The 106,926-nt window shown below is 60.6% G+C and carries 116 protein-coding genes, 9 tRNA genes and 1 riboswitch; of the genes, 48 read left to right on the top strand and 77 right to left on the bottom strand.

Annotated elements, in window-relative coordinates; all coding sequences use genetic code 11:
• Positions 1–259: 259 nt before the first annotated feature.
• The 5 genes from V3W40_RS30850 to V3W40_RS30830 all read left to right on the top strand — a co-directional run bounded on the left by V3W40_RS30850 (position 260) and on the right by V3W40_RS30830 (position 2,211).
• Positions 260–694 carry a tellurite resistance TerB family protein gene (locus V3W40_RS30850; RefSeq protein WP_065948833.1) on the top strand — a complete coding sequence of 145 codons (435 nt, stop codon included), beginning with the start codon at positions 260–262 and terminating at the stop codon, positions 692–694.
• 20 nt (positions 695–714) lie between these two features.
• A complete protein-coding gene (locus V3W40_RS30845) occupies positions 715–864 on the top strand; it encodes a DUF3927 family protein (RefSeq protein ID WP_330216293.1) in 150 nt (49 codons plus the stop codon).
• A gap of 328 nt (positions 865–1,192) precedes the next feature.
• Positions 1,193–1,474: a hypothetical protein gene (locus tag V3W40_RS30840; RefSeq protein ID WP_330216292.1), complete on the top strand. Its 282-nt coding sequence runs from the start codon at positions 1,193–1,195 to the stop codon at positions 1,472–1,474.
• Complete coding sequence (locus V3W40_RS30835; protein ID WP_330216291.1) at positions 1,471–1,785, top strand: hypothetical protein; 315 nt, start codon at positions 1,471–1,473, stop codon at positions 1,783–1,785. The genes V3W40_RS30840 and V3W40_RS30835 overlap by 4 nt, the downstream gene beginning before the upstream one ends.
• Before the next feature lie 81 nt (positions 1,786–1,866).
• Positions 1,867–2,211, top strand: a complete 345-nt coding sequence (locus V3W40_RS30830; RefSeq protein ID WP_330216290.1) for a hypothetical protein — start codon at positions 1,867–1,869, stop codon at positions 2,209–2,211.
• Between the two features lie 8 nt (positions 2,212–2,219).
• Here V3W40_RS30830 and V3W40_RS30825 read toward each other — a convergent pair whose 3' ends face one another.
• Positions 2,220–2,483, bottom strand: a complete 264-nt coding sequence (locus V3W40_RS30825) for a hypothetical protein (protein ID WP_330216289.1) — start codon at positions 2,481–2,483, stop codon at positions 2,220–2,222.
• Between the two features lie 83 nt (positions 2,484–2,566).
• Here V3W40_RS30825 and V3W40_RS30820 point away from each other — a divergent pair, with 83 nt between their 5' ends.
• The 10 genes from V3W40_RS30820 (at position 2,567) to V3W40_RS30775 (ending at position 9,417) form a co-directional block, all read left to right on the top strand.
• Positions 2,567–4,651 carry a DNA cytosine methyltransferase gene (locus tag V3W40_RS30820; RefSeq protein WP_330216288.1) on the top strand — a complete coding sequence of 695 codons (2,085 nt, stop codon included), beginning with the start codon at positions 2,567–2,569 and terminating at the stop codon, positions 4,649–4,651.
• Positions 4,652–4,922: 271 nt separating this feature from the next.
• Positions 4,923–5,435, top strand: a complete 513-nt coding sequence (locus V3W40_RS30815; protein ID WP_330216287.1) for a DUF4406 domain-containing protein — start codon at positions 4,923–4,925, stop codon at positions 5,433–5,435.
• Positions 5,432–5,953: a hypothetical protein gene (locus V3W40_RS30810; RefSeq protein WP_330216286.1), complete on the top strand. Its 522-nt coding sequence runs from the start codon at positions 5,432–5,434 to the stop codon at positions 5,951–5,953. Before V3W40_RS30815 ends, V3W40_RS30810 begins: the two co-directional genes overlap by 4 nt.
• A gap of 46 nt (positions 5,954–5,999) precedes the next feature.
• The gene (locus V3W40_RS30805) at positions 6,000–6,311 is read left to right on the top strand and encodes a hypothetical protein (RefSeq protein ID WP_330216285.1); all 312 of its coding nucleotides are present in this window, start codon (positions 6,000–6,002) and stop codon (positions 6,309–6,311) included.
• A 4-nt stretch (positions 6,312–6,315) separates the two neighbouring features.
• The gene (locus V3W40_RS30800) at positions 6,316–7,074 is read left to right on the top strand and encodes a hypothetical protein (RefSeq protein WP_330216284.1); all 759 of its coding nucleotides are present in this window, start codon (positions 6,316–6,318) and stop codon (positions 7,072–7,074) included.
• Positions 7,071–7,301 carry a hypothetical protein gene (locus V3W40_RS30795; protein ID WP_330216283.1) on the top strand — a complete coding sequence of 77 codons (231 nt, stop codon included), beginning with the start codon at positions 7,071–7,073 and terminating at the stop codon, positions 7,299–7,301. Before V3W40_RS30800 ends, V3W40_RS30795 begins: the two co-directional genes overlap by 4 nt.
• 49 nt (positions 7,302–7,350) lie before the next feature.
• Entirely contained in the window at positions 7,351–7,683 is a 333-nt protein-coding gene (locus V3W40_RS30790) for a hypothetical protein (RefSeq protein ID WP_330216282.1), read from the top strand.
• The gene (locus tag V3W40_RS30785) at positions 7,680–8,021 is read left to right on the top strand and encodes a hypothetical protein (RefSeq protein ID WP_330216281.1); all 342 of its coding nucleotides are present in this window, start codon (positions 7,680–7,682) and stop codon (positions 8,019–8,021) included. The genes V3W40_RS30790 and V3W40_RS30785 overlap by 4 nt, the downstream gene beginning before the upstream one ends.
• A 71-nt stretch (positions 8,022–8,092) precedes the next feature.
• Positions 8,093–8,305: a hypothetical protein gene (locus V3W40_RS30780; RefSeq protein WP_046028224.1), complete on the top strand. Its 213-nt coding sequence runs from the start codon at positions 8,093–8,095 to the stop codon at positions 8,303–8,305.
• Positions 8,305–9,417, top strand: coding sequence for a phage integrase Arm DNA-binding domain-containing protein (locus V3W40_RS30775; RefSeq protein ID WP_330216295.1), 1,113 nt, complete (start codon positions 8,305–8,307; stop codon positions 9,415–9,417). The genes V3W40_RS30780 and V3W40_RS30775 overlap by 1 nt, the downstream gene beginning before the upstream one ends.
• 89 nt (positions 9,418–9,506) lie before the next feature.
• On the opposite strand, the gene V3W40_RS30770 is transcribed toward V3W40_RS30775, so the two are convergent.
• The 9 genes from V3W40_RS30770 to thrS all read right to left on the bottom strand — a co-directional run bounded on the left by V3W40_RS30770 (position 9,507) and on the right by thrS (position 16,963).
• Positions 9,507–9,583, bottom strand: a tRNA-Pro gene (locus V3W40_RS30770).
• Positions 9,584–9,673: 90 nt separating this feature from the next.
• Positions 9,674–10,030: a MerR family transcriptional regulator gene (locus tag V3W40_RS30765; protein ID WP_003174972.1), complete on the bottom strand. Its 357-nt coding sequence runs from the start codon at positions 10,028–10,030 to the stop codon at positions 9,674–9,676.
• Positions 10,011–10,313 (bottom strand): integration host factor subunit alpha, encoded by a 303-nt coding sequence (ihfA, locus tag V3W40_RS30760; RefSeq protein WP_002553164.1) that lies wholly within the window; start codon positions 10,311–10,313, stop codon positions 10,011–10,013. Before ihfA ends, V3W40_RS30765 begins: the two co-directional genes overlap by 20 nt.
• Positions 10,314–10,316: 3 nt before the next feature.
• Complete coding sequence (pheT, locus tag V3W40_RS30755) at positions 10,317–12,695, bottom strand: phenylalanine--tRNA ligase subunit beta (protein WP_065948018.1); 2,379 nt, start codon at positions 12,693–12,695, stop codon at positions 10,317–10,319.
• A 26-nt stretch (positions 12,696–12,721) separates the two neighbouring features.
• The gene (gene pheS / locus V3W40_RS30750) at positions 12,722–13,738 is read right to left on the bottom strand and encodes a phenylalanine--tRNA ligase subunit alpha (RefSeq protein ID WP_065927263.1); all 1,017 of its coding nucleotides are present in this window, start codon (positions 13,736–13,738) and stop codon (positions 12,722–12,724) included.
• A 109-nt stretch (positions 13,739–13,847) separates the two neighbouring features.
• On the bottom strand, positions 13,848–14,204 hold the full coding sequence (rplT, locus tag V3W40_RS30745; RefSeq protein WP_003174975.1) for a 50S ribosomal protein L20: 357 nt from the start codon (positions 14,202–14,204) through the stop codon (positions 13,848–13,850).
• A 30-nt stretch (positions 14,205–14,234) separates the two neighbouring features.
• Positions 14,235–14,429 carry a 50S ribosomal protein L35 gene (rpmI, locus tag V3W40_RS30740; protein ID WP_002553160.1) on the bottom strand — a complete coding sequence of 65 codons (195 nt, stop codon included), beginning with the start codon at positions 14,427–14,429 and terminating at the stop codon, positions 14,235–14,237.
• A gap of 60 nt (positions 14,430–14,489) precedes the next feature.
• Entirely contained in the window at positions 14,490–15,041 is a 552-nt protein-coding gene (gene infC, locus V3W40_RS30735; RefSeq protein ID WP_015884933.1) for a translation initiation factor IF-3, read from the bottom strand.
• On the bottom strand, positions 15,041–16,963 hold the full coding sequence (gene thrS, locus V3W40_RS30730; protein ID WP_048719014.1) for a threonine--tRNA ligase: 1,923 nt from the start codon (positions 16,961–16,963) through the stop codon (positions 15,041–15,043). The genes infC and thrS overlap by 1 nt, the downstream gene beginning before the upstream one ends.
• A gap of 367 nt (positions 16,964–17,330) precedes the next feature.
• On the opposite strand from thrS, the gene V3W40_RS30725 reads away from it, so the two are divergent.
• Together V3W40_RS30725 and V3W40_RS30720 are read left to right on the top strand one after the other, a co-directional pair.
• Positions 17,331–17,645, top strand: coding sequence for a hypothetical protein (locus tag V3W40_RS30725; RefSeq protein ID WP_027604109.1), 315 nt, complete (start codon positions 17,331–17,333; stop codon positions 17,643–17,645).
• A gap of 289 nt (positions 17,646–17,934) precedes the next feature.
• Entirely contained in the window at positions 17,935–18,147 is a 213-nt protein-coding gene (locus V3W40_RS30720) for a cold-shock protein (RefSeq protein WP_003234260.1), read from the top strand.
• A 73-nt stretch (positions 18,148–18,220) separates the two neighbouring features.
• On the opposite strand, the gene V3W40_RS30715 is transcribed toward V3W40_RS30720, so the two are convergent.
• Together V3W40_RS30715 and V3W40_RS30710 are read right to left on the bottom strand one after the other, a co-directional pair.
• On the bottom strand, positions 18,221–18,541 hold the full coding sequence (locus V3W40_RS30715; protein WP_027604108.1) for an I78 family peptidase inhibitor: 321 nt from the start codon (positions 18,539–18,541) through the stop codon (positions 18,221–18,223).
• Positions 18,542–18,683: 142 nt separating this feature from the next.
• Complete coding sequence (locus tag V3W40_RS30710) at positions 18,684–18,989, bottom strand: hypothetical protein (protein WP_065927262.1); 306 nt, start codon at positions 18,987–18,989, stop codon at positions 18,684–18,686.
• A gap of 154 nt (positions 18,990–19,143) precedes the next feature.
• Here V3W40_RS30710 and V3W40_RS30705 point away from each other — a divergent pair, with 154 nt between their 5' ends.
• Positions 19,144–19,356 (top strand): hypothetical protein, encoded by a 213-nt coding sequence (locus tag V3W40_RS30705; RefSeq protein WP_027604106.1) that lies wholly within the window; start codon positions 19,144–19,146, stop codon positions 19,354–19,356.
• A gap of 26 nt (positions 19,357–19,382) precedes the next feature.
• On the opposite strand, the gene V3W40_RS30700 is transcribed toward V3W40_RS30705, so the two are convergent.
• The 7 genes from V3W40_RS30700 to V3W40_RS30670 are packed head-to-tail and all read right to left on the bottom strand — an operon-like array spanning position 19,383 to position 26,350.
• Complete coding sequence (locus V3W40_RS30700; protein WP_027604105.1) at positions 19,383–20,411, bottom strand: nucleoside hydrolase; 1,029 nt, start codon at positions 20,409–20,411, stop codon at positions 19,383–19,385.
• Between the two features lie 26 nt (positions 20,412–20,437).
• On the bottom strand, positions 20,438–20,842 hold the full coding sequence (rbsD, locus tag V3W40_RS30695) for a D-ribose pyranase (RefSeq protein ID WP_065927260.1): 405 nt from the start codon (positions 20,840–20,842) through the stop codon (positions 20,438–20,440).
• Positions 20,839–21,756 (bottom strand): ribokinase, encoded by a 918-nt coding sequence (gene rbsK, locus V3W40_RS30690; protein ID WP_330216280.1) that lies wholly within the window; start codon positions 21,754–21,756, stop codon positions 20,839–20,841. Before rbsK ends, rbsD begins: the two co-directional genes overlap by 4 nt.
• 23 nt (positions 21,757–21,779) lie before the next feature.
• Positions 21,780–22,802, bottom strand: a complete 1,023-nt coding sequence (locus tag V3W40_RS30685) for a LacI family DNA-binding transcriptional regulator (RefSeq protein WP_065927258.1) — start codon at positions 22,800–22,802, stop codon at positions 21,780–21,782.
• Positions 22,803–22,805: 3 nt separating this feature from the next.
• Positions 22,806–23,783, bottom strand: a complete 978-nt coding sequence (locus tag V3W40_RS30680) for an ABC transporter permease (protein WP_330216279.1) — start codon at positions 23,781–23,783, stop codon at positions 22,806–22,808.
• Positions 23,780–25,333, bottom strand: coding sequence for a sugar ABC transporter ATP-binding protein (locus tag V3W40_RS30675; protein WP_330216278.1), 1,554 nt, complete (start codon positions 25,331–25,333; stop codon positions 23,780–23,782). The genes V3W40_RS30680 and V3W40_RS30675 overlap by 4 nt, the downstream gene beginning before the upstream one ends.
• Positions 25,334–25,390: 57 nt before the next feature.
• Positions 25,391–26,350: a sugar ABC transporter substrate-binding protein gene (locus V3W40_RS30670; RefSeq protein WP_330216277.1), complete on the bottom strand. Its 960-nt coding sequence runs from the start codon at positions 26,348–26,350 to the stop codon at positions 25,391–25,393.
• Positions 26,351–26,905: 555 nt separating this feature from the next.
• Here V3W40_RS30670 and V3W40_RS30665 point away from each other — a divergent pair.
• The 3 genes from V3W40_RS30665 to V3W40_RS30655 all read left to right on the top strand — a co-directional run bounded on the left by V3W40_RS30665 (position 26,906) and on the right by V3W40_RS30655 (position 29,131).
• Positions 26,906–27,994, top strand: coding sequence for an asparaginase (locus tag V3W40_RS30665; protein ID WP_010209102.1), 1,089 nt, complete (start codon positions 26,906–26,908; stop codon positions 27,992–27,994).
• 191 nt (positions 27,995–28,185) lie between these two features.
• The gene (locus V3W40_RS30660; RefSeq protein WP_174562738.1) at positions 28,186–28,437 is read left to right on the top strand and encodes a DUF1654 domain-containing protein; all 252 of its coding nucleotides are present in this window, start codon (positions 28,186–28,188) and stop codon (positions 28,435–28,437) included.
• A gap of 4 nt (positions 28,438–28,441) precedes the next feature.
• Positions 28,442–29,131 carry an endonuclease gene (locus V3W40_RS30655; RefSeq protein WP_027604097.1) on the top strand — a complete coding sequence of 230 codons (690 nt, stop codon included), beginning with the start codon at positions 28,442–28,444 and terminating at the stop codon, positions 29,129–29,131.
• Positions 29,132–29,161: 30 nt separating this feature from the next.
• On the opposite strand, the gene V3W40_RS30650 is transcribed toward V3W40_RS30655, so the two are convergent.
• On the bottom strand, positions 29,162–29,527 hold the full coding sequence (locus V3W40_RS30650; RefSeq protein WP_330216294.1) for an SPOR domain-containing protein: 366 nt from the start codon (positions 29,525–29,527) through the stop codon (positions 29,162–29,164).
• A gap of 262 nt (positions 29,528–29,789) precedes the next feature.
• Between V3W40_RS30650 and csrA the strand changes: the two genes are divergently transcribed.
• The 3 genes from csrA to V3W40_RS30635 all read left to right on the top strand — a co-directional run bounded on the left by csrA (position 29,790) and on the right by V3W40_RS30635 (position 30,840).
• Positions 29,790–29,984 (top strand): carbon storage regulator CsrA, encoded by a 195-nt coding sequence (gene csrA, locus V3W40_RS30645; RefSeq protein ID WP_027604095.1) that lies wholly within the window; start codon positions 29,790–29,792, stop codon positions 29,982–29,984.
• A 212-nt stretch (positions 29,985–30,196) separates the two neighbouring features.
• Positions 30,197–30,442 carry a hypothetical protein gene (locus V3W40_RS30640; RefSeq protein ID WP_027604094.1) on the top strand — a complete coding sequence of 82 codons (246 nt, stop codon included), beginning with the start codon at positions 30,197–30,199 and terminating at the stop codon, positions 30,440–30,442.
• Between the two features lie 101 nt (positions 30,443–30,543).
• Positions 30,544–30,840, top strand: a complete 297-nt coding sequence (locus V3W40_RS30635) for a hypothetical protein (protein WP_027604093.1) — start codon at positions 30,544–30,546, stop codon at positions 30,838–30,840.
• A 19-nt stretch (positions 30,841–30,859) separates the two neighbouring features.
• Here the strand turns inward: V3W40_RS30635 and V3W40_RS30630 are convergent, their stop codons facing one another.
• From V3W40_RS30630 to V3W40_RS30610, 5 genes are all read right to left on the bottom strand, one after another.
• A complete protein-coding gene (locus V3W40_RS30630) occupies positions 30,860–31,537 on the bottom strand; it encodes an HAD-IA family hydrolase (RefSeq protein WP_330216276.1) in 678 nt (225 codons plus the stop codon).
• A 133-nt stretch (positions 31,538–31,670) separates the two neighbouring features.
• Positions 31,671–32,117: an anti-virulence regulator CigR family protein gene (locus tag V3W40_RS30625; RefSeq protein ID WP_065927252.1), complete on the bottom strand. Its 447-nt coding sequence runs from the start codon at positions 32,115–32,117 to the stop codon at positions 31,671–31,673.
• A gap of 62 nt (positions 32,118–32,179) precedes the next feature.
• Positions 32,180–32,785, bottom strand: coding sequence for a pyroglutamyl-peptidase I (gene pcp / locus V3W40_RS30620; RefSeq protein WP_065927251.1), 606 nt, complete (start codon positions 32,783–32,785; stop codon positions 32,180–32,182).
• Between the two features lie 7 nt (positions 32,786–32,792).
• Complete coding sequence (locus V3W40_RS30615) at positions 32,793–33,743, bottom strand: DUF979 domain-containing protein (RefSeq protein WP_330216275.1); 951 nt, start codon at positions 33,741–33,743, stop codon at positions 32,793–32,795.
• Positions 33,740–34,456 (bottom strand): DUF969 domain-containing protein, encoded by a 717-nt coding sequence (locus tag V3W40_RS30610; RefSeq protein ID WP_065927249.1) that lies wholly within the window; start codon positions 34,454–34,456, stop codon positions 33,740–33,742. The genes V3W40_RS30615 and V3W40_RS30610 overlap by 4 nt, the downstream gene beginning before the upstream one ends.
• 348 nt (positions 34,457–34,804) lie before the next feature.
• On the opposite strand from V3W40_RS30610, the gene V3W40_RS30605 reads away from it, so the two are divergent.
• Positions 34,805–36,235 (top strand): DHA2 family efflux MFS transporter permease subunit, encoded by a 1,431-nt coding sequence (locus tag V3W40_RS30605; RefSeq protein WP_330216274.1) that lies wholly within the window; start codon positions 34,805–34,807, stop codon positions 36,233–36,235.
• A gap of 30 nt (positions 36,236–36,265) precedes the next feature.
• Here V3W40_RS30605 and V3W40_RS30600 read toward each other — a convergent pair whose 3' ends face one another.
• Both V3W40_RS30600 and V3W40_RS30595 read right to left on the bottom strand, forming a co-directional pair.
• Positions 36,266–36,706 carry a hypothetical protein gene (locus V3W40_RS30600; protein WP_065948011.1) on the bottom strand — a complete coding sequence of 147 codons (441 nt, stop codon included), beginning with the start codon at positions 36,704–36,706 and terminating at the stop codon, positions 36,266–36,268.
• Positions 36,707–36,870: 164 nt separating this feature from the next.
• Positions 36,871–36,947 (bottom strand) — tRNA-Val (locus tag V3W40_RS30595).
• A gap of 184 nt (positions 36,948–37,131) precedes the next feature.
• Here V3W40_RS30595 and V3W40_RS30590 point away from each other — a divergent pair.
• Positions 37,132–38,415 carry an NAD(P)/FAD-dependent oxidoreductase gene (locus tag V3W40_RS30590; protein WP_065927247.1) on the top strand — a complete coding sequence of 428 codons (1,284 nt, stop codon included), beginning with the start codon at positions 37,132–37,134 and terminating at the stop codon, positions 38,413–38,415.
• A gap of 157 nt (positions 38,416–38,572) precedes the next feature.
• On the opposite strand, the gene V3W40_RS30585 is transcribed toward V3W40_RS30590, so the two are convergent.
• The 19 genes from V3W40_RS30585 to leuC form a co-directional block, all read right to left on the bottom strand.
• A tRNA-Asp gene (locus tag V3W40_RS30585) sits at positions 38,573–38,649 on the bottom strand.
• 104 nt (positions 38,650–38,753) lie between these two features.
• Positions 38,754–38,830 (bottom strand) — tRNA-Asp (locus tag V3W40_RS30580).
• 55 nt (positions 38,831–38,885) lie between these two features.
• Positions 38,886–38,961, bottom strand: a tRNA-Val gene (locus V3W40_RS30575).
• A gap of 107 nt (positions 38,962–39,068) precedes the next feature.
• Positions 39,069–39,833, bottom strand: a complete 765-nt coding sequence (locus V3W40_RS30570) for an SDR family oxidoreductase (protein WP_027604081.1) — start codon at positions 39,831–39,833, stop codon at positions 39,069–39,071.
• 11 nt (positions 39,834–39,844) lie between these two features.
• Positions 39,845–41,056: an O-succinylhomoserine sulfhydrylase gene (locus V3W40_RS30565; RefSeq protein WP_065927246.1), complete on the bottom strand. Its 1,212-nt coding sequence runs from the start codon at positions 41,054–41,056 to the stop codon at positions 39,845–39,847.
• Between the two features lie 65 nt (positions 41,057–41,121).
• On the bottom strand, positions 41,122–42,627 hold the full coding sequence (gene purF / locus V3W40_RS30560; protein ID WP_027604079.1) for an amidophosphoribosyltransferase: 1,506 nt from the start codon (positions 42,625–42,627) through the stop codon (positions 41,122–41,124).
• 41 nt (positions 42,628–42,668) lie between these two features.
• Positions 42,669–43,226, bottom strand: coding sequence for a CvpA family protein (locus V3W40_RS30555; protein ID WP_003192538.1), 558 nt, complete (start codon positions 43,224–43,226; stop codon positions 42,669–42,671).
• 161 nt (positions 43,227–43,387) lie between these two features.
• On the bottom strand, positions 43,388–44,047 hold the full coding sequence (locus V3W40_RS30550) for an SPOR domain-containing protein (RefSeq protein WP_027604078.1): 660 nt from the start codon (positions 44,045–44,047) through the stop codon (positions 43,388–43,390).
• On the bottom strand, positions 44,031–45,338 hold the full coding sequence (gene folC, locus V3W40_RS30545) for a bifunctional tetrahydrofolate synthase/dihydrofolate synthase (protein ID WP_330216273.1): 1,308 nt from the start codon (positions 45,336–45,338) through the stop codon (positions 44,031–44,033). Before folC ends, V3W40_RS30550 begins: the two co-directional genes overlap by 17 nt.
• Positions 45,335–46,255, bottom strand: a complete 921-nt coding sequence (gene accD, locus V3W40_RS30540; protein WP_027604076.1) for an acetyl-CoA carboxylase, carboxyltransferase subunit beta — start codon at positions 46,253–46,255, stop codon at positions 45,335–45,337. The genes folC and accD overlap by 4 nt, the downstream gene beginning before the upstream one ends.
• Positions 46,256–46,498: 243 nt before the next feature.
• Positions 46,499–47,131, bottom strand: coding sequence for a phosphoribosylanthranilate isomerase (locus V3W40_RS30535; protein ID WP_330216272.1), 633 nt, complete (start codon positions 47,129–47,131; stop codon positions 46,499–46,501).
• Positions 47,132–47,195: 64 nt separating this feature from the next.
• Positions 47,196–48,020, bottom strand: coding sequence for a tRNA pseudouridine(38-40) synthase TruA (gene truA / locus V3W40_RS30530; RefSeq protein WP_027604074.1), 825 nt, complete (start codon positions 48,018–48,020; stop codon positions 47,196–47,198).
• A gap of 139 nt (positions 48,021–48,159) precedes the next feature.
• Entirely contained in the window at positions 48,160–50,721 is a 2,562-nt protein-coding gene (locus tag V3W40_RS30525) for a FimV/HubP family polar landmark protein (protein ID WP_330216271.1), read from the bottom strand.
• Between the two features lie 163 nt (positions 50,722–50,884).
• Positions 50,885–51,895: an aspartate-semialdehyde dehydrogenase gene (locus V3W40_RS30520; protein ID WP_330216270.1), complete on the bottom strand. Its 1,011-nt coding sequence runs from the start codon at positions 51,893–51,895 to the stop codon at positions 50,885–50,887.
• A gap of 514 nt (positions 51,896–52,409) precedes the next feature.
• Entirely contained in the window at positions 52,410–53,522 is a 1,113-nt protein-coding gene (asd, locus tag V3W40_RS30515) for an aspartate-semialdehyde dehydrogenase (RefSeq protein ID WP_027604071.1), read from the bottom strand.
• A 64-nt stretch (positions 53,523–53,586) separates the two neighbouring features.
• On the bottom strand, positions 53,587–54,669 hold the full coding sequence (leuB, locus tag V3W40_RS30510; RefSeq protein WP_017530190.1) for a 3-isopropylmalate dehydrogenase: 1,083 nt from the start codon (positions 54,667–54,669) through the stop codon (positions 53,587–53,589).
• Positions 54,670–54,721: 52 nt separating this feature from the next.
• A complete protein-coding gene (locus V3W40_RS30505) occupies positions 54,722–55,486 on the bottom strand; it encodes a class I SAM-dependent methyltransferase (protein WP_065947093.1) in 765 nt (254 codons plus the stop codon).
• 137 nt (positions 55,487–55,623) lie between these two features.
• Positions 55,624–56,268, bottom strand: coding sequence for a 3-isopropylmalate dehydratase small subunit (leuD, locus tag V3W40_RS30500; protein WP_065925092.1), 645 nt, complete (start codon positions 56,266–56,268; stop codon positions 55,624–55,626).
• Positions 56,269–56,278: 10 nt separating this feature from the next.
• Complete coding sequence (gene leuC, locus V3W40_RS30495) at positions 56,279–57,697, bottom strand: 3-isopropylmalate dehydratase large subunit (protein WP_027604068.1); 1,419 nt, start codon at positions 57,695–57,697, stop codon at positions 56,279–56,281.
• Between the two features lie 140 nt (positions 57,698–57,837).
• On the opposite strand from leuC, the gene V3W40_RS30490 reads away from it, so the two are divergent.
• Both V3W40_RS30490 and V3W40_RS30485 read left to right on the top strand, forming a co-directional pair.
• Positions 57,838–58,728 (top strand): LysR family transcriptional regulator, encoded by an 891-nt coding sequence (locus V3W40_RS30490; protein ID WP_330216269.1) that lies wholly within the window; start codon positions 57,838–57,840, stop codon positions 58,726–58,728.
• 66 nt (positions 58,729–58,794) lie between these two features.
• Positions 58,795–62,073: an EAL domain-containing protein gene (locus V3W40_RS30485; RefSeq protein ID WP_330216268.1), complete on the top strand. Its 3,279-nt coding sequence runs from the start codon at positions 58,795–58,797 to the stop codon at positions 62,071–62,073.
• Positions 62,074–62,076: 3 nt separating this feature from the next.
• Here V3W40_RS30485 and V3W40_RS30480 read toward each other — a convergent pair whose 3' ends face one another.
• From V3W40_RS30480 to uvrB, 13 genes are all read right to left on the bottom strand, one after another.
• Positions 62,077–63,333 (bottom strand): hypothetical protein, encoded by a 1,257-nt coding sequence (locus tag V3W40_RS30480; protein ID WP_330216267.1) that lies wholly within the window; start codon positions 63,331–63,333, stop codon positions 62,077–62,079.
• A 70-nt stretch (positions 63,334–63,403) separates the two neighbouring features.
• The gene (locus V3W40_RS30475) at positions 63,404–64,360 is read right to left on the bottom strand and encodes a hypothetical protein (protein WP_330216266.1); all 957 of its coding nucleotides are present in this window, start codon (positions 64,358–64,360) and stop codon (positions 63,404–63,406) included.
• Positions 64,361–64,457: 97 nt separating this feature from the next.
• Positions 64,458–65,888 carry a hypothetical protein gene (locus tag V3W40_RS30470; protein WP_330216265.1) on the bottom strand — a complete coding sequence of 477 codons (1,431 nt, stop codon included), beginning with the start codon at positions 65,886–65,888 and terminating at the stop codon, positions 64,458–64,460.
• A gap of 489 nt (positions 65,889–66,377) precedes the next feature.
• On the bottom strand, positions 66,378–67,337 hold the full coding sequence (locus V3W40_RS30465; protein WP_137212883.1) for a tRNA dihydrouridine synthase: 960 nt from the start codon (positions 67,335–67,337) through the stop codon (positions 66,378–66,380).
• Positions 67,338–67,392: 55 nt separating this feature from the next.
• Positions 67,393–67,827: an acyl-CoA thioesterase gene (locus V3W40_RS30460; protein ID WP_065925086.1), complete on the bottom strand. Its 435-nt coding sequence runs from the start codon at positions 67,825–67,827 to the stop codon at positions 67,393–67,395.
• Positions 67,828–67,866: 39 nt separating this feature from the next.
• Positions 67,867–68,700: an alpha/beta hydrolase gene (locus tag V3W40_RS30455; RefSeq protein ID WP_330216264.1), complete on the bottom strand. Its 834-nt coding sequence runs from the start codon at positions 68,698–68,700 to the stop codon at positions 67,867–67,869.
• Positions 68,701–68,714: 14 nt separating this feature from the next.
• Positions 68,715–69,254: a TetR/AcrR family transcriptional regulator gene (locus V3W40_RS30450; protein ID WP_027604060.1), complete on the bottom strand. Its 540-nt coding sequence runs from the start codon at positions 69,252–69,254 to the stop codon at positions 68,715–68,717.
• Positions 69,255–69,437: 183 nt separating this feature from the next.
• Positions 69,438–69,513 (bottom strand) — tRNA-Glu (locus V3W40_RS30445).
• An 80-nt stretch (positions 69,514–69,593) separates the two neighbouring features.
• A tRNA-Ala gene (locus tag V3W40_RS30440) sits at positions 69,594–69,669 on the bottom strand.
• 50 nt (positions 69,670–69,719) lie between these two features.
• Positions 69,720–69,795, bottom strand: a tRNA-Glu gene (locus tag V3W40_RS30435).
• A gap of 78 nt (positions 69,796–69,873) precedes the next feature.
• Positions 69,874–69,949 (bottom strand) — tRNA-Ala (locus tag V3W40_RS30430).
• A gap of 147 nt (positions 69,950–70,096) precedes the next feature.
• Positions 70,097–71,578: a glutamate--tRNA ligase gene (gene gltX, locus V3W40_RS30425; protein ID WP_065925084.1), complete on the bottom strand. Its 1,482-nt coding sequence runs from the start codon at positions 71,576–71,578 to the stop codon at positions 70,097–70,099.
• A 403-nt stretch (positions 71,579–71,981) separates the two neighbouring features.
• Positions 71,982–73,997: an excinuclease ABC subunit UvrB gene (gene uvrB, locus V3W40_RS30420; RefSeq protein ID WP_065925083.1), complete on the bottom strand. Its 2,016-nt coding sequence runs from the start codon at positions 73,995–73,997 to the stop codon at positions 71,982–71,984.
• A 342-nt stretch (positions 73,998–74,339) separates the two neighbouring features.
• Between uvrB and V3W40_RS30415 the strand changes: the two genes are divergently transcribed.
• Entirely contained in the window at positions 74,340–75,536 is a 1,197-nt protein-coding gene (locus V3W40_RS30415; RefSeq protein ID WP_065925082.1) for an amino acid aminotransferase, read from the top strand.
• 112 nt (positions 75,537–75,648) lie between these two features.
• Positions 75,649–75,858, top strand: coding sequence for a hypothetical protein (locus tag V3W40_RS30410; RefSeq protein ID WP_074847327.1), 210 nt, complete (start codon positions 75,649–75,651; stop codon positions 75,856–75,858).
• 398 nt (positions 75,859–76,256) lie between these two features.
• Here V3W40_RS30410 and ptrR read toward each other — a convergent pair whose 3' ends face one another.
• Entirely contained in the window at positions 76,257–77,129 is an 873-nt protein-coding gene (gene ptrR / locus V3W40_RS30405) for a putrescine utilization regulator PtrR (RefSeq protein WP_074847328.1), read from the bottom strand.
• 103 nt (positions 77,130–77,232) lie between these two features.
• Between ptrR and V3W40_RS30400 the strand changes: the two genes are divergently transcribed.
• The 3 genes from V3W40_RS30400 (at position 77,233) to V3W40_RS30390 (ending at position 80,520) form a co-directional block, all read left to right on the top strand.
• Positions 77,233–78,624, top strand: coding sequence for an aldehyde dehydrogenase family protein (locus V3W40_RS30400; RefSeq protein WP_330216263.1), 1,392 nt, complete (start codon positions 77,233–77,235; stop codon positions 78,622–78,624).
• Positions 78,625–78,697: 73 nt separating this feature from the next.
• Entirely contained in the window at positions 78,698–80,140 is a 1,443-nt protein-coding gene (locus V3W40_RS30395) for an ATPase domain-containing protein (protein WP_330216262.1), read from the top strand.
• A 23-nt stretch (positions 80,141–80,163) separates the two neighbouring features.
• On the top strand, positions 80,164–80,520 hold the full coding sequence (locus V3W40_RS30390; protein ID WP_027604054.1) for a response regulator: 357 nt from the start codon (positions 80,164–80,166) through the stop codon (positions 80,518–80,520).
• Positions 80,521–80,522: 2 nt separating this feature from the next.
• Here the strand turns inward: V3W40_RS30390 and V3W40_RS30385 are convergent, their stop codons facing one another.
• A complete protein-coding gene (locus V3W40_RS30385; RefSeq protein WP_330216261.1) occupies positions 80,523–80,828 on the bottom strand; it encodes a protealysin inhibitor emfourin in 306 nt (101 codons plus the stop codon).
• A gap of 14 nt (positions 80,829–80,842) precedes the next feature.
• On the bottom strand, positions 80,843–81,904 hold the full coding sequence (locus V3W40_RS30380; protein ID WP_065925078.1) for a M4 family metallopeptidase: 1,062 nt from the start codon (positions 81,902–81,904) through the stop codon (positions 80,843–80,845).
• A gap of 129 nt (positions 81,905–82,033) precedes the next feature.
• Here V3W40_RS30380 and V3W40_RS30375 point away from each other — a divergent pair, with 129 nt between their 5' ends.
• From V3W40_RS30375 to V3W40_RS30360, 4 genes are all read left to right on the top strand, one after another.
• Positions 82,034–82,963: a DNA/RNA non-specific endonuclease gene (locus V3W40_RS30375; protein ID WP_330216260.1), complete on the top strand. Its 930-nt coding sequence runs from the start codon at positions 82,034–82,036 to the stop codon at positions 82,961–82,963.
• A gap of 36 nt (positions 82,964–82,999) precedes the next feature.
• Positions 83,000–83,193, top strand: a riboswitch (cobalamin riboswitch).
• 116 nt (positions 83,194–83,309) lie between these two features.
• Entirely contained in the window at positions 83,310–84,320 is a 1,011-nt protein-coding gene (locus V3W40_RS30370) for an ABC transporter substrate-binding protein (protein ID WP_065925076.1), read from the top strand.
• The gene (locus V3W40_RS30365; protein ID WP_330216259.1) at positions 84,317–85,321 is read left to right on the top strand and encodes a FecCD family ABC transporter permease; all 1,005 of its coding nucleotides are present in this window, start codon (positions 84,317–84,319) and stop codon (positions 85,319–85,321) included. The genes V3W40_RS30370 and V3W40_RS30365 overlap by 4 nt, the downstream gene beginning before the upstream one ends.
• Entirely contained in the window at positions 85,318–86,082 is a 765-nt protein-coding gene (locus tag V3W40_RS30360; RefSeq protein WP_330216258.1) for an ABC transporter ATP-binding protein, read from the top strand. The genes V3W40_RS30365 and V3W40_RS30360 overlap by 4 nt, the downstream gene beginning before the upstream one ends.
• A 37-nt stretch (positions 86,083–86,119) precedes the next feature.
• On the opposite strand, the gene V3W40_RS30355 is transcribed toward V3W40_RS30360, so the two are convergent.
• From V3W40_RS30355 to V3W40_RS30320, 8 genes are all read right to left on the bottom strand, one after another.
• Complete coding sequence (locus V3W40_RS30355) at positions 86,120–86,617, bottom strand: GNAT family N-acetyltransferase (protein ID WP_074847330.1); 498 nt, start codon at positions 86,615–86,617, stop codon at positions 86,120–86,122.
• Between the two features lie 62 nt (positions 86,618–86,679).
• Positions 86,680–87,687: a hypothetical protein gene (locus tag V3W40_RS30350; protein ID WP_330216257.1), complete on the bottom strand. Its 1,008-nt coding sequence runs from the start codon at positions 87,685–87,687 to the stop codon at positions 86,680–86,682.
• A 102-nt stretch (positions 87,688–87,789) separates the two neighbouring features.
• Positions 87,790–88,257 carry a DUF1203 domain-containing protein gene (locus V3W40_RS30345; RefSeq protein WP_330216256.1) on the bottom strand — a complete coding sequence of 156 codons (468 nt, stop codon included), beginning with the start codon at positions 88,255–88,257 and terminating at the stop codon, positions 87,790–87,792.
• A gap of 76 nt (positions 88,258–88,333) precedes the next feature.
• Positions 88,334–88,786, bottom strand: coding sequence for a GNAT family N-acetyltransferase (locus V3W40_RS30340; protein ID WP_330216255.1), 453 nt, complete (start codon positions 88,784–88,786; stop codon positions 88,334–88,336).
• On the bottom strand, positions 88,783–89,322 hold the full coding sequence (locus tag V3W40_RS30335; RefSeq protein WP_330216254.1) for a hypothetical protein: 540 nt from the start codon (positions 89,320–89,322) through the stop codon (positions 88,783–88,785). Before V3W40_RS30335 ends, V3W40_RS30340 begins: the two co-directional genes overlap by 4 nt.
• Before the next feature lie 208 nt (positions 89,323–89,530).
• A complete protein-coding gene (locus tag V3W40_RS30330; RefSeq protein WP_330216253.1) occupies positions 89,531–90,457 on the bottom strand; it encodes an alpha/beta hydrolase fold domain-containing protein in 927 nt (308 codons plus the stop codon).
• Positions 90,457–90,897, bottom strand: coding sequence for a tryptophan-rich sensory protein TspO (gene tspO, locus V3W40_RS30325; RefSeq protein WP_330216252.1), 441 nt, complete (start codon positions 90,895–90,897; stop codon positions 90,457–90,459). Before tspO ends, V3W40_RS30330 begins: the two co-directional genes overlap by 1 nt.
• A gap of 68 nt (positions 90,898–90,965) precedes the next feature.
• On the bottom strand, positions 90,966–91,538 hold the full coding sequence (locus tag V3W40_RS30320; protein WP_330216251.1) for a nucleotidyltransferase family protein: 573 nt from the start codon (positions 91,536–91,538) through the stop codon (positions 90,966–90,968).
• A gap of 129 nt (positions 91,539–91,667) precedes the next feature.
• On the opposite strand from V3W40_RS30320, the gene chrA reads away from it, so the two are divergent.
• Both chrA and V3W40_RS30310 read left to right on the top strand, forming a co-directional pair.
• Positions 91,668–92,876: a chromate efflux transporter gene (chrA, locus tag V3W40_RS30315; protein ID WP_330216250.1), complete on the top strand. Its 1,209-nt coding sequence runs from the start codon at positions 91,668–91,670 to the stop codon at positions 92,874–92,876.
• 317 nt (positions 92,877–93,193) lie between these two features.
• Positions 93,194–93,424, top strand: coding sequence for a DUF6124 family protein (locus V3W40_RS30310; RefSeq protein WP_065925069.1), 231 nt, complete (start codon positions 93,194–93,196; stop codon positions 93,422–93,424).
• A gap of 3 nt (positions 93,425–93,427) precedes the next feature.
• Here the strand turns inward: V3W40_RS30310 and V3W40_RS30305 are convergent, their stop codons facing one another.
• Positions 93,428–93,661 carry a hypothetical protein gene (locus V3W40_RS30305; RefSeq protein WP_027604039.1) on the bottom strand — a complete coding sequence of 78 codons (234 nt, stop codon included), beginning with the start codon at positions 93,659–93,661 and terminating at the stop codon, positions 93,428–93,430.
• A 303-nt stretch (positions 93,662–93,964) separates the two neighbouring features.
• Between V3W40_RS30305 and V3W40_RS30300 the strand changes: the two genes are divergently transcribed.
• Both V3W40_RS30300 and V3W40_RS30295 read left to right on the top strand, forming a co-directional pair.
• Positions 93,965–94,396, top strand: coding sequence for a bleomycin resistance protein (locus V3W40_RS30300; RefSeq protein WP_330216249.1), 432 nt, complete (start codon positions 93,965–93,967; stop codon positions 94,394–94,396).
• Between the two features lie 300 nt (positions 94,397–94,696).
• A complete protein-coding gene (locus V3W40_RS30295; protein WP_330216248.1) occupies positions 94,697–95,854 on the top strand; it encodes a tetratricopeptide repeat protein in 1,158 nt (385 codons plus the stop codon).
• A gap of 261 nt (positions 95,855–96,115) precedes the next feature.
• On the opposite strand, the gene V3W40_RS30290 is transcribed toward V3W40_RS30295, so the two are convergent.
• From V3W40_RS30290 to V3W40_RS30280, 3 genes are all read right to left on the bottom strand, one after another.
• Positions 96,116–96,802, bottom strand: coding sequence for a tetratricopeptide repeat protein (locus V3W40_RS30290; protein ID WP_174562739.1), 687 nt, complete (start codon positions 96,800–96,802; stop codon positions 96,116–96,118).
• Between the two features lie 14 nt (positions 96,803–96,816).
• Positions 96,817–97,482, bottom strand: a complete 666-nt coding sequence (locus tag V3W40_RS30285; protein WP_083221118.1) for a hypothetical protein — start codon at positions 97,480–97,482, stop codon at positions 96,817–96,819.
• Between the two features lie 344 nt (positions 97,483–97,826).
• A complete protein-coding gene (locus V3W40_RS30280) occupies positions 97,827–98,435 on the bottom strand; it encodes a LysE family translocator (RefSeq protein WP_065925066.1) in 609 nt (202 codons plus the stop codon).
• A gap of 112 nt (positions 98,436–98,547) precedes the next feature.
• Between V3W40_RS30280 and V3W40_RS30275 the strand changes: the two genes are divergently transcribed.
• The 4 genes from V3W40_RS30275 (at position 98,548) to V3W40_RS30260 (ending at position 100,756) form a co-directional block, all read left to right on the top strand.
• Positions 98,548–99,411 carry a LysR family transcriptional regulator gene (locus V3W40_RS30275; protein WP_065925065.1) on the top strand — a complete coding sequence of 288 codons (864 nt, stop codon included), beginning with the start codon at positions 98,548–98,550 and terminating at the stop codon, positions 99,409–99,411.
• A 41-nt stretch (positions 99,412–99,452) separates the two neighbouring features.
• A complete protein-coding gene (locus V3W40_RS30270; protein WP_330216247.1) occupies positions 99,453–99,824 on the top strand; it encodes a hypothetical protein in 372 nt (123 codons plus the stop codon).
• Positions 99,825–99,902: 78 nt separating this feature from the next.
• Positions 99,903–100,334 carry a YeeE/YedE family protein gene (locus V3W40_RS30265; RefSeq protein WP_330216246.1) on the top strand — a complete coding sequence of 144 codons (432 nt, stop codon included), beginning with the start codon at positions 99,903–99,905 and terminating at the stop codon, positions 100,332–100,334.
• 2 nt (positions 100,335–100,336) lie between these two features.
• Entirely contained in the window at positions 100,337–100,756 is a 420-nt protein-coding gene (locus tag V3W40_RS30260; protein WP_065925062.1) for a DUF6691 family protein, read from the top strand.
• A 38-nt stretch (positions 100,757–100,794) separates the two neighbouring features.
• On the opposite strand, the gene V3W40_RS30255 is transcribed toward V3W40_RS30260, so the two are convergent.
• Entirely contained in the window at positions 100,795–101,517 is a 723-nt protein-coding gene (locus V3W40_RS30255) for a hypothetical protein (RefSeq protein ID WP_330216245.1), read from the bottom strand.
• A gap of 142 nt (positions 101,518–101,659) precedes the next feature.
• Between V3W40_RS30255 and V3W40_RS30250 the strand changes: the two genes are divergently transcribed.
• The 3 genes from V3W40_RS30250 (at position 101,660) to V3W40_RS30240 (ending at position 104,316) form a co-directional block, all read left to right on the top strand.
• On the top strand, positions 101,660–102,040 hold the full coding sequence (locus V3W40_RS30250) for a cupin domain-containing protein (RefSeq protein WP_065925060.1): 381 nt from the start codon (positions 101,660–101,662) through the stop codon (positions 102,038–102,040).
• Between the two features lie 293 nt (positions 102,041–102,333).
• A complete protein-coding gene (locus V3W40_RS30245) occupies positions 102,334–103,590 on the top strand; it encodes a hypothetical protein (protein WP_330216244.1) in 1,257 nt (418 codons plus the stop codon).
• A gap of 99 nt (positions 103,591–103,689) precedes the next feature.
• Positions 103,690–104,316 (top strand): glutathione S-transferase family protein, encoded by a 627-nt coding sequence (locus V3W40_RS30240; protein WP_137212889.1) that lies wholly within the window; start codon positions 103,690–103,692, stop codon positions 104,314–104,316.
• Between the two features lie 29 nt (positions 104,317–104,345).
• Here V3W40_RS30240 and V3W40_RS30235 read toward each other — a convergent pair whose 3' ends face one another.
• Positions 104,346–106,085 carry an OPT family oligopeptide transporter gene (locus V3W40_RS30235; RefSeq protein WP_330216243.1) on the bottom strand — a complete coding sequence of 580 codons (1,740 nt, stop codon included), beginning with the start codon at positions 106,083–106,085 and terminating at the stop codon, positions 104,346–104,348.
• A gap of 131 nt (positions 106,086–106,216) precedes the next feature.
• Positions 106,217–106,675 carry an REP-associated tyrosine transposase gene (locus V3W40_RS30230; protein WP_065940404.1) on the bottom strand — a complete coding sequence of 153 codons (459 nt, stop codon included), beginning with the start codon at positions 106,673–106,675 and terminating at the stop codon, positions 106,217–106,219.
• Between the last annotated feature and the right edge of the window lie 251 nt (positions 106,676–106,926).

Below are 106,926 nucleotides of genomic sequence, written 5' to 3'. Positions count from 1 at the left end.
CCACCGCTCTTTAACAGCCAGCGCAACAAACAACAGACCGCATTGCCTCTACCGGCGACCGGCGAGCAGACAGGCCCGAAAGCCTGCCAACGACAGGGAAAACCTTGTACGGCTGCTCGATGGTGAAACGCCAGAACCGAGTGAGTGACCCGGCATGCAATGCGCCCCGCCCCTTCCGGCGGCAATAGGACGGACAGCATCACTGCTGCACCTTGGCGACAGGGTGCAGCGGGATGTAACCCAACCCAGAGGAATCACCATGTTAGGCAAATTGTTCGGCAAGAAATCGGGCCAGGCCCGTGCAGCAGTCGCCAAGCTGGCAAACCGCGACCTGATGGAAGCGGTGGTTTACGGCTCGATCTACGTTGCGGCCGCCGATGGCGAGCTCGAAGACAGCGAGCTGTCGAAGATCGAAACCATCCTCAGCAACAACCCGGCGCTGCAGGGCTTCGGCGCGGAGCTGTCCAACACCATCGACCGCGCCAAGACCGACTTCAAGTCGGGGGCTCGCATCCTGCGCCAGAACGCCGAGAAAGAACTGGGCGACCTGGCCCACTCCCCGGCCGAAGCGTTGACCGTCCTCAACGTGATGCTGACGGTGGCCGAGGCGGACGGCGAGATCGAGCCGGCCGAACTGACCGCGCTGGAGCGCAGCGCCAAGCTGCTCGGCCTGAACCTGAAAGACCACTTGTAATGCCAGGGGTCACAGAGCTGGTGAAACGCCTGCGGGCGCTTCTCATCGTCGCTCTGCTCATCGGCGTGGTGCTGATCGATTCAATGTCTCGAATCATCAGCATGTGCGCCGACGGGTTCCTTGCGGTGCTGATCCTGCTTCTAATCTGGCCGCTGATCAAACAACGCTGAGCATCACCTCTGCCCATTCGATGAGTGGGCTTTGGGATGCGGACGAAATCGCGGCCTATAACCGCCCACCTGCACCCAGCTGTCAGAGCGCACCGACGCAGCTGAAACCCGACACGGAGGATTGGCAGCCATGTGAACTTCAAACCCGGGCGCTCAACCGCCACCCCGCGCCACATAGGGAGGTCTATGTGCCGCAATGAAAAGCCCGGTCCCTACCGGGCTTTTTTGCACCTCGCCTTTATTCGTCAGCACCCTCCCCTGGGCCCAACGGCAACCAGCAGGCGGTCAGGGTGCTGACGAATAAACGCAACCCACTGAGGTATCCACCATGCACGCATCAATTCAACAGCGCGTAGACGGGGTTGCGGCCCTGCACGTGCGCTCCCGCATCGCCACCGCCGAGTTCTACGCCCTGATCGGCAAGGAGCCACCCGTGCAGAAGATTCGCTTTCAGATCCGCACCGCCGGCAAGGCCTACCACATCGTGGAGATTGCCACCGGCAAGGTGAAGGGCTTCCGCTGGACCTGGAAAGAGGCCAGTAACTTTGCCCAGGCCCTGGAATCCCGTGCGGACGGCGTGAAGGTAACGCTGTCGGGCGGTGCGCGATGATCGGCGTGCCCATGCCCAACCCGCGGGACTCGATCATCGACAACCTGAACCAGCAGCTGGACGCTTACTTCGGCTCCGGCAAATCGGTTCAGGTGATCCCGTCAGGTGTCAGCGCAGACGCCCCCTTCTTCGGCACCAACTCCCACCAGGAGAAGCTGCGCGCCCAGCGCGACAAGCTGGCACCTGCTGTGCGCGCCGAAGCCGCCAAGGGCGTGGTAGTCAGCGTAGCGGCAAAGAACCTGGGCATGCACATCAAGCGCGTGACGCTGATCGCCCAGGAGAACGGCTTCAAGTTCGCCGACACCCCATGAAGCGCATAAGCAACCAGGTGCGACAGCGCCGGCGGCAGGCATGGCTTGATTTGCCAGCACATGAAATCGAAGAGGTAGGCCATGGCCGAGGAAGAGCAGCAGCCGACGGCGGAAGCGTTGAAGCAGCGCCGCAAGCGCGAGAAGGCAGCGGAGAAAGACACTGCGTTGGGCGTAGAGAAACTTACGATTGAGGTAGCCGGTATCTTCAAGACCGACCTCAAGCGCCTGATGAAGCAGCACGGTTTCAATAACCAGCAGGAGGTGTATCAGACCCTGCTGCGCAACGTGATCGCCGCCGACTTTGAAGTTGCATCGCAAATGCTCAAGTGCGTCACGACACCTTTTGTTGTTAGCGAAAAGGTGTCGCGTGAATTCATAAATCAAAGCCTTGCAGAGTTGCAGAGAGACCCTGGTGACCCTGAATAGACGCCGGCTTAATCTGGATCGATATCCCGCATCATTTGTTGCATCACGCGTATCCCTCGATCTCGACATGCCTCGTACGAATCAAGGCGCTCATCATCCTGATGAACCCCGGTGCGACCATCACTCGCCTTGACCTCGATTCGAATACCTTTTGGAATCGGATCAGTAGCGACATCGCTCCACCTGAACTGAAGGTATCCCTCCTGTCCTTTCGGACCATTCCAGCGAACGTTGCGAGGACGGTCTACGGCAAGTTTCGACTCTTCGCTCATAACTCTCTCCTTGATCCGGCTCCATGCCGGTCACCCGTAATACCCCATATCAACGAATCACGCCAGCCGGCGAGGATCCCCCTATGTCCGCACAACAGAAGAAACACCCCTTCGATTTCAAAACCCAATACGGACTCGGCTTCAACCCTCAGGACGATGAGATCGTTGTCGACTTCTTCTGTGGTGGCGGCGGGGCCGGTACCGGGCTGGAAATGGGCCTGGGCCGCACGGTGAACGTGGCGAAGAACCACAGCCCGCAAGCGATCAGCATGCACACCGTGAACCACCCTGGCGCGAAGCACTTCACCACCGACGTGTTTGAGGGTGATCCTGACACCGAATGCGGCGGCAAGGCCGTGGGCTGGTTCCACATGTCGCCGGACTGCACCCATCACAGCCAGGCGGCCGGCGGGCAGCCGCGCAAGCGCGAGATCCGCAACCTGTCGTGGATCGGCCTCAAGTGGGGAGGCAAGAAGCGTCCCCGGGTGATCAGCCTGGAAAACGTGAAGCAGATCCTGCAGTGGGGCCGATTGATCGCCAAGCGTGACAAGGCCACCGGCCGCGTGGTGACCCTTGACCAGATTCCGCACCCAACCAAAAAGGGCGCGACCACCAACCGAGTGGCGGCGCCAGGCGAACAGGTTCCGGTTTCCAACCAGTTCTTGGTGCCTGACCCCAAGCAGCGCGGCCGCACCTGGCGCCGGTTCGTAGCCCTGCTGGAAGGCATGGGCTACGCCGTGGAATGGAAGGTGATCCGGGCTTGCGATTTCGGCGCGCCGACCAGCCGAGAACGCCTTTTTATGATCGCCCGGTGCGACGGCCAGCCGATTGTGTGGCCGGATGCGACCCACGCCAAGAACCCAACCAAGGGCCAGCAGAAGTGGAAAACAGCCGCTGACTGCATCGACTTCAGCGACCTGGGAAAAAGCATTTTCGGCCGCAAGAAAGACCTGGCCCCGGCCACCCTGCGCCGTGTTGCCAAGGGCATGAAGAAGTTCGTCATCGATAGCGCGGCCCCATTCATCGTGCCGATTGCCAACTGGTCAGGGGAAGCGGTGCAGTCTGCCGCCGAGCCGCTGCGCACCGTCACCTCCTACCCGAAGGGCGGCTCCTTCTCGGTGGTGAGCCCAATCATCGCACCGGCAACGCACCAGGGCAGCGATCGAATCAACGACCCACTCGAACCGCTGCCGACAGTGACCTGCGCGAACCGCGGCGAACTGACGATGATCAGCCCGTTGATGGTTGGGGCCGGTGGCCCGGAGTACTCAGGCAAGCCGGTGGGCATGGACCAGCCGGTGGGAACGCTGATGACACAGAACCACCGCGCGTTGGCTTCCGCCTGCATCGTCCAGGCTGGGCACGGCGAGGGCTTTGGCGCGAACAAGCGCCGCTCCCACGGGGTGAACGACATCTGCGGCCCGATCGGCACCATCACGGCCAGCGGCGGCGGCCAGTCCGTAAGCGCCGCGGTGATGATCCAGGCCAACGGCGGATTCAACACCACGCACGCCAAGGGCATGCACGAGCCCATGACCACTGTGACCAACACCGGCAGCCAGCAGCAACTTGCGACGGCGCACCTGGTGCACATGCGCGGCAACTGTGATGCCCGGGACGTTAACGACCCGCTGCACACCGTCAGCGCCGGCGGCCAGCACCACGGGTTGGTCAGCGCATTCATGGAGCGGGCATTCGGCGGCAGTGTTGGCCAAGGCCTGGAAGACCCGGCGCCGACCATCACGGCAGGCGGCGGTGGCAAGAGCTCGCTGGTGTCGCTCACCCTCTCGCCAGAGCATGAAGCGGGCGCCCTGCGGGTTGCCGCCTTCCTGATCAGCTACTACGGCACCGAGAACATCAGCGCCTGCGATGCGCCCGCGCCGACCATCACCACCAAGGACCGTCTGGCCATGGTCACCGTCATGGTTAAGGGAACCCCCTATGTGATCGTCGACATCTGCCTACGGATGCTGAAGCCGACCGAGCTGTACAAGGCCCAGGGCTTCCCGGCCGACTACATCATTAGCCACGGTGCCGACGGCAAGCCATTCACCAAGACCCAGCAGGTGCACATGTGCGGCAACAGCGTCAGCCCACCGCCGATGGCAGCGCTGGCACGGGCCAACGACCCATGGCGCGCAATAGAGCAGCAGGCAGCGGCGGCATGATTCATAACCATGGCACTGCCGCCAGCCACTCAGCGCAACGCATGAGTATTTGGCTCAACAGTTCGATCAGTAGTTGGTACATCAGGTCTGCGATGAGTTGTTTCATGCTCTAGCGCTCCGGATCAATTGGTGTGACGCAATTATCCGGTGACGCTAATGCTCGATGGACTGGGGAAACTTCCAAGAAGCCTTCCTACAATTCGCAACTCTCTCTCACGCCCACCCCATTGACATCACTCCACCGCCCGGGCATGGCCCGGAAGGACTCACCATGCCTACAGAAAACCGCAAGCCAGACATCCGCAGCATCGTTACCGACTCACTCGTCGGCATGATCGCTGCTGTTACTCGAACCACGCCGCCGGCGAACGAGCCTCTGCCGTCATTCATCCAGGCGCCTGTTGATCGGGCAGTTGACCGCATCAAGTCGTTCCTGATGCCAGGTGTGACCCTACAGGCCGCCCGCGCCAACCGCGTGTACGTGGCTGGGCCCATGACTGGTATCGCCGACTTCAACTACCCCGCCTTCAACGCCGTGGCCGACCAACTGCGCGCCCAGGGCTACGAAGTCGAGAACCCAGCAGACCACGGCATCGTCGAGGGTGCGCAGTGGGCAGACTACATGGCTTACGACCTGACCCGCCTGGGTCTGTGCGGCGTCATCGCGCTGCTTCCAGACTGGGAGAAATCGCAAGGCGCCCGCTTGGAAGTCCTGATCGCCGAACGCCTCGGCATGACGGTTGTGAATGCCCATGATCTGGTAACGAGGGGGAATGCAGGATGAGCAATCATTTTAATGAAGCTGTCGAGGGCGATGACGGAGGCCTGGTGATATGCCGGGGCTGTAAAGCGAGTGGCACCTACGCGGCCCTGCCAAGCGGCGAATGCCCGGCGCCTTACAGGCCGGACAGCGTTCTCCTGAAGGAATCCTTGGCCCGCGAGCAAGCCCTGCAACAGCGCCTGACCGCAGCGGATGAGCGGATTGATCAGTTAACCAGCAGCCTGCTCACAGAGGCTGTCTGCAGGGGCTCCGCGGTGATGGGAACTGCGTGCGGGAAATGCGTACGCTGTGCCGCCCTGAAGCTTGCCGCATCAGCAAGGCGAGGCCCCGAGCAGGTTAAAATCAAGGGGATGATCGAAGCTATGGGCGGCGAGTTCGCCATCATGATTGACGAAGCGAACACCCATTACGGATGGACTTTCAGGCGACACCAAGACGGCAATTGGGTTTCGGGCCGAAAGGCAAGCGAGGCTGAAATGAACGCCGCGCGTGCGCATGCCTACATAACGAACCAGCTGTAACCCCTCCCCCTTCAAAGTCAGCCGCTATAGCGGCAAGGACGAAGTCATGCCCGTGGAAAATGGAAAAGAAGTATTCGAATTGAACGGCGGCCAACCTGCACCACCTCCATTGCTCGCCTTCATGGTCGGCGACTGCGATTGGGTTGCGGCTGTAGATGAGGCAGGCGCTCGGCGGGTGCTCGAAGAAATGAACGGTGAAGAGCCTGGCGCCTATGACGACTGGGATGTTGAGCTGGTCAGTGCTGAATGGCTCGACAAGCCGTGGTGCGATGAGGATGACCGCACGAAGATCGTCGGCACGCTGCGTGAATGGCTGGCCGCTGCCACTGAGCCGGCATACCTCGCTGGGACGGAATAGCGCCATGACCACAATCAAAGAACGCCCCATCCTGTTCTCGGCGCCGATGGTGCGCGCCATCCTGGAAGGCCGGAAAACGGTCACGCGCCGGGTAATGAAGTCGCAACCCGATGCCGACGCCACCATCACGGTCGAGTCGTACAACGTGGCGGTCACCAACCGTCGCGGCTATCAAGAGGCGGGGCCAGAGATCTTTGGCGCCTGGTGGCGCGATGGCGAGTCGGGTTGCAAATGTCCGTACGGTCAACCCGGCGACCGGCTTTGGGTGCGCGAGACCTGGTACTGCGATCACTTTGAAGTAATGCGCGGCCCCTACCTCAAGCCGGATGACCTGGACATCGGTGAAGCGCTCGACGACGGGACGCTGGTATACGCCGCCGACGGGCTGACCCCGTACGAAGCGGATCAGCCAATATGGAAACCTTCAATCCACATGCCCCGCTGGGCCTGCCGCATCCTGCTGGAAATCACCGACGTGCGCGTCGAGCGGTTGCAGGACATAAGCGACGAGCAGGCACAGGCCGAGGGAATAATCCTGGTACCGAAAACCACGGAAGGCTCACATCAGTTCTGGCGTAACTACCACCTTAGCGGCGACGGCACTTTCTGCGTGCGCACTCCCAAGGAGTCGTTCAAGTCGCTCTGGTGTCACGTCGCCGGCGGCTCATTCCCAAAAGGCGCGGCTGCGTACAAGGCATCGCCGCATAGCTGGGACGCCAACCCGTGGGTCTGGGTGGTCGGGTTCAAGCGGGTGACGCCATGACCCTCCGCCAGCGCATCACCACGTACATGAGCGGCGTCGGCGGCTCCCGCGATAACTGGTTCTGCACCTGGTGGTTCCGATTCCACATCGAGCCCTTCACCACCAAGCAGATCCGCCGCGAACTGGAGCTGATGAAGCGCGAAGGCTTGGTCGAGTCGGACCACAGCCAGAGCAACAACACCAAGTGGCGGCTCACAAAATACAAACCTGAAGGGTTGACGCCATGATCGCCACCCTCTGGTTCGCCTACGTCTTCATCTACAAGGGGCCAAGGCCATGAGAGAGCCAACAGGAGAATTTTACTCGGCTGCGCAAGCTGCAGAGCACGCAAAGGAGTGGTGCAAGAACAATCCGGCGTGGCGCCGGATCTGTGATATCCCGGATATCTCCGTATTCGAAAAAACCTACGACGAGATTCCAAAACGCGAGCGCGCCTACTGGGACAAAAACGGCGGCGAAGAATGCTGGCGAGAGTTCGGCACCGGAGAAACCAAGGTGCCAACTGGGTTCATATCTGGAAAGGGTGAGTTTTTCGATAGCATCCTCAAAGTGCCACTCCATCACAACCTGATGACGGTGTACCGCGTGGGCAAGAGATGGAAGCCATGAACTCGCCCCCGCTGATCAGCAGTCAGCGTTACCTGAACCGCGATGTCATCGTGAGAAAGGCTGCCACGTTCAAGGTCTTCGTGGTAAGGACCGTGACCATGGAAATTCGCGGCAAGCAGTACCGCGTCCTACTTGATGGTCACCACAACCTGGCAGCGGCCCGCCTCGTCGGTAAAGAGCCAACCTGGAAAGGGCCAGCGCCAAAGTGTGAACGTATCATGAGGCGCATGTCGGCTGACAGCTTTGCCGCCTTCATGATCAACAACCTGACCGACAGCGACTGGTACTTCCACGATACCGGCGAGGTAGTTGCTGATCTGCTCGCGCCGCAACTCTAAGCCCAATCCCCCTACATGCCTGCCGGTGAGCGGCGGGCCCTCATGCTGCCAAGCAAGGAAAGGAGCACCCAATGAAAAGAGAGTTGATCAAGATCAGTGAGTTCCAGCGCCGGCGCTGGGGCGAGAATGGTACGCCTCAGTGCCCCCAAGCTATCCGCAACCACATCCGGAACGGTGCAGTGCCCGGCGAGCAGATCGGGAAACTCTGGTACGTTGATTGGACCGCATTCATCCGCTCGGACGGCAACGACCTGGTGGCGATGGTATTGAAAGGAGCTGCATGATGGTCCCTCGGCCGCGTAACAAGGCGAACAAGAACCTACCGCAGAATCTGTACTTCGATGCGCGCCGGTCGACATATCGCTATCGCCGGCCGACCGATGGGAAGTGGTTCCAGTTCGGCGGCGATCGCATAAAAGCGATCGATGCCGCCAAACAACTGAACCTGGAGTTCATGCGTGGCGCTGACCTGGTCGGCGCCGTGCTCTCCGCCTCGTCAGAGTCTTTCGCCACATTCCTCGATACCTACGAGCGCGACGTACTTCCCCCGCGCGAACTAGCAAAAGGGACGCTGGGCCTTTATGCCGTGCACTTCCGCCGCTTCCGAAAGCAGTTCGAAGGCAAAGCGGTTGACCAAATCACGATCCGCATGATCGCAGAGATGCTGGACGCCATCACGCCGCGCTCCGCGAACCAGTCCCGGGCTCTGCTGATCGACATTTTCAACCACGCAGCCGCCAAAGGTCTTTGCCCTGACAACCCAGCAGCCAGCACCATCAACAGGATCGAGAAGAAACAGCGTAAACGGCACACCGTCGATGGGTTGAAGGCAATCAGGGAGAAGTCGCCAGCATGGCTACAGAATGCAATCGACCTGGCACTGATCACCGCCCAGCGTCGCACCGACATCCTGGACATGCGCTTTGATGGGGTCAGGGAAGGTTTCCTCTACGTCGTGCAGAAGAAGACGGCCAAGGCTACCGACGCGGCCTGGATTCGATTCAGGGTTACGCCCGAGCTGCAGGCTGTCATTAGCCGGTGCCGAGACGATGTTGTGTCGCCGTACCTGGTGCACCGCAAGCCGGATCGGCTGAAACAGAAGCAGGCACAGACAAAGGACCACTGGACGAAGGTTGAAGAGCGGTATTTGACGCGAGCATTCAAGGAGGCCAGGGAGGCGGCCAACTGCTACGCGGGATGGAAGGAAGAAGAGATGCCGGGCTTCCATGAAGTGCGGGCGCTGTCGCTGCACCTGTACAAGAAAGCCGGTAAGGACGGGCAGAAAATTGCAGGCCATGCGAGCGAGGGCATGACCAAGAACTACCAGCGGGACCACGAGGAAATCATATGGTCCGAGGCGATTCCGGACCTGAATATCAGCGAAATCACCGGGTAGTTTTGCGCCAGTTTTGCGCGGGTTTTGCGCAGGCACAAAAAAGCCGATCTATCTGATCGGCTCAAGTGTCTGATTTTACTCAGGAATAATGGTCGGGACGGAGTGATTCGAACACTCGACCCCTAGCACCCCATGCTAGTGCGCTACCGGACTGCGCTACGCCCCGACTAGGCGTGTTACTGGGTTAGCTTCGCAACGAAGCGATCAGGAATATACCGCAAGCTTTTGAAATGTGGAAGTATTTTAAAAGCCCGTATCACTTCTTCAAAACCACCAGCACATCTTCCAGTTCGGAGATCATCTGGCGGATCAGTTGCTTGTACTGGGTGGTGTCGTCTTTGGCTTCATCACCGGACATACGCTGGCGCGCGCCGCTGATGGTGAACCCCTGGTCATACAGCAACGCACGGATCTGTCGGATCATCAGCACATCCTGGCGCTGATAATACCGACGGTTCCCAGTGCGTTTGACGGGGTTGAGTTGAGGAAACTCCTGCTCCCAATAGCGCAGCACGTGCGGTTTTACCGCACAGAGCTCGCTGACTTCACCAATGGTGAAGTAGCGTTTGCCTGGGATGACGGGTAGCTCGTCGTTATGACTTGGTTCCAGCATAAGCCTCAACTCGGGCCTTCAACTTCTGCCCTGGACGAAAGGTGACCACACGGCGAGCCGTGATCGGGATTTCTTCTCCCGTTTTTGGATTGCGGCCAGGCCGCTGGCGTTTGTCCCGCAGATCAAAATTGCCGAAACCGGACAATTTGACCTGTTCGTTGTCTTCCAGAGCGTGTCTGATCTCTTCAAAAAACAGCTCGACCAATTCCTTGGCCTCGCGCTTGTTCAGACCCAACTCTTCGTACAGACGTTCCGCCATCTCAGCTTTCGTCAAAGCCCCCATACGTCACTTCCTTAACGTGGCGTTTAACCTTTGTTCGAGCGAGGTGAGGATATTTTGTGTCGTGGTATTCACCTCATCGTCATTAAGAGTGCGCGATGGATGCTGCCAGGTCAAGCCAACTGCAAGGCTTTTTCTATGCGGATCAATGCCTTTACCCTGATAGACGTCAAATAGCCTGAGGTCTGTCAGCCATTCCCCTGCATTTTCACGGATTACATCCAGAACGGCAGTAGCGGCGACTTCACGATCGGCGATCAGGGCCAGGTCGCGACGCACTTCAGGGAAGCGCGACAACTCGCTGAATTTAGGCATCTTGCCCGAGGCCACTTCGGCCAGGACCAGCTCGAAGACGAAGACCGGGCGGTCGAGCCCAAGGGTTTTCGACAGTTCCGGGTGGATGGCCCCGATGAAGCCCACCAGACGACCTTCGCGCTCGATACGCGCAGTCTGACCAGGGTGCAACGCCGGGTGGTTGCCTGGCACAAATGTGAAGTCGTCCAGTGCACCGGCAAAGCCCAGTACCGCTTCCACGTCCGCTTTAACGTCGAAGAAGTCCACGGCATCCCGGCCTTGCGCCCAGCCTTCCGGCAAGCGACTGCCGCAAACAACGCCGGCCAGCATTGGCTCTTGCTTCAGGCCGTCGAGTTGCCCGACAAACCGCAGGCCGCTTTCGAACATGCGCACGCGGTCTTGCTGACGGTTCAGGTTATGGGAAAGGGCTTTCACCAGGCCCGGCCACAGGGATGAACGCATGGCGGCCATGTCGTTGGAGATCGGATTGGCCAGCAGCAGCGGCTCGACGCCCGGGTTGAACAGTTCGAACTGCTTCGGGTCGATGAAGCTGTAGGTCACCGCTTCCTGATAGCCACGGGCAACCAGCAGACGGCGCAGCTCAGGCAGGTGCGCACGCGCTTCTGCCTTGGGTTGCGGTGCCAGGCGCGCTTGCGGGTAACGAACCGGCAGGCGGTTGTAACCGTACAGGCGAGCCAACTCTTCGATCAGATCGACTTCCAGGCTGATATCGAAGCGATGGCTTGGCACGTCAACATGCCACTGCCCTTCCCCACCCGCAGAAATGTTCAACCCGAGGGCCGACAACAATTGCTCGATTTCAGCCGGAGCGATGACCAGGCCAAGCATTTGCTCGACACTTTTGGCGCGCAGGGTGATCGGCGCAACGGACGGCAGATACTGTTCACTGACAGTCTCAGTGATCGGGCCGGCTTCGCCACCGGTGATTTCCAGCAGCAGGCCAGTGGCGCGCTCCATGGCTTCGCGGGCGAGCTTCCAGTCCACCCCGCGCTCATAGCGATGTGAGGCATCGGTGTGCAGGCCGTAGGAGCGGGCCTTGCCAGCGATGGCAATCTGGTCGAAGAACGCGCTTTCAAGGAATACATCGCGCGTGGTCGCGGACACACCGCTGTGCTCGCCCCCCATCACACCGGCAATCGCCAGGGCGCGGGAATGGTCAGCGATCACCAGGGTGTCGGCGCGCAGGCTGACTTCCTGGCCGTCGAGCAATACAAGCTTCTCGCCTTCTTCGGCCATGCGCACACGGATGCCGCCATTGATTTCGGCGAGATCGAAAGCGTGCAGCGGCTGGCCCAGCTCAAGCATCACGTAGTTGGTGATGTCGACGGCAGCGTCGATGCTACGCACGTCGGCGCGGCGCAGACGCTCAACCATCCACAACGGGGTTGGCTTGGACAGGTCAACGTTGCGGATCACGCGCCCCAGGTAACGTGGGCAGGCGTTTGGTGCCAGTACTTCGATCGGACGCACTTCATCGTGGACCGCAGCCACTGCGGCAACCACTGGACGAGTGACTGGCGCGTTGTACAACGCGCCCACTTCACGTGCCAGGCCGGCCAGGGACAGGCAGTCGCCACGGTTCGGGGTCAGGTCGACCTCGATACTGGCGTCTTCCAGCTCCAGGTAGACACGAATGTCCTGGCCCACAGGTGCATCGGCCGGCAGCTCCATCAGGCCATCATTGCCCTCGCCTACTTGCAACTCCGCCTGGGAGCACAGCATGCCGTTGGACTCGACACCGCGTAGCTTGGCTTTCTTGATCTTGAAGTCGCCCGGCAGTTCGGCGCCGATCATGGCGAACGGGATCTTCAGGCCGGGGCGCACGTTAGGCGCTCCGCACACGACCTGGAAGGTTTCCGTGCCATTGCTGACCTGGCACACACGCAATTTGTCGGCATCGGGGTGTTGCTCGGTGCTCAGCACCTCACCCACGACTACGCCACTGAAAACACCGGCGGCCGGCGTAACGCTATCGACCTCAAGACCGGCCATCGACAGACGCGCAACCAGCGCGTCGCGATCTACCTGCGGGCTTACCCAGCCGCGCAGCCATTGTTCACTGAATTTCATCCTGCTCTCCTAAAGATTCGTTACGACTAGCGAAATTGCGCGAGGAACCGCAAGTCGTTGTCGAAGAACAGACGCAAGTCGTTCACGCCGTAACGCAGCATGGCCAGACGCTCAACGCCCATGCCGAAAGCAAAGCCCGAAAACTCTTCCGGATCGATCCCGGACATGCGCAGCACATTGGGGTGAACCATGCCGCAGCCCATCACTTCCAGCCAGCCAGTCTGCTTGCAGACGCGGCAGCCTTTACCGCTGCACATCACGCATTCCATGTCGACTTCTGCGGATGGCTCGGTGAACGGGAAGAATGATGGACGGAAACGCACCGCCAGCTCTTTCTCGAAGAACACTCGCAGGAACTCTTCGATGGTGCCCTTGAGGTCGGCGAAGTTGATGTCGCGATCAACCAGCAGGCCTTCGACCTGGTGGAACATCGGCGAGTGGGTGATATCGGAGTCGCTGCGGTACACACGGCCTGGGCAGACAATGCGGATCGGCGGCTTGTTCGCTTCCATGGTGCGGACCTGTACCGGGGAGGTATGGGTGCGCAACAGCATGTTTGCATTGAAATAGAAGGTGTCGTGCATCGACCGGGCCGGGTGATGGCCTGGGATGTTGAGCGCCTCGAAGTTGTGATAGTCGTCTTCGACCTCAGGGCCTTCGGCAATGCCGTAGCCGATATGGGTGAAGAACTGCTCGATACGTTCCAGAGTCCGGGTGATCGGATGCAGACCGCCCGAGGCCTGGCCACGACCAGGCAGGGTTACATCAATGGACTCGGCGGCGAGTTTGGCTGCGAGATCGGCCTCCTCCATGGTCGCCTTGCGCGCATTGAGCACCTCTGTGACACGCTCCTTGGCAACGTTGATCAGCGCGCCGAATTGCGGGCGCTCTTCAGCCGGCAAATTTCCCAGGGTCTTCATCACCTGAGTCAATTCACCCTTTTTGCCAAGGTAGTGAACCCGGATTTGCTCCAGGGCATTGATATCTTCAGCGCTTTGCACAGCCTCAAGAGCTTGAGCGACGAGCGCGTCCAGGTTTTCCATGTACAGACTCCAGATACAAAATAGGGGAAGAGCTTGAAGGCTCTTCCCCTATTTATGACGTTTACCACCTTGGGCTACAGGCGCAGCCCAGGGTGACTGTCGGGGGTACTTAAGCCAAGGTGGCTTTAGCTTTCTCGACAATCGCAGCAAACACCGCTTTTTCGTTCACGGCCAGTTCAGCCAGAACCTTACGGTCGATTTCGATGGACGCTTTTTTCAGGCCAGCGATGAAACGGCTGTAAGACAGACCGTTAACACGTGCACCAGCGTTGATACGAGCGATCCACAGAGCGCGGAACTGACGTTTTTTCTGACGACGGTCGCGGTAGGCGTATTGGCCTGCCTTGATTACCGCTTGCTTGGCAACACGGAATACGCGTGAACGCGCGCCGTAGTAGCCTTTAGCGAGTTTCAGAATTTTTTTGTGACGTTTACGGGCAATGACGCCACGCTTTACACGAGCCATGAGTTACTTCCTCTATTCTTGATCCAAAAATTAACGAAGGCGCAGCATGCGCTCGACTTTTGCCACGTCAGACGGATGCAGCAAGCTGCTACCGCGCAGTTGACGCTTACGCTTGGTCGACATTTTGGTCAGGATGTGGCTCTTGAAAGCGTGCTTGTGCTTGATACCGTTAGCAGTTTTCAGAAACCGCTTAGCAGCACCACTTTTAGTCTTCATCTTTGGCATGTTCGGATACTCCGCATTCAGTTGATAAACATAATCAGAAGGCCTGCCGTGCCCTGTTGATTACTTCTTCTTTTTCGGGGCGATGACCATGATCAGCTGGCGTCCTTCCATCTTAGGATGCTGTTCGACCGAACCGTACTCGAGCAGGTCAGCTTCAACCCGCTTGAGGAGTTCCATCCCCAGCTCCTGGTGGGCCATCTCACGGCCGCGGAATCGCAAGGATACCTTGGCCCTGTCCCCATCACTCAGGAAACGTACCAGGTTGCGCAGTTTTACCTGGTAATCCCCTTCCTCCGTCCCTGGACGAAACTTGATTTCTTTTACTTGAATCTGCTTCTGGTTCTTCTTCGCCGCGGCAACCTGCTTCTTCTTTTCGAAGATCGACTTGCCGTAGTCCATCACCCGGCAAACGGGTGGGATTGCATCGGCGGAGATTTCCACCAGGTCCAACTTGGACTCTTCTGCAATACGAAGCGCTTCATCAATCGAGACGATGCCAATCTGCTCGCCGTCAGCGCCAATTAACCGAACCTCGCGTGCCGAGATATTCTCGTTGATCGGGGCTTTCGGTGCAGCTCGTTTATCTTGTCTCATTTCACGCTTAATAATAATTACTCCGAATCTGGGCGACCACGCCGGGAAACCGCTTGCGCGAGGAACTCAGCGAACTGGGCGACGGGCATCGAGCCCAGGTCAGCACCTTCACGAGTACGCACAGCGACAGTCTGCATCTCTACTTCCCGATCTCCGATAACCAAAAGATAGGGAACCTTGAGCAAAGTATGCTCGCGGATTTTAAAGCCGATCTTTTCATTTCTCAAGTCGGACTTGGCACGAAATCCGCTTTCGTTGAGAGTTTTTTCAACTTCAGCAGCAAAATCCGCCTGTTTATCAGTGATATTCATGATCACTGCCTGAGTCGGAGCCAGCCACGCAGGGAACGCACCCTCGTAGTGCTCGATCAGGATACCGACGAACCGTTCGAACGAGCCGAGGATCGCCCGGTGCAGCATAACCGGGTGTTTACGACTGTTATCTTCGGAGACGTATTCGGCTCCCAAACGGATCGGCAGGTTAAAATCGAGCTGCAAGGTACCACATTGCCAGACACGGCCAAGGCAATCTTTCAACGAGAACTCGATCTTCGGCCCGTAGAAGGCCCCCTCACCCGGCTGCAGATCGTACGCAAGGCCCGCACTGTCTAGCGCTGCGGCCAGGGCCGCTTCGGCGCGATCCCACAGTTCGTCGGAACCGACGCGTTTTTCCGGACGAGTGGACAGCTTCATCTCGACTTCGGTAAAGCCGAAATCACGATAAACGTCCATGGTCAGCTTGATGAACGCGGCGGATTCGGCCTGCATCTGCTCTTCGGTACAGAAGATGTGGGCGTCGTCCTGGGTGAAGCCGCGTACCCGCATGATGCCGTGCAACGCACCCGATGGCTCGTTACGGTGGCAGGCACCGAACTCGGCCAGGCGCATCGGCAACTCGCGATAGCTCTTCAGGCCTTGATTGAACACCTGCACGTGGCATGGGCAGTTCATCGGCTTGATGGCGTAGTCGCGGTTTTCCGACTGGGTGGTGAACATATTGTCGGCGTAGTTGGCCCAGTGCCCGGATTTCTCCCACAGGCTGCGATCAACGACCTGTGGGGTCTTGATCTCCAGGTAACCGTTGTCGCGCTGAACCTTGCGCATGTACTGCTCGAGCACCTGGTACAGGGTCCAGCCGTTCGGGTGCCAGAACACCATGCCCGGCGCTTCTTCCTGGAGGTGGAACAGGTTCAGGCGCTTGCCGATCTTGCGGTGGTCGCGTTTTTCGGCCTCCTCAATGCGCTGGATATAGGCGGCCAGCTGCTTCTTGTCAGCCCAGGCAGTACCGTAGATGCGTTGCAGTTGCTCGTTCTTCGCGTCGCCGCGCCAGTAGGCACCGGACAGCTTGGTCAGCTTGAAGGACTTGAGGAAGCGCGTGTTCGGCACGTGGGGACCACGGCACATATCGACGTATTCTTCGTGGTAGTACAGGCCCATGGCCTGCTCGTCCGGCATGTCTTCCACCAGGCGCAGCTTGTAGTCTTCGCCACGCGCAGTGAACACGTCGATCACTTCGGCGCGCGGAGTGACTTTCTTGATGACGTCGTAATCTTTTTCGATCAGGGCGTGCATGCGCTGTTCGATAGCGGCCAGATCGTCCGGGGTGAAAGGACGCTCGTAGGCGATATCGTAATAAAAGCCTTCGTCGATGACCGGGCCGATCACCATCTTCGCAGTCGGATACAGCTGCTTGACCGCATGGCCAATCAAGTGCGCGCAGGAGTGGCGAATGATCTCCAGCCCCTCTTGATCCTTGGGCGTGATGATTTGCAGGCTGGCATCGGAGGTGATCAGGTCGCTGGCGTCAACCAGCTTGCCATCGACCTTGCCGGCCACGGTGGCCTTGGCCAGGCCAGCACCAATGGATGCGGCGACCTCGGCTACGGAAACCGAATGATCGAATGAACGTTGACTGCCGTCGGGAAGAGTAATAGTTGGCATGGCGCCTCCTCTCCTAGTGGTGACCCCTACCAAAGGTCACGTGGGTTGGGATGAGCCAGTACAAGATCCAACACCAGGCCGTTCAGTGATGAACGCCTGCCTTACAGCGGCAGGAGCCTTTCGGCCAACCGATAATCGAACCACAGTGACTGGAGTGAGCTGAAAAGAAACACGGCAAGGCGGCAAATGGCGCGCCCGGAATTAGCCAGGCCGAAGATGCTAGCACAGATGAACGGTCATCGCGCCGGCAGTATCCGCTGCAAAGACAAATTCCAGCCTTTATAGCTGCAAAAGTGAACTTGAGCTGTACGCCACACCTCAAACCCACTGAGAATCGCCGTTCGTCCTCGAATCAAAGGAGCATCCCATGATGCGTTTTACCTCGACCCTCGCTTTCGCCGCTACCCTGAGCCTCCTTTCCCTCGGCGCGCAGGCTGCCGCTCCATCCAATTGGCCAGCCGGTGCCCGTGACAGTTTCGTCAGCGACTGCAGCGCGGCCGCCAGCCAGAACGTAGACGTCAAGACTGCCAAGGCCCACTGCGAATGTGGCGCCGACAAGATCAACGCCGAATTGAGCACTGCGGAAATCAAAGAGCTCATGACTAACCAGAACGCCAGCCCGGAGCTTAAAAACAAGGCAGTCGCGGCTATTTCGTCCTGCAAAGTCGTGAAGAAAAAGTAAGATCGGGCCTTGATCAGACGGCCGTTTTGGCAGGAAAACAGCCTGAAAACTGCCATTTCGCACAAATTACGCAGCTTTTACGGCTTTTTTTACCAGCTGATATTTCGCGCCGAAGCCCCGTAGATCGGGGCTTTCAGCCGACACAAGTAGCAAACGCAACGCTATTGATTAGCAAACAATGCCTTGGGGGGGCTCCCAAGCCGAACATTTCGACTATGATAGCCCAGTGTGCCCAGTTGGCCTGAGCAGCACAGCACTACTGAAAATATATGTTTCTTGGAGATACACCATGTCTAATCGCCAAACCGGCACCGTTAAATGGTTCAACGATGAAAAAGGCTTCGGCTTCATCACTCCTCAAGGTGGCGGTGACGACCTGTTCGTACACTTCAAAGCTATCGAAAGCGACGGTTTCAAAAGCCTGAAAGAAGGCCAAACCGTTTCCTTCGTGGCTGAGAAAGGCCAAAAGGGTATGCAAGCTGCACAGGTTCGCGGCGAGTAATTCTCCGCTGAGCTAAAAAAACCCCGTCCATGTGACGGGGTTTTTTATGAGCGTTGCAAAAGCCTGGAAACGATCAGCCGCAATTAACGCGTGTGATCACCAGGTTGTCATCGGTGTTCAGGTTCAGGCGGTCGGAGCGGTATTCCAGCGTGATCATATCGTTGGGCTTGAGGATCCGCGCGTTCTGTGCGCCAGCACGGGTACGGGCCTGCTCCAGCAACTGCGGCGAGGCTTTCTGGCCAATGCTGAATTCGGCGGCCTTCGACTCACAGCGGCTATGACCGGCATCGGTCACGGCGGCGTCTTTGGCTGGCTCAGAGGCACCCGGGGTGCTGCAACCCGCCAACGCGAGTGCTGCCAACAAAGTACCGAATGATGCGAGCTTCCAAGGCATGAAGCCTCCTATTGAAAAATGAACAGAGATCGTGCGACAGCGGTCTGGCTGATAGGTTTCAAAACGTAAACCGCCGATAGGTAAGTCTGCCCGACTATCAGCAGGCATTCGCCCGATCAATCGTGACCAAATATGAGCGCAATCAGTAGACGTCGATGTAATCAAACGGCGGCTTCGGCCAGTTCTGCTTCAGCGCATTGAAAATCTGTGTAACCCAGACCTCGTCGCTGGCCGCGACATTGCCGACATAACCGGAACCCTTGGCCCAGGTCTCCAGGCGGAACAGCAGGCCATCGATGTCAGTGCCTCCCACCACCCCAGAAGATATGTAGGCAATTCCGGCCCTGGTTACACGCAACTGGGTATGCTCGTCATCACTGGCACTGGCGATCAGTTGACGCACGGCGGCCAGTGTCAGGTTCTCGGGGTTATTCAAATCGATCTGCACGCGGGGTCCCCCGGCAATTAAACAGGAGGACAGTGTCGCACAGCACCTGCTTCATGCCTAAGTAGCAGTGCCAAACCCCGCGCAAAATGATTAACTGCGCCGGTTAGAGCCGCGTTCCAGCGCATTGCCCAGCATTTCAATCCGTGAGACTTCCATGACCACCGTAACGCTCCAAGCCGACATCAAAGCCAAATGGCCCCAAGGACAAAGTTCCTACAGCCCAGGAAGCCCGGAGGAACTGGCAATCATCGGTATCGACCTGCTGGTCAAGGAACTCGGCACCCAGGCGGCACAGGCGTTCATCGGCCAGGTATTCGAAAAATACCCGGCCGATCACATGGGGGCACCAGACCCCGAGCGCGAATAAGAACCGGCTGGCGAACGTCGACCGGGTTACTTCAAGCGTGCCAGGCGCTCGGTGAGCAGATCGAAGAAGCCCTGGGCGTCGCCGTTCTCAACCCAGAACACATTTTTTGTCTGCTTCAGGCCGTCGTACCAATCAACGATGGTCTGGCCGAAGGTCGGGCCTTCGCGGCTGTCCACCACCATATTGGCCTGACGCCCTGTGAACAAGGACGGCTTGAGCAGATAGGCGATGACAGTGGCATCATGTACCGGGCCGCCCGGGATGCCGTAGTGTTCCATATCGCCCTTGACGTATTCATTGAGAATATCGCCGACGACCTTGCTCGCGTTGTTGTTGATGTCGGCGATCTTCTTCAGGCGCGCCTCGCTGGTCAGCACCTTGTGGGTCACGTCCAGCGGCAGGTAGGTCAGCTTGACGCCACTCTTGAGCACAATCTCGGCTGCAATCGGATCGGCGAACAGGTTGAACTCGGCAACCGGGGTGATATTGCCGCCGTTGAAGTGCGCGCCCCCCATCACCACCACTTCCTTGATGCCTTGGGTGATTTCCGGGTCCTGGGTCAAGGCCAGCGCCAGGTTGGTCTGCGGACCGAGCATGGCAATGGTGATGCTGTGAGGCTTGGCCGCACGCAGGGTCTTGATCAGGTAATCAACGGCGTTGCCTTCGGCCAGGCCCTTTTTAGGCTCATGGACGGTGACGCCGGAAATACCTTCTTTGCCATGGATGTTCTCGGCATAGATCGGTGTGCGCAACAGCGGCTTGGGTGCGCCGGCGTACACCGGGATTTCTTCACGCCCGGCCCACTCGCGGGCCAGGCGCGCGTTACGCGAGGTCTTGTCCAGGCGCACGTTGCCGGCGACGGTGGTCAGTGCACGAATGTTCAATTCGTCCGGGGAAGCCATGGCGAAGAGCAAGGCCACCACGTCGTCGGCACCTGGGTCGGTGTCGATGATCAAGTCGATTTTTTCCGCCGCTTGGGCGCTGGCAGCAGTGAGTGCGGACAAAAGCAGGACACTCCGAAACAGGTTTTTCAGGGTTGGCAGACCACGTTGCATAAAACACTCCTTGTCGTTGGGAAACTCTAGAAGGTTACGCCGGAGACCAGCGCGATATTGCAGTAAGGCTGGCACTCGCCGGTACGCACGACAGCGCGCGCGCTACGGCTCAGTTGCTTGAATTGTTCATGGCTGAGCAGACGTCGCTCGCCGAGGGCGGCCTGTTCAGCCAAAGCGTTCAGCTCCGTCAGCGCGGGTGGCTGCTTGAGCAGGATTTCTTCCGCCAGCACGTGGCTTTCCACCTGCATTTCACTGAGCACGATACGCAAGGTGCTGATGAAGTCGGGAATGCCCTGGGTCAGCGCCAGGTCGATTAACTCGACCCCGGGCGGCACTGGCAGGCCGGCGTCGCCGATCACCAGGATGTCACCATGGCCCAGGGATGCGATCAACCGCGACAAGGCGATATTGAGCAGAGGCGTCTTTTTCATAAAAGCACAAAACCTTGAACGTCATACAGCGTAGGAATGGAGGGTTGCGCACCAGCACGGGTGACTGACAAGGCTGCCGCGACTTGGCCGAAACGGATGGCCTCGGCTTCACTTTTGCCACTGGCCAGTGCTGCGGCAAAACCACCGACAAAGGTATCGCCGGCAGCGGTGGTATCCACCGCCTTGACCTTGGGCGCCACCAGGTGCTCAAAGCCCTGGCCATCGGCAAACAACGCACCTTGGGCACCCAGGGTAATAATGACTTTGCCAGCTCCCGCCTGGATCAACCGTGTCGCCGCGACCTTGGCACTGTCGAGGGAGTCGACTGTCACGCCGCTCAGTGCGCTGGCTTCGCTTTCGTTGGGAATCAGGTAGTCGACCGAGGCGTACCAGTCGGCGGGCAACGGGCCGCTGGCCGGCGCCGGGTTGAGGATCACGGTCTTGCCCAGTTCACGACCGCGCTTGAGGGTGTAGCCCACGGTATCCATCGGCACTTCCAGCTGGCAGATAATCACATCGGCAGCCTGCAGCACCGCATCGGACGCCTGCAGTGAGGCGGGTGTCAGCTCGCCGTTGCTGCCGGCAACGATCACAATCGCGTTCTGGCTGCTGTCGTCCACCACAATCAAGGCCACGCCACTGGAACCGTCCACGGTGCTCACCGCCTGGCAATCGATACCTTCCACCAGCAAGGCGCCACGCAGTTCAGTGCCATAGGCATCGCTACCGACACAGCCGATCATTGCCACATCCGCACCCAGTCGCGCCGAGGCCACGGCCTGGTTGGCGCCCTTGCCGCCAGGCACCGTGGAAAACGTCTGGCCGACCAGGGTCTCACCGGCACGGGGCAGCCGACTCGCGCGGGTGACCAGGTCCATGTTCAAGCTGCCTATTACCACTACTTTTGCTGGCATACATCAGTACTCATCAATTCGGTTCAGCGGTATTGGGCGAACACACCGGCGACGGGCGCCGTCGATTCACGCAACACGATGCTCGGCGTCACGATGCGTTGATCGATCGGCAGTTGGGGGGTTGCAATTCGTCGCAGTAAAAGCTCGGCCGCGGTCTCGCCCAGTTGCAGGATCGACTGCCCGACCGTGGTCAGCGCCGGGTACACGTAGCGGCCCATTTGAATGTCATCGAAACCGATCACCGACAGTTCACCGGGCACGCGGATATTGCGCTCCGCCGCCGCCCGCAACACGCCGAAGCCGATCATGTCGTTGCTGGCAAAAATCGCGCTGGGCGGGTTCTGCGCCAGCAATTGCACGGCAGCAGCATAACCGCCGGTGCTGGTGAAGTCGCTTTCCTGGATGCGATCGGCCACCACCGCCACACCGGCTTCATGGAGCGCACGCTGGTAACCCGCCAGGCGCATTTGCGCGACGCGGGTGTGGGCCGGGCCGCCGATGCAGGCGATGTCCCGATGCCCCAGCTCAAGCAAGTGCCGGGTCGCCAGGTAGGCGCCCTCCTCGTGGTCGATGCGTACCAGGTCGACATCGATGCCATCCAGCGCCCGGTCGACAATCACCATGGGCGTGCGCACGGCGCTCAAGCCTGCGGCGAGGCCGCTGTCATCACCGCCTACCGAAGTCACGATCAAGCCATCGACGCGCTTCTCCAGCAACACCCGCAAATAGCTACGCTGCTTCTCTGCGTTGTCGTCGGAGTTGCAGAGAATCACGCAGTAGCCGTTACGCTCACAATAATCCTCGATGCCCCGGGCCAGCTCGGCAAAATACGGGTTGAGGCTGTTGGGCACCAGCAATCCGATGGTGGCCGTGGTCTTGGCCTTGAGCGAACGCGCGACGGCACTGGGCACGTAGTCGAGCTGTTTGATCGCCGCTTCAACCTTGATCCGTACCGGCTCGCTCACCGGGCGCGTCTTGTTCACCACATGGGACACGGTGGTGTAGGAAATACCTGCAATCGCGGCCACATCCTTGATCGTTGCCATGGTTCAGCCTCGCCGACTGGCACGACGGCTGCGATAAGTATCCAGGACCACGGCGATCACGATCACGGCACCGGTGATGATGCGCTTGGTGGGCTCCGTGGCACCGATCTGCGCCAGGCCGGCGGCCAATACCGAAATAATCAACACACCGAAGAAGGTACTGATCACCGAACCACGCCCGCCCATCAGGCTGGTGCCGCCGATCACCACTGCGGCGATCACTTGCAGCTCGAGGCCGGCACCGGCATTCGGGTCCGCCGCTTCCAGGCGCGAAATCTGGAACAACGCCGCCACACCGGCCAGCAGGCCCATGAGACTGAATACCAGAATCTTGTACGGCTTGGGATTGATCCCGGCCAGGCGCACAGCTTCTTCGTTGGTGCCGATACCGATCAGGTAACGACCGAATACGGTGCGGGTCAATACCAGTTGGGCGGCAATGATCACCAGCAAAGCGATGATGAACGACGGCGAAATGCCGAAGGCTATCGGGTTGGACAGCCAGGCAAACGAATCGCCGATATAGGCCGTGCGTGAACCGGTCATCTGGTACGCCACGCCACGCGCCATTTCCAACACACCGAGGGACACGATAAACGATGGAATGCGCCAGGCCACGGTGATCGAGCCGGTGATAGTGCCGGCCAACGCGGCGCAGCCCATGCCGAGTACGGCAGCCGGCAAAACACTCCAGCCCCAGCCAAGAATCGCCACGCTGACCGCCGACGCCGCCAACGCCAGCACCGAGCCCACCGACAGGTCGATACCGCCGATGATCAGGATGAAGGTCATGCCCACCGCCAGCACCATCAGGTCAGGAATCTGGTTGGCCAGGGTGCTGAACGTGTCATAGGACAGGAAGTGATCACTGAGCACCGAAAACAGCGCGATCATCGCCAGCAATGCACCGGCCAGCCCCAGGTAGGTGCCCAGGCCGTAGAAGTTGCCGCCGGCTTTACCGGGGGAAGTTGTTAGTTTCATGGGGTATCCCTAAGCACTGCGTCGTTGAGCAGCGCATCACGTTTCTGATAGCCGGCAAAGGCGGCGGCGAGCAATTCGTCCTGGGTCCAGCTGTCGCGCTCGAAGGTCTCGATCAAGCGCCCGGCGGACAGCACGCCGATGCGGTCGCAGATCAGCATGAGTTCACGCAGGTCGCTGGACACCACCACCAGCGCCTTGCCCTGGCGAGTCAATTCACCCAGCAAGGCATAAATATCGAACTTGGCACCGACATCAATGCCACGGGTGGGCTCGTCGAACAGCATCACCGAGCAGTCGCGCTCCAGCCAGCGGCCGATCACCACTTTCTGCTGGTTGCCACCGGACAGTTCGGACACCAATTGCGCCGGGCTGGAACTGCGGATCCGCATGGCATCGATCTGGCGCTTGGCCAAGGCAGTTTCATCGCGGCTATTGACCAGGCCGCCAGCGGAAATTTCCGGCATGTTGCCCAGTGCGATATTCGCACTGATCGACTGGGTCAGCAGCAGCCCTTCGCCCTTGCGGTCCTCGGTGATCAGGGCAATGCCATGACCCACGGCATCCACCGGCGAGCGAATACTCACCACCTGGGCCGGCGAACCCAGGGCGACGGTGCCGCTGTCGGCCAGGTCAGCACCGAAGATAAGCCGCAGTAACTCTGTACGACCGGCGCCGATCAGGCCGGAAATGCCATAGATCTCACCGGCACGCACTTCAAAGGATACGTCGCGGACTTTGTCCGAGCGGGTCAGGCCCTTCACGGTCAAGGCCGGGCCGCCGATGCTTCGCGGTCCCAGGTCGATGTGTTCACCCAGCTCCCGGCCCACCATCAAGGTGACCAGTTGTTCACTGTTGTAATTGGCCATCGGCTCGACGCAGACCAGTTTGCCGTCGCGCAGTACCGCAATACGCTGGGCGACACGGGCCAGTTCTTCGAGCCGGTGCGAAATATAAATGATCGCCACGCCCCGGGCCTGCAGGCGGGTGATTTGCTCAAACAGCATCTCGACTTCGCGGGCCGTGAGCATCGCGGTGGGCTCGTCGAGGATCAGCACATGGCAGTCGCCGATCAGGTTGCGGGCGATCTCGACCATCTGTTGATGGCCGATGCCGAGGCTGCCGACCAGGGTGTCCGGGTCGATGGCGTCCAGGCCGACCTGGGCCATGGCCTCGATCGCGGCTTTGCGCAATTGCTTGCGGCTGATCCAGCCACAGTGGCTGGGCAGGTTATCCAGAAACAGGTTTTCGGCCACGGTCAGCGTCGGCAGCAGATTGAGTTCCTGCATGACCATGCGCACGCCCAACGCTTCAGCCTGGGTACGGCTGGCCGGACGGTAATCCTGCCCCTGGAATTGCATGTGCCCGGTGGTCGGGGTGACCAGCCCGCCGACGATCTTCGACAAGGTACTCTTGCCCGCGCCGTTTTCACCGGTCAGCGCCAGTACTTCACCACGGTTAAGCGTGAGGGTAATGTCGGCCAGAACCGGTTGGGCATAGGTCTTACCGATACCGCTGACCGAGAGGACAGCGTTCGGAGCGGAAGATGACATAGGAAAATCTCCAGGCGTCCGCCCAGGACGGGCGGACGCTGTTGGGTGCTGCCAGGATTACTTCTTGAGGACGAGTTCGACCGGGGTTTCGATCATGCCATCCTTGGCATCGACTTTCTCACCCTTGACCAGCTTGAGGGCGTTCTGGATACCGAACACCGCTTGCTGCGCAGCCGCCTGGTCGGCGGTCGCCAGAACACGACCGTCCTGCAGCATCGGCTTGATGGCGTCGATGTTGTCGTAACCCACCACCAGCACCTTACCGGCCTTGCCTGCAGCACGTACGGCGGAGACTGCGCCCAGGGCCATGTTGTCGTTACCGGCCAGCAGCGCCTTGAGGTCCGGGTGTTCGCTCAGCATGGCCGAGGCCACTTTCTGGCCCTGGTCAATTTCCCAGTTGCCGGATTGGGTGGAAACGATCTTCATACCGGCAGCGTCCATCGCATCCTTGAAGCCCGCGGTGCGCTGCTGGGCGTTGGTGGTGGTCGGTACGCCTTCGATAATGCCGACCTTGTCGCCGGCAGCCAGTTGCTTGGCCAGGTAGTCGCCCACCAGTTTGGCGCCTTTGCGGTTGTCGGGGCCGACGAAGGGAATATCGAGGTTTTTGCTTTTCAGCACGTCCGGGTCCAGGCGGTTATCGATGTTGACGATCTTGATCCCGGCTTTAGAGGCATCCTCCAGCACTTTTACCAGTGCCTTGGAATCAGCAGGCGCGATAACGATGGCATTGACCTTGGCCAGGATCATCTGCTTGACGATACCGATTTGCGCGCTGGTATCGGTTTCGTCCTTGATGCCGTTGGTGATCATGTCGAAATCGGCGGCGTGATCTTTCTGATACGCCTTGGCACCGTCCTGCATGGTCACGAAAAATTCGTTGGCGAGGGATTTCATCACCAGGCCGACCTTGGGTTTGGCGGCAGCGTCATCAGCGAATGCAGGGGAGAAAGGTAAGGCGGCGGATGCGGCAGCAAGCACAGCGATAGCAAGAAGACGTCCAGCGAATGGCAGCTTCATGGGTTCACTCCGATCTTATGATTATTGTGAGCAACGCGTGCACCGAAGTGTGCTTCGGCGGCCCTCCCACCCGGGTGGCTGATACGAGCTGACAGGAGACTCTAATCAAGGGTCTCATGAAACATCTCGCAAACGTTTGCGTTAGCCAAACTATGAGAACCTTGTCGAGATTTGTCAACGGTAGAACATGGCCTTTCATGCAAGACCTCCAGCCCCGGCTCTCCCGTCCTGCGAAGGCCGCTCTTAAACATCTGCCACGTTCGGTCGTTCTCTGAAACGACAGGTTTTGGCGCGGCACTCAGGATTCTTTCGTCATAACTTTCGGACAACCGAACGCCACACCTCAGGTTGTTCGGAAAGCCGGACATCCAGCAAGCAAAACCTCATCGCTCAATCAATAAAAATTTATATATATCAACAAGTTAATTTATATGCTCGAACATATTCGGCATGGTACAGATCCTGCTCCTACACAGCGCCTGGAGGCATTCAGCAATGCCCAGGTGTTCTAGATGAACCTGCTACAGCACTCATCAAAAACCAGAGAGAAAAATAATGAAATCTGCATTGAAGAACTTTGTTCCGGGGGCGTTGGCCCTTCTGCTGCTATTCCCCGTTGCCGCCCAGGCAAAGGAGGTTGAATCCAAGACCAAACTGTCCAACGTGGTGATCCTCGCCACCGGCGGCACCATTGCCGGCGCGGGCGCCAGCGCCGCCAACAGTGCGACGTACCAGGCTGCCAAAGTCGGTATCGAGCAATTGATCGCCGGTGTTCCTGAGCTTAGCCAGATCGCCAATGTGCGTGGCGAGCAAGTGATGCAAATTGCGTCCGAAAGCATCAACAACGAGAACCTGCTGCAACTGGGTCGCCGCGTCGCCGAACTGGCCGACAGCAAGGACGTGGACGGCATCGTGATCACCCACGGTACCGACACCCTGGAAGAGACCGCCTACTTCCTGAACCTGGTGGAAAAAACCGACAAGCCTATCGTGGTGGTCGGCTCCATGCGCCCAGGCACCGCCATGTCGGCCGACGGCATGCTCAACCTGTACAACGCCGTCGCCGTGGCCGGCAGCAAGGATGCACGCGGCAAAGGCGTACTGGTGACCATGAACGACGAGATCCAATCGGGTCGCGACGTCAGCAAGATGATCAATATCAAGACCGAAGCCTTCAAGAGCCCATGGGGCCCGCTGGGCATGGTCGTTGAAGGCAAGTCCTACTGGTTCCGCCTGCCGGCCAAGCGTCACACCATGGACTCGGAGTTCGACATCAAGAACATCAAGAGCCTGCCCGATGTTGAAATCGCCTACGGCTACGGCAACGTGAGCGACACCGCCTACAAGGCACTGGCCCAGGCTGGCGCCAAAGCCATCATCCACGCCGGCACCGGCAATGGTTCGGTGTCGTCCAAAGTGGTTCCTGCGCTGGTGGAATTGCGCAAACAAGGTGTGCAGATCATCCGTTCTTCCCACGTAAATGCCGGGGGCATGGTGCTGCGTAATGCCGAACAGCCGGACGACAAATACGACTGGGTCGCCGCCCTCGACCTGAACCCGCAGAAAGCGCGGATTCTGGCAATGGTCGCCCTGACCAAGACCCAGGACAGCAAAGAACTGCAACGGATGTTCTGGGAATATTGATTCCTGCTGACATCTCTGTAGGGGCGGGTTTACCCGCCTCTACCTCCTGCGTAAATCCCGCAACCAACACCTCCCCGCCTTACATCAACTCGCCTAAATTGCCGTCAGACGAACTTATTGAATTTTAAGCAGTTGCGAAATTGCCTACAGTTAAATACTGTATGCACGTACAGCTTATTAAGGAACACTCCGTGGCAAAGTCCTCTTCCGCAGCCCTAACCCCACCTGATGCCTACGAACGCCTGGCCATTCGTGTGCAAAAGATCATCAACTCCACCAACGCCCAAAAAGCCAAGGCAGCCTTGATCTTCCGCTTGCCGGACGAGCCAGAAGACGAGTGGCAGCGCTTGCTGGAGGAAATCGCGGAGAACGACAACGTCACCCTCGCCTATCGGGATGACGGCGGCGTGCAGATTTTCTGGGTTGTGCCGAAGGAAGATTGATTCAATGAGTGCCCGTTTTATTGCAGTGTGCTGCCTGCTTTTTGCTGTCACTGCCCATGCCCAGGCGCCCCGAACCTTCAGCGAAGCCAAAAAGGTCGCCTGGAAGCTGTACGCGCCACAATCCACCGAGTTCTATTGCGGCTGCAAATACACCGGCAACCGCGTTGACCTGAAAGCCTGCGGCTACATCCCACGCAAAAACGCCAACCGTGCCGCGCGCATCGAGTGGGAGCACATTGTTCCGGCCTGGCAGATCGGACATCAGCGCCAGTGCTGGCAGGACGGTGGACGCAAGAACTGCACCCGCCATGACGACGTATTCAAGCGTGCCGAAGCGGATCTGCACAACCTGGTGCCGAGCATCGGCGAGGTCAATGGAGATCGAAGTAACTTCAGTTTTGGCTGGCTGCCGGTGCAAAGCGGGCAATACGGTTCGTGCCTGACCCAGGTGGATTTCAAGGCCAAGAAGGTCATGCCGCGCCCGTCCATTCGCGGGATGATCGCACGCACGTATTTCTACATGAGCAAGCAGTACGGCTTGCGCCTGTCGAAACAGGATCGCCAGTTGTACGAAGCCTGGAACAAGACCTATCCGGTACAAGCCTGGGAGCGTCAGCGGAACCAGACGGTGGCGTGCGTGATGGGGCGCGGCAATGAGTTTGTCGGCCCGGTTAACCTGAAAGCCTGCGGTTGAACAGGGGCGGCACTGCCGCCCAATCAGCGGTTACTGCGCGGTCTTGTGCTCGATGATCTCGGACACCGTGTCAGTTTTCTTGGCCCGCGCCATCTTCTCGTTGAGCAGCGTCTGCTTGGCTTCGGCCTCGGCCCTGGTTGCAAATGGCCCCAGCAGCACTTCGTCCTTGCCGTCGACCTTCACGATATAAAAACTGAACCCGTGTTCGAGCAACCAGGCGGTCAGGTCGGTGATTGCCTGCAGCTTGTGGTCCGGCGGGCCTACTCGCAGGTCCCATTCCTGGGCAGCAATCGCGCCGGTTTGTGGCTGGCTTTCGGTTACGGCAGGCTTGGCCTTGGGGGCATCGACGCTTTTGCCTTCACCGCAACCGGCCAATGCCAACACCGCAATTGCCATCGCTACTTTACGCACTGCCCTGCTCCTTCAACGGATAAAGAGGCGACTTTATCATTCACTGTCTATTCTGGCCGTCATAAACGTTGGCTTAAACAATGCGAATGATGTATCCCAGACCTGTATGATGCCGCCATGGGAATTAATGTCGCCTCTATGCGTCCTAAAAGAGGCAGTCACAGGGACGCGCTTAGCAGTAAGCTACACACATACGACACCTGCCCTGTCTGAACATGTGTCCTTAAAAGTAATCAAGGAGAAGTCCATGCTTATACTCACCCGCAAAGTCGGTGAAAGCATAAACATCGGTGATGACATTACGATCACCATCCTGGGCGTCAGCGGCCAGCAAGTACGAATCGGCATCAACGCACCCAAGGATGTTGCCGTGCATCGCGAGGAGATTTACCAGCGCATCCAGGCCGGTCTGTCCGCTCCGGACAAAAACCAGACGCCTTGAAGCGCCCTCAGTAGCCAGCCCTTTCGTTCACTGTAACGGCTGGCGAAAACCTCTTTGGTCTGCTTTTGTCTCTGTTGCGCGAAGCGCTTTTTGCCGCATGCCCATCCATGCATCAAGATGAAACTATCTTCACGCCTGGAACTTATTACACCCTTTGCAACCGAATCCTCTGACTGATATCCCGCCATCCGTGTGCACTTAGGAGCACGTCGATGCTGCCAGGCAATGCCCAGCCATTTTTCTCCAGATCCTGGATGATCGCCCTGCTGACGGGGCTGGTCTTTGTCGGCTTGGAATATGGCCTGAAGCTTGAAATAGAGGGCGCCGAAGCGCCCCGTTCGCGGCTGGACCTGGTACTCCTGCTGTGTGGCTACCTGTTCATGTTCTGCCTCAAGCCCATCCAGATGGCCGTGCAGCGCAAGTTGTGCCAACGCATCGTGCGCAAAACCGTACGCTGACGCCCACCCCCGATTCGCTTTCAGATCGCTGGTATTTACAGCCTCGCAGCAGGACCTATCCTTGGGTGTGTTTGCACAGTCAGTAGAAGGTGCCGGTACAGATGGACACGCTCACTAAAACCCAAATCGAATCTGAATTGGCAGCCCGCCTGCCCAGCTACACGGTCACCTGTACGCTGCACGCCGACGGCACCCTCTCGGCCGTGCTCAGCGGCCCGGAAACCGATCACTTCGCAATCACCGGAATCGTGCGCGCGCATTATCGCGGTGCCGAAGCGATTGCCCGGCTCGCCAACGAGATTCTCAGGGAAATGGTGCTATCACGCCAAGGCATGCGCAGTGATCGAATGCAGGCGTCGCCTGATCCAGCCACCCGCGAAACAGGCCGAGTCCGGTAGCCGGCTCGGCCTTGCTGCGTCAGCCCGTCGCGCGCGCCAAGTACAGCAGGCCATCAGCGCTGCGTTGCACCTGCAGCTGTTCATACCCATCGATCGAAGGATGCTCCGTCGCCATGGGCTTGAGGTGCGTCGAGGTCACGACCATCACATCCGCGCCAGCCGCCTCCCCTGCACGGATCCCCACCGTCGCATCCTCAAACACCAGGCAATCCTGCGTCGACACCCCCAGGCGCTGCGCACCGAGCACATAACAGGCAGGGTTCGGCTTGCCGATATCCACGTCTTCAGCCGTGACCAGCACCGCTGGCGGCGTAATACCTGCCGCTTGCAGTCGACGCAACGCCAGTTCCCTGGGTGCAGAGGTGACCAGCGCCCACTGATCGCCGGGCAAGCGGTTCAGAAACTCGACGGCACCGGCAATCGCAACGACACCTTGCACATCATTGATTTCAGCCTCGGTAATCCACTGCGCTTCAACCTCCGGGTCGACGCCGGGCAAGGCCTGGCGCGTGATGGTGTCGATCGCCCGGGCGCCATGGATGGTGGCCAGGAACGTCGCCACCTCCAGCCCATGGCGTTCAGCCCAGATGCTCCATACCCGCTCGGCGGCGGCAATCGAATTGAGCAGAGTCCCATCCATATCGAACAGAAAGGCGCGGTAAGGGCGGGTAAATACGGCTGAACCTCGGATGGACACTGCGGGGTTTCCTCGTGAGCTGAAACGAATAATCGACGCAATGCAATCTACGGATCACCTGGCGGCTTGTAAACGCCAACGACGCCGGCAATAACACGGCGGCGTCGAGCGCCATGCGGGCGACACCGCCAGCTCAATCGAGGGCGCCATTGAGGACTTCGTAGATGATGCCCGTCGCGATGGCCACCAGTATCAAGTCGGTGCCCGCCTGCTGCCACTCGTACCCATCGTAATGGGGCAAGCGGCCCAACAAACGCCCATCCAGTTTCTTGGCAATGCCCGGCGGCAGCGGCTTGCCGCGGGCCAGGTTCTTCTGGATGCCAGGCGGCAAGGCGGGCCCCGGGCTCCAGTAGTCGCGATAACCGCCCAACACATTCAGCACGCTGCCACGGTCTACACTGGGGCCGCGACTGCCTGCTGCACCCTTGCCCTTGGGCTTGTCATGCCCCTGTCCGCCGTGACCATTGCCTTTATCGTTGCCTTGCCCCTTGCCATTGCCTGGATCAGCCAGGGCCATACCGCCAGCGGCAAACAACACAAGCGAAAGCGCAACAGACACGAATTTCGGGCACTTGATCATGGCGATTATCCAACACAGGAATGTAGCTGAACTGTAGTCGAGGTTATCGCACCCGTGGGACGTCAACTCACCTGACCGCCCACTTCCAGCACATCCACCGGGGTATTCCACGCCGTCGACACCGCGGTGCGCAGCCCATCGACCAGGCCCGCTCCCAGCTGGTTCGGCACGTGGATAAAACCACTGCGTACACCGGTGCCCGCGAGTTCGTGCTGCAAGCGGTAGAACACCTGGTTGCACACGAATGTGCCCGCCGTCTGCGATACCGACACCGCAATCCCTGCTTCGCGCACCGCCCTGGCCATGGCCTTGATCGGCAGCGTCGAAAAGTACGCCGCCGGGCCGCCGACCACCACCGCCGTGTCGATGGGCTGCTCCCCCAGATTATCGGGGATGCGTGCATCGTTGACGTTGATCGCCACCCGCTCGATGGATATTTCGCTGCGCCCGGGGGCCAACCCAGTGGCGATGACCATCGCCGGACGCAGCTCACTGATCAGTTGGAGCAGGCATTCACCCGCCGTGGCAAACGCACAGGGCAATCGGCGCGCAACAATGCGCACATCATCGTCGAGTTGCACGCCATCCAACTGGCGCACAGCTTCCCAGGAAGGATTCACCAGGTCTTGATCAAAGGGCTCGAACCCCGTCAGCAATACAGTTCGCATCGTCGCCTCACATCAACATATAAAGCAGGACAATATTGACCACCAGCATCATCAACGCGGTCGGCAGTTGCGCCTTGATCACCGCGTTCTTGTCCGGCAACTCCAGCAACGCCGCCGGCACGATATTGAAGTTGGCCGCCATCGGCGTCATCAGCGTACCGCAGTAGCCGGAGAACATACCGATGGCGGCCATCACCGCCGGGTTACCGCCGTAGATACCCACCAGCACCGGCACGCCGACGCCCCCGGTCATCACCGGGAACGCCGCGAAGCCATTGCCCATGATCACCGTAAACAGCGCCATGCCCAACACGTACACCATGACCGCCACCAACTTGAAATCCAGGTTGATGTAGGTGGTGGTGACATGGGCGACAGCCGTGCCGACACCGGCTTCATTGAACAGCAGGCCAAGCATCGCCAGCATCTGCGGCAGCACCATGGCCCAGCCCAGGGCCTCGGTGAGTCGCCGGGATTCGCGCAAGGCTTGCACCGGGGTATCACGGGTCAGCCAGCACGCCAGGCCGAGGGCGATCAGGCAGCCGATGCCGAGGGACACGAAGGTGGTGTTTTTCGGATCCAGCAGCGGTACCCCGCCAATCTGGGTGTGCTTGAGCAAGACCGAACCGATCACGGTGGTCAGGGGGATCGCCAGCGCCGGGATAAACAGCTTGTGCCCGAGGCGGCCGGCACTGGCGCGCGAAGCCTTGTCATGCAACTCAGCATGGGTGCCACGGCCGACGCCGCCCAGGCCGGCGATCAGCGCCATCACCACCACTCCCGCACCGACCACCACCGAGGGCAGGCGCTCCCCCACCAGGAACGGGATGGCGAACAGCAGCCAGAACAGTGCGCTGGACCAGCGCTTGGGATGGGTTCGATCCAACAGGATCATGCCGGCGGTGATCAGCAGCAGGACCCCGGCGAGCCAGTACAGGTATTGGATAGAGATGATCATAGCGCGGCCTCCACAGGGGTCGCGGCGGTCGTCATCTCGCGGGTCAGTCTTCGGTCAAACCGATGAAGTCGGAGCGCGTGAATGATAAAGGCGCAAATCGCCGTAGGAATACCCCACACCGCAATGTGCAGCGGCTCCACATCAATCCCCGAACCGAGCAGGAAGGTATGCATCAACGCAATCGCACCAAAGGCGACGAAGATGTCCTCACCAAAAAACAGGCCGACGTTATCGGTGGCGGCGCACATGGCCAACACCTTGTGACGCAGTTTGTCCGGCAGTTTGCCGTAGCGCTTTTCCGCCGCGCCTTCGGCCATCGGGGCCAGTAGCGGGCGCACCATCTGCGGGTGCCCGCCGAGGCTGGTCAAGCCCATGGCTGCAGTGGATTCGCGTACAAACAGATAGATGATCAGCAGGCGTCCGACCGTGGCGCGCTCAAACCGCGCAATCCAGTTCTGCGCGTGCAGGCGCAAGCCGTGGCGCTCCAGCAAACCGATGACGGCGAGGGGCAACAACAGGATCAATTGCAGGGCGCGAGTCTGTAGGAAACCATCCCCCATAGTGGCGAGGATTTTCTCCAGCGGGAAGTGGGCAGCGAGCCCGGTGGCGATAGCTGCGGCGGTGACCACCAACAGCGGATTGAAACGCAAAACAAAGCCAACCACGATCACAAGTACGCCGATCAACGGCCATAAGTTCACAACAGTTTGCATGGCGGAGAGGTCCTTAAGTGCGCGCTGCGGCGCCATTACAGCAGGATGTGAACAAAGGGTTCACAGCAGGAAGTGGCGTGCAGTCGGCTCGGTTTTTTATTGTTGGCCCGTCAGGGCGAGCGTCAGTGGCGGCAACTGTGCTGCCTGGGAGCGGGAGGTGTCCAACAAGAAAAATTGTTGCTGCAAACCAATAAATTTTGTGGGTAATTGAGTAGCCCGCGAGTAACAAGACGTGGACAGACCATGAAGGATTCGCTCATCTTAACGCCGCCCGTTTATCGTGCGCGGCGCATCGGGCAGTTGGTCGGCCTTCTTCCTCAAACCGTTCACTGAAAAAGGGCAGCACCGGTGAGCTCAGCCATTCCAGATTCCGCCGCGCAAAACCGCCTTAGCCTACAAACCAGTCTGATCGCCCTGGTGGTCGCCGTGACCTTCTTCATGGAGAACCTCGACGCCACGGTTATCGCCACCGCGCTGCCAACCATGGCATCGGCCTTTGGCGTGACACCGGTCGACATGAACATCGGCATCACTGCCTATATCCTCGCCGTGGCGATCTTCATACCGTTGTCCAGCTGGGTCGCCGACCGCTTTGGTGCGCGCCGGGTATTCGCTGGCGCAATCATCCTGTTCACCCTCGCCTCGCTGCTCTGCGGGCTCAGCCAAAGTATTGAGATGTTCGTGTTCGCCCGCGTCCTGCAGGGCATCGGCGGCGCATTGATGGTGCCCGTGGGGCGCCTGGCCGTGCTGCGTAATACGGATAAGAAAGACTTGGTGAAAATGATCGCGATCATTACCTGGCCCGGCCTGGTCGCGCCGATTCTGGGGCCGCTGGTCGGCGGCTTGATCGTGACGCATGCATCGTGGCCATGGATCTTCTACGTGAATCTGCCGCTGGGTGCGCTGGCATTGGCCGCCGCACTATGGCTTGTACCGGAAGACCGTGAAGCCAGCGTGCGCCAGTTCGATGCCAAGGGTTTTGTACTGCTGGCAGGCGCCTGTGTGGCCCTGCTGGGCGGGCTGGAATGGCTGGGTAACCAGACCGGTGAACGCCTTATTCCAGGCGCCGTGCTGGTCGCGGCAGGCATCGCGCTGGCAGTGTGGGCCGTGCACCATTGCCGCCATGCCAGCGACCCGTTATTGCCGCTCGAGACCCTGTCCATCGATACATTTCGTGTGAGCATCTATGGCGGCTCGCTGTTTCGCCTGGCCATCAGCGCCCTGCCGTTCCTGCTGCCGCTGCTGTTTCAAGTCGCCTTTGGCTTGTCCCCGGTGGACGCAGGCTTGCTGGTGCTGGCGGTATTCGCTGGCAATCTGGCGATGAAGCCGTTCACCACGGCCATCATGCGCCGCTATGGGTTTCGCCGGGTCTTGCTGGTGAACGGGATAATCGGCGTGGTGTCGATAGCCGCTTGCGCGCTTTTCACGGTGCAGACCCCATTTGTGCTGATCGCGGCCGTGTTATTTGTGGGAGGGTTGTCCCGCTCGATGCAGTTCACCTGCTACAACTCGATCGGCTTCGCGGATGTGCCCAAACCGCGCATGAGTGAGGCCTCGGCACTGTTCAGCATGTCATTCCAGCTGGCCATGGGGATGGGCGTAACGGTGGCGGCGCTGCTGCTACGAGCATCCATGACCCTGCAGGGGCATGAGATGCAGGCACAGGTCGGGGATTTTCGCGTGGCGTTCGTCGGCGTGGCGCTGCTGGGAGCGTGGGCGCTGGTGGATGTGTATCGCTTGACGGTGGGAGCGGGAGAAAGTGTGTTGAATCGACAGTGAAGGCTGCGACTCAACACACTGTTGCCAGTATCAGGCGGTGGTACTAACCATCGAGCCCGACGTGCTGTTGCCCTCATCGGTGACTGCCTGCAACAGTGCGGAAGTCACTGTCTGCAACGCCGCCGCAGTGCCGGCGATCTGCATCTGCGCCGCCGCTACTGCCGCCGCTTTGGCTTCTGCACTCTGGTTGCTGGACTGAGCTTTCTGCAAGGCTTGCTGCTGCGCTTGAAGCTGCTTTTGCAACTGCTCGATCTGCTTCTTCAACTCTTTGACGGTATCGGACTCCTTCGAGAGCGAGGAGGCTTGGCCACCGCCACCGCCACTTACACCTGCCGCACCATTGGAATCAGCGTGCATGTTGACGGTCGTGCCGCCTGCGCTGCTTGTGCTTTCCTTGGTCGCGGCAGCCGTCGAGCTGACAGTGCTTGGAGTGCTTGCTACGGAGGCGGTAGTGCTGATGTTGATAAGCATGCCAAGTGTCCGAGAGTAAGAGATTTGCGATCTCTATCGGCCTGGGGGTGGATTACTTTAGGCGGGGGGTGGGAAGATTTTCGGGTAGTAATAAATCGCATGAACAAAAAAGGGCCCACCTTTCGGTGGGCCCTTCCAGACCGCCCAGCAGAGCGGATTTTGTTTGGTAGGCGCGATTGGACTCGAACCAACGACCCCCACCATGTCAAGGTGGTGCTCTAACCAACTGAGCTACGTGCCTGCTGTGAGGCGGCATTCTACGGAATTCCGGAGGGGTGTCAACATCTTTTTTGCAGCTAACCCTATGAATATGCGAATTATTTATTTGCAGCCGGCGCACCGCACTTTTTGGGGTGGCTGGCAGGCAATTTTCAACTCAGGTAGGATCAGGGCACTCGTAAAAAATATAAAACAGAGGTTCCAGGATGGCGAACACCCCCTACCCCCAGTCGTATTACGCCGCTTCCGCAAATGCAGTTCCGCCACGCCCAATGTTGCAAGGCGACGTCGAAACCGATGTGTGCGTGATCGGTGCCGGCTATACTGGCCTGTCCAGCGCGCTGTTCCTGCTGGAGAACGGTTTTCGCGTGACGGTACTGGAAGCCGCCAAGGTGGGTTTTGGCGCGTCAGGCCGCAATGGCGGGCAGATCGTCAACAGCTACAGCCGTGACATTGATGTGATCGAGCGCAGCGTCGGCCCGCAACAGGCGCAGTTGCTGGGGCAGATGGCGTTCGAGGGCGGCAGGATCATTCGCGAGCGGGTCGCCAAGTACCAGATCCAGTGCGACCTGAAGGACGGCGGCGTGTTCGCGGCACTCAACAGCAAGCACATGGGCCACCTGGAGTCGCAGAAACGCTTGTGGGAGCGCTACGGCCATACACAGCTGGAGTTGCTGGACGAGCGCCGCATTCGTGAGGTCGTGGCCTGTGACAACTATGTCGGCGGACTGCTGGACATGAGTGGCGGCCATATCCACCCACTCAACCTGGCACTCGGTGAAGCCGCCGCCGTGGAGTCCCTGGGCGGGACGATCTACGAACAATCGGCGGCGGTGCGCATCGAGCGTGGCGCCAACCCGGTGGTCCATACGGCAGAAGGTAAAGTCAGGGCCAAGTTCATCATCGTCGCGGGCAATGCCTACCTGGGCAACCTGGTGCCGGAGCTGGCGGCCAAGTCGATGCCCTGTGGCACCCAGGTGATCACGACGGCGCCACTCGGGGATGAGCTGGCCAGGACACTCCTGCCGCAGGATTACTGCGTAGAGGACTGCAACTACCTGCTCGACTACTATCGCCTCACCAGTGACAAGCGCCTGATCTTCGGCGGCGGCGTGGTGTATGGCGCGCGCGACCCGGCGAACATCGAAGCAATCATCCGCCCGAAGATGCTCAAGGCCTTCCCGCAACTCAAGGATGTGAAGATCGACTACGCCTGGACCGGCAACTTCCTGCTGACCCTGTCGCGCTTGCCGCAGGTTGGTCGCCTGGGCGACAACATCTACTACTCACAAGGCTGCAGCGGCCATGGCGTGACGTACACCCACCTGGCGGGCAAGGTCCTGGCGGAAGCGCTGAGAGGCCAGGCAGAGCGCTTCGATGCGTTTGCCGACCTGCCGCACTACCCATTCCCGGGCGGGCAACTGTTGCGCACACCGTTTGCGGCACTGGGAGCTTGGTACTACGGGCTGCGGGATAAGCTGGGCTTCTGACAAATCAATGGGAGCCGGTTCGCCGGCTCCCGCAAAAAATTGCCAAATTGCAGACACAAAAAACCCCGGTCTTTCGACCAGGGTCTTTGCTATCGGATCAAAGTAGCCAGTGGCTTTCTTTGTGCTTCAAGGCGTTCAGCGGGCCTTGAGGCAGATATGGCGCAGCGGACGGGACTCGAACCCGCGACCCCCGGCGTGACAGGCCGGTATTCTAACCGACTGAACTACCGCTGCGTATCGCTTGACCGGCTGAGCAAACCGCCTCAACCGTCTTTGAACATCTGATTGATCAGCTTGGCTGTTCAACCTCAAGCCCGATAAATCGAACCTGGAAAATATGGCGCAGCGGACGGGACTCGAACCCGCGACCCCCGGCGTGACAGGCCGGTATTCTAACCGACTGAACTACCGCTGCGCGTCGGTGCAACCTTTAACGTTGCGTCCTGCCCGAAGGCAAAACTCTCAAGAAGTGGTGGGTGATGACGGGATCGAACCGCCGACCCTCTGCTTGTAAGGCAGATGCTCTCCCAGCTGAGCTAATCACCCTTTGCTTCGTTGAGGCCGCGAAATTTACGCAGGTAGCGGACCTAAGTCAATAGCCTGCTTGAAGTTTTTCTGAAAAAGACAAAATGGCTTCAAGACGGCTACCCGTCCTACTCGCTGTAAATCATCTTCTTGCTCATGCCACCGTCCACCACAAACTCTTGCCCGGTGACAAACCCGGCCTGGCGCGACAGCAACCACGCCACCATCGCTGCCACGTCCTCTACCGTACCCACCCTGCCCGCCGGATGCTGGGCATGATCGGCATCGGTCAAAGGCTCGGCACGCCGCGCAGCTGGATCACGGGCATCAATCCAGCCAGGACTGACCGCATTCACCCGCACTTCCGGCCCGAGGCTGATCGCCAAGGCGTGAGTAAGGGCCAACAGGCCACCCTTGCTCGCCGCATAAGCCTCGGTATCCGGCTCCGACTGACGAGCCCGGGTCGACGCCAGGTTGACGATGGCGCCGCCGTGGGCACGCAGGTAAGGCGCACAGTGCTTGGCCAGCAACATCGGCCCACTGAGGTTAACGGCCAGCACGCGATTCCAGTAAGCCAGGTCAAGGCTTTCCAGGGTGATGTTGTGCGGGTCGGCCACCGCAGCGTTACAGACCAACGCGTCCAGGCGACCGAATTGCCCCAGGACTTCGGCGACCCCCTGGGCCACCTGTTTCTCGTCAGCCACGTCCATGGTGATAAACCAGGCGTTTTCGCCCAGCACCTTGGACACCTTGGAACCGCGCTCGCGGTCGAGGTCGGTCAAGACCACCTGCCAGCCTTCGCTGATCAGCCACGCCGCAATCCCGAGGCCAATACCCCGCGCCGCGCCCGTCACCAGGGCGACGCGCCCATTACTGGCCGCCGCGGCCTCCAGGGACCACTCGATCACAAGGCAGCCAGCCCGCGAGCCAGGTCAGCCTGCAGATCCGTGACATCTTCCAGGCCGACCGCGATGCGGATCAGGCTGTCCCGGATACCGGCCGCCTCACGCTCCTGCGGTGCCAGGCGTCCGTGGGACGTGGTGCTCGGATGGGTAATGGTGGTCTTGCTGTCGCCCAGGTTGGCCGTGATGGAGATCAGGCGCGTCGCATCGATAAAGCGCCAGGCGCCCTCTTTGCCGCCCTTCACTTCGAAACTTACCACGGCGCCGAAACCACGCTGCTGGCGCTGGGCCAATGCGTGCTGCGGGTGGCTCTTGAGGCCGGCGTAATGCACTTTTTCGATACCGTCCTGCTGCTCCAGCCACTCGGCCAGGGCCTGGGCGTTGGCGCAATGGGCCTTCATGCGCAGGCTGAGGGTTTCCAGGCCCTTGAGGAAGATCCAGGCATTGAACGGGCTCAGGGTCGGGCCGGCGGTGCGCAGGAAGCCCACCACTTCCTTCATCTGCTCGCTGCGACCGGCAACCACGCCGCCCATGCAACGGCCCTGGCCATCGATAAACTTGGTGGCCGAGTGCACCACAATGTCCGCGCCCAGCTTCAGCGGCTGCTGCAAGGCCGGCGTGCAGAAACAGTTGTCGACCACCAGCATTGCGCCTTTGGCGTGAGCCACTTCGGACAACGCGGCGATATCCACCAACTCGGCCAACGGATTGGACGGCGACTCGACGAACAGCAGCTTGGTGTTGGACTTGATTGCCGCACCCCACCCGGACAGATCCGCCAGGGGCACGTAGTCCACTTCGATACCGAAGCGCTTGAAATACTTCTCGAACAGGCTGATGGTCGAACCGAACACGCTGCGCGACACCAGCACGTGGTCGCCGGCACTGCACAGGCTCATCACCACCGCCAGGATCGCCGCCATGCCGGTTGCCGTTGCCACCGCCTGCTCTGCGCCTTCCAGGGCCGCAATACGCTCTTCGAACGCGCGCACAGTCGGGTTGGTGTAGCGGGAATAAACGTTACCCGGCACTTCGCCAGCAAAGCGCGCCGCGGCGTCGGCCGCTGTGCGGAACACGTAGCTGGAGGTGAAGAACATCGGGTCACCGTGTTCACCTTCCGGGGTACGGTGCTGGCCGGCGCGCACAGCCAGGGTATCGAAAGCTACGCCATCGAGGTCGCTGTCCAAGCGACCGGCATCCCATTCCTGACTCATGCTGCGACTCCTTACTCAATTCTTTATTTAAGATACAAAACCGGCCCCTCAGGGCCGGTGTCTACTCAGTTGTTGTACAGATCGATGATCGCGCTGACCGCCTGGGTCTTGATCTTCGACGAGTCGTTACGCGCCTGCTCGATCTTGTTCAGGTAGGCCTCGTCGACGTCACCGGTCACGTACTTGCCGTCGAACACGGCGCAGTCGAACTGCTCGATCTTGATCTTGCCACCACCGACCGCTTCGATCAGGTCCGGCAGGTCCTGGTAGATCAGCCAATCGGCGCCGATCAGGTCGGCCACGTCCTGGGTCGTGCGGTTGTGGGCGATCAGTTCGTGGGCGCTCGGCATGTCGATACCGTACACGTTCGGGTAACGCACGGCAGGCGCTGCGGAACAGAAGTACACGTTCTTCGCACCGGCTTCGCGGGCCATCTGGATGATTTGCTTGCAGGTGGTGCCGCGCACGATGGAATCGTCCACCAGCATCACGTTCTTGCCGCGGAATTCCAGTTCGATGGCGTTGAGCTTCTGGCGCACCGACTTCTTGCGCGCCGCCTGGCCCGGCATGATGAAGGTGCGACCGATGTAACGGTTCTTCACGAAGCCTTCGCGGAACTTGACGCCCAGGTGGTTGGCCAACTCCAGCGCCGCGGTACGGCTGGTGTCCGGGATCGGGATCACCACGTCGATGTCGTGCTCGGGACGCTCGCGCAGGATCTTGTCGGCCAGCTTCTCGCCCATGCGCAGGCGCGCCTTGTACACCGACACACCATCGATGATCGAATCCGGACGCGCCAGGTAGACGTGTTCGAAGATGCACGGGGTGAGTTTCGGCGCGACAGCGCACTGACGGGTGTGCAGCTTGCCGTCTTCGGTGATGTACACCGCTTCGCCCGGCGCGAGGTCGCGGATCAGGGTGAAGCCCAGCACGTCCAGGGACACGCTTTCGGACGCGATCATGTACTCGACACCTTCGTCGGTGTGACGCTGGCCGAACACGATCGGGCGAATACCGTGGGGGTCACGGAAGCCGACGATGCCGTAGCCGGTGATCATCGCAACGACGGCATAACCGCCGACGCAACGGTTATGCACGTCGATCACGGCGGCGAACACATCTTCTTCGGTCGGCTGCAGCTTGCCGCGCTGGGCCAGCTCGTGGGCGAACACGTTGAGCAGCACTTCCGAGTCGGAGCTGGTGTTGACGTGGCGCAGGTCAGATTCGTAAATCTCCTTGGCCAGTTGCTCAACGTTGGTCAGGTTACCGTTATGCGCCAGGGTAATGCCGTAAGGCGAGTTGACGTAGAACGGCTGAGCTTCGGCCGACGTCGAGCTACCGGCGGTCGGGTAACGCACATGGCCAATGCCCATGTGCCCGACGAGGCGCTGCATGTGACGCTGATGGAACACGTCACGTACCAGGCCATTGTCCTTGCGCAGGAATAACCGGCCGTCGTGGCTGGTCACAATACCGGCAGCGTCCTGGCCGCGGTGCTGGAGGACGGTTAGCGCGTCATACAGCGCCTGATTGACGTTCGACTTACCGACGATACCGACGATGCCACACATGCGACGCAACCCCTACTTAATGAATCTTGACTGAACACAACTTACTGCGGCGTTTTGGCCGGCAAGAGGTGTTCCTTGAACGGAAGATCAGCGGGTACGCTGATTCCGCTGGCCAGCCACTGACTGCTCCACCCCAATATGAGGTTCTTGGACCAATCTGCAACCAATAGAAATTTTGGCACGAGTACCGACTCCTGCCACCACGAATCCTGCTGTACCGGCCCCAGGCTCAACAGCCCGACCGCCACGACCACCAGCAACGCACCACGCGCGGCACCGAAGGCCATGCCGAGAAATCGATCGGTCCCGGAGAGGCCGGTGACACGTATCAACTCGCCAATAAGATAATTGACCATTGCCCCCACCAGCAGCGTGGCGATGAACATGATGGCGCAGCCCGCGATGACGCGAGCCGAAGGTGTCTCGATGTATCCGGCCAGGTAGACCGACAACGAACCGCCGAACATCCAGGCTACGACTCCTGCGATGATCCAGGTCAGCAACGACAGTGCTTCTTTTACGAAGCCGCGGCTTAGACTGATCAAAGCGGAGATGGCGACGATTGCAACGATCGCCCAGTCAACCCAGGTAAATGGCACGTTTGAGCCTACGGACGGATAAGGCGGCGCATTTTAGCAGAGCGTCGGGCTGTCGGTAAGCTGTGATTGCGGCTGCTTTGCAAATCAATAGATTGTGGCGGGCCGATCACATTTCAACCTCACCACATTTGATTGGACTTCAGGTTTAAACCGATGCGGGTTCAGCCGCGCTCAGGCTGGAAGCGGGTCACGAAGCCTTTCAGGTTCTGCTGACGGTCCAGCAAATCCCGCAGCCGGTCGGCCTCGGCGCGCTCGATCAGCGGCCCGATAAACACCCGGTTCTTGCCGTCGGCGCTACGGATGTAGGCGTTGTAGCCCTGGGCACGCAGCTTCTTCTGCAAGGCGTCGGCGCCTTCACGATTGCCCAGGCTGGCCACCTGGATCGACCAACTGATCGGCAAGCCGTTCGGGTCGATACGGCTCTGCCCCACATCCGGCTTGCCCGGCGCGGCAGGCTGTGGCGCTACAGGTTTGGGCGCAGGCGCAGGTGTCGCCGGCTTGGCGGCGACCGCCGGAGCAGGTGTCGGCTTGACCACCGGCACGCTTGGCTGCACCGGCATCGACGGCGCCTGCTGCGCGGCCACCTCATCATCGGTCGGCACCGGTTCTTCTTCCGGCAACGCCTGCGGTTCAGGCACCACCACCGGCTCCACCTGCACTTGGGGCACTGCCGGTGCCTGGGGCGCAGCCGGAGCCTCGACGACCACCTGGCGCTGCTCGTCCTGGCGGGAAAACAGCATCGGCAGGAAAATCACCGCCAATGCCACCAGCACCAGGGCTCCAACCATTCGCTGCTTGTATGCGCTATCCAGTAATGCCATCTGCAGCTTCCTCCGTGGAGCGCCGGGCCAACCACTCAAGCGCCTCGGCAACACAATAAAATGATCCGAACAACAGAATTTCGTCCTCGGCCGTCGCCACCGCGCACTGAGCCTCCAGGGCGGCAGTCACGCTTGCATACGACGCCACGGGCGCACCAAGGTTCTGTAACGCGATCTCAAGCTCATGGGCCGGACGGCTGCGGGGCGTATCCAGCGGCGCTACCGCCCAAGCCTGGACGCTGTCCAGCAACGGCGCAACTACGCCCTCCAGGTCCTTATCGGCGAGCAAACCGAATACAGCCAGGCGACGCCCCACCGGCGGCGTGCGTGCCAGGCGCTTGGCCAGGTATTGCGCTGCATGGGGGTTATGCCCCACATCCAGCAACAGGTTCAGGCGCTTGCCGTGCCAGTCGAACACCCGGCGATCCAGGCGCCCGACCACGCGGGTCGCCAGCAACGTCGCAGCAATCTGCTCAGCCTGCCAAGGCAGGTCCAGCAACAGATAGGCTTGCAGCGCGAGTGCGGCGTTCTCCATCGGCAGGTTCAGCAAGGGCAGATCACGCAGCTCCACAGCCTGCCCATGGGCATCCCGGCCGCGCCACTGCCAGTGCCGGTCACCGATTTCAAGATTGAATTCGCGGCCACGCAGGAAGAATGGGCAGCCCAGCTCACACACCTTGTCCAGCAAGGGCTGCGGCGGATCCAGGTCACCGCACAGCGCAGGCTTGCCCGGGCGGAAAATCCCGGCCTTCTCATAGGCCACGGACTCGCGGGTATCCCCCAGGTAGTCGGCATGGTCCACGCCAATACTGGTGACCAGCGCCAGGTCGGCATCCACCACGTTGACGGTGTCCAGGCGCCCCCCCAGGCCCACTTCCAACACGACCACATCCAGCTGCGCACGCTCGAACAGCCAGAACGCCGCCAGGGTGCCCATTTCGAAGTAAGTCAGGGAAATCTCACCGCGCCCGGCATCGAGTGCGGCGAAGGCTTCGCAGAGTTGCTCATCGCTGGCTTCGACGCCATTGAGTTGCACCCGCTCGTTGTAACGCAGCAAGTGCGGCGAGCTGTACACGCCGACTTTCAGCCCCTGGGCCTGCAGCAGCGCGGCAACAAAGGCACAGGTAGAACCCTTGCCGTTGGTGCCGGTCACCGTGATCACACGCGGCGCCGGCCGGCCCAACCCAAGGCGGGCCGCTACCTGTTGCGAGCGCTCCAGGCCCATGTCGATGGCGGACGGATGCAACTGCTCGAGGTAGGCGAGCCATTCGCCCAGGGTACGTTGGGTCATAGGTTCGCAGGCACCGGCGGCACAACGATCGGCTCGACTTTAGGCGCGACGTAAACAGGTGTCGGCAGGCCCATCATCTGCGCCAGCAGGCTACCCAGGCGTGGACGCAGCTCACCGCGCGGAATGATCAGGTCGATTGCGCCGTGCTCCAGCAGGAACTCGCTGCGCTGGAAGCCTTCCGGCAGTTTTTCGCGCACGGTCTGCTCGATCACGCGCGGGCCGGCAAAGCCGATCAGGGCTTTTGGCTCACCGACAATCACGTCGCCCAGCATCGCCAGGCTGGCGGAAACACCGCCGTAGACCGGGTCGGTCAGCACGGAGATGAACGGAATGCCTTCTTCGCGCAGACGCGCCAGCACCGCAGAGGTCTTGGCCATTTGCATCAGGGAGATCAACGCTTCCTGCATCCGCGCACCACCGGAGGCGGCGAAGCAGATCATCGGGCAACGGTTTTCCAGGGCGTAGTTGGCCGCGCGCACGAAGCGCTCGCCGACGATGGCCCCCATGGAGCCGCCCATGAAGGAGAACTCGAACGCCGACACCACCACCGGCATGCCCAGCAGCTTGCCGCTGACGGAAATCAGCGCGTCCTTCTCACCGGTCTGCTTTTGCGCAGCGGTCAGGCGGTCCTTGTACTTCTTGCCGTCGCGGAACTTCAGACGGTCGACCGGCTCCAGGTCGGCGCCCAGCTCGTTACGGCCGTCGGCGTCGAGGAAGATGTCGATGCGGGCGCGGGCGCCGATACGCATGTGGTGGTTGCACTTGGGGCAAACATCCAGGGTCTTTTCCAGCTCGGGGCGGTACAGCACCGCGTCGCAGGATGGGCACTTGTGCCACAGACCTTCAGGAACCGAGCTTTTCTTCACCTCGGAACGCATGATCGAAGGGATCAGTTTGTCTACTAACCAGTTGCTCATGCTTTCTTTCTCCAGTACCGGTGGCTTGAACACAGCCCCGCGTATGCCCTTGAGCTAAATTCATATGTGGCGATGACGCAGGCTGGACGGGGTCAGACGTTCGACCTGCCATTTCCAGCCTGCATCCTCAGCCTTCCAGACAGCCTGCCTGCGCAGGTTGCCACTTCATTTCCGGGCCTCCCTCAGGCGGCGCCGGGCTGTTTTACACAGTGGTAGTTATGGACGGCGGCAGACTGCCAGCCGTCACATCCCGCCACTGCTGTTGCGCACCGCGTGCATGAATGCGCGAATCTTGCCGTGATCCTTGATGCCCTTGCCTTGCTCTACCCCACCGCTGACGTCCACGGCATACGGCCGGACCTGTTGAATCGCCGCACCGACATTCGCTGGGTTGAGCCCCCCGGCCAGGATGATCGGCTTGCTCAATCCTTCGGGGATCAGCGACCAATCGAACGCTTCACCGGTACCACCGGGTACGCCTTCGACATACGTGTCCAGCAGAACGCCACGCGCGCCGGAATAGGCCGCGCAGGCCCTCGCTATATCGTCACCCGCCTTGACCCGCAACGCCTTGATATACGGGCGTTGGTAGCTTTCACATTCATCCGGGGTTTCGTCGCCATGAAATTGCAGCATATCCAGCTGCACGGCATCCAGGGTTTCGTTGAGTTCGCAGCGGCTGGCGTTGACGAACAAGCCCACGGTGGTCACGAACGGCGGCAGCGCCGCAATGATCGCCCGCGCCTGCAACACATTCACCGCCCGCGGGCTCCTGGCATAAAACACCAGGCCAATGGCATCCGCCCCCGCCTCGACTGCCGCCAGCGCGTCTTCTATGCGGGTAATCCCGCAAATCTTGCTGCGAACGGCAGGCATGTCGTAGAAACCTCAGGGGTTGGACCGATAAAGTCCCGGATGGTAACAAAAGCTATTCCGGGCGTCAGCCGCCAAGTTCACTGAACCCTGTGAGGAAGTGTGGCCCGATGAAGCGCTGCGGCAGTTCGAACTCGTCGCGGTACTCCACATCCACCAGGTACAGGCCAAACGGATGCGCCGTGACGCCGCCCGTGCGGCGAATGCGGCTTTCCAGCACTTCCCTGGCCCATTCCACCGGGCGCTCGCCGGTGCCGATGGTCATCAATACGCCCGCAATGTTACGCACCATATGGTGCAGGAAGGCGCCGGCGCGGATGTCCAGCACGATCATCTTGCCGTGGCGAGTCACCCGCAGGTGGTGGACTTCCTTGATCGGCGACTTGGCCTGGCACTGGCCGGCACGAAACGCACTGAAATCATGCACCCCTACCAGATGCTGCGCAGCCTCGGCCATGCGTTCGGCATCCAGCGGACGGTGGTTCCAGGTGATTTCTTCGTTGAGGTGCGCGGGACGGATCTGGTCGTTGTAGATCACATAGCGATAACGCCGGGCAATCGCCTTGAAGCGCGCATGAAAGTGCGCAGGCATGACCTTGGCCCAACTGACGCTGACGTCATGGGGCAAATTGATATTGGCGCCCATCACCCAGGCCTTCATCGTGCGTTCGGCCTGGGTATCGAAGTGCACCACCTGGCCGCAGGCATGCACACCGGCATCGGTACGCCCGGCGCACATCAACGACACCGGGGAGTCAGCCACTTTCGACAGCGCCTTCTCCAGGGTTTCCTGCACCGTCAGCACGCCTGACGCCTGGCGCTGCCAGCCGCGATAGCGCGAGCCTTTGTATTCCACGCCGAGGGCGATGCGGTAAAAGCCAGCGGCCGCCATTTCGGCGGCCGGGTTATCTATATTTGCCAAGAACTGAGAGCCTGATGAGTTGCGCGAAGGCGGCCATTATAAATGCGCCAGCTGCGTGGCGTGCGCTTTTGTTGGGATTGACCTTCCCACACCGCACCGGCATCGACCTTCAGATTTTGCCGAGCATTTCCTTGGCCTCGCCGCGCTGCGCCTCATCACCTTCGGTGAGCACTTCAGAGAGAATGTCCCGCGCGCCGTCGGCATCCCCCATGTCGATATAGGCCTGGGCGAGGTCTAGCTTGGTGGCGACTTCATTCGTACCGGACAGGAAATCGAACTCCGGCTCATCATCGCCCAGCGCCGCGTCCTCAGCGGTAAAGGAAGGTTCGATGGGCGGACTTTCCAGGCTCTGGGACAGGCGATCCAGCTCGGCGTTGACATCGTCCAGCTCCGAAGCGAAGGCATCAGGCTTGGCCGCTGCGTCTGGTTCGTCCGCCAGGGACAGGTCGAAATCCTCCGGCAAATCGAAGTCATCCAGCGCGGACGGGGTCAGCGTCGGCGGCTCGACTGCCGACGCATCCTTCATCTGATCCTCAAGACCGGAAAGGAAGTCGTCGTCGGATTGCTCGGACGCCGGGTCATTGAGTTGCAGGTCCAGGTCGAAGTCCGACAGGTCTTCCTCGCCGGCCTTGGGCGCCGATTGCTGCTCCAGGAGCGCTGCAAACGTCTGCTCGTCGTCCAGGCTGGCTGGCGAAGCCGCCTCCAGCTCATCCAGGCTCAGGTCGAAATCGGTGTCGAGTGCATCGGGCTCGGCGGCCGGGGCAGCCGGTTTGTCTTCCAGCAGGTCCTTGACGTACTGAGCGTCAAGGGCCGCGGCGGCAACCGCGGCACTGACGCCCGCCGCCAATACCGCCATCGCAGGAAAGCGCGACTTGAGCTGCTCGACCTGGGCATGGTTTTCACCATTGGCCACCAGTTGACGCTCCTGGGTCACGAAACCGTCCTTGTCGCTTTGCAGGCCGTAGACTTCCATCAGCTTCAACCGCAGGTCGCTGCGCTTGGGCTCGTGCTTGATCGCTTGCTCCAGCACATCGGCGGCCTGGTTCAGATGACCACGGTCGATATGGGACTGGGCTTGCGCCAGGGCATCGTTGGCGTTTTGCGGGGCCACGGCAGCGGCCAGCGGCGCGAGCACGGAGGCAACCGTCGGAACCGCTACCGCCGGCGCAACCACTGGAGCAGGTGCCGGAGCGGCTGCCAGCTTGACGTTCGGCGGCGGCACTTCGAGGCCTTCGAAACTGTCCGACGGCAGGTCCTGTTCGATGCTCGAGGTAAATTCCGGCTCTTCAGCCAGCGCCCGCGCCATGCGCAAGTGCTTTTCCTCTTCACGGCGGGCGTTGCGATGGCGCGCCCACAGCAGCAGGAGCAGCAACACCACCAGGCCAGCCGCGCCGCCGATCACACCGAGGACAACCGGATTGGTCAGCAGCTCATTGAACTTGCCTTCCGTGGTGTCAGGTGCCGCGGCCGGCGTAGCTGCCTCAGGTGCCGGCGCCGCCGGGGTTGGCGTTGGCGCGACGGCCTGTGCAGCGGGTGCGGCCGGCGTGGCGGCCGGGTCGCTTGCCAGCTGTGCAGGGATCGCTGCCGTCGCCGCTACGGCCGGGGCACCTTTATCTGCCTGCAAACGGGCCAGTTGATCGTTCTTCAGTTGAATCAACTTTTGCAGTTTATCCAACTGGCTTTGCAGATCTGCCGCACGGCTCTTGAGTTCTTCGTTATCGCGGCGAGTGGTGTCCAGTTGCTCCTGGGTCATCGCCAGCTTGTCGCTCAGGACCTGGCTGTCGCCGGCCTTGCCCTTGCCGCCTTTCCTGGCTGCTTCAGCCGAGACCAGGCTCAGGTTGTCCTGGGTATTGGTGGTCGACGGCGCATTGCCGGCCTGGGCACGCTTGGTGGCGTCCAGTTGCTGCTTGCCGGCCGCCTGATTGGTAGCCCCGCGCCGCCCCTGGCGCCACGCGGCATTTTGCACCCTCACTTCGGCGATTGCCTGAGGTTGCGGCAACGCCGTGCTTTGTACGGTGTCCGGCAGGCGCAGCACCTGGCCGGTTTTCAGGCGGTTGATATTGCCGTCGATAAAGGCGTCGGGGTTGAGTGCCTGAATGGCCAGCATGGTCTGCTGCACCGAGCCGCCATTGCGGTGCTTCTGCGCAATTTCCCACAGGGTGTCGCGGGACGTGGTGGTGTGCTGGGCCGGCTTGCTCACAACGGGCGCACTGCGGGCGGGCGTTCCCACGCGCGGTGCAGGTGCTGCGGGGGTCGAAGCCGACTGGTCGAACTTGGCAGGGTCGAGCAACACGCTGTAGTCGCGCATCAGGCGGCCATTGGGCCATTGCACCTGCAGCAGGAAACGTACGTAGGAATCCGGCAGCGGCTTGCTGGAGGTGACGCGCACCACGCTGCGACCGCTGGGATTGATGACCGGGGTAAACGTCAGGTCATCGAGAAACGCCTGGCGATCGACGCCCGCGTCCACGAACGCCTGGGATGAGGCCAGGCTCGGGGTGATCTCGGACGCCGTGAGGCCACCGACATCGAGCAATTCGATTTCCACCGACAACGGCTGGTTCAACTTCGACTTGAGGGTCATTTCCCCCAACTGGAGCGCCTGCGCCATACCGGAGGACAGCGCCGAGGCGGCCGCTATTGCTAACACCAGTTTGCGAACTTGAACCATAGCCTCATCCTTTGTTTGAACACTCCCCGGCCTGCGAGAAGGTTGGTAACCGCTTGCCATAAGGCATGGCGAGCCGATAGGTCACCGACGCGCAATTGTTCCTGCTTGGGGCCAAGCATAGCGCCTGGTTAGAATCAATCTACAAATTGCCGCCAAGTATCTTTTACGCAAGGCGTTTTATCAACAACTGCGCCAACTGCACGGCGTTAAGGGCGGCGCCCTTGCGTACGTTATCTGACGTCAGCCACAGATTTAGTTCAGCCGCGTCATCCACTCCCGCGCGCACCCGACCTACATAGACCACATCCTGGCCCACTGCGTCGCCCACGGCTGTAGGGTAATCCCCCTCTTCTACCAGCTCGATACCCGGCGCGGCCTCCAATGCGCGGTTGACGGCGGCAAGATCGACCGCCGCGCCCAATTGCAATGACACAGTCAGGCTATCGCCAAAAAACACCGGGGCTTGAACGCAAGTTGCGGAAATCTTTAGCAAAGGTAATTCCAGGACTGCGCGCAGTTCGTGAACCAGGCGCTTTTCCAGGGTGGTATGCCCTTGGGCGTCTGGCGTGCCGACTTGTGCCAACAGGTTGAAGGCCATTTGCCGGTCAAAGAACTTAGGTTCCAGAGGGCGCACATTCAGGAGCTCGGCGGTCTGACGTGCCAATTCGCTGACGGCTTCGCGGCCCTGGGCAGACACTGCCAGGCTGGCAGTGACGGCGACACGCTGGATGTCCAGCAAGCCGCGCAACGGCGCCAGCACCACCGCCAGGTTGGTGGCCGACGGGCTCGGGCTGCCGAGCTGGAACGGTTTTTCCAGGCCGTCGAGGACGTGGGCATTGGCTTCCGGCACCACCTGGGGCGCCTGCTCGGCGGGCAAGGCTCCCGACAAGTCGATCACCGAGCAACCCGCCGCCGTGGCTCGCGGCGCGAAGCTCAGGGTGACTTCCGGGCCTGCGGCGAAGAAGGCCAGTTGCGCCTTGCTGAAATCGAATTCGTCGACCTCCTTGACCCGTACGTTCTTGCCGCGAAACGGTACCGAGGCGCCAGCAGAGTTACTGCCCGCCAGCAGGTACAGGGTGCCCACCGGGAATTCCAGCTCTTCGAGAATCTGCACCAGGGTTTCGCCGACCGTACCGGTGGCACCGATCACGGCAATTTCAAAGGTCTGGGTCATGGGGGCTGCCTCGGGCATTGCGGGGGGAGCGGCACTTTACCGGGTGGCCGGGAGCGAGGCAATTAGCCTGGGGCTGGTGGAGTGGCTGATGGCGCTATCGGGGCATAGGTATCTACACAACTCTTAAAGGCTGACACATAACTCTGTGGTGAGCGGGCTTGTCGAATCGTCGCACCGCCCGCGCTGGGCTGCGAAGCGGCCCCAATAAGGTCACCGAAGAGTGCCAGAATCAATCGAGGTGAAGGTTTTGGGGCTGCTTCGCAACCCAGCGCGGGCGGTGCGACGATTCGACAAGCCCGCTCACCACAGAAGCCTAATTGCCATAGATTCCGTATTCACTGGAAGTTGTGTAGATACCCATGGCTATCGGGGGCAAGCCCCTCCCACATTCAACCGAGTTCCAACCTTGAAATGCTGTTTACTGGGGGGGGCTTGCCCCCGATAGCGCCCGAAAGAACAATAAAAAACCCGCGCCTGTCACCAGAACGCGGGCTTCTATTATTGCTTCAAGCGATCAACGCTCCAGCAAGATCCGCAGCATGCGACGCAGCGGCTCGGCCGCGCCCCACAGCAGTTGGTCGCCGACGGTGAATGCGCCCAGATACTGGGTGCCCATGTTCAGCTTGCGCAGGCGGCCCACCGGTACATTCAGGGTGCCGGTGACCTTGGTCGGGCTCAGTTCCTGCATGCTGATGTCGCGGTTGTTCGGCACCAGCTTGACCCAGGGGTTGTGCTGGCTGATCAGCCCTTCGATATCGGCGATCGGCACGTCTTTGTTCAGCTTGATGGTCAGCGCCTGGCTGTGGCAGCGCATGGCGCCGATGCGCACGCAGATGCCATCCACCGGGATCGGGCTCTTGAACCGGCCGAGGATCTTGTTGGTCTCGGCCTGGGCCTTCCACTCTTCGCGGCTCTGGCCGTTCGGCAGCTCTTTGTCGATCCACGGGATCAGGCTGCCGGCCAATGGCACACCGAAGTTCTCGGTCGGGTAGGCATCGCTGCGCATGGCTTCGGCCACACGGCGGTCGATGTCGAGGATCGCGCTGGCCGGGTCGGCCAGTTGATCGGCGACGGCGGCGTGGGTCGCGCCCATCTGCTTGATCAGCTCACGCATGTTCTGCGCGCCGGCACCGGAAGCTGCCTGATAAGTCATGGCGCTCATCCACTCGACCAGGCCGGCTTCGAACAGGCCGCCCAGGCCCATCAGCATCAGGCTGACGGTGCAGTTGCCGCCCACATAATTCTTGGTGCCGGCATCCAGTTGCTGGTCGATGACCTTGCGGTTGACCGGATCGAGGATGATCACGGCGTCGTCCTGCATGCGCAGGCTCGAGGCGGCGTCGATCCAGTAACCCTGCCAGCCGGCTTCACGCAGCTTGGGGAAGACTTCGCTGGTGTAGTCGCCACCCTGGCAGGTGAGGATCACGTCGAGGGTCTTCAGCTCTTCAATGCTGTAGGCGTCCTTGAGCGGGGCAATATCCTTGCCCACGGACGGCCCTTGGCCACCTACGTTCGAAGTGGTGAAAAACACCGGCTCAATAAGATCGAAATCCTGCTCTTCCAGCATCCGCTGCATGAGCACGGAACCGACCATACCGCGCCAACCGATCAGACCTACACGTTTCATCGCAACTACACCTTGTTAAAAAGTGGGCCGCCTTGCAGCAACAACTGCAAGCGGGCCCGAGAGATTACAGATTCCGCAGCGCGGCGACTACTGCGTCGCCCATTTCCTGCGTACCCACCTTGGTGCAACCCTGCGACCAGATGTCGCCGGTGCGCAAGCCCTGGTCCAGCACCAGGCTCACGGCCTTCTCGATCGCATCCGCGGCGTCGCTCAGGTTGAAGCTGTAACGCAGCATCATCGAGACCGACAGGATGGTCGCCAGCGGGTTGGCAATGCCCTGGCCCGCGATGTCCGGCGCCGAGCCGTGGCAAGGCTCGTACATGCCCTTGTTATTGGTGTCCAGGGACGCCGACGGCAGCATGCCGATGGAACCGGTGAGCATCGAGGCCTGGTCGGACAGGATGTCGCCGAACAGGTTGTCGGTGACGATCACGTCGAACTGCTTCGGCGCACGGACCAATTGCATGGCGGCGTTGTCGACGTACATGTGGCTCAGTTCGACGTCCGGGTAGTCCTTGGCCACTTCTTCGACGATTTCGCGCCACAGCTGGCTGGAGGCCAGGACGTTGGCCTTGTCCACCGAGCAGACCTTCTTGCCGCGTACACGGGCCATGTCGAAACCGACGCGGGCGATACGGCGGATTTCGCTCTCGCTGTACGGCAGGGTGTCGTAGGCCTGGCGCTCGCCATTCTCCAGCTCGCGCACGCCCCGTGGCGAGCCAAAGTAGATACCGCCGGTCAGTTCACGCACGATCAGGATGTCCAGGCCCGCCACCACTTCCGGCTTCAGGCTCGACGCATCGGCCAGTTGCGGGTAGAGGATCGCCGGTCGCAGGTTGCCGAACAGGCCCAGCTGTGCGCGGATTTTCAGCAGGCCGCGCTCAGGGCGGATATCACGCTCGATCTTGTCCCACTTCGGGCCACCCACGGCGCCCAGCAGCACGGCATCGGCGGCGCGGGCGCGGTCCAGGGTTTCGTCGGCCAGGGGCACGCCGTGCTTGTCGATGGCAGCGCCGCCGATCACGTCGTGGCTCAATTCGAAGCCCAGGCTGTACTTGCTGTTGGCAAGCTCCAGGACCTTGACCGCTTCGGCCATGATTTCCGGACCAATACCGTCGCCAGGGAGAATCAGAATCTGCTTGCTCATGGGTTCCTCATTTCATCGAGCGACCTGCCCGTGGGCAGGTCGGGAAAATTAATCAGCGTTCGGCCCAGACCACCAGCACGTCGGTGCTGAAGGTGCCGTCGGCCTGAATCTCGTAGTAATCGCGCACTTCCTGGCCCATCGCCTGCTGCAGCTGCAGGATCGCGGCGCGCAGCACCTGCGGTGTGCGCATGCGTTCGACCCACGAGGTGTATTCCAGGCGCAGGCGCTGGCGGCTGCTGTTGCGTACGTGCAAACCGGCTTCGCTGAGCTGGCGCATCCATTCGGCGGCGGAGTAGTCACGCACGTGGCTGGTGTCGCGCAACACTTCGACGGTTTGCAGGTAAGTGTCCAGCAACGGGCTGCCCGGTGACAAGACATCGACAAACGCCGCCACGCCGCCCGGCTTGAGCACGCGGCGCACTTCGCGCAGGGCCACGCCGAGGTCGCTCCAATGGTGCGCCGAATAACGGCTGAACACGAAGTCGAATTCGCCATCGGCAAACGGCAGGCGCTCGGCGGCGCCGTTTACGGTGCTGATATTGGTGAGACCGCGATCTTGCGCAGCGGCGGCCACCACATCGAGCATCTGCTGGGACAGATCGTAGGCCACCACTTCCTTGACCAATGGCGCCACATGGAAACTCACATGACCGGCACCGCAGCCCAGGTCCAGCAGTCGTGCACCGCCCTGCCCGGCCAGTTCGGCCTGGAGCAGCGCGAATTCGGTGCCTTGGGCGTGCACGGCACTGCTCAGGTAGGCAGACGCCTGTTCGCCGAATTGTTTTTGCACGACTTGGGTGTGGGCGGTGCTGGTCATGGTGGCATCCTTCAAGGGTTGTGTTGCTGGTACCGGCCCTATCGGGGGGCAAGCCCCCTCCCACATTTGAATGTATTCACAACTCAAAAGGTGGGAAGGGGCTTGCCCCCGATGAGGCCGGTCCTGCCTACATCAATTTATGCGTCACGAAACAACCAGGGCTGGCTCACCCGGTGCCTGGCTTCGAACGCGGCAATCGCATCGCCGTCCTGCAAGGTCAGGCCGATATCGTCCAGGCCGTTGATCAGGCAGTGCTTGCGGAAGGCGTCCACCTCAAAGTGGTACACCTTGCCGTCCGGACGGGTCACGGTTTGCGCAGCCAGGTCGATGGTCAGCTGGTAGCCCACATCGGCTTCCACTTGCTTGAACAGTTCGTCGACTTCTTCGTCGGTCAAGATGATCGGCAACAGGCCGTTCTTGAAGCTGTTGTTGAAGAAGATGTCGGCATAGCTCGGCGCGATGATGCTGCGAAAGCCATATTCTTCCAGGGCCCACGGCGCGTGCTCGCGACTGGAGCCGCAACCGAAGTTTTCCCGGGCCAGCAACACGCTGGCGCCCTGGTAGCGCTCGGCGTTGAGCACGAAGTCCTTGTTCAGCGGGCGCTTGGAGTTGTCCTGGTAGGCGTAGCCCACGTCCAGGTAGCGCCATTCGTCGAACAGGTTGGGGCCGAAACCGGTGCGTTTGATGGACTTCAAGAACTGCTTGGGGATGATCTGGTCGGTGTCGACGTTGGCACGGTCCAACGGCGCGACCAAACCGGTGTGTTGGGTAAAAGCTCTCATCGGGTTTTCCTCAGATCAATTCGCGAACGTCGATGAAACGACCGTTGACGGCAGCGGCGGCGGCCATGGCCGGGCTGACCAGGTGGGTACGGCCACCGGCGCCCTGACGCCCTTCGAAGTTACGGTTGGAGGTGGACGCGCAATGCTCGCCCGACTCCAGGCGATCCGGGTTCATCGCCAGGCACATCGAGCAGCCCGGCTCACGCCACTCGAAACCGGCTTCGAGGAAGATCTTGTCCAGGCCTTCGGCTTCAGCCTGGGCTTTAACCAGGCCCGAGCCTGGCACCACGATGGCCTGCTTGATGGTCGAAGCGACTTTGCGGCCCTTGGCGATCACCGCCGCCGCGCGCAGGTCTTCGATCCGCGAGTTGGTGCAGGAGCCGATAAACACGCGATCCAACTGGATGTCGGTGATCGCCTGGTTGGCCTTCAAGCCCATGTACTTCAAGGCGCGCTCGATGGAACCGCGCTTGACCAGGTCGGCTTCCTGCGCCGGGTCCGGCACGTTCTGGTCGACGGCCAGGACCATTTCCGGCGAAGTGCCCCAGCTGACCTGCGGCTTGATCTGGGCAGCATCGAGTTCAACCACGGTGTCGAACACCGCATCGGCGTCTGACACCAGGTCTTTCCAGGCTTCAACCGCGGCGTCCCAATCGGCGCCTTGCGGTGCAAATGGGCGCCCCTTCACGTATTCAACGGTTTTCTCGTCCGCCGCCACCATGCCCACGCGAGCACCGGCTTCGATGGACATGTTGCAAATGGTCATGCGGCCTTCGATGGACAGGTCGCGAATGGCGCTGCCGGCGAACTCGATGGCATGGCCGTTACCGCCGGCGGTGCCGATCTTGCCGATCACGGCGAGCACGATGTCCTTGGCGGTCACGCCGAACGGCAAGGTGCCTTCGACACGCACCAGCATGTTCTTCATTTTCTTGGCGACCAGGCACTGGGTGGCGAACACATGCTCCACCTCCGAGGTGCCGATGCCGTGGGCCAGGGCGCCAAACGCACCGTGGGTGGAGGTGTGGGAGTCGCCGCAGACCACGGTCATGCCCGGCAAGGTGGCGCCCTGCTCCGGGCCGATCACGTGGACGATCCCTTGACGCACGTCATTCATCTTGAATTCGGTGATGCCATATTCGTCGCAGTAGTCGTCGAGGGTCTGCACCTGCAAGCGCGACACGGTGTCGACAATGGCGTCGATCCCGCCCTTGCGCTCCGGGGTGGTCGGTACGTTGTGGTCCGGGGTGGCGATGATCGAGTCGACGCGCCAGGGCTTGCGCCCGGCCAGCCGCAGGCCTTCGAACGCTTGGGGCGAGGTCACTTCATGGATGATGTGACGGTCGATATAGATCAGCGACGAGCCATCGTCGCGCCGTTTCACTTCATGGGAATCCCAAAGCTTGTCGTAAAGCGTTTTGCCGGCCATCAGTCGGTCCTCATCAGCGGTGTTTCTATGCGCCGGGCTTTTCAATAACCCTTTGGCTTGTGAGGCTGATGGTATGGCGCTACATTAAATAACTCAAATTCATATTTTTTATGCTTTGGATTACCAACTGGAATACACCCATGGACCTGGCCAACCTCAATGCCTTTATTGCCATCGCCGAGACCGGCAGCTTCTCAGGTGCCGGTGAACGCCTGCACCTGACCCAACCGGCCATCAGCAAGCGCATCGCCGGCCTGGAACAGCAATTGAAGGTGCGACTGTTCGATCGCCTGGGCCGTGAAGTCGGCCTGACCGAAGCCGGCCGGGCCTTGCTGCCGCGCGCTTATCAGATTCTCAACGTGCTGGACGACACCCGCCGCGCCCTCACCAATCTCACCGGAGAAGTCAGCGGCCGCCTGACCTTAGCCACCAGCCACCATATCGGCCTGCATCGTTTGCCACCGATCCTGCGTACCTTCACCCGCGAATACCCGAATGTGGCGCTGGATATTCAGTTTCTCGATTCGGAAGTGGCCTACGAAGAAATCCTCCACGGCCGCGCCGAAGTGGCAGTGATCACCCTGGCGCCCGCCCCCCATCACCTGGTACGCGCCACCCCGGTGTGGGACGACCCGCTGGATTTCGTGGTGGCGCCGGAGCACAGCCTCACCGGCAACCGCAACGTCAGCCTGGCCGATATTGCCGGCCACCCGGCGGTTTTCCCTGGCGGTAATACCTTTACCCACCATATTGTCAGCCGACTGTTCGAGGCCCAGGGCCTTACGCCGAACATCGCGATGAGTACTAACTACCTGGAAACCATCAAGATGATGGTCTCCATCGGCCTGGCCTGGAGCGTCTTGCCGCGCACCATGCTCGATGATCAGGTGGCGAGTATCGCTTTGCCGGGCATACAACTCAGTCGCCAGCTAGGCTATATCGTGCACACCGAAAGGACGCTGTCGAACGCTGCGCGGGCGTTCATGAGCCTGTTGGATGCACAGGTGGATCTGCCAGTGATACCGGTATGACGCCGTGCGGCCCCAGGTTGTGAATAAAACCGCGTTGTTTGCCCATCGAGCCAAGGCCCTTTGATAATGCGCAACCCTGTCGACCCTGTGCCACCCCTGCCCCGCATTTACGCCCTGGACCCCCAGCAGGCGGAACAAAGCTGGGACAGCGCCCCGCAACTGCTGGCAGCCCTGAATGCTGCCCGGCTGGGCGCGTGGTGCTGGGAAATCGACACGGGCCGTATCAGCTGGTCACGGGGCACCCAGGCGCTGTTCGGCTTCGACTCGCGCCAACCACTGCCCAAGGACCTGGACTACCTCGACCTGCTGGCGCCCTCGGATCGCTCCCGGGTGGTACGGGCCTTTCATGCGGTGCTGGCCGGCGAGCCGTTCGAGCAGGCCATGCACCATCACATCCAATGGCCGGACGGCACTCATCACTGGCTGGAGATCAATGGCAGCCTGGCACCGGACAAGGCCGGCCGGCGCCGTATGATCGGCGTGATCCGCGAGACCACTCGCCAGCGCGAGCGTGAGCACGCCCTCAGCCATTCCGAAAAACGCTTCGCCACGCTGTTTCACCTGTGCCCGAACATGGTGTTGTTGACCCGCCAGTCCGACGGCCTGATCAGCGAAGCCAACCAGTATTTCGAGATGCTCTTCGGCTGGCCGGTGGCCGATGCCATCGGCCGCAGCACCCTGGACCTGGGCCTGTGGAGGCACCCCGAACAACGTGCGCAGCTGGTCCTGGCCACCCAGCGCAAGGGTGAACCCATCACCATGGAAGTGCAGTTCTGCGCCAGCAACGGCCAGATCCACGATGGCACCCTCAGTGCACAAAAGGTCGAACTGGAGGGCGAGGCTTATTTGCTCAGCACCTTTCTCGACACCACCGAGCGCAAAAACGCCGAAAATGCCCTCAAGGACAGCCAGGAGCGCCTGGACCTGGCCCTGGACTCGGCGCAACTGGGCACCTGGGACTGGCATATCCCCACCGGCATGCTCTACGGCTCGGCCCGCGCCGCTCAACTGCACGGCCTGCCACCCGAGCCCTTCCATGAATCCTTCGAGGCGTTTTTCGAGGGCATGCCCAGGCAAGAGCGCGAGAACATGCGCAACGCTTATCGCACCCTGCGCGAAGGCCCGGCCGGCAATTACCAACTCACTTACCGCGTGCCAGTGGAAGACGGCAGCTCGCGCTACCTGGAAAGCCGCGCCCGCCTCTACCGCGACGAGCAAGGGGCGCCGCTGCGCATGGCCGGCACCCTGCTGGACATCACCGACCAGGTGGAACGCGAACAACGCCTGACCGCCTCCGAAGAAAAGTTCGCCAGCCTGTTCCAGGCCAGCCCCGATCCCATCTGCGTCACCTGCCTGGACAGTGGCGGGTTCATCGAGATCAACCCCGCCTTCACCCAGACGTTTGGCTGGACGGCGGCCGAGGTGATCGACAAGAGCGCCGAGCAGATCGGCCTGTGGGACGAGTCAAGCAAGCGCCTGCAGCGTATCGAACAGGTGATTCGCGACCAGGCGTTGAGCAATGTGGCCATCGTGGTGCACCACAAGAACGGCCAAACCCTGACCTGCATGATTTCCAGCCGGCTGATCAAGGTGGGCGACCAGCCGTGCATCGTCACCACCTTGCGCGACATCACCCAGCAACAACGCTCGGAGGCCGCGCTGAAGGCCAGCGAGGAAAAATTCGCCAAGGCCTTCCATTCCAGCCCCGACGCCATCTCCATCACCGAGCGCGACACCGGCCGTTATGTGGAGGTCAACGATGGCTTCTGCCGCCTCACCGGCTACCGTGCCGAAGAAGCCATCGGCCTGACGCTGTACCAGATCGGCATCTGGGCCGATGAAAACCAGCGTTCCGCCTTGTTGGCCGAATTGCAGATCAAAGGGCGCATCCCTCACCTGGAAATGCTCTGGCACAACAAGCGCGGCGACGTATTGGCGGTAGAAGTCTCGGTCGAGCCGATCACCCTCAATGAAACCCCGTGCCTGCTGCTGACCGCGCGGGACGTGAGCCTGCTGAAAAACGCCCAGGCGCAGATCCGTCACCTGGCCTATCACGACCCGCTGACCAACCTGCCCAACCGCGCGCTGCTGATGGATCGCCTGAGCCAACAGATCGCCTTGCTCAAGCGCCATAACCTGCGCGGTGCCCTGCTGTTTCTCGACCTCGACCATTTCAAGCACATCAACGATTCCCTCGGCCACCCGGTGGGCGACACCGTGCTGAAAATCGTCACCGCGCGCCTGGAAGCCAGCGTGCGCATGGAGGACACGGTGGCGCGCCTGGGCGGCGATGAGTTCGTGGTACTGCTCAGCGGCCTGGATGGTACGCGCACTCAAGTCAGCACCCAGGTGCAGGAACTGGCCGATACCCTGCGCGAATTGCTTTCGGAGCCGATGTTCCTCGATGGCCATCGCCTGCAGGTCACGCCAAGCATCGGCGTGGCGTTGATTCCCGACCATGGCACGACCCCGGCGGACCTGCTCAAGCGCGCCGACATCGCCCTGTACCGGGCCAAGGATTCGGGGCGCAACACCACGCAGATGTTCCACAACAGCATGCAAAAGGCCGCCAGCGAGCGCCTGCGCATGGAAACCGACCTGCGCCTGGCCCTGTCACGCGGCGAGTTCAGCGTGCATTACCAGCCCCAGGTGGATGCGCGCGGCAACAAGATCGTCGGCGCCGAGGCCCTGGTGCGTTGGCAGCATCCGCAGTTGGGCGCGCAGTCGCCGTCCGAATTCATCAAGGTCCTGGAAGACAGCGGCCTGATCCTCGAAGTGGGTACCTGGATCCTCGACGAGGCCTGCGCCGCCTTTGCACAGCTGATTGCCGAAGGCTTGGTGGACCCGCTGAATTTCAGCCTGTGCGTGAACATCAGCCCCCGGCAGTTTCGCCAGAACGACTTTGTCGAACGGGTGGAGCGCAGCCTCAAGCGGCATCAACTGCCCTGCAACCTGCTGAAACTGGAAATCACCGAAGGCATCGTGATTCAGAACCTGGACGACACCGTGGCGAAGATGCGCCGCCTGAAAAAGCTCGGTGTCAGTTTTGCCATGGATGACTTCGGTACCGGCTACTCATCGCTGACGTACCTCAAACGCCTGCCGGTGGATGCGCTGAAGATCGACCAGTCCTTCGTACGCGACGCGACCCATGACCCCAACGACGCCGAAATCATCCGCGCCATCGTGGCCATGGCCCGCAGCCTGAACCTGACGGTGATTGCCGAAGGCGTGGAAACCCCGGAGCAATTGGCCTTCCTGCAAAAGCTGGGCTGCCATTTGTTCCAGGGGTATTTGCACAGTCGGCCACTGCCGATCGAAGGATTTCGGCGGTTGTTGGGCTAGCCCTTACACCAGCTTCAACGCAGTGAGCGTTTTGCGCCGCCAGGGCGACTCGTTCAAGGCGTACTTTTGCCCATACAGGTCCAGCATCCCTTTGACGACCACCACGGAATGCCAACCGTCTGCAATCGTACCGATTGCACCGTTGACCAACTCCTCGACAGTGCTGTTACGGATGTAACCGAACAGGCCCAGGCGCTGGAGAGCCTCACCGGGGTATTCGCCATCGTTGAGGGTTTCCAGGGCCGCCGAAAAGCTTCTCCCCGCACGGAAATCGTTGTTCTCCAACTGCGCCCGCTTGGCGCTGCAGGCATAGAGGAAGTTGGCGTAATCCAGCAATACCGGGTTGCTGCCATAGAAGTTCGACGCGGCGGTAGCCTGCCTCAGTTCCTCATGGCTCAAGCGCAACCGGAAGCCATCACGCATGGTCACTTCGCATCCGGCTGGCGTTCTGTAGATGGCCGTGTAGATGCCTTCGGGGAAACGGGTGATAGCCGCCTTGATCGCCGACACCGTCACGCAATTGCCCTCCACACCTTGATAAAAACCGCTCCAGATATCGGCGTGCCGGATACTTTCCGATACCTGAGCCAGGCCCCTGTCACGCTGCGGTGGCGTCTCACGATCATCAAACAGCACATAACCGTAACCTTCGCCGTGCGTGTGATTGGCGCCGCCCACCACGAGCGCCGCTCCGAAGTCATGGGTCTGGCGGACCCAGGCCAAATCCCTGCCGACCATGTCGCGAGCGGCAACCCATCGCGACAACCCATACACGCCCATTCCCTCCAGGCAACGCTTGCTTGTCTCGCCCTCAAGGCTCTTCGCCAGGGCAGCACCGAACGTCGCGTAGCCGCCCAGTTGCTGCTTGCGCTTTACAAAGGCCGCCAACATGAAGTTGGCGTGCTTCAGCGCATCAGGGTCCTGCCCTGTGAACCTTGACGCCCGGGTGACCTGCTCAAGCTCTGCCTGGGACACATGCACCCTGTATTGATCCTTCATGGTGACGGCATAACCTTCACCCGCTTGGGTTACCTGCTGGAAAACATCGGAGGGACGCGGGCCGAGGGTCATCATCATCAGTTTGATAACCGCCACGTGAGTACTGCAGTCCCTATTTTCGCCGAATCGACGCTCGGCGGCTGCGAATGCATTCACGGGCCCATCAAGGCTCATCCCGGCCCCGGAGCGGACAATACTTGAACCATGCTCAGGCAGCCGTTTTGCCATGACCGTGCGATGCCCCTCAATCAAAGTGTTCATCGGACTGCTCACTCAAGGCTGGACGAAAACGTACAGCCAGGGCACTGGCCGCACCTCTTGCACGCGCACATCACACCAATGCGATGGCGTCCCCACGGGTCGGTGCGGAACCCTGGCGCCCATACATCTCTTCGCGGCCATTGATCACCGCCACGGAATGGAAGGCTCGATTGCACATGCCCAGCTGCCCCCTGGCGAGATCTCGCACACTCACCCTCTTCATGTGCTTCCTGAGGCCCAGACGCAGGAAACCCTCGCCAGGCCCATACTCATCCTCACCATTGTTCAAGCTTCTCACTCCGGCGGTATAACTGCGGTTCGCCCAGCCGTCGTTGTTTTCCATCTGTGCACGCTTGGCACTGACGGCGAACAGGAATTGCGCGTCCTTGAGCATGCCTTTATCACGGCCGATAAAACGCGAAGCCGCGGCGCCAATTTTTAACTCTTGATCCGTCAAGTTAAGTACAAAATCATCGCGCATCGTCACCCGGTAACCATCACTTGTCTTGCTCACCTCTTTATAGATATCCGTTGGACTTTGGCCGAACTTGTACATGGCTGCCTTGATGGCCGATACCGTGACACAGTTACCATCCGGGCCTTGACGAAACCCACTCCAGATATTGTCAGGTTTTGCGCCATTACGTTTATCCGACAGGTTCGGTATAGGCACATACTGTTTGGGTTGCGGCTCCGGCGGCACGACGGGCTCGACGGTCGGATTTACCTGAGGGCGCGGCGTACTATCGGGAACCAACTTATCCGTTTTACTCGTTAGAAGATTAAATAACTGCGTAAAAAACGAAGTGAACAACGTAATAACGCTGGCAGCCGGATCTGGATCGGCTCCTATCGCCGCCTGACCGCGTGGCCCGCCTGCGGTAACAGATGCAGCGCCTGTGCCAAACTCGATAGATTTAAATCGATAGGAAGGTGCAGGTTCGTTGACGGCCGCCGGCAAGTTTCTGTTATACGCCAGACGAACATTCACTACGCGCGCAATATTATGAATCGAACAATACGACATGGTGTTCACTCCACTTTCTGAGTATTTCTCCAAGCGCTGTGCCGCCCGGAGAAACACCGTTTTATTTATCCAAGAAGTTTCGACGTAATGGCAGGAATCAGTTTCCTAACCGACGACGGTTGATAAAGGCCCACCCCTTGAAGTCAGTCTCATTTTCAGCAGGGCCAGGACTGGTGACGTCCGCTTCGGGCTTTGGCTGATCGGGAATATCCTTCTGCCTGTTATCGGTCGAGGTCACGGTGTTTGTGTCAGGTCGCGGTGTAGTTCCGGGCAGGGGCGTCGATTCAAGCCGGTGCAGCGCGCCAGGATGGATGCCTGAAGACTTGGCTTTGGAGGGTGGTGTCACCTTGGCGTCAGGAGCCTTGGTGTCCGGCACCTTGGCGTCCGGCACCTTGGCGTCCGGCACCTTGGTGTCCGGCACCTTGGCGTCTGGCACCTTGGCGTCTGGCACCTTGGCGTCTGGCACCTTGGTGTCCGGCACCTTGGCGTCCGGCACCTTGGCGTCCGGCACCTTGGTGTCCGGCACCTTGGCGTCTGGCACCTTGGTGTCCGGCACCTTGGTACCGGGCAACTTGGTGTCCGGCAGCTTCGTATCCGTCGCCCTGTTGTCCGGCATCTTGGTGTCGTGCCGTGGAGTCACGTCGAGCCTGTGCACCGGGTGAGCATTAAGCCGTACCTCAGGCCTGATGGGCGGCACCTTGGCATCGGGTTGTGGAGTCACCCCGGGGGTGGGCACCGAAGGAGGATTGACCCGTCCTCCGTCGCGCTCCACATGGGTATCAGGACAGTGACAATTGCCGATATTGAGTTCCACCTTGACCTGCGCATTCGAGTCGTTGCTCACGTTGACACGGGGCACAGGGACCGACTGAAGCGTCCCTTTGTCGACTTTCACTGTCAGCTGGTTCGTCGTATCCGATGTAGCCGTGGGCGTTGTGCCTGGTTCCACCTTCACTTTCAATTGGGTCGCCAGGTCCGGGGTGGTGCCCGGCAACTTGGCTGGTTCCGCCTTTGCTTTCAGCTGGGTCGTCGCATCCGACGTGACCGCCGTCAACTGAGCGGGTTCTGCCTTTGCTTTCAGCTGCGTCATCATGGCCGGCGCGGCCTGCGGCAACTTGGCTGGATCTGCCTTGGCTTTCAACTGGGTCGTCGTGTCCGACATGACCGCCGTCAACTGTGCGGGATCTGCCTTCACTTTCAGCTGCGTCGTCATATCCGGCGTGTGCTTGGGTGTTTTATCGGAATGTGTGGTCAGGGCAGGCGTCATGTTTCTCACCGACACCATCTCACGCATGGTTTTGAAGACTTGCTCAAGCATGTCGAACAATTTTGAAAATGCTCCGGCGTTGATCATCATTTCACCGTGAGGCGCTCGGGCGACGTCAGGCCGAAGCGCAGGCGAAATCCATACTGGATCCGCCTTGGAAGAACTCAGCGGTTCATTGGTTTTAAGAGGTGTCGATGGCAGCAAGTGGTGACGCGGGGTCTCAACCTTTACAGAGGGTGAACCATTAATCGAGATGGACATAAATACGCTCCTTAGTGGGCGCCCCTCCCCGGCGGTTAACACCAGGAGTGGCGATAGGATTTATAGATACTGGAAAACAACAGCGCTGCCTTACAGTCCCTACTTCGTGGAGCGTGAGACTATCGAGTTCCAGAAATCGCGCCTCACATAAGGAAACCAACGCGAACTTTCAGACTTTACCCCATGGTCATTCCAAGAAAACCTTGATTCATCGCACACCGGCGCCGCACTAACAGACATACCCACACATAAAGTGCTGGACATGCAATTAAGAGACATAACTGAATACACCACTAATAGTTGAACTGTGATAATTCACACGCACAGAACATCCACCCGCCATCATCAAAGCGTCGCAGGAACAGTCACCAAAACATGCAGAATGATTCAGTCATTATCCAAAGACTTTTAAACGCAGAAGGCTCCTTGTCTTTCGACAAGGAGCCTTCTGTGAAACATATCAGGCGTTCGACACAGCGCTTTAAGAGGTCAGGCTGCGACCGGAGTATCCATCCCCAACAACCGGCTGACCTGCTCCAGTTCGGTCTCGCGGCGCAACGCGGTAAACAGCGCGACAGCTTCGGGGTAGTTGCGCGTCAGCATTGCCAGCCACTGCTTCAACCGGCCAGGGGCCTGGCGCTCGGTCAACTGTGCGACCGACTGGGTCCAGAAGTCCTGGAGCATGGGTTGCATTTGCGCCCAGGTCATTTCCACGACGTCTTCGCCTGCACGCGCGGCGGCGATTTGCCGGGCCAGGTCCGGGCGCGCCACCAGGCCGCGACCGAGCATAATGTCTTCGACACCACTGATCTCCCGACAGCGCCGCCAGTCTTCGACGCTCCAGATATCGCCGTTGGCGAACACCGGCACCTTGACCACCTCCTGCACACGCGGAATCCACTCCCAGTGGGCGGGCGGTTTGTAGCCATCGGTCTTGGTACGCGCATGCACCACGATATGCGCCGCACCGCCTTCGGCCAGGGCCGTGGCACACACCAGCGCGCCATCCGGGCTGTCGAAGCCCAGGCGCATCTTGGCGGTCACCGGGATATGGGCAGGCACGGCACGGCGCACGTGTTCGACGATCCGGTTGAGCAGCTCCGGCTCTTTGAGCAGCACCGCACCGCCGCGGGATTTATTGACGGTCTTGGCCGGGCAGCCGAAGTTCAGATCGATCACCTCGGAACCCAGCTCGCAGGCCAGGGCGGCGTTTTCCGCCAGGCATACCGGGTCGGAACCGAGCAATTGCACGCGCAACGGCACACCGGCTGCGGTGTGGGCGCCGTGCAGCAGTTCCGGGGCGAGCTTGTGGAAATACGCGGGGGTGAGCAAGCGGTCGTTGACGCGGATGAACTCGGTCACGCACCAGTCGATACCGCCCACGCGGGTCAACACGTCCCTCAGGATGTTGTCGACCAACCCCTCCATGGGCGCCAAAGCAATTTGCATGGAAAACACTCAACAAAAATCGTGGCGCAGTTTACTGGGTTTCCCGCGGCAACCGTTAACCCCCTGTCAGGGCGGGACCATAACCGTCGAGAAATTCGGCCGGCATGCGCTTGGGCCTGCCGCTGGACAATTCGATGCAGACAAAGGTGGTGTGAGCCCGCAGCAAGGTGGCACCGTCACGCGGGCGTACCAGCTGGAAACGACGGGTCATCTTCAGGCGCCGGTCCCAATCGACGATCCAGGTGGCCAACTGCAGCTCGTCGCCTTCGTAGCCTGCCGCGAGGTAATCGATTTCATGGCGCACCACGGCCATGGCACGGTCCAGGCGGCGGTACTCGGTGAGGTCCAGCCCCAGACGCTGCGAATGGCGCCAGGCGCAGCGCTCGAGCCAGGACACGTACACCGCGTTATTGGCGTGCCCCAGGCCGTCGATGTCTTCAGGGGCGACCTGCAGATCGATGATAAACGGCGTTGCCAAATCCCAGCCCATGCCTTGCTCCAGTCGATTGATGTCGGCGGGAGCAGTGTATCAGGCGGTTTGCCGGTCCTGTAGACGACGGCCGGCCAACAGCGCCAGTACGCCCTCGATCACCCGGGGATCGGCCAGCACTTTCTGGTGCCCGCCCTGCTCCAGGCGCAGCAGGCGGCTGTCGAACCAGGCTTCGTGGATGGCTTGAGATGCCTTGACCGGAACAAAGGTATCGTCCTCGGCGTGCACGACCAGGCCAGGGATGTTCATTTGGTAGTGCGCCACATCCAAGTGCTTGAGCGGCATTCCGAACGCCAGCTCCACCTCCTGGATAAACGCCGAGCGTGCCCGCGCCGGCAGACCGACCATCGTGGTAAAGCCGCGCAGCACATCCAGGAAGCGCGACGGGGCGGCGATGCTCACCAACGCCTCGGTACGCAGCCCCAACTGCACTGCCAGCATCGCACTGGCGCCGCCCATGGAATGCCCGATCACGGCGTGCAGCGGCGGCAGTTCGGCAGCCGCCTCCAGCATGGCTCGGGCGAACAGCAGCACGTGAGCTTCCCGTCCCGGCGAACGACCATGGGCCGGACCGTCCAGGGCAATCACGGCGTAACCGTTGCCTACCAACGCGCTGATCAAGCTGGCGAACTGGGTTGGCCGGCCTTCCCAGCCGTGCATCAACAACACCGCAGGGCCTTGGCCCCAGCGCAGGGCCGACAGACCGAAACGCAAGGTGATGCGCTCCGATTGCGCCAGCAGCGGCAGCTCCCAGTCACGTGGCGGCAGGTCGCGTGGCGTCATGAAGGCACGCCGCATCTTGTTGGCCACGGTTTGCGGTGCCAGGTGTCCAACGGTGCCGTTGAAGCGACGAATCCAGGTTAACGCGCCCATCCTCGCACCCTCTTCTAACGCACAGCCGACTTGGCCGCGCGTAACACTCGGTCCGACAACTCGCCCGGCCCCAGGGCACGCGCCAAGGCCAGCCCGCCGATCATCAACGCCATATCAGCCAAGGCTTTGTCAGTGTCTTCGGGACTCGCGGCAAGCTGGGCCGCCATCAGTTCCACATGCTCGCTCAGCGCCTCGCGGAAGGCGTCCGGCAGCCGCGCCATCTCGCCCACTGTGGCCGGGATCGGGCATGCCTGGACTGTTGAATCGCGGTGCTTGCGTGACAGATAAAACGCCGCCACCAGGCCCCTGCGCTCTTCTCCCGTCAGCTGTGCGTCCATATCGTCGATAGATGCACGCCGCCGCGCCAACAACTGGGTGAACGCCTCCAGCATCAAGGCGTCCTTGCTTTCAAAGTGTGCGTAGAAACCACCGACGGTCAGCCCCGCCGCGCCCATGACTTCGCCCACACTAGGCTCGGCCGGACCACGCTGGGTCAATGCAGCGCTGGCGGCTTGCAGAATACGTTCGCGGGTTTGCGCTTTTTTATCGCTCATCGTTGCCTCCGACTTTCATGGGTTGAATATTATTACCATAATAATATTTGGCAAGCGACAAGCATGACCACTGGTCAGCAAAGCAAAGGGAATGGGGGGGAGAGAATTGGCCAAACGCCAGACAAACAAAAGGGCCATTCAATAATTGAATGACCCTTAAAAATCCCGCAGAGCGGGTAATCGTGGCGTCCCCTAGGGGACTCGAACCCCTGTTACCGCCGTGAAAGGGCGGTGTCCTAGGCCACTAGACGAAGGGGACACAAACCTTCTATACACCTGATCAGCGCTGAGAACTGATCTGATTCAAGGACGGTGTGGCCAGACCTTGAACCTGTAAATTGGTGGAGCTAAACGGGATCGAACCGTTGACCTCTTGCATGCCATGCAAGCGCTCTCCCAGCTGAGCTATAGCCCCGGATTTTTCGCCTCGCGGCGCAGCAGACCTTTCGAACTGCTTGTTGAAACTGGCGTCCCCTAGGGGACTCGAACCCCTGTTACCGCCGTGAAAGGGCGGTGTCCTAGGCCACTAGACGAAGGGGACAAAACCTTCTGTACAACTGACCAGCGCTGAGAGCTGATCGATTCAAGGACGGTGTGGCCAGACCTTGAACCTGTAAATTGGTGGAGCTAAACGGGATCGAACCGTTGACCTCTTGCATGCCATGCAAGCGCTCTCCCAGCTGAGCTATAGCCCCTCATCGGTGAGGACGGGGCGAATCTTAATGGCGGTTTGGAAAGGTGTCAAATTTATTTTCAACATTTTCCAAAATTTTTTGCCGGGATAACAATCACTTACCGACGAAACCCCGGAAAACCTGGGTTTCGTCGCTGCAACGGACTGCTTAAGCGATAGCGCCCAGCAGCTTTTCCCACTCTTTGTTTTCTTTCTTCGATACACCACCAAGCAAATCAAGGGCTTGGCGCAGGCGGAAACGGGTCAGGTCCGGGCCGAGAATTTCCATCGCATCCAGCACCGACACCGAACTGGCCTGCCCGGTGATCGCGGCAAACATCAGCGGCATGGCATCGCGCAATTTCAACTCAAGGGATTCCACCACTGCCTGGATCGTCGCAGTGATCGCATCCTTCTCCCACTGGCGCAGGCTTTCCAGCTTCCACAGGATCAGTTGCATCAACTGGCGCACCTGATCGCCCGAGAGCTTCTTGGATTCGAACAGCCTGGTATCCGGGTTCACACCACCGGCAAAGAAGAAGCTGGCCAACGGGGCAACCTGGCTGAACGTCTCCACCCTGCCCTGCACCAGTGGCGCGATCTTCATCATGTATTCAGGGTTCAGCGCCCATTGCTGCACGCGGCTGGCGAATTCTTCCACCGGCAGATCACGCAGCCACTGGCCATTGAGCCACGAGAGTTTCTCGATATCGAAGATCGGCCCGCCCAGCGACACGCGGGACAGGTCAAAGTTATCGACCATTTCCTGCAGCGAGAACTTCTCACGCTCGTCCGGCATCGACCAGCCCATGCGGCCCAGGTAGTTGAGCATCGCTTCAGGCATGAAGCCCATGCGCTCGTAGAACGTCACCGAGGTCGGGTTCTTGCGCTTGGACAGCTTGCTCTTGTCCGGGTTACGCAGCAGCGGCATGTAGCACAGCTGCGGTTGTTCCCAGCCGAAGTATTCGTAGAGAAGGATCAGCTTCGGCGCCGATGGCAGCCATTCTTCACCCCGCAATACGTGGGTGATGCCCATCAGGTGGTCGTCGACCACGTTGGCCAGGAAGTACGTCGGCAGGCCGTCGGTCTTCATCAACACCTGCATGTCCATGCGGTCCCACGGGATTTCGACATCACCGCGCAGCATGTCCGGCACCACGCACACGCCTTCGCTCGGCACCTTCATGCGGATAACGTGAGGTTCACCGGCGGCCAGGCGGGCAGCCACCTCCTCTTTCGACAGCAGCAATGCGCGGCCATCGTAGCGCGGGGTTTCGCCACGGGCCTGTTGCTCCGCGCGCATCTGGTCGAGTTCTTCAGCGGTGCAGAAGCATGGGAACGCATGGCCCATGTCGACCAGTTGCTGGGTGTACTGCTTGTAGATGTCGCTGCGCTCGCTCTGGCGATACGGACCGTGCGGGCCGCCTACGTCCGGGCCTTCGGCCCAGGTAATGCCCAACCAGCGCAGGGCATCGAAAATCTGCTGTTCCGACTCACGGGTGGAGCGCAGTTGGTCGGTGTCCTCGATCCGCAGGATGAATTCACCGCCGTGCTGCTTGGCAAAGCAGTAGTTGAACAAGGCGATGTAGGCAGTGCCGACGTGGGGATCCCCAGTAGGCGATGGCGCGATGCGCGTGCGGACGGTGGTCATGGCAGGTCTCGAATGGGCGATATAACTGAAATTGAAACAAGGGGCGAATGGTAACAGCCTGGGTGATTTCTGGAAAACCGAGGCGCAGCCATCGGGGGCAAGCCCCCGATGAGCATGGGTATCTACACAACTTCCAGTGAATACGGAATCTATGGCAATTAGGCTTCTGTGGTGAGCGGGCTTGTCGAATCGTCGCACCGCCCGCGCTGGGCTGCGAAGCAGCCCCAAAACCAGCCTCTACAGAGTGCCTGATACACCGCGTTCTTCTTTACTGGGGCTGCTTCGCAGCCCAGCGCGGGCGGTGCGACGATTCGACAAGCCCGCTCACCACAGACTTATGTGTCAGCCTTTAAGAGTTGTGTAGATGCCTATGCCCCGATGAGGCCAGTCTAGTCACCGCAGATCAGACAGCCAGCAACCGCTCACGCAACTTGCCAATCTCATCCCGAGTCTGCGCCGCAGCTTCAAACTCCAGGTCCCGCGCCAACTGGTACATTTTCTCTTCCAACTGGCGAATCCGCTTGGTGATCTCACTCGGCGAGCGCAGTTCGTTTTCGTACTTGGCGCTTTCCTCGGCGGCCTTGGCCATGCCCTTGCGCTTCTTGCTGCGCGAGCCCGGCACGGTGGCGCCTTCCATGATGTCGGCAACGTCCTTGAACACGCCCTTGGGCGTAATGCCGTTTTCCAGGTTGAAGGCAATCTGCTTGTCGCGACGGCGTTGCGTCTCGCCAATCGCCCGCTCCATGGAACCGGTGATGCGATCCGCGTAGAGAATCGCCCGGCCATTGAGGTTACGCGCCGCACGACCGATGGTTTGGATCAGCGAGCGTTCAGAGCGCAGGAAGCCCTCCTTGTCTGCATCGAGGATTGCCACCAGCGACACTTCCGGCATGTCCAGGCCTTCGCGCAGCAGGTTGATGCCCACCAGCACATCAAAGGTGCCCAGGCGCAGGTCGCGGATGATTTCCACGCGCTCCACGGTGTCGATGTCCGAGTGCAGGTAACGCACGCGCACGCCGTGGTCGGCGAGGTAGTCGGTCAAGTCTTCGGACATGCGCTTGGTCAGCGTGGTGACCAGCACCCGCTCTTCCAGGGCCACACGTTTATGGATCTCCGACAACAGGTCATCCACCTGGGTCAGCGCCGGGCGGATTTCGATTTCCGGATCGACCAGGCCGGTGGGACGCACCAGTTGCTCGATCACACGGCCGGCATGCTCGGCCTCATAGTTGCCCGGCGTGGCCGACACAAAGATGGTCTGCGGGCTGATGGCTTCCCACTCGTCGAAGCGCATCGGCCGGTTATCCAGTGCCGACGGCAGGCGGAAGCCGTACTCCACCAGGGTTTCCTTACGCGAGCGGTCGCCCTTATACATCGCGCCCACTTGCGGCACGCTGACGTGGGACTCGTCGATCACCAGCAGTGCGTCGTCGGGCAGGTAGTCGTAGAGGGTCGGCGGCGGCGCGCCGGACTCACGGCCCGAGAGGTAGCGCGAGTAGTTTTCGATGCCGTTGCAGTAGCCCAGCTCGAGGATCATCTCCAGGTCAAAGCGCGTGCGTTGCTCCAAACGCTGGGCTTCCACCAGCTTGTTGTTGGCGCGCAGGTACTCCAGGCGCTCGGCCAGCTCGACCTTGATACCCTCGATGGCGCCCATCAGGGTTTCGCGCGGGGTCACGTAGTGGCTTTTCGGATAGAAGGTGAAGCGCGGCAGCTTGCGGATCACTTCGCCGGTCAACGGATCGAAGGCCGACAGGCTCTCGACTTCATCGTCAAACAGCTCGATGCGGATCGCCTCCAGGTCGGATTCGGCCGGGTAGATGTCGATCACATCGCCACGCACGCGGAAGGTGGCGCGGGCAAAATCCATGTCGTTGCGGGTGTACTGCAGGCTGGTCAGGCGGCGCAGCAGCTCGCGCTGGTCGAGTTTATCGCCGCGGTCGACGTGCAGCACCATCTTCAAATAGGTTTCCGGGCTGCCCAGGCCATAGATGCACGACACCGTGGTGACGATGATCGCGTCCTTGCGCTCCAGCAACGCCTTGGTCGCCGACAGCCGCATCTGCTCGATGTGGTCGTTGATCGACGCATCCTTCTCGATAAAGGTATCGGAGGACGGCACATACGCTTCGGGCTGGTAGTAGTCGTAGTAGGAAACGAAGTATTCCACCGCGTTGTTCGGGAAGAACGCCTTGAACTCGCCGTACAACTGCGCGGCCAGGGTCTTGTTCGGGGCCAGCACCAGCGTGGGGCGGTTGATCTGCGCAATCACGTTGGCGATGCTGAAGGTCTTGCCCGAACCGGTCACCCCGAGCAGCGTCTGGTGCGCCAGGCCGGCCTCGATGCCTTCGACCATCTGGCGAATGGCCTCGGGCTGGTCGCCGGCAGGTTCAAAGCGGGTGACTAGTTGGAAATCCGACATAACGTACCTCTTGAAGTCACCCCAGACTGTAAACCCGTCGGGGACGAAAAAGACCACAACCCGCGAAGTTTCAGAGCGGGTCGTAGGAAAAAACCATGATAGCTGTAGAAGTGGTGGCGAATGTGACGGGTTTCAAGGCAATCGTCCTGTCTGCCGTGGTTGATCAATGTTGCAATAAGACTAACGGTCGGCAAATAAACCGAAAAACTTGGCCGAAAAGCCGTTTCGGTTGTCGCCCTCAGCGGTGATGGCCTCTATACTAGCTCCCCGTTTGTGCACCGCTCTAGTGCATTCGGCTGGAGCGCGACACGTCCCTCCCTTCCCCCATAGAGCTGCCGCAAAATGAGCCTGTTCTCCGCTGTCGAAATGGCACCACGCGATCCAATCCTGGGCCTCAACGAAGCATTCAACGCCGATACACGAACCACCAAGGTCAACCTTGGCGTGGGCGTTTACTGCAACGAGGAGGGGAAGATTCCACTCTTGCGTGCCGTTGCCGAAGCGGAAGCCATTCGCGTGGCGCAACACGCCGCCCGTGGCTACTTGCCGATCGACGGCATCGCCGCCTACGACAAGGCCGTGCAGACCCTGCTGTTCGGCGCTGAATCGCCACTGCTGAACGCTGGCCGCGTCACCACCGTACAAGCGGTAGGCGGCACCGGCGCCCTGAAGCTGGGTGCAGACTTCCTCAAGCAATTGCTGCCAGGCGCCGTCGTTGCGATCAGCGACCCGAGCTGGGAAAACCACCGCGCCCTGTTCGAAACCGCCGGTTTCCCGGTGCAGAACTACCGCTACTACGACGCCGCCACCCACGACGTGAACCGTGCCGGCCTGCTCGAAGACCTCAACGCCCTGCCGCCCCAGTCCATCGTGGTGCTGCACGCCTGCTGCCATAACCCGACCGGCGTCGACCTGAGCCCGGCCGACTGGCAGAACGTGCTGGACGTGGTCAAGGCCAGGAACCTGGTGCCGTTCCTCGACATGGCCTATCAGGGCTTTGGCGACGGTATCCACGAAGACGCCGCCGCCGTGCGCCTGTTCGCCGAATCGGGCCTGACCTTCTTTGTCTCCAGCTCGTTCTCCAAGTCGTTCTCCCTGTACGGCGAGCGTGTGGGCGCGTTGTCCATCGTCGGTGACTCCAAGGAAGAAAGCGCGCGCATCCTGTCCCAGGTCAAGCGCGTGATCCGCACCAACTACTCCAACCCGCCAACCCATGGCGCAGCGATTGTTGCCGCGGTGCTGAACAGCCCTGAGCTGCGCGCCCAGTGGGAAGCCGAACTGGCCGAGATGCGCCTGCGCATCCGTGGCATGCGTGAGCAGATGGTTGCCGAGCTGGCCAAGGCTGCTCCGGGCCACGACTTCAGCTTCGTCGGTCGCCAACGAGGGATGTTCTCCTACTCCGGCCTGACCGTTGAGCAAGTCACCCGCCTGCGCAGCGAGTTTGGTATCTACGCGCTGGATACCGGGCGTATCTGCGTGGCGGCGTTGAACCAGTCGAACATTGCTGCGGTAACAAAGGCGATTGTTCAGGTTCTATAAGCCTGACGGCGTTATACGAAGGGAAGCCGTGGCTTCCCTTTTTTAATGCCTGTCGGAAAATACCCTGCTCCCCTAGACTGAGCACCGATTGCCCTTTTGTTGTGAGAGCCCTATGAAAAACGACGACCTGAACCTGCACGCCGACCCCGACGACCAGGAGCACTTCACCCCGCGCGCGCCGCAAGCCAAGCGCCAGAAAAGCCTGGTGCTGCAAGTGGCGTTGGGCGTGTTCCTGGGTGGCCTGGCGTTGTGGCTGGTGCAGTTGGGCGCGACCGCGATCATGGCCAAATTGGCCATGGGCACCTTCCAGTTCGGTGGCTGAATCTCGCCTCACCCTCGTAAATCCCGCCTTCTTCAACACCGCGTAAATCCAATCCGTAGCAGCTGCCGAGCGCAAGCGAGGCTGCGTCGGGCGCGCTGCCGACTCAGGACCGAGTCGCGGCCGACGCAGCCTCGCTTGCGCTCGACAGCTGCTACGAACGCCAATCACACCAAGGCCTCACCCCCGTAGCGCAAGCGAGGCTGCGTCGGGCGCGCTGCCGACTCAGGACCGAGTCGCGACCGACGCAGCCTCGCCAAGGCTCGACAGCTGCTACGAACGCCAATCACATCAAGGCCTCTGCCTCGCTTGCGCTCGACAGCTGCTACGGGTTTGCGTGGTGGTGGACAAGAAGGTATCTACGCGAGGTGCGGTAGCGACAGGATTTGCGCGGTGGCGATCTACGCCAGCGTCAAGCCTTGTTCCTCCAGCAACTTCACAAAACTGTTCAAACTCTGCGACACCGTCCCACGGCGCCAGATCAGCCAGGTATGCAGGGTGCGAAAACTGTCCGTCAGCGGCCACACGCTCACCGTGGTAAACCCCGGCATGCTTTCCAGCATGCTGCGTGGCATCAGCGCCAGGCCGGCCCCGGCGCTGACGCAGGCGAGCATGCCGTGGTAGGACTCCATCTCGAAGATCCTCCCCGGCACCGCGCCGTCTTGTGCGAACCAGCGCTCGAAATGGTGCCGGTAGGAACAGTTGGAGCGAAAGGTGTAGATGCTCTCCCCGTTCACATCCTGCCCTCGCGTGATCGGCCCGTGGTGCAACGGCGCAATCACCACCATCTCCTCCTCGAACACCGCCACGCCTTCCAGGGTGGCATGCAATACCGGCCCATCGACGAACGCCGCCGCCAGCCGTCCCGACAACACGCCCTCGATCATCGTGCCTGAAGGCCCGGTACTCAGGTCCAGCTCGACCTTGGTGTGCTTCTGGTTGTAGGCCGCGAGCAGCGCCGGGATGCGCACCGCCGCCGTGCTTTCCAGGGAGCCGAGAGCAAACGCGCCCTGGGGCTCCTCCCCCGCCACCGTCGCGCGGGCTTCCTGCACCAGGTCGAGAATACGCCGCGCATAGCCGAGGAAATTCCATCCGGCGGGCGACAGGCGCAGGCGACTCTTCTCGCGGATAAACAACTCCACGCCCAAATCCTGCTCCAGTTGCTTGATGCGCGTGGTCAGGTTCGACGGCACCCGATGAATCAACTGCGCGGCGGCGCTGATGCTGCCTTGCTCGGCAACGGCCTTGAAGATTTCCAGCTGCACCAGATCCAAGTCATTCTCCAATCGTGAACGTATTGCTCAATATTATTCAGTTTCCAGAAAACATGCATCCCCGTAGGCTGAACCCATTCCACTCATTCAGCCGGACGGTGCCATGAACGCTATTTCTCACCAGACCCACGCCCTGTCGATCAACCCCGCCACCGGCGAAACAGTCGGCAGCTACCCCTACGAAACCGCGTCGCAACTGGACGCCGCCCTCGACCGTGCCACCGCCGCCTTCCGCACCTGGCGCCGCCAGCCGGTCAGCCAGCGTGCCGAATTGCTGCTGGCCCTGGCCGGCGCCCTGCGCGATCAAGCCGAAGAAATGGCGCAGATGATCACCCTGGAAATGGGCAAGCCCATCACCCAGGCCCGCGCCGAAATCGAAAAATGCGCCCAGCTCAGCGAGTGGTATGCCGCCCACGGCCCGGCCATGCTAGCCCCGGAACCCACCCTGGTGGACAACGGCAGCGCCCACATCGAATACCGCCCGCTGGGCCCGATCCTCGCCGTGATGCCGTGGAACTTCCCGGTATGGCAAGTGCTGCGTGGCGCCGTGCCGACCCTGCTCGCCGGCAATACCTACGTGCTCAAACACGCGCCGAACGTGATGGGCAGCGCGTACATGATGAAAGCGGCGTTGCAGAAGGCCGGATTCGCTGAAGGCCTGTTCGAAGTGATCAACGTGACCCAGGACGGCGTATCCACCGCCATCGCCGACCCGCGCATCGCCGCCGTCACCCTCACCGGCAGCGTACGCGCCGGCATGGCCATCGGCTCCCAGGCCGGCGCTGCGCTGAAGAAGTGCGTGCTGGAACTGGGCGGCTCCGACCCGTTCATCGTGCTCAACGACGCCGACCTCGACGCCGCCGTGCAGGCCGCCGTCATCGGCCGCTTCCAGAACAGCGGCCAGGTCTGCGCCGCCGCCAAGCGCCTGATCATCGAAGCCGGCGTGGTGGACGCCTTCACCGCCAGGTTCGTCGAAGCCAGCCGCGCGCTGGTGATGGGCGACCCGACCTCGGCCAGCACCTACGTCGGCCCGATGGCGCGCTTCGACCTGCGCGACGAGTTGCACGGCCAGGTCCAGGCCACCCTGGAAGAAGGCGCCACCCTGCTGCTGGGCGGCCACAAAGTTGCCGGTGTCGCCAACTACTATGAGCCGACCGTACTGGCCGACGTCACCGACCAGATGACCTCGTTCAAGCAGGAACTGTTTGGCCCCGTGGCGTCGATCATCACCGCCCGCGATGCCGACCACGCCGTGGCCCTGGCCAATGACAGCGAGTTCGGCCTCACCGCCAGCCTCTTCACCACCGACCCGGCCAAGGCCCGCGACATCGCCAACCAGCTGGAAACCGGCGGGATCTTCATCAATGCGTTCAGCGTGTCCGACCCTCGGGTGGCGTTTGGCGGCGTGAAGAAGAGCGGGTTCGGGCGCGAGTTGTCGCATTTTGGCCTACGCGAATTCTGCAATGCGCAGACCGTATGGCTGGATCGCAAGTAGCAGCAGTGAACAAATGGCGTTAGCATTCTGTCCACTCGGCTTAACAGCATGTTTTTAGGGTCAGGATCGCACTGTGGAAAAGCTAAATCGCCTTCAAAGCGGAATCGAAGGGCTGGACGCTCTGCTCAAGGGAGGGCTGGTGTCTGGGGCGTCCTACATCATTCAGGGCCGCCCCGGCTCAGGTAAAACCATCCTTGCCAACCAGCTGGGGTTTCATCACGCGCGCAATGGCGGCCGAGTCCTGGTTGCCACGTTGTTGGCGGAATCCCACGACCGCCTTTTCCAGTTCCTCTCTACCCTGAGCTTTTTTGACGCCTCCCGTGTCGGCGCCGAAATCCAGTTTGTCAGCGCCTTCGACACCCTGGAAAACGAAGGCCTCGACGAAGTGGTCAAGCTGCTCAGGCGTGAGATCAGCAGGCAGAGGGCCACCGTCATGGTGGTGGACGGCTTGTTGAACGCGCGTTCCAAGGCCGACTCGCCGATCGACACGAAAAAATTCATTTCAGAACTGCAAGGGCATGCCGCCTTCGCCGGTTGCACGGTGTTGTTCCTCACCAGCTCACGCCTGGATGACGGCAGTCCCGAGCACACCATGGTCGATGGCGTGATCGAAATGGGTGAGGAACTGTTCGGCACCCGTTCCGTGCGCCGTATCCAGTTGCGCAAGACCCGCGGCAGCGGCGCGCTCACCGGCCTGCACGAGTGTGAAATCAACGACGACGGCCTGGTGGTGTACCCACGCCTGGAAAGCCTCTATGGCCGCCCGTCCGCACCCGACAGCGCCGACCTGACGCGCATCGCCAGCGGTATCGGCTCGTTGGACGGCATCCTCGGCGGCGGGCTGCACAGTTCCAGCGTGACCCTGGTCATGGGGCCGTCGGGCATTGGCAAGACCACCCTGGGCCTCAAGTTTCTCTCGGAATCGACGGCAGACGCTCCCGGCCTGCACTTCGGCTTCTACGAAAGCCCTCAGCGCCTGCGGCTCAAAGGCCAATCCCTGGGCATCGATATCCAGGAGATGGAAGACAGTGGCGCACTGACCATCGCCTGGCAGCCCACCACCGAAGGCCTGCTGGACGGGCTTGGCGCGCGATTGCTGCGCCTTGTCGAGGAAAAGGGCATCAAGCGCCTGTTCATCGACAGCTTGAGCGGCATGACCCGCGTCTCCAACAACCCGGCACGTATCACCGATTTCTACAGCGCACTGATGAACGAACTGCGCGCCAGGGGCGTCACGGTCTTCGCCACGTGGGAGATGCATGATCTGTTCGGCTCGGAGGTCACTTCCCCCGCGTCTGAACTGTCGAGCATTGCCGACAACCTCATGCTTATGCGTTTCTTCGAGATTCAGTCTGAACTTAGAAGGACGCTTTCCATTCTTAAGGTCAGAGACAGCTTTTATGACCCCTCATTATTAGAGGTGGTGATCCGTGACCAAGCCGTTGACTTAAGAAAGGTTTCAACAAATGCCCCCTCAGTTGCATCCAATTCAGCGCTGCCTGGTTCAGCTTTTTAAGTCTTTGGGTAGGTTGAATTGACATGGCCACCATCCTGGTCGTCGATGACGAGTACTTGATCGCCGATATCCTTGCCTACGCACTGGAAGATGAGGGGTTCATGGTCGTCACAGCTGGCAATGGGAAAAAGGCGCTGGAGGTGCTGGAGCGAGAACGGCCGTCGCTGATCATCACCGATTTCATGATGCCGGTGATGGACGGTGAGGAGTTCGCCGAAGCGGTCCGTGCACTGCCGGCCGTCAAGCACCTGCCGATTATCCTGATCAGCGGCGCGCAGGCCCATATCGGCATGCAGCGCTCGGACCTGTTCGATGCGGTGCTGGATAAGCCGTTCGACATCAACAAGCTCATTACCAAGGTGAAGGAACTGCTGGGGTGACCTCAACTGCGGATATGCCGGCGCACACACTGCACCAGCCCATCCAATGCCTGCGACTTCACCGGCGCGAGCACGCACACCGTATGTTCCTGCTGGCCTTCCTTCACGGTCAGGGTGTAGTGCACCTGGCCCGGATTTCCGGGCTCTGGCGTGGTGCTCTGCGGCAACTGAAAGAAGTTTGAAGCCTCGATCAGCTGCCGCAACTCTTGTTGGTCCGGCTCGGGCAACGTGTTCAACTCCACCGTACGAGGCTTGGTCAAACCCGGAAAAACCGCCGGCCCGCCGTTTTCCTTGATCGAAATTTGCATGGCTGTTCCTCACGTCAGACGTTAATGCCAACCGCTTTCCAGCCCTCCTTGACCGCCTTGTGCTCATCCTTGTTCGCGCCGTAGAGACGGCCGGCGATATCGTAGGTTATACGCGCAAAACGTAAAAACCCCGAGTTCGGCCGCAACCGCGCATCGCGCAGCGCGTCATACCAGATACGTCCTGCACGCTCCCAGGCAAACCCGCCAATCCGGGTCGCCACCTGATAGAACGCATGGTTGGGAATGCCGGAATTGATATGCACCCCGCCATTGTCCTCGTAGGTCTGGACAAAATCATCCATATGCCCTGGCTGAGGGTCCTTGCCCAGCAGCTTGTCATCGAACGCGGTGCCGGGGGCCTTCATCGAACGCAGGGCGACGCCTTTGATCTTCTTGGTGAACAACCCTTTGCCGATCAGCCAATCGGCGTCTTCGGCGGTTTGCTTCAACGCATACTGCTTGATCAGTGAGCCGAACACGTCCGAGAGTGACTCGTTCAAGGCACCGGACTGATTGAAATACATCAGCTTGGCCTCGTCCTCGGTGACGCCGTGGGCCAATTCATGGCCAATCACATCGAGGGCCACCGTGAAGCGGTTGAACAACTGCCCATCGCCATCGCCAAACACCATCTGGGTCGAGTTCCAGAACGCATTGTTATAGTTCTGGCCAAAGTGCACGGTGGCATCCAGGGCCATGCCGGCGTCGTCAATGGAGTTGCGGTCGAACACCTCTTCGAAAAAATCGAACGTGGCACCCAAGCCGTCATAGGCTTCGTCCACGGCGGCGTCGCCACTGGCGGGCTGGCCTTCACCGCGGACCAGCTTGCCCGGCAGGCTGTCGGTGCCTTCGGCGGTGTAGATCGAGCGCCGTTTGCCGGCGCCCATGACCAGGGCCATGTGGGCCGGCCCCTTGGCGGGCACTGCGACCATGCGCAGCGAACGGAACGTGCTGTCCTTGGCGCGGGTGCGCAGCGCGATGTCGCGCTGGGCCTTATCACCGTGACGCGCGATCTGGTCGAGCATATACGGCGGGATCAGGCAGAAAATCGGGTTGCGGTGGTGGCGATCACACATTAGCTGGCTCCCTGTTGGCATATGGTGTAGCTCCGGTAACCGTTTGAGGATAGCCCCCCAGGGTTAACCCGTGTCATCAATTGTCATCAATCTATGTTGCAGTCGTGTTTATCCAAGGAGGACTTACCCATGCCAGCCCGCAAAGCCAAAATCGATCTTGCGCACCGCCCACGACTCGCCGATCTGCGCCCGTTGATCGCGACCAATCCCACCTTGATGGAAGCCCGGGCGGCGACGCCCCGTGTCACCGCGGCTAAGGATCTACAGGACCGACAGGGCTACGCCGAGGACTTTCTCAGCAGCTTCGCAGTGCCCTGGCCCGCCGCCGATGAGGCATTGGCGGACGACGTCCAACCGCTGCGCCTGGACTACACGCATTTCTCGGTGACGATGTCCCGTTCCCGACGACTGGCGCTCTACGTGGGCGTCAATATCGACGGCGGGCAGCATGTGGAGATTATCCGCAGCAACGACACCTGGGCCTACGATGGGCGCCTGCCGATCAGCGCCCAGGTGGGCGAAGAGCTCTATGCCAGCAATGGCCTGGATCGCGGTCACCTGGTACGGCGCCAGGATCCTAACTGGGGCGACGCGGCAAACACCGCCAACCTCGACACCTTCCACTTCACCAACTGCTCGCCGCAGATGAGCGGGTTCAACCAGAAGACCTGGCTGGAACTGGAAGACTACGTCCTCAATAACACGCAGCGCTGGAAAGCCCGGGCAACGGTGTTCAGCGGCCCGGTGTTCGCCGACGACGACCGCCTTTACCGTGGCATCAGAATCCCCAAGGCGTTCTGGAAAGTGGTGGCCTACCTCAGCGATGACGGCAAGCCCTCCGCCAGCGCCTACATGATCGACCAAAGCCGCGAGCTGGGTCAGCTCGACCTGATGTTCGGCCAGGTCAGGACCTACCAGCGCAGCGTGATCCAGATCGAACAATTGACCGGCATCCGCTTCGCCAACCTGGCGGACTACGACGGCTTCAGCAACGAAGAGCGCGCTACGGGCACGCGAATTGAAGCGCTGATCCGCGGCCCCGAGGATATTCGTCTCTGACCGGGCGCCCTTCGGGCTGTATCGCCTCGCCCTAATCAACTACCATACCGCGCCGGTTCCCGAATGGGACTAATAGGGAATCCGAAGCGCGGTACACCGCGTCAATCGGAACTGCCCCCGCAACTGTAGATGCCGAGCCTGCTCCCCACTGCCACTGGACCGCGTCCGGGAAGGCCGGAGCGTGGCGACGACGCATCAGTCAGGAGACCTGCCGGCCCAGCACAATCACTCACCGGCGGGGTGTCCGGGAAGGACATCCTTGCCTGCCCGTTCGCCGGCGTTCGAGGGCGTATTTCCGAACCGTACCTAGCCTGTTTCCACGTACGGTCCACACGGAGATCGCCTCATGCTGCCACGCGTTACCGCCCTGATCAGCGGCCTGGGTTTCTGCGCCCTGGCCCACGCCGCGCCCACGCACTACCCGCTGACCCTGGAAAACTGCGGCAGCACCCTCACCTTCCCGCAGGCGCCCGCGCGCAGCGTGACCATCGGCCAGGCCGCCACCGAAATGCTCTATGCCCTCGGCGTGGCTGACCGCGTGGTGGGCACCTCGCTGTGGTTCAACAGCGTGTTGCCGCAGTTCAAGGCGCAGAACGACAGCATCGAGCGCCTGGCCAACAACGAGCCCAGCTTCGAAGCGGTGATCGCCAAGCGCCCGCAACTGGTGGCCGCCGAGCTGGAATGGGTGGTGGGCCCGCAAGGCGTGGTCGGCACCCGCGAGCAGTTTCACGACCTGAAGATCCCCACCTACCTGCTGCCCTCCGACTGCGAAGGCAAGGACAACCTGGTGGGCGCCGACGGCACGCGGCTGGAGCCGTTCCGTATCGAGACGATCTACAAGAGCATCCGCCAGCTGGCGCAGATTTTCGATGTGCAGGATCGCGGCCAACAGTTGAACGATGAGCTCCAGGCGCGCCTGGCCCAATCCGTGGCCACCGTGCAGAGCAAAGGCCTCAAGCAGGCCAGCGCGCTGGTGTGGTTCTCCAGCGCAGAACTGGCCAGCGACCCCTACGTGGCCGGCCACAAGGGCATTCCGGAGTTCATGCTCGAAACCCTCGGCCTGCACAACGTGGTGCAATCCGATGAAGAATGGCCCGCCGTCGGCTGGGAAACCCTCGCCAAGGCCAACCCGACCTTCCTGGTGATCGCCCGCATGGACCGTCGCCGCTATCCCGCCGACGACCATGAAAAGAAACTCGCCTTCCTGCGCAGCGACCCGGTCACGCGCAACATGGACGCGGTGAAAAACAACCGCATCATCATCCTCGACGCCCTGGCGCTGCAGGCCAGCATCCGCATGTTCGACGGCCTTGAACACCTGGCCACGGCCATCGACGGCTACGACCTGCCGCAATGATCCGGACCTTACTCGCCCTGGCGCTATTGCTGATCGCCGTGCTCGCCGGCGTGGCCATCGGCGAAACCGCCATCTCGCCCCAGGTGGTGCTGCAGGTGCTCGCCAACAAACTATGGGCGGCCGGTTACGTGCTGGACCCCATCGATGAAGGCGTGGTGTGGAACTACCGCCTCACCCGTGCCCTGGTGGCTGCCGCCTGCGGTGCGGGGCTGGCCACCTGCGGGGTGATTTTGCAGTCGTTGCTACGCAACCCGTTGGCCGATCCGTACCTGCTGGGCATCAGCGCCGGCGCTTCGACCGGCGCGGTGCTGGTGGCGCTGATGGGCGTGGGCGGCGGGCTGATTTCACTGTCGGCCGGCGCCTTTGTCGGCGCGATGGCGGCGTTTGCCCTGGTGATCCTGCTGGCGCGGGCCAGCGGTTCGTCCAGCGGCACCGGGCAGATCATCCTCGCCGGCATCGCCGGCTCGCAGCTGTTCAATGCACTTACCGCGTTCCTGATCACCAAGTCCGCCAGCTCCGAACAGGCGCGCGGCATCCTGTTCTGGCTGCTGGGCAACCTCAGCGGCGTGCGCTGGCCATCGGTGTGGCTGGCGGTGCCGGTGGCGGTCACCGGCCTGGCGGTGTGCCTGTGGCATCGTCGCGCGTTGGATGCGTTCACCTTCGGCACGGATTCGGCCGCGTCCCTGGGCATCCCGGTACGCCGCGTGCAGGTTGTGCTGGTGGGTTGCGCGGCGCTGGTGACGGCGGTGATGGTGTCGATTGTCGGCTCCATCGGCTTTGTCGGCCTGGTGATTCCCCACGCGGTGCGCCTGCTCCTCGGCACCGGGCATTCGCGCCTGCTGCCCGCCAGTGCGCTGGGCGGCGCGCTATTTTTGATAGCGGCCGATGTGTTGTCGCGCACCTTGATCAAGGGCCAGGTGATTCCGGTCGGCGTGGTGACGGCGCTGGTGGGCGCGCCGGTGTTTGCGCTGATCCTGATTGGCCGGAGGAATGCGCGATGAGCGTACTGAGTTGCACCGGCCTGGGCTTCAAGGTGCGTGAGGCGGAGTTGCTGCGCGATATCCACCTGGAGGTTCAGTTGGGTGAAACCCTGGGGATTGTCGGGCCCAACGGCTCCGGCAAATCCACCCTGCTCAAACTGCTCGCTGGCTTGCGCACGCCGGCCAGCGGCGACGTGCGCCTGGGCGGCCAACGCCTGGGCGAGCTGTCCCGCCGCGCCATCGCCCAGCAGCTGGCGGTGGTGGAGCAACAGGCCGACACCGACGACGCCATCCGCGTATTCGACGCCGTAGCACTGGGCCGTACACCGTGGCTGTCGGCGCTGAGCCCGTGGTCCGGCGACGACGACGCCATCGTGCGCCAGGCCCTGCATGATGTGGACGCCACCCACCTGAGCCACCGCGCCTGGCGCAGCCTCTCCGGCGGCGAGCGCCAGCGCGTGCACATCGCCCGCGCCCTGGCGCAACGGCCGCAGATACTGTTGCTGGACGAGCCGACCAATCACCTGGATATCCAGCATCAACTGGCGATTTTGAAAGGCGTGCAAGGTTTGCCGGTGACCACCCTCATCGCCCTGCATGACCTGAACCAGGCGCTGACCTGCGATCGCCTGGCCGTGCTGGACCGTGGGCGCCTGGTCGCGCTGGGCAAGCCGCTGGAGGTGCTGACGCCACAGCGGCTACAGGAGACCTTCGGGGTGCAGGCACATTACCTGACGGACCCGTTCGATGGGGCGCAGATACTGCGGTTGCGGTCTAACTGAACAGGACATGCCCACTCCCCCCCCTCCCACATTGGATCTACAGAGGCCTGTGCATATGTGTCGTCTGCCACACCGGGTCGGCCTCTACATCCACCACATCAAACCCCTGGCGAATCCAGAAATCAATCGCCCCTGGTAGAAACGGATGGGTATGCAGGTACACCACCTCGACCCCGTTCGCCTGCGCCATACCCTCCAGCGTGCGATATAGCTCACCCGCCAAACCAAAGCGGCGGAACGCTGGCAGGACGAACAGACGCACCACTTCAACGGTCTTGCGGCCTTGGTAATTCAGCTGGGGGAAGCGGCTGTCATAGGGCAGATAGCCGATGGCTCCGACGATCTGGCCCTCGGCACGGGCAATGAGGAATTGACCATCGCCATGTATATAGGTCGCTTCAAATCGCGCCAGATCCGTCGGCATTCCAGTTGCGCTGAGCTTTGGGAAAAGCTCGGCACGGGCCTGCAGGACGAAGATCAGCACCTCAGGAATGTCGGCCGCGTTGAAGGTCTGGATGGTGATGTGATTGCTCATAACGGTGCAACCTCAATCTGCAGAAATCAAGGCGTTTGCACGCACGCCCATGGACTTAATGGCTAAACTAGCTTTTCAAATCTACTCGGTTCCCTGGCTATCTCGACGTCGCCCCCCAACTGTCTGATTGTAAAAGCGTGGCGATGCTTTGGTAAAACCTTGGACGATGAAAACAGTCCATACTCGCTTGGGCGCTCAAACTCATAGACCACATCAATAGTGGAAATTTTATGTTCACTGGATACCCGAGACAAATGACCTTTAAGCTCCAAAAGCTCTTTTTCCTTATTCCTATTCTGGCTAACCGAATCAAAATAAAAAATAAAACACTTTTCCAACAACTCACCTTCCAAATCGACGTCAACTTCATCAGTCATCGCGTTGGCCATAGCAAAATTCAGCATCGCTCCGCCATTCACCGCGCGAGTAATCACTTTAAAAAGATTAAAGTAAATCAGTGAATCTCTGTTTTCATCAGCCACTTTATACAGGGCATCACTCAGGCCGGTATGAGCCCCATTCGTAGGGCGTGTATGGGGGTTCTTCGTATACCCCACATATTCAACCTTACTATCCAAACCCAATGCGATATTCGCCTCCTCCAAAAAATCATGTATGGAAGAAGTGACAAGATCTCCCTCGGAGTCCGCAATGGTTATATATTTTTCACTAAGACTGATTTCCGGCATGCAAAATTTTTCGCTGTGCAAGTCGTAAAACTTACAATGTATTGATCGTTTTTTCTGATATTTACCAACCCGTATGTATATTTTTGTTTTTTTTGTAATCGGATTGAATGAAGGTTTTTTATTCGTATCAAACCTAACCTTTTCGCGAGAACAGATAAAATAGATAAAACGTTTCTCCAGACTTTCCTCCACATGTTTCTTTACAGCTCTCAAATACTCAACAATTAACCTCCTTGTATCGAAATAGTCAGCAACATCATTGGGATTCACCACCAAATCGTACCAGTACTTATGGTAGGTCTGAAGTTCAACACACCACTCTTTATCAGCGTTTTTATAGGCATCGCTTGCAGCGATTGACGCGAACATTCCTCTGCTCATTCGTTCTCCTTGGGTAGCAGGCTCACTGGGGGGACCGAGCACTAGGGTTACGCCGATTTTCAGCGCCAACGCTCAAATATTACCCTCATGGATACAGTACTCCTAGATCCTATCTATCCGCCCCGAATAACACCCTTGTTTCGCATTGTGAACATGAATGTAGCTAACCTCAGGATTATCCAACATCCTCTCGATCATCGGCTCAATCACCTGCCCTTCCACGACATCTGCATCCACCATCATGCCTTCCTCGGAAAATGCCCGCAGGGACAGCAGCCGGATTCGCATCACCTCAGGCACCTGGTTAACCGCGTCATAAGCCTGCGTCGCCCCCTCGCGGATGAAAATCGCGTGCGACGCACGGTACGGCGAATGCGCCGGCTGGCTGACGTGATTGAGCAACAGCACGCTCTGCCCAACCTGAACGTCTTTCATCTCTATGCGGTCGGGAAAACCGGGGTGACGGTCGACTCGGTAACGCTTGATCCCTCGCGCGGCAAGCTCATCGTCGGGCAAACCAAACACACTGAGAAATGGACCGGGAGCAAGGCCCGTAATGCGGAAGTTCATGGTGGGCGCCTCTTAGGGTGAGCCCTATGAGACGAGCACCTGGACAGCGGTGGCTATCCGATTCTTGCGGTGATATTCACGGGCGGCTGGCTCGCTCGTAGCAAAGGTAGTCGTTCGAATCTGTGCCCACACAGGCAAACCCGGCACGCTCATACATCAGCCGGGCAGGGTTATCGGAACGTACGCTCAATCGCAACTTCAAGAAGTCATTCTGCCCAGCCGCCGCCGCGTAAGCGTCCAGCAACGTCCGACCGATCCCCTGGCGTCGGTGAGCGTCACTGACGTTGATCGTACAAAGCTCGGCAACCCCCTCCTCTGCAGTCCACAGCGAATAACCGGCAAACTGCCCGCCCAGCATCGCGATCGTCAAGCGTTCGAAGTTATCGACCCAGCACGTAAGGTGGCGCTCCAACTGGAGCCGCCAGGCGGCTTCGTGGTCGGGCTCCCAGCGGCGGATGTAGTCCTGCTCTCCCCGATAGATCGACGGCAGATCGGTCACCGTCGCCGGCCTCAACGTCAGCGCGTTCACTCACGCAACTCACACACAGCGCTGCCCTTCATACCGGAGGCATGTACGCTCACGTGGCGCACGGAAAAACCGGGCTTGTCCACGAGTTTCCTCTCTTCCCAGGCCCCACCGCTGGCGACCTGATAACCAATGGCGCCGTCCGCTTGCCAGGTCAGGCGCAACGTATACACACCGCGTTGGTCGGGGGCCCGATGGAAGAAGGTGTCGATGACCGGCCTGGCTTTGTTGAAGGTGCGCAGTTGGAACAAGCGCTGGTCGCTGTCAGCGGGCGTGTAGCTGGAAAGAAACAGGGTGTCGTCCTCGGCAGCGTCCTCGGCCGCCGCAAGAATCACCGACGGCACCCACTTTTCGCCGCGGTCCTGGTTGTCGGTGGTGACCTTGCAGGTCAACTGGCCTGTTCCGGTGACATTCTGGCGCAGAACGGTTTCATACATCCCATAGGGCACATCGAACGTCAGTGTTTTTTCGGTGACCTGGCCACAGCCTGCCAGCAGATACAGCGCCGATAGACCGATGGCTCCTTGGAGAATCTTCACGTGCTTTCCTTTGCTTGGGGGGAATGTTTGGAGAAAAGAGGGTACCCGGCCTGCTGATAAAAGATAAGGCGATTGTAGTGAATCGGTGCTTTCTGTGGGAAGCGGGCTTACTCTGCACTGGCTGGTTTTGGGGCTGCTTCGCAGCCCAACGCGAGCAAGCTCGCTCACCACAGAGGAATGGGTGAGCCTTAGAGAGGCGCCTATACAGTTATGCCTGTTCGCCATCAATGCACTGAGTGATCCACTGTCGGCTATAGGCCAACACCCCATCCGCCATCGCCACCGGAAAATGAATAAACCCATGGGCCGACTCCGGCAACAGGTGTGCTTCAGCGTGGGGCCACCGCTCGGCAATCAGCAGCGTGTCATCCTTAAGCGGGTCCAACTCCCCCACAAACATCAACGCCGGGGGCAGCCCTTCAAAGTCGCCATACAACGGCGACAACGGCGGCTGTCGGCGCTCATCATCACTCAGCCCCGGCGTGAGCATGCGCAACGCTTCCACCATCCCCGGCCCGTCCAGCAGCAACGTTTCAGGCCCGGCCGCGCGTACGCTCGGTGTACCGCTCAGGTCATAAACGCCGTAATACAGCACCGCGCCGCTTATGCGCTTAAGCAGTTCCGGCCATTGCTTGAGGGCCAGCAATGTCGCCGCCGCCAGATGCCCACCGGCCGACTCACCGACGACGATCACCGGCAGCCCGGCAAATTCATCATCCGTGAGCAGCCAACGTGCGGCGTTCAGGCAGTCTTCCATCAAGCCTTCAACCGGCGTATCCACCGCCAACCGATAATCCACCGACACCACCGCCACGTCGCACGCCTGCAGCATGCCCAGGTTGAGGTCGTCATCCATCTGCGCATTGCCGATCACCCAGCCGCCGCCGTGGATATCCAGCACTACGCCCTTGGGCTTGCCGCTTGGCCGCAGGATGCGCACCGGGACGTTGTCGACAACCCTGCTTTCAGCCGGTGTGGCGCGCTTGAGCGTTTGACTGACGCGCAACAGCGCCTGGATCAAACGCGGCGTAACGCGATTGCGGATCTTGAAGCGCGGCAGCCAGGCGAGCTTCTGATTGAAGCGGCGCATCTGGGCCAGTTCCGCCTCGTTGGCGGGCCACGGTTGGTGAGCCATCAGCGGTTATTACGCAGGATCGAGAAATTCAGCGCCGCCGCCACACACAGCCACGCCAGGTACGGGAACAGGATCAGGCCGGTGATCAGGTCCAGGCGCACGGCCAGTACCACCATCGCCGCCACGGTGATCCACAGCAACACGATGATCACCATCCCGGCCAGCAGGCGATGCGCGCCGAAAAATACCGGCGTCCACAGGGTATTCAGGGCAATTTGCGCAGCCCACAGCGCCAGCACCATTTGACTGCCGGGGATCAGGCTCAAGCGATAGCCGGCCCAGGCCAGCAGCAGGTAGATGATCGTCCAGGCCACCGGAAACAGCCAATTGGGTGGGGTGAAGCTGGGTTTGATGAGGGATTCATACCAGGCGCCGGGTTTGAAAATGACGCCGGTACTGGCGGCGGCGGCGCAGGCAAGCAGGAAGATAAAGAAGGTCATCGTCTGTCCTTGGCGGGAGTGATTTGAAGCTTGGACGTGCGACACCTACCTAAAAGTTCAGCGCCAATTCATTCCGGTATCTCCACCCCGACAATCCTCAGCCAAGGCCACCGCGCCTGATAACTGCGCGCCTTCTGCTCAAACAACGCCTGCTCCGGATGCAGTGGATTAATCCGCAAAATCCCCAGTTCCACATCCTCCAACCCATACGGCGCATACACCTGGCCCGTGGCAATCTCCAAGCCGATGCACGTACCGGCCACCAGATAACGGTCGACCCCGTCGCGCGCCGACTGCAACTGCGGGTAGGGCCGACCAAAGCGCTTGCCGTACCAAAGGTGCACCCGCGCCTGGTTCTTGACCTCGACATTCACGCCCAGGTCTTTGAACAGTTCATCCGCCGCACGAATTACCGCATCCTCCGCCTCGTAGGACAGGTCGGTATCGAAGTAAAAAACGTCGTAATCCTTCACGCCCTGATCAGCCGGCAGATTCGCCTGATGATTCCACACCGCCTGGAACAGGCAACCCGCCGTGAGCATGCACTGGTCCACGCCAAGCTCAGGCAGGCGCGCAGTGATTTCGGCGTTGACGGGGTTGGCCATGGCCAGTTCGAGCAGGGTTTCGACGGTCAATGCCATGGAGGCTCCTTCATCATCGGTACGGTCCTGGGGAGCAACGGTACAACATTGAGCGCTGGCGCCGCTTCTTCACGTCATCAAAATTCGCTAAGGTGCCGCGATGCCCTGCCCTCACCGAGACCGCCCGCCTTGGCTGACTCCCCAGCAAATCGACGCGAAAGCCCCTGGTCAGTGTTCCTGATTTTCCTGCGCCTGGGCCTTACCTCCTTTGGCGGCCCGATTGCGCACCTGGGTTATTTCCGGGACGCGTTCGTGACCCGGCGACGCTGGCTGAGCGAGCGCAGTTACGCGGATTTGGTCGCGCTCTGCCAATTCCTGCCCGGCCCCGCCAGCAGCCAGGTCGGCATCGCCCTCGGCCTGTCGCGCGCGGGGTACGGCGGCGCATTGGCGGCGTGGCTCGGGTTTACCCTGCCGTCCGCCGTTGTGCTGATCCTGTTGGCCTTGGGCATCACCCGGCACAGCACCGCCATCCCGCCCGGCGCGTTGCATGGCCTTAAAGTGGTGGCCGTCGCCGTGGTCGCCCAGGCCGTGTGGGGCATGGCGCGCAACCTGTGCACCGACGCCCCGCGCGTGGCCGTGATGCTGCTCGCCGCCTGCGTGGCCCTGCTGCAAACATCGGCGTGGGGCCAGGTCGGCGTGATCCTCATCGCGGGCATGGCCGGCCTGCTGCTGTTCAAGCCCACACCGCCCACCGCGCACGACGCCCTGCCCGTGACCATCAGCCGTCGCGCCGGGGCGCTATGGCTGTCGCTGTTTGTGCTGTTGCTGGCCAGCCTGCCGATCCTCGCCCAGTTGATGCCCAACCCAACCCTGGCCGTGACCGACGCCTTCTACCGCACCGGCGCGCTGGTATTCGGCGGCGGCCACGTGGTGCTGCCCTTGCTGCAAGCCGAAGTCGTGCCCCGCCACTGGGTGAGCAACGACGTGTTCCTCGCCGGCTACGGCGCCGTCCAAGCCATGCCCGGCCCGCTGTTCACCTTCGCCGCCTTCCTCGGCGCCTCGATGACCCAAGCGCCGAACGGCTGGCTCGGTGGCCTGCTCTGCCTGCTGGCGATCTTCGCACCGTCGTTTTTACTGGTGCTGGGCGCACTGCCCTTCTGGGAAAGCCTGCGCCGCAGCCCGCGCACCCAAGCCGCGCTGGCGGGCGTGAACGCGGCGGTGGTCGGCCTGTTGCTGGCGGCGCTGTACCAACCGGTGTGGACCAGCGCCATCTTCACCGCCCAGGACGTCGCCCTGGCGCTGATTGGCCTGGTGGCGCTGATGGTGTGGAAACTGCCACCGTGGCTGGTGGTTGTAGGAAGCGGCGCGGCGGGATGGTTATTAAGTCTTACGGTGTGAGCCGCGCAGCCACCGTGCCTTGCTCCCTTGCCTACGCTTGCGTCAGAATCCGCCGGCTTGTGCGCTGGGATGGCCGTCTCTAAGGTGGCTCGGTCGCTGAATCTCTCGGTGATCGGGTTTAGTAGCCCACGGTTTAACCTAACAAGTGCACAAGCTTCATCTGTCAGACGTGCCTGTCTGTGCTCGATGGTGGCTGTGCGTAGGGCGCCCTCGGGCGCGCCGGTTTTGTTAGGTTCCACCGGTCTACTAACCTGCGTACAGCTACCGCCTTATCGTTTAGTAGCGATCAGGTAGTGGCCCAAGCAAGGAACTTAACAATGGCTACAGATTCAACCGCTCTCTTCAGCGTCGCTCCCGACGCCAGCAACGAAACCCTCATCACCAACAGCTACGAAACCTTCGCCTCAGTCAGCATACTGCTGCTCGACTTGTCCGAAGACCTATGCGGCAAACACCGCGAAATCGCCCTCGCTATCCACCAACTGAGCGAGCTGGGCGTACTCCTCACGGCCAAATTGCTCGACCGCGAAGCGCCCTGCTCCGGTTAATGCCTAGCCCTTCAATTCACTAGAACGATTACTCGCCGCATCGTCATAGGCCACATACAACGACTCGGCGATTTGGCTCTTGATGGCTTTGGTGGATTCCAGACCAAGCACAAAGCCTTCAGCCTTGCCGCCAGCGCGGTTGAGTTCTTCATGGGTGGCGGCGCCAGTGATGGCGTCGAGGAGCTTGGCGGCGTGAGGGCCTACGCCTTTGGGGAGGGAGATTTGGTCGATGGACATTGCGATACCTTTAAAAGTTGAGTCGGTAGCGCGTGCAACCACTGCCGGGGGTGGCATGGTAGACCGGTTGGCTTAGAAAGGGGGGGCTTTCGACCAGAAGCGTATGCTCCCGAGAGCAACGGTTGCTAACGGGCCCAGAGTGTGTAAAAAACTCTGGGCCATTAGTTGTCACTCGACGCGACTCGATAACTCCCACCCGACGGTGCATCATCGCGCTCGCCACGTTCCCGTTGCGGTATAGAAGCCAACGGCGCAAAACCTGCCCGTTCGCAAAAACGAGCCTTTTGAAATGGACGTCATCTCATGTTCGAACGTAACAAACTGGTACCGGAGTTAATGGTCACCAACCTGGATAGCAGCTTGGCTTTTTGGGTTTCTCGTCTGGGCTTCAAAGTAGCTTATCAACGCCTGGAAGATGGATTTGCATACCTTGATTTGAAGGGTGCTCAAGTCATGCTTGAGCAGGTTGATTCGGGTGCGGGTCAATGGCTGACTGCGCCGTTGACCAAGCCGTTTGGAAGAGGCATCAACCTACAGATTGATGTTGAGGCTGTTGCACCCATTATCCAAAAACTTGATCAGGCTGGCTGTGCACTCTATCGAGAATGCAAAGACACTTGGTATCGGGCTGACAATGTAGAAGTAGGCCAGCGCGAATTCATCGTCCAGGATCCCGACGGTTATCTTGTAAGGTTGGTAGAGCGATTGGGTGAGCGACCGACTTGCTCAATCTGAACCTGAACCGACAGTCAGCTACGGGTCGTTTGCTACCCACAGCTACCAGCTAGCTCGCTCGAAAGCTGCCCTCCGGTAAGCGAGTAATCAAAACAGGTTCAAGTAACCCGAAAGTGATCCTGACCTTCACTGCATGCCTACCGTAATGATGCTCCCCGACCAACCCATCACAGCGCAATTTGCCCTGCTGGGCGCGATGTACCATCGCCATCAACGCCTACATGGGCCTGCACATGCGCCGCTGGTTCGCAGCGCCGAAAGCGATTAAACCTGTTGTAGCAAGGCATCTATGTACGGCGCATGAGCATCGCTACACTGCCCGTCCACACCTCACGAATGGATTCGAAATTGCGCCGGCTTGTCGTTTCTTTGGTTGCGTTGCTCCTGGGCTGTCTGGCCTATCTTTTAATCACGTTCGCTATCACCGTATGGCGCAGTCCGCACAGCGTCACGCTGCTGATGGGTGCGTTCTACGACGAAGGCCTGGTGGTCGATAAAAACCCGGTCAAGGCGGCAGAGTGGTATTTGCGCTCTGCTGAAAACGGCGAACCTGTCGCGGAGTATAAAACCGGTATTTTCACCTACTACGGGCGCGGCGTAGCGGTGAATCATTCCAAGGGCCTGGAGTGGATCACTCGGTCGGCCGAGCATGGAAACCCGGATGCCCAGTATTTCCTGGGGATTTCCAATATTGCAGGCCAGGATCAACCCAGGAGTTTCGTCCAGGCAGCCATGTGGTTTCAAAAAGCCGCCGAACAAGGACATGCCAAAGCGCAAGGAGACCTCGCGAGGCTTTACTACCGAGGTGATGGCGTTAAGGCGAGCGACCAGCAGGCGTTCGCATGGGCAAGCAAGGGCAGTGCTCAAGGGGATGCCGAGTCACTCATACAGTTGGCAACGCTTTACGCACAGGGCAGAGGCGCGCCGGTCGATCTTGAGCGATCGGTCAAGCTACTTGCTCAGGCAGCCGACAGCGGCAATGCCAAGGCTTACGAAATGATGGGCCTCGCGACGCTCAGTGGTAGCGGCACACCCAAGGATGTTCCCGCCGCAGTGCAGTGGTACACCCGTGCTGCCGAGCAAGGCCGGGCCGATGCGCAGTTCATTCTCGGCTACCTCTACAGCAAGGGTGATGAAATACCGGTCGACTACCCGACAGCAAACCGGTGGTTGCTCAAGGCTGCGGCGCAAGGGCACGCGTTTGCAACCGCTCTCCTCGCTGTGCAGATGGACACAGGTCGAGGTTTCGAACGTAACAAGCTCAAGGCATGCGGGCTTTTGCGCGTAGCCTTGAAGCGCAAGCTGCCGAAAAATGAAGAGGACATGCGCGCCCAGCTTGAGCACGAAGAAAAGGCCCTTTCGCCAGGCCAACTGGCCGAGGTTGCGGCGCTGGAAAACCTCTATTCAACTCCGGAAGGGCTCGAACAACTGTTGGCAGATATAACGAGCGTGCAGTAAGCAAACCAACACCAAACCAAGCCTTCAAACCGCTGCGCTATGGGCCAAGAAGCATGCGACAGCAGCAGCGAACTGACCAAGGCAAACGCTCCCCCTTGTGGCGAGGGAGCTTGCTCCCGTGGGGCTGCGCAGCAGCCCCCAACCATTCGCAGCACAGATGAACAACAGAGCCTGGCCACCCTGTTCCACTGCCTGTGCTTTCTCAGAATCCGTCGAATTATCCAGACAAGGTGCACATTCGCCCCTAAGCGGGTGCTCCAATTACGGCATGGAAATCCTGTATTCGGCGAGCTTGGCCTTGTTCTCCTGCTCCAGGTACTTCTTGTCGACGATCTGCGAGAACTTCATGAAGTCGGCCTTGGCGTCTTCCCTGTTGCCCAAATGGTCGTACGCGATCCCGCGCGCATAATAGGCCCAGGCGTAGTCCGGCTGGCGCTGAAGGCCGGTACTGAATGCTTCGGCGGCCTCCCGGTACTGACCCAGGTCTGTCAGTGCGAGGCCCAGATGATAGTAGGTCGGCATATTGAAGCCGGCCCCCTTTCCTGCTTCTCCCATTCCGTTGTCAAGGTTGAACTGCACGAGCTCAAGGGCTTTTTTCGGGTTACCAGCGGCGCGATACATGGCGCTCAAGTCCAGGTAGGCGCGCGGCTCAGGCTTGACCACCAGTTGCATGGATTTCTCCTTGGCGGCCAAGGCTTCGGGAAAGCGCTTGAGGTTGAGGTAGGCGTCGGCCTGCACCGCATAAATCAAACTATGCAGCGAGGCAGGCAGCGTAGCTTTCTGCAGGCATAGATCACCTTCCTGCAGCACCAAGGGGTAGTTTTCGGCTTTGGACGCCTTTAACTGATTAGCGCAGTGGGCAAGGTTGGCTTTTTGCGGGTTCTGCATCCCTGCACAACCGGTGAGGAGGGCGGAGCAGGCAATCAGTGCGAGCCAGCGAGTATTCATGATCAGCATCCTTGTCAGTCGAGCAGATGAGCGTTGAGGTCAGGGCGATAGACCTGCAGGAGCGGCGCGGTCACGGTGCCTTGCAGCGAGCAGAACACGGTGGTGTGTCCCACGAGCGACGGTGACGTGTCGCCCGCGTCGACCATCAGCACGCGGTCTACGAAACCAAACGGCGTGGCGACACCAGGACCGGTCAGCCCTTCGGTGCGCCATTGGCCGATCGGGTCACCGACACGGCGGATTTCGGCGCGGGTAATGGCTTTGCCCTGACTGACAAAACGTGCGTTATCAACGATCAGCGGCTTGAGCTTTGCGGCCACCTCTTGCGGCGAGCCATCGGTTACAAACCCCCAGAACAGAAAATTGCCGACGTCCTTGATGGTTTGGGCCTGGTTGTAATAGCCGACCATACGCACGCCGTTAACGATCAGGGGCGTTTCGAAGTGTTGGTAAGTGCCACCTTCCTGCAGCGGACTCATGATGGTCGGTGCCTTGACCGAGCCGTAGTCGCTCAGGCGCAAGGTACCTGCTGGCAAGCGCGCATCGCGCAGGCTCTCGAAGAAATGCGCATCGCAACGAGAGAACTCGGTCAGCAGCTGTTCGGGCGTGGTGACGGTACGGGCTTGGGCAGTGCAGGCGACGGCGAGCAATGCAACGCCGGAAAAAAGAGAGCGGAACATTAAAATCATCCGTGAAGTGGGAACAAAAGCTGTCGGCGGGTGAGTGGGAAACTTTAGCAATACGGGCGTGCGTTGAAAATATCCGTGTGCCGCTGGTCCCGCCCCCCTGACTACTGCCACCCGCTTGCGCACACTGCTAACCTGCGACCTTTATGCCTGCAAAAGGAAGGTTTACATCGCCATGGAGATTCAGGAAATCAAGCACCACCTGGCCCGCCCTGCCGTGAAGTTTGTGGCTTGCGGCTCCAGTTGCTCTTCAGCGCCGGTAAGCTTCGTGCCAAAGGCGGGTGCGGATTCCGGATTTTGTACAAATTGGGGCGACAAGCTCCAAGGCAGCCTTGCCTTCAACTATGCACCGGCAAGGCCAACCCAAACAGTACAAAAAAACCACCGCAGACTTTATTGAATCGGCGCCCGGTGCGGGCCAGCCAGGGCCGGATGCGGTTGGCTGCGCTGGCCACCAGGTACTCAACGACGAATTCCACCACGGCGTAGGTCAGCGCGATGGCAGCCGTCTGCGCGATGATGCTTCTATGCGGGTCCAGAAACGGTGGGATAAACGCGGTGAACAGCAGCAGTGCCTTGGGGTTTGAAATCGCCGAGACCAGCCCTTGGCGGAACAGCGACCAGCGCCGCAAGCTGATTGTGCCGCTGGCCTCAAGGCTGACGGGGGGCGCGCGCCACAGGCCGAAACCGAGCCAGATCAGGTAGAGCCCGCCGGCCACCTTCAAGGCGGTGAACCCACTGGCCGATGCCTGGATCAGTGCCCCCAGGCCCAGCGCGCACAGCGTCAGCACCAGGGCAAAACCGAGCACGCCGCCGCTGATGGTGAACAGCGTCCGGCGACTGCCGTGCAGGGCCCCATGGGTCAGCACCAGTAATGCATTGGGCCCTGGTACCACGGCGATGCCGAAGCACGTCATCAGGTAGAGCAACCAGGTATCAAAGGGCATGATCCACTCCAGCAGGTGGGTATTGAGGCCAGTATCTTGCGAGTGAAGAAAAGTCCTGAAAAGCGCATTATTCACGTTGCAGCCATTCGATTAACGAATAAAGGAAACCGCCATGCCCTCCAGCGATTTGCAGATCGATTGGCTCAAGTGCTTCGTGGCGGTGGTAGATGCCGGTTCGCTGTCGGCTGCGGCCCATGAGGTCAATCGCTCGCAGTCCGCCGTCAGCATGCAGATGAAGAAGCTCGAAGCCGCCCTTGGACGCCCGCTGTTGAGCCGTGGCCCAAGGCATCTGCAACTCACCGATGACGGCCAGACGCTGCTCGGCTATGCCCGTCGCATGCTCGCACTGCACGCGGAAACCCAGGCGGCCTTTAACGGGGAAGCGATCACCGGGCGAATCCGCCTGGGCGTCGCGGAGGACTATGCGGCGAAATACCTCACGCCGCTGCTGAAGCGTTTTTCACCGCGCTACGCCGGTGTGGAAATAGAACTGACCTGCGAGCAGTCAACCACGCTGATCCCGCGTGTGCGCAGCGGCGATCTTGATCTTGCGCTGGTGTCCAGGGACTCGCCCCACAGCGGCACCTTTCTGTTCAAGGAACCCATGGTCTGGGTGGGCTCGCCCCAGTTCGAACTGTGGCGGCGCGACCCGCTGCCTATCGCCGTCTACGAAAGTGAAAGCCTGGCGCGGCGTTATGCGGTGCATTCACTGGCCCAGCAAGGGCGACAATTCAAGGTGGTCTACAACAGTTCCAGCCTCGCCGGCCAGGTGGCCGCGGTGGAAGGTGGGCTGGCGATTGCCGCGATCACGCAGTGCACCGTGCAGCCATCACTGCAGGTGTTGAGCAGCGAGCATGGCTTGGGAAGCATTGCGCCCATGGAGGTTTCGATTCTGCGTAGCCGAGCTTCTCGGGGGGCCAAGGCGGTTAATAGCCTGCATGCGTTTATCATCAATGCGCTAAGAGTTCAGGTGTAGCTGGTTTAATACACACGCTGAACACCCACCTGGAGCCCTTTATGCCAACCACCCCACGCGACAACGCCCGGCTTGAACGTCGCCTCATCGCCGCCCTCACCGACGCCTGCGAAACCGCCAAAGCCGAAATCCCCGGCTTCGACTGGCTGACCCACACCGTCGACTACAGCGTCTTCCCCCAAAGCCTGCGGGTGATCTGGGTGTTCGACAGCCGCGCCAACAAGGAGCACGCCCTCTCGACAGGGGCAGACACACGCATGCGTGAGCTGACCGCCGCCGCGCTCAACGACGCCGATGTACACGTCGCGCCCATGGAGCGCTGCGTACACTTCGACTCCGACGAAGAATGCCGCCTGCGCCATGACGGCGATTGGCGCGTGCGCCTGGCCAAGTTGCATACGGCCAAGGTGTAAGTGCGCATCGTCACTCGTTGGGTTCATGGATAAAACTGTGGTATCGATGCACGTAGTCCAACACACCCAGGCCCCACCATGACCCTCTCCGCCCAGTTCCCCCCCTGGACCGCCCTGCTCGGCGGCGCCCTGATCGGCTTGTCCGCAGGCCTGTTCATCCTGCTCAACGGCCGCATCGCCGGGATCAGCGGCCTGCTCGGCAGCCTGCTCTCCAGGCGCGGCGAAGGACGTGGGGAGAAACTGCTGTTTGTGCTCGGGCTGCTGGTCTCGCCCTGGATCTGGTCGTTGTTTGCCAAGCTGCCTGAGTCATCGTTCCAGGCCGGTGGCTACGCGCTGGTGCTGGCCGGGTTATTGGTCGGCATCGGCACGCGCTATGGCGCCGGTTGTACCAGTGGGCATGGCATCTGCGGGCTTTCGCGGTGGTCGCTGCGCTCGCTGGTAGCGGTCGGTTGTTTCATGGGCAGCGGGTTTGCCGGTGTCTACTTCATCCGCCACGGGCTGGGAGCCTGAGCATGCGCAAATTCATGGCATTGATGGCCGGTCTGATCTTCGGCCTGGGACTGCACCTCAGCGGCATGACCAACCCGGAGAAAGTGCTCGCGTTCCTCGATCTCGCCGGCGATTGGGACCCTTCATTGGCCCTGGTCATGCTCGGCGCCCTGGTGGTGAGCAGCGTGCCCTTTTACGTCGTAAGGCATCGTCAGGTTTCGCTGCTGGGCGCACCGATCCAGATGCCGACGCAACGCACCCTCGACCGCCGCCTCGTGCTGGGCAGCCTGGTGTTCGGCATGGGGTGGGCGATTGCGGGGTTGTGCCCCGGACCGGCAGTGGCATTGCTGTTGACGGGGCAATGGCAGGTGCTGGTGTTCACGCTGGCGATGGTGACGGGCATGCTGGTTTTTGCGGGGATTGAATCGCGCAGGCGGGGTTGAACCGCCTGCACGGCTTCATTTTTACCCCACACAGTAGGTCAGGCCTGCGTACTGAACCGCTGCACTCCACGCCGCTCAAACATCGCCGCTTCCGTCTGTTGCGTCGCCAGTTCGCCTTTGGAGGCCAGTTGATTAATAAAAATCCGATCCCTGGACCCTTTGAAGTCAGACGGGTCGAAGTCTCTTAAGAGCGGCGCCAGATCAATGGTCTTGGCGAAGTTTTCGTTAGTCAGGCTGTAAAACCCCAGGCCAGACCAGACGGAATCGGCGTCCACCGTGTCGATGGCGGCATTGCGGTAGGCAATGGCTGCGGTTTTCAGGCCCAGGGATCGGTTGAGCAAATCCGTCAGCCGCTGGGTATCCGAGCTGCTGAGCTGGCTGGCCGAATCCAGCACTTTCAGGCGGCCATCGGCTTCGACGGTGAAGCCGTATTTTTTGCCGGCCAAGTCGGGAGCGGTGGTCGACAGCGCTGACTCGAATGCCTTGAAGGATGCCTTCAGCGTATTGAGCGCGCCGGTGGAAATTTCGACGAGCCGAGGGTGGTCTGGCGACTGGGTCCGACCGACCCAGACGTCGACCACCTCCGGCGGTTCCACCGTGGTGCTTGCTGATCCACTGGGATGGTAGACGGCCGCCGGGGCGGCGTTTGCCAACACTTCCTTCGCGGCATCTGTCAGAGGCTGGGCCACGAGATTCTGGTCGGAAGGTGTAAGGCTGGTGTTGGCCGGCGGGAGATAGGCAGCGCTGACGGAAAGAGCCATTTAATCGGTCCATGATTGGCGGGTTCATACAGGTTATCGACGGAAATCGGCCGAGCTTTAGACGACCAACCTGCAGGATCGTACAAGCCAGGCGCTCCGCGGTCTCGATAGTCTGGCCGTCTTACCTACCAGAGGATGGATCATGGCTACGTCACAGCACTCGGCACAACCGGTAAACCTCGCGCAAAAGGCATCGCTCATCGACGCGCAGTGGAGCCCCAGGGTCGTCGCCGAAATGAACGACTACCAGTTCAAGGTGGTGCGCATCGAAGGGGAGTTCATCTGGCACTCGCACCCGGAAACCGACGAAGCGTTCCTGGTGCTCGAAGGGACGCTGCGTATCGATCTACCGGAAGGCCCGGTGTATGTGGCGGCGGGCGAGCTGTATGTGGTCCCGCGTGGCGTTGAACATCGGACCGCCGCCGAAGGTGAGGCGAAGCTGATGATGATTGAGCCTCGGGGCATTTTGAATACCGGCCATGAAGGCGGTGAACGTACGGCCATGAATGATCTGTGGATCTGAAAAGTGGCGCGGGTGAACCCATAGCCTTACAGCGTGAGGCTTTTGTAGTGAGCGGGCTTGCCCCGCGCTGGGCTATTAAAGGCGCTGGGATTCTCCTGTCAGAACTCCGTGTCTGGTTTGGGGCCGCTTCGCAGCCCGGCGCGGGCGGTGCGACGATTCGACAAGCCCGCTCACCACAGAGATCGGTGGCAGCCGTCAAAGGTGTGTAGATACTCTCCGTCATTGAACCGAGCCTTTAGCGGGTAATTTCTGGATAATGCCCAGCTCCCGCTCCCGATACGGACATCCCCTCGATGAAGTTGCCCACCGCCGCCCTCCTCCTCGCCTCTGCGCTGCTGCCTTCCATCGCCCACGCCGACGACGCCGCGCTGACCGACACGCTCAAGGCCTTCACCCGCTGCGACGCGACGTTCTTCAGCCGCCTGAACAACCACCGCGACGCCTGGCAGCCCTACGCACCGCTCAAGCAGGACAAAGACTTCGCGTGGATCGCGGTAGTCAACCGCGCGGACCGCAAGGCCAACGCGGTGCCGGTCAGCACGCCGCCCATCGCCGGCTTGAAGCTGTTGTCGTACGCCGACGAGGCCACCGACCTCGGCAACCTGGGGCTCTACTATTACTGGGGCTTTGTTGTGCAAGGCACTATCGACGAGGTTGCCCAACGCCTTGCCCCGCTGCTCGACCAACCTGCTCGCCTGCAAAAGGGCGACGGCGCCTACATCCGCAGCGAGCTCAAGGTCGGCGACCGCTGGCAGGCCATCAAGCCACGGCCCGGCGTCGCGCCGGGCACACGCGAAGTCGAGCGCGTGCTGCTGGTAGAACCGGAGGGCAGCGACGGCACGCAATCGCGCATCAGTTGTTCGTTGCAGGGCGGTGTCGATGCGGCGCTGCTGGCCTGGTCGCGTCCGGACATCCAACCGGTTGACTACCCGCGCACCATCGTAGAACCAAGCATCAACGACGTCGCCGTCCCCGCCAGCGTGCTCCAGCGCCTCGACTCGGCCCTGCTGCAGCCGAAGTTCAAGACGTTGAGCTACACGTACCTGTCGAAAAAAAGCGATGGCAGCAACGACAGCCCCACCTCGGTGACCTTCACGGCGGTGGGTGGCTTGCTGAACAAGAACGAGATCTACAGCGACACCTTCCATGTCGAGCGCCTGGTGCAGGCGGACCTGATCCAGTTGAAGTCGAAGATGAACGGCGTGGGCGACGGCCAGGTGCTGCTGACCCGCGAAGCCGAGCTGAGTATTCCGAGCAGTTGGACGCCTGGCCAGACGCTGAGCGCCAACCTGCACATGGCGAACGTGCCCGGCAAACCGACCGATACCCCGCTCGAGACCTCCGTGAGCTGCAAGGTCGGCCAGCGCTTCCCGGCCCGACAGGTGTTTGCCTCGTTGACCGGCGACGCCATCAAGCTGGAGTGCGAGCAAGGCGACTACAAGACCTCGCGCGCGTTTATCGAAGACCTGGGCATTGCCGTGACGCTGGCAACGACCTCGAGCAAAATGCGCTCGGCGTATGAATACACGGCGTTCGAGGTGGTGCGTTGATCGAAGGGGCGTTTGCCAAGCAAACATCCCGCTGATTCAGGGCACTCTACGTTGTCGCAGCAGTCTGTTCCTACACACCCCATGCCCCGCGGAGTTCCCATGATCATTGTCCATCACCTCAACAACTCACGTTCGCAGCGCATTTTGTGGCTGCTGGAAGAGCTTGGCCTGCCGTACGAGATCAAGCGCTACCAGCGCGACCCGAAAACCAACCTTGCGCCGCCGGAGCTCAAGGCGATCAATGCGCTGGGTAAATCCCCGGTGATCGAAGACGGCGCCAACGTGGTGATCGAGTCCGGCGCCATCGTCGATTACCTGATCCGCCGCCATGGCGACGGTCGCCTGCAGCCGGACCCGGCCACGGCCGCCTACGACCAGTACGTGCAATGGCTGCACTTCGCCGAAGGCTCGGCCATGCTGCCGCTGATGCTTAACCTGTACGTCGGGCGCCTGGGCGATGCCGGTGCACCGCTGCATCCGCGTATCGAATCGGAAGTGACCAATTACCTCGGTTACCTCAACGAGGCGCTGGCACATACGCCGTATCTGCTGGGGGATGACGTGAGCGGCGCGGACATCCAGATGAGCTTTATCGGCGAAATCGCCAAGGCCCAGGGCAAGCTGGCGGCGTACCCGCACCTGGCGGCGTGGGTACAGCGGTTCCAGGCTCGCCCGGCTTACCGCCAGGCGCTGGAACAGGGTGGGGAGTATGCGTTTGCCAAGTGAGTAGCTTGCCCTCGACCGCGTGACAGAGGCTAAGGCGCCGCCATCTGCCACAGCGAAGCGCCCACGCCGGTGATGCTCTCCCCCGCAATCAACCCCGCCGCTGCGGTAATCGCAAACCGCTCGGTGAGGCTCGGCCAGCGGCAGCTCACCAGCCAGGTGAGCACCGCACCCAGGGCCATCATCAGCGACACCGAAGCTGGCAGCACAAACGCCAGCCCCAACGCGGCGGCACTGGGCAAGTAGCGGGCGCGATGGGCGGGCAACAGGCTGTCGAGCACGCCCAGCAACACCCCGGCCAGCCCTGCGATACCGATCGCCCAGCGAATGCTCGCCGACAATGAATCCAGCCCATGGGTAAGGGTTTGCGCCACGGCTTTCCAGGTTGCGACCGCCGGCGCCGGCCATTCCTCGGTGAGCAGCATCGATTGTGGGTCAGGAATCAGCGCCAGGTACGCGAACACCCCGACGATGCTGCCAATGAAAATCCCCAGGATCTGCGCGATCACTTGCTTGTGCGGCGTGGCACCAATGGCCTTGCCGACCTTGAAGTCGTTCATCAGGTCGGTGCACTGCCCCGCCGAGCCGCCGGCGGTGTTGGCGCTCATCAGGTTGATCGGCACTTGCCCCGGCGCGACGATGCCGAAGCTCAGCTGGGACAACTGCCCGATGGCGCCAATCGGCGGAATACCGGTGGCGCCCACCACGCGGGCGGCGACGGCGGCCAGGCAGATCGCCAGGGGAATGGTCAGCAACGCCATCCACAGGTTGATGCCGAACAACAGCGCCTGCAGGCTCACCACCAATACGATCGACAGCACAAAACCAGCGGCCGGCCCGGGTTTGGGTACGCTCCAGGCTTGCCCGCCGGCGGACTTGGTCGAGGTGTATAACGCCCACAGACGAATCGTCAGCGACGCCAAGGTTGAGCACACCATCAGGCTCACTCCCGGCCACAGCAACCACTCCACCAACGCCGCAAATTGCGGGCCGCTGCTGCCGGCCGGCAAGGTCACCAGGCCTTGCGCCAGCAACCACGGGCCCAGGCCGCCCCAGGCGAGCAAGGCGCCGAGCAGCAGGGTCAGGCCGACGCGAATGCCGATAATGCCGCCAAACCCCAGCAGCAACAGCGAGGGGTCGGCGGTGAAGGTCAGGCGCTCCAGCTGGGCGGATGGCGACCAACGCGGGAAGGCCCACACAAAGGTGTCCACCCACTTCACCAGCCCGGACAGCAACGCCGCGCTGAGCAGCACCTTCAAACGCGTCGCCGCTTCGCGCCCATGGTTGTAGATATGCAGCAGGGTTTCCAGGGTGGCCATGCCTTCGGGAAATTTCAGCGCCTTGTCATTGAGCAACGAAGGCCGCAGGTACCAGGCGATCCAAATGCCCAGGAAACTCACCGAGAACACCCAGGCGATCATCGGCAGCGCGTCCAACTGGTTGCCGGTCAGCAGGGTATAGGCCGGGATCGGCGCCACCAGCCCACCGGAAATGATCGAAGCAGCGGCCGAGGCGACGGTCTGGTTGATATTGCTTTCATGCAGCGTCCACGGCAGCTGCTCCGAAGACTGCTTCGCCAGGCCCTGCCAGATCGCATACCCCACCAGCAGGGCAATGATCGACATGTTGAACGACCAGCCGATCTTCAACCCGGCGTACACGTTCGAAGGGGTCAGCAGGATACCGAGCAACGTGCCGGTGATGACCGCGCGCAGGCTCAGTTCGCGTTCGACGGGGGGATGAAGGGGGACCGTTGATGAGGTGGCATGCATGCGGATTCCTTTCGGCTGGGGAACAGGGCGACATAACAAGTGAGCCCCTCAAGGCCTGAAGGTTCCTGTGCGGCAAGCGGGCGCCTTTTTGTGATGAGCGGGCTTCAACCACTACACCATCAATTACTCAATCAGAGCCATGCAGCATCCCATAACGAATAATCCCCTACCTGCGCCACCAACCCGGCCCGCAAGGGGTTGGCAATGATGTAGCGAGCCATCTTGCGAACATCATCCTCCGCACGGACAGCCCTATCGTGATAACCGGGTTGCCAGACACGCTCCTTGCTTTGACGACGCCGGTTGATGGTCAGCGTGCTACGCGACTTCATACGCCGCACCACGTCGGGCAACGTCTTCTGCTTCAGCTCAAACAACCAGTGAATGTGGTCAGGCATGATGACCCAGGCCAGAGAGTCGACCAATCCCAGCTCATGAACCTGCCGGAATTCGGCCACCAACAGACGCCCCAGATAAAGGTCGGTGAATAGGCGCTGACGGTGATGCACGACAACGGTAATGAGGTAACTGCGTCCGTATTCAGAGTAACGACCGTGACGCAGGCGATGGGATTGGGGTGTGGGGCGCATTCCGATGCTCCTGGGGACCGTCCTGAAGAGCATTAACACTAGCGCGCCGTAGCTGGCGAGCCAGTGTCATCGGGTGACTGAATGTATCCAGCCCGGAGTGACCTGGCTTTTGTGGTGAGCGGGCTTGCCCCGCGCCGGGCGGCGAAGCGGCCCCAAAATCTATCATCCGGGTTCACCTGGAAAAACGCGGTGTTCTTGATGGGGCCGCTTCGCGGCCCAGCGCGGGGCAAGCCCGCTCACCACAAAGAGCT

The organism is Pseudomonas sp. AM8, from assembly GCF_036346475.1.
GTDB classification, from domain to species: Bacteria; Pseudomonadota; Gammaproteobacteria; order Pseudomonadales; family Pseudomonadaceae; genus Aquipseudomonas; species Aquipseudomonas marginalis.
This window is presented reverse-complemented; position numbering and strand designations above follow the sequence as displayed.

Bases quoted from the DNA above. Each gene is read 5' to 3' on its own strand.
- pheT (WP_065948018.1), bottom strand. From the start codon at position 12,695: ATGAAATTCAGTGAACAATGGCTGCGCGGCTGGGTAAGCCCGCAGGTA.
- V3W40_RS30615 (WP_330216275.1), bottom strand. From the start codon at position 33,743: ATGATCATCTCTATCCAATACCTGTACTGGCTCGCCGGGGTCCTGCTG.
- V3W40_RS30640 (WP_027604094.1), top strand. From the start codon at position 30,197: ATGCTGCCAGGCAATGCCCAGCCATTTTTCTCCAGATCCTGGATGATC.
- V3W40_RS30355 (WP_074847330.1), bottom strand. From the start codon at position 86,617: ATGAGCAATCACATCACCATCCAGACCTTCAACGCGGCCGACATTCCT.
- V3W40_RS30680 (WP_330216279.1), bottom strand. From the start codon at position 23,783: ATGAAACTAACAACTTCCCCCGGTAAAGCCGGCGGCAACTTCTACGGC.
- V3W40_RS30525 (WP_330216271.1), bottom strand. From the start codon at position 50,721: ATGGTTCAAGTTCGCAAACTGGTGTTAGCAATAGCGGCCGCCTCGGCG.
- V3W40_RS30815 (WP_330216287.1), top strand. From the start codon at position 4,923: ATGCCTACAGAAAACCGCAAGCCAGACATCCGCAGCATCGTTACCGAC.
- V3W40_RS30305 (WP_027604039.1), bottom strand. From the start codon at position 93,661: ATGTCCATCGACCAAATCTCCCTCCCCAAAGGCGTAGGCCCTCACGCC.
- V3W40_RS30390 (WP_027604054.1), top strand. From the start codon at position 80,164: ATGGCCACCATCCTGGTCGTCGATGACGAGTACTTGATCGCCGATATC.
- V3W40_RS30230 (WP_065940404.1), bottom strand. From the start codon at position 106,675: ATGCGCCCCACACCCCAATCCCATCGCCTGCGTCACGGTCGTTACTCT.
- pheS (WP_065927263.1), bottom strand. From the start codon at position 13,738: ATGGAAAACCTGGACGCGCTCGTCGCTCAAGCTCTTGAGGCTGTGCAA.
- asd (WP_027604071.1), bottom strand. From the start codon at position 53,522: ATGAAACGTGTAGGTCTGATCGGTTGGCGCGGTATGGTCGGTTCCGTG.
- V3W40_RS30235 (WP_330216243.1), bottom strand. From the start codon at position 106,085: ATGCATGCCACCTCATCAACGGTCCCCCTTCATCCCCCCGTCGAACGC.
- V3W40_RS30310 (WP_065925069.1), top strand. From the start codon at position 93,194: ATGGCTACAGATTCAACCGCTCTCTTCAGCGTCGCTCCCGACGCCAGC.
- rpmI (WP_002553160.1), bottom strand. From the start codon at position 14,429: ATGCCAAAGATGAAGACTAAAAGTGGTGCTGCTAAGCGGTTTCTGAAA.
- tspO (WP_330216252.1), bottom strand. From the start codon at position 90,897: ATGACCTTCTTTATCTTCCTGCTTGCCTGCGCCGCCGCCGCCAGTACC.
- V3W40_RS30550 (WP_027604078.1), bottom strand. From the start codon at position 44,047: ATGGCATTACTGGATAGCGCATACAAGCAGCGAATGGTTGGAGCCCTG.
- V3W40_RS30400 (WP_330216263.1), top strand. From the start codon at position 77,233: ATGAACGCTATTTCTCACCAGACCCACGCCCTGTCGATCAACCCCGCC.
- V3W40_RS30300 (WP_330216249.1), top strand. From the start codon at position 93,965: ATGTTCGAACGTAACAAACTGGTACCGGAGTTAATGGTCACCAACCTG.
- V3W40_RS30785 (WP_330216281.1), top strand. From the start codon at position 7,680: ATGAACTCGCCCCCGCTGATCAGCAGTCAGCGTTACCTGAACCGCGAT.
- V3W40_RS30490 (WP_330216269.1), top strand. From the start codon at position 57,838: ATGGACCTGGCCAACCTCAATGCCTTTATTGCCATCGCCGAGACCGGC.
- V3W40_RS30650 (WP_330216294.1), bottom strand. From the start codon at position 29,527: ATGGCAATTGCGGTGTTGGCATTGGCCGGTTGCGGTGAAGGCAAAAGC.
- V3W40_RS30365 (WP_330216259.1), top strand. From the start codon at position 84,317: ATGATCCGGACCTTACTCGCCCTGGCGCTATTGCTGATCGCCGTGCTC.
- V3W40_RS30700 (WP_027604105.1), bottom strand. From the start codon at position 20,411: ATGCAACGTGGTCTGCCAACCCTGAAAAACCTGTTTCGGAGTGTCCTG.
- V3W40_RS30625 (WP_065927252.1), bottom strand. From the start codon at position 32,117: ATGATCAAGTGCCCGAAATTCGTGTCTGTTGCGCTTTCGCTTGTGTTG.
- V3W40_RS30610 (WP_065927249.1), bottom strand. From the start codon at position 34,456: ATGCAAACTGTTGTGAACTTATGGCCGTTGATCGGCGTACTTGTGATC.
- V3W40_RS30840 (WP_330216292.1), top strand. From the start codon at position 1,193: ATGCACGCATCAATTCAACAGCGCGTAGACGGGGTTGCGGCCCTGCAC.
- V3W40_RS30565 (WP_065927246.1), bottom strand. From the start codon at position 41,056: ATGAGTCAGGAATGGGATGCCGGTCGCTTGGACAGCGACCTCGATGGC.
- V3W40_RS30330 (WP_330216253.1), bottom strand. From the start codon at position 90,457: ATGGCTCACCAACCGTGGCCCGCCAACGAGGCGGAACTGGCCCAGATG.
- V3W40_RS30360 (WP_330216258.1), top strand. From the start codon at position 85,318: ATGAGCGTACTGAGTTGCACCGGCCTGGGCTTCAAGGTGCGTGAGGCG.
- V3W40_RS30790 (WP_330216282.1), top strand. From the start codon at position 7,351: ATGAGAGAGCCAACAGGAGAATTTTACTCGGCTGCGCAAGCTGCAGAG.
- V3W40_RS30780 (WP_046028224.1), top strand. From the start codon at position 8,093: ATGAAAAGAGAGTTGATCAAGATCAGTGAGTTCCAGCGCCGGCGCTGG.
- leuC (WP_027604068.1), bottom strand. From the start codon at position 57,697: ATGGCCGGCAAAACGCTTTACGACAAGCTTTGGGATTCCCATGAAGTG.
- V3W40_RS30600 (WP_065948011.1), bottom strand. From the start codon at position 36,706: ATGCTTATCAACATCAGCACTACCGCCTCCGTAGCAAGCACTCCAAGC.
- V3W40_RS30255 (WP_330216245.1), bottom strand. From the start codon at position 101,517: ATGGCTCTTTCCGTCAGCGCTGCCTATCTCCCGCCGGCCAACACCAGC.
- V3W40_RS30665 (WP_010209102.1), top strand. From the start codon at position 26,906: ATGAAATCTGCATTGAAGAACTTTGTTCCGGGGGCGTTGGCCCTTCTG.
- V3W40_RS30280 (WP_065925066.1), bottom strand. From the start codon at position 98,435: ATGCCCTTTGATACCTGGTTGCTCTACCTGATGACGTGCTTCGGCATC.
- thrS (WP_048719014.1), bottom strand. From the start codon at position 16,963: ATGCCAACTATTACTCTTCCCGACGGCAGTCAACGTTCATTCGATCAT.
- V3W40_RS30475 (WP_330216266.1), bottom strand. From the start codon at position 64,360: ATGTCGTATTGTTCGATTCATAATATTGCGCGCGTAGTGAATGTTCGT.
- V3W40_RS30810 (WP_330216286.1), top strand. From the start codon at position 5,432: ATGAGCAATCATTTTAATGAAGCTGTCGAGGGCGATGACGGAGGCCTG.
- V3W40_RS30655 (WP_027604097.1), top strand. From the start codon at position 28,442: ATGAGTGCCCGTTTTATTGCAGTGTGCTGCCTGCTTTTTGCTGTCACT.
- V3W40_RS30470 (WP_330216265.1), bottom strand. From the start codon at position 65,888: ATGTCCATCTCGATTAATGGTTCACCCTCTGTAAAGGTTGAGACCCCG.
- V3W40_RS30245 (WP_330216244.1), top strand. From the start codon at position 102,334: ATGAAGTTGCCCACCGCCGCCCTCCTCCTCGCCTCTGCGCTGCTGCCT.
- V3W40_RS30795 (WP_330216283.1), top strand. From the start codon at position 7,071: ATGACCCTCCGCCAGCGCATCACCACGTACATGAGCGGCGTCGGCGGC.
- V3W40_RS30505 (WP_065947093.1), bottom strand. From the start codon at position 55,486: ATGACCAGCACCGCCCACACCCAAGTCGTGCAAAAACAATTCGGCGAA.
- V3W40_RS30535 (WP_330216272.1), bottom strand. From the start codon at position 47,131: ATGCCTGCCGTTCGCAGCAAGATTTGCGGGATTACCCGCATAGAAGAC.
- V3W40_RS30685 (WP_065927258.1), bottom strand. From the start codon at position 22,802: ATGGCAACGATCAAGGATGTGGCCGCGATTGCAGGTATTTCCTACACC.
- V3W40_RS30450 (WP_027604060.1), bottom strand. From the start codon at position 69,254: ATGAGCGATAAAAAAGCGCAAACCCGCGAACGTATTCTGCAAGCCGCC.
- leuD (WP_065925092.1), bottom strand. From the start codon at position 56,268: ATGAGAGCTTTTACCCAACACACCGGTTTGGTCGCGCCGTTGGACCGT.
- V3W40_RS30850 (WP_065948833.1), top strand. From the start codon at position 260: ATGTTAGGCAAATTGTTCGGCAAGAAATCGGGCCAGGCCCGTGCAGCA.
- V3W40_RS30825 (WP_330216289.1), bottom strand. From the start codon at position 2,483: ATGAGCGAAGAGTCGAAACTTGCCGTAGACCGTCCTCGCAACGTTCGC.
- V3W40_RS30350 (WP_330216257.1), bottom strand. From the start codon at position 87,687: ATGAGCAGAGGAATGTTCGCGTCAATCGCTGCAAGCGATGCCTATAAA.
- folC (WP_330216273.1), bottom strand. From the start codon at position 45,338: ATGACCCAACGTACCCTGGGCGAATGGCTCGCCTACCTCGAGCAGTTG.
- rbsD (WP_065927260.1), bottom strand. From the start codon at position 20,842: ATGAAAAAGACGCCTCTGCTCAATATCGCCTTGTCGCGGTTGATCGCA.
- V3W40_RS30410 (WP_074847327.1), top strand. From the start codon at position 75,649: ATGAAAAACGACGACCTGAACCTGCACGCCGACCCCGACGACCAGGAG.
- csrA (WP_027604095.1), top strand. From the start codon at position 29,790: ATGCTTATACTCACCCGCAAAGTCGGTGAAAGCATAAACATCGGTGAT.
- V3W40_RS30520 (WP_330216270.1), bottom strand. From the start codon at position 51,895: ATGACCCAGACCTTTGAAATTGCCGTGATCGGTGCCACCGGTACGGTC.
- V3W40_RS30370 (WP_065925076.1), top strand. From the start codon at position 83,310: ATGCTGCCACGCGTTACCGCCCTGATCAGCGGCCTGGGTTTCTGCGCC.
- V3W40_RS30635 (WP_027604093.1), top strand. From the start codon at position 30,544: ATGGACACGCTCACTAAAACCCAAATCGAATCTGAATTGGCAGCCCGC.
- V3W40_RS30800 (WP_330216284.1), top strand. From the start codon at position 6,316: ATGACCACAATCAAAGAACGCCCCATCCTGTTCTCGGCGCCGATGGTG.
- V3W40_RS30720 (WP_003234260.1), top strand. From the start codon at position 17,935: ATGTCTAATCGCCAAACCGGCACCGTTAAATGGTTCAACGATGAAAAA.
- V3W40_RS30260 (WP_065925062.1), top strand. From the start codon at position 100,337: ATGCGCAAATTCATGGCATTGATGGCCGGTCTGATCTTCGGCCTGGGA.
- V3W40_RS30775 (WP_330216295.1), top strand. From the start codon at position 8,305: ATGGTCCCTCGGCCGCGTAACAAGGCGAACAAGAACCTACCGCAGAAT.
- V3W40_RS30835 (WP_330216291.1), top strand. From the start codon at position 1,471: ATGATCGGCGTGCCCATGCCCAACCCGCGGGACTCGATCATCGACAAC.
- V3W40_RS30385 (WP_330216261.1), bottom strand. From the start codon at position 80,828: ATGCAAATTTCGATCAAGGAAAACGGCGGGCCGGCGGTTTTTCCGGGT.
- V3W40_RS30250 (WP_065925060.1), top strand. From the start codon at position 101,660: ATGGCTACGTCACAGCACTCGGCACAACCGGTAAACCTCGCGCAAAAG.
- V3W40_RS30805 (WP_330216285.1), top strand. From the start codon at position 6,000: ATGCCCGTGGAAAATGGAAAAGAAGTATTCGAATTGAACGGCGGCCAA.
- V3W40_RS30285 (WP_083221118.1), bottom strand. From the start codon at position 97,482: ATGTTCCGCTCTCTTTTTTCCGGCGTTGCATTGCTCGCCGTCGCCTGC.
- V3W40_RS30320 (WP_330216251.1), bottom strand. From the start codon at position 91,538: ATGGCATTGACCGTCGAAACCCTGCTCGAACTGGCCATGGCCAACCCC.
- V3W40_RS30670 (WP_330216277.1), bottom strand. From the start codon at position 26,350: ATGAAGCTGCCATTCGCTGGACGTCTTCTTGCTATCGCTGTGCTTGCT.
- V3W40_RS30460 (WP_065925086.1), bottom strand. From the start codon at position 67,827: ATGGGCTGGGATTTGGCAACGCCGTTTATCATCGATCTGCAGGTCGCC.
- leuB (WP_017530190.1), bottom strand. From the start codon at position 54,669: ATGAGCAAGCAGATTCTGATTCTCCCTGGCGACGGTATTGGTCCGGAA.
- V3W40_RS30375 (WP_330216260.1), top strand. From the start codon at position 82,034: ATGCCAGCCCGCAAAGCCAAAATCGATCTTGCGCACCGCCCACGACTC.
- purF (WP_027604079.1), bottom strand. From the start codon at position 42,627: ATGTGTGGCATCGTCGGTATCGTCGGTAAGTCGAACGTCAATCAGGCG.
- V3W40_RS30725 (WP_027604109.1), top strand. From the start codon at position 17,331: ATGATGCGTTTTACCTCGACCCTCGCTTTCGCCGCTACCCTGAGCCTC.
- V3W40_RS30765 (WP_003174972.1), bottom strand. From the start codon at position 10,030: ATGCTGGAACCAAGTCATAACGACGAGCTACCCGTCATCCCAGGCAAA.
- V3W40_RS30295 (WP_330216248.1), top strand. From the start codon at position 94,697: ATGAGCATCGCTACACTGCCCGTCCACACCTCACGAATGGATTCGAAA.
- V3W40_RS30830 (WP_330216290.1), top strand. From the start codon at position 1,867: ATGGCCGAGGAAGAGCAGCAGCCGACGGCGGAAGCGTTGAAGCAGCGC.
- pcp (WP_065927251.1), bottom strand. From the start codon at position 32,785: ATGCGAACTGTATTGCTGACGGGGTTCGAGCCCTTTGATCAAGACCTG.
- rbsK (WP_330216280.1), bottom strand. From the start codon at position 21,756: ATGCCAGCAAAAGTAGTGGTAATAGGCAGCTTGAACATGGACCTGGTC.
- V3W40_RS30590 (WP_065927247.1), top strand. From the start codon at position 37,132: ATGGCGAACACCCCCTACCCCCAGTCGTATTACGCCGCTTCCGCAAAT.
- V3W40_RS30265 (WP_330216246.1), top strand. From the start codon at position 99,903: ATGACCCTCTCCGCCCAGTTCCCCCCCTGGACCGCCCTGCTCGGCGGC.
- gltX (WP_065925084.1), bottom strand. From the start codon at position 71,578: ATGACCACCGTCCGCACGCGCATCGCGCCATCGCCTACTGGGGATCCC.
- accD (WP_027604076.1), bottom strand. From the start codon at position 46,255: ATGAGCAACTGGTTAGTAGACAAACTGATCCCTTCGATCATGCGTTCC.
- uvrB (WP_065925083.1), bottom strand. From the start codon at position 73,997: ATGTCGGATTTCCAACTAGTCACCCGCTTTGAACCTGCCGGCGACCAG.
- V3W40_RS30380 (WP_065925078.1), bottom strand. From the start codon at position 81,904: ATGTGTGATCGCCACCACCGCAACCCGATTTTCTGCCTGATCCCGCCG.
- rplT (WP_003174975.1), bottom strand. From the start codon at position 14,204: ATGGCTCGTGTAAAGCGTGGCGTCATTGCCCGTAAACGTCACAAAAAA.
- V3W40_RS30270 (WP_330216247.1), top strand. From the start codon at position 99,453: ATGCCAACCACCCCACGCGACAACGCCCGGCTTGAACGTCGCCTCATC.
- V3W40_RS30820 (WP_330216288.1), top strand. From the start codon at position 2,567: ATGTCCGCACAACAGAAGAAACACCCCTTCGATTTCAAAACCCAATAC.
- ihfA (WP_002553164.1), bottom strand. From the start codon at position 10,313: ATGGGGGCTTTGACGAAAGCTGAGATGGCGGAACGTCTGTACGAAGAG.
- V3W40_RS30675 (WP_330216278.1), bottom strand. From the start codon at position 25,333: ATGTCATCTTCCGCTCCGAACGCTGTCCTCTCGGTCAGCGGTATCGGT.
- V3W40_RS30415 (WP_065925082.1), top strand. From the start codon at position 74,340: ATGAGCCTGTTCTCCGCTGTCGAAATGGCACCACGCGATCCAATCCTG.
- V3W40_RS30290 (WP_174562739.1), bottom strand. From the start codon at position 96,802: ATGAATACTCGCTGGCTCGCACTGATTGCCTGCTCCGCCCTCCTCACC.
- V3W40_RS30480 (WP_330216267.1), bottom strand. From the start codon at position 63,333: ATGAACACTTTGATTGAGGGGCATCGCACGGTCATGGCAAAACGGCTG.
- V3W40_RS30345 (WP_330216256.1), bottom strand. From the start codon at position 88,257: ATGAACTTCCGCATTACGGGCCTTGCTCCCGGTCCATTTCTCAGTGTG.
- truA (WP_027604074.1), bottom strand. From the start codon at position 48,020: ATGGCGGCCGCTGGCTTTTACCGCATCGCCCTCGGCGTGGAATACAAA.
- V3W40_RS30465 (WP_137212883.1), bottom strand. From the start codon at position 67,337: ATGCAAATTGCTTTGGCGCCCATGGAGGGGTTGGTCGACAACATCCTG.
- V3W40_RS30485 (WP_330216268.1), top strand. From the start codon at position 58,795: ATGCGCAACCCTGTCGACCCTGTGCCACCCCTGCCCCGCATTTACGCC.
- V3W40_RS30715 (WP_027604108.1), bottom strand. From the start codon at position 18,541: ATGCCTTGGAAGCTCGCATCATTCGGTACTTTGTTGGCAGCACTCGCG.
- V3W40_RS30705 (WP_027604106.1), top strand. From the start codon at position 19,144: ATGACCACCGTAACGCTCCAAGCCGACATCAAAGCCAAATGGCCCCAA.
- V3W40_RS30455 (WP_330216264.1), bottom strand. From the start codon at position 68,700: ATGGGCGCGTTAACCTGGATTCGTCGCTTCAACGGCACCGTTGGACAC.
- V3W40_RS30275 (WP_065925065.1), top strand. From the start codon at position 98,548: ATGCCCTCCAGCGATTTGCAGATCGATTGGCTCAAGTGCTTCGTGGCG.
- V3W40_RS30240 (WP_137212889.1), top strand. From the start codon at position 103,690: ATGATCATTGTCCATCACCTCAACAACTCACGTTCGCAGCGCATTTTG.